The organism is Pseudomonas sp. FBCC-B1667, assembly GCF_059133255.1.
In genome coordinates this window covers 5274447-5389789 of the sequence record NZ_CP101437.1, presented here as the reverse complement: position 1 = coordinate 5389789, position 115343 = coordinate 5274447, and the positions used below count along the sequence as shown (strand labels likewise).

Sequence of the window (115343 nt, the reverse complement as noted above, 5' to 3'; positions counted from 1 at the left end):
TTGAATCAGACTCATGTTTTGATCAGTCCGCTAAATCCGAGAAATGCCACTGCGATCAGTCCGGCGCCGATCAACTGAAGCGGCAGGCCACGAAAGGGCAGGGGAATATCGTTATCGAGTGTGCGCTGGCGCAAATCACTGAACAGGCTCAGCACCAGCCAAAATCCCAGCCCGGCGCCGAGGCTCAGGAAGGTGGCATGAAAGAATCCCTTGTCGTCCTGAACATTGAGCAACGTCAACCCGAGCACGCCAGCGTTGCCCAAGAGAAGCGCCCAGAGCCTGTCGAACGACAGTTTTGGCAGTGCCCGCGACAGCGCTTTCAACAACGGTGCAATCAACAAAATGCTTAAGGGCAAGAACACGAACAGGCGCAGCGACGTCAGCTCCAGCGGCACCAGCAGCCAACGGTCAGCGATATAGCCCAGCGTGCCAACCAGCAACATCAAACAGGTGGTTGCAATGCCCAGCGCATGGACTTGCCGATGCTCGTTACCCAGCAGCGGATCGGCGCCCAGCGGCCAGTGCAACACGACATTGTTGATCAGGGCAGCGCTGATAAGCGTAAGCAGTATCTCGGTCATGATCGTGCCGGCAAGAACGGGGGCTTTTAACGAGTGGTCTGAAAAGCTTAGGCATTATCCGGCAAGGACGGAGGGTGGGCCAGATATGAAAATCCCACAGTCGCGTCAGGCACGACTGTGGGATCGGTCTACCGCACAACCTTACTTGATGCGCTGACCCGGCTTGGCGCCGCTATCAGGGCTGAGCAGGTAGATTTCTTCACCGCCAGGACCGGCCGCCATGACCATGCCTTCGGAGATGCCGAATTTCATTTTCCGTGGCTTGAGGTTGGCGATCATCATGGTCAGGCGACCATTGAGCTTAGACGGGTCCGGATAAGCGCTCTTGATCCCGGAAAACACATTGCGTTGCTCGTCACCGATGTCCAGGGTCAGGCGCAGCAGCTTGTCGGCGCCTTCCACGTGTTCGGCCTTGACGATCAGCGCGACGCGCAGGTCGATCGCAGCAAAGGCGTCAAATTCGATTTCCGGCGACAGCGGATCCTTGGCCAGTTCGCCATTACCGGCCGATGCAGCTTCACCGGTGTCGGTTGCGCTGGCAGTCAGGTCTTCTTTGGACGCGTCGCTCATGGCTTGCACTTTTACCGGGTCGATGCGGGTCATCAACGGCTTGAATTCGTTCAGCTGATGGTTGCTGAGCAGGGTCGCGTGGTCGTTCCAGGTCAGCGGCGCGACATTCAGGAACGCTTCGGCGTCGGCGGCCAGCAACGGCAGCACGGGCTTGAGGAAGATCACCAACTGGCGGAACAGGTTCACGCCCAGCGCGCAGATGGCCTGGACTTCGTCCTGCTTGCCTTCCTGTTTGTTCAACGACCACGGTGCCTTGTCGGCGATCCAGGCGTTGGCGCGGTCGGCCAGGCCCATGATTTCACGCATGGCCCGGGCGAAGTCGCGAGCCTCGTAAGCCTCGGCGATGCTTGGCGCAGCAGCCAGGAACGCGTCGGTCAGCTCAGGCGCGGCATTACCGGCCACCAGCACACCGGCGTTGCCTTTATGGATGAACCCGGCGCAACGGCTGGCGATGTTGACGACTTTGCCGACCAGGTCCGAGTTGACCTTCTGCACGAAGTCTTCGAGGTTCAGGTCCAGGTCGTCGACGCCTCGGCTCAGCTTGGCCGCGTAGTAGTAGCGCAGGTATTCCGGCGACAGGTGATCCAGGTACGTCCGGGCCTTGATGAAGGTGCCACGGGACTTGGACATTTTCTGACCGTTGACGGTCAGGTAGCCGTGCACGTTGATGCCGGTCGGTTTACGGAAACCCGCGCCTTCGAGCATGGCTGGCCAGAACAGGGCGTGGAAGTTGACGATGTCCTTGCCGATGAAATGGTACAGCTCGGCCGTGGAGTCCTTGCCCCAGAACGCGTCGAAGTCCAGTTCCGGCGTGCGGTCGCAGAGGTTCTTGAAGCTCGCCATGTAACCGATTGGCGCATCCAGCCAGACGTAGAAGTACTTGCCCGGCTCATCAGGGATCTCGAAGCCGAAGTACGGTGCATCGCGGGAGATGTCCCACTGTTGCAGGCCGGCGTCCAGCCATTCGGCGATCTTGTTGGCCACGGCGTCTTGCAGGGTGCCGCTGCGGGTCCAGGTTTGGAGCATCTGCTGGAAGTCCGGCAGCTTGAAGAAGAAGTGCTGGGAATCCTTGAGTACCGGGGTGGCGCCAGAGATCGCCGACTTCGGATCCTTCAGGTCGGTGGGCGCGTAGGTCGCACCGCATTTTTCGCAGTTGTCGCCGTACTGGTCTTCAGTGCCGCATTTCGGGCAGGTGCCCTTGATGAAGCGGTCGGCCAGGAACATTTTCTTTTCCGGGTCGAAATATTGCGTGATCGAGCGCTGGGCGATGTGCCCGGCGTCGCGCAGTTTCAGGTAAATCTGGCTCGACAGCTCACGGTTTTCTTCGGCGTGAGTGGAGTGGAAGTTGTCGAAGTCCACCAGGAACTCGGCAAAGTCGGCGCTGTGTTCAGCCTGGACGTTGGCGATCAGTTGTTCCGGGGTGATGCCTTCCTTTTCCGCGCGCAGCATGATGGCCGAACCGTGGGCGTCGTCGGCGCAAACATAAATGCATTGGTTGCCGCGGTGCTTCTGGAAGCGCACCCACATATCGGTCTGGATGTATTCCAGCATGTGGCCAAGATGGATCGAACCATTGGCATAGGGCAGGGCGCTGGTGACGAGGATCTTGCGTGGCTCGGACATGGGGCTCGGCTACTTGATGAAACGGAGGTCGGCCACTATAAAGCGCCGGCGCATATTTTTCATCCCTATGGCCACAGGAAAGCGTTCGCAACAATTGATCTTCAGGCATGCCGATAGCAGAGCAGAACGGTTAGGATACCCGCCTGATTTTCCAGTCTTGCTATCGGAGTTGCCCATGAGCGCCGTCAATCGCGCAGCGGTGGAAGCCGTCCTTCGCCAATACACCGACCCTTACCTGAACCAGGACCCGGTCAGCGCCGGATGCGTGCGCACTATCGACATCCAGGGCGATCGCGTCAGCGTCCAGCTGGAGTTGGGTTACGCCGCCGGCCTGTTCAAAAGTGGCTGGTCGCAGATGCTGCAAATGGCTATCGAAGGCCTGGACGGCGTGACGACGGCCCGTGTCGACATCACCAGCGTGATTGCCGCCCACAAGGCCCAGGCACAGATTCCGGGGCTGGCGAACGTGAAAAACGTGGTGGCCGTGGCGTCCGGCAAGGGCGGCGTGGGCAAGTCCACCACCGCCGCGAACCTGGCGCTGGCGCTGGCCCGTGAAGGCGCCAAGGTCGGGATTCTCGACGCGGACATCTACGGTCCGAGCCAGGGCATCATGTTTGGTATCCCCGAAGGCACCCGACCCAAGGTCAAGGATCAGAAGTGGTTCGTGCCGATCGAGTCCCATGGCGTTGAAGTGATGTCGATGGCGTTCCTGACCGATGACAACACGCCGATGGTCTGGCGTGGGCCGATGGTGTCCGGTGCGCTGCTGCAACTGGTGACACAAACGGCGTGGGGCGACCTTGATTACCTGGTCATCGACATGCCGCCAGGCACCGGTGACATTCAGCTGACCCTGGCGCAGAAAGTCCCGGTCGCCGGTGCCGTGATCGTTACGACCCCGCAAGACCTCGCGTTGCTAGACGCGCGCAAAGGCGTGGAGATGTTCCGCAAGGTCAACATCCCGGTGCTGGGCGTGGTGGAAAACATGGCCGTGCACATCTGCTCCAACTGCGGGCATGCCGAGCATCTGTTCGGTGAGGGCGGAGGTGTGAAGCTGGCCAACCAGTATGGCGTCGAACTGTTGGCCTCGTTGCCGCTGGCGATGGCCATTCGCGAACAGGCCGATGGCGGCAAGCCAACGGTGATCGCCGAGCCGGACAGCCCGATTGCGCTGGTGTACCAGGAACTCGCCCGCCACGTCGGCGCGCGGATCGTGTTGCAGGAAGCGGCGTCGCCGGCAATGCCGAACATCACCATCAGCGACGATTGATCCACTGAAAAAATGCGATCCCCTGTGGGAGCGAGCAGGCTCGCTCCCACAGTTGTTCAGGGGGGTTAGATCCGCAACCCGCCATCCATTTCCAGAATCCGGCCGGTGTAGTAGTCGTTCTCGAAAATGTACGCCGCCGAATGGGCGATCTCTTCCGGTTTGCCCATGCGCTTGAGCGGAATACCGGCCGTCATCTTCTCCAGCGCTTCAGGCTTCATGCCCAGCGTCATCTCGGTTTCGATAAAGCCCGGGGCAATGCCCGCCACGCGAATGCCGTAGCGCGCGAGTTCCTTGGCCCAGGTCACGGTTGCTGCCGCCACGCCAGCCTTGGCCGCCGAGTAGTTGGTCTGGCCAACGTTGCCGGCACGGGAGATCGAGGAGATATTGATGATTGCGCCGCTGTTGTTCAGCTCGACCATTTTTGCCGCGACTTCACGGGTGCACAGGAACACGCCGGTCAGGTTGACGTCGATGACTGCCTGCCATTGGGCCAGGCTCATCCTGGTCATTTCGCCGTCCTTGACCTTCAACAACAGGCCGTCGCGCAGTATGCCGGCGTTGTTGATCAGGCCGTGGATCGCACCGAAATCGTCGGCAACCTGGGCGACCATGTGGGTCACTTGCTCTTCATTGGCGACGTTGCACAGGTAGCTGCGCGCCTCGACGCCCTTGGCCTTGCACGCGGCGACGGCGTCGTCGAGCTTTTCCTGGTTCAGGTCAACCAGCGCCAGCTTCGCGCCTTTACCCGCGAAATACTCGGCCATCGAACGGCCTAAACCCTGGCAACCGCCAGTGATAATGATTACTTTGTCAGTGAGTTGCATTTGCATGCCCCAATAGCAGGTCAGAGTGGTTTCCTAGTAGAGGGCCTCTCGATCTGCACCTGATGTGGCTTGGCTGCACATGAGAACTGCCCGATGGCGTTCTGGATACTTATCCCCAGGCGCCTGTCCGTTTTTTCGACGGATTCTATTTAAGGAGTCATAAATTGAGCGTAGAAGCGGCCAAGAATGCCCGAGAATTGCTTCTCAAGGAATACCGGGGAGTGCTTTCGACCCACTCCAAATCGATGCCGGGTTATCCGTTTGGCTCGGTGGTTCCTTACTGCCTGGACGAGCAGGGCCGGCCGCTGATCCTTATCAGCCGCATCGCCCAGCACACCCATAACCTGCAGAAAGATCCAAAATGCTCGCTGTTCGTGGGCGAGCGTGAGGCCGATGACGTGCAAGCCGTTGGTCGGCTGACGTACCTCGCCGAAGCAGAAAAGCTTGAGGACGAGGCGGCCATCGAAGCGGCCGCCGAGCGCTACTACCGCTATTTCCCGGAATCGCAGAGCTATCACAAGGCTCACGATTTTGATTTCTGGGTGCTCAAACCTGTTCGTCACCGCTACATCGGCGGCTTTGGCGCGATTCACTGGGTCGATCACCTGACCCTGGCCAACCCGTTTGCCGGCAAGGCCGAAGTGAGCATGGTCGAGCACATGAATGCCGATCACGCCAACGCCATCGCGCACTACGTCGAACTGGCCGGCCTGCCGAAAACCGAACCGGCGCAACTGGCCGGCATCGACACCGAAGGCATGCATTTGCGCATCGGTCAGGCGCTGTACTGGTTGCCGTTTCAAGCACCTTGTAATACGCCGACACAAGTCCGGGAAGCCTTGGTTTTCCTGGCTCACGCCGAGCATTGGCCCAAAAAAGAAGTCGCCGACGCTTGAATTCACGAAAGGGCGACGTCATCTAAGGCTTACTGGCAAGGCATTCTTGCGTTGAGGAACCATTTGATGCGCCCTTTTTTATTGCTCTTTGTACTGTTTCCGGTGTTGGAGCTATTCGTATTCGTCAAAGTCAGTGGGGCCATCGGGTTTTTCCCGGCCCTGCTGCTGATCATTCTCGGCTCGATGCTCGGCGTGTTCGTATTGCGTATCGCCGGTCTGGCCACTGCACTGCGTGCCCGTGAAAGCCTGAATCGCGGCGAGCTGCCGGCCCAGACCATGCTGGAAGGCTTGATGCTGGCCCTGGCGGGCGGTCTGTTGATTCTGCCGGGCTTCGTCTCTGACGTGCTGGGCCTGATCATGCTGCTGCCGATTTCCCGTCGACTGCTGGCCAACAAAATGCGCCAGCGCGCCGAAGAGGCCGCGATCCGTCAGCGTGCATTCGCCGACGACCTTCAGCCACGAGGCGGTCCTGCTCCACGCGAGCCGCTGGGCCGCGAGCCCAATGTGATCGAAGGCGAGTTCGAACACCGCGACACCCAATAAAACGTTTCACCTGCACGGCACCTTCGGGTGCCGTGTCCGTTTTGGGGCATCGATGCAAAAAATTTCGATCCCTGCCCTTGTAATAAGCTTATGCGCCCTTATGTAACGGTCACCGCAAGGTTTCTGGCGATCACGCCGGACAGACTTCCGCGTCTCGCTTGTCGAGCCGCACCCGGCACCGCCGGATTTGTTAAACCCGCCGGGAATACACCGGCCGATGAAAACCACAATTAGGAGAGATCGACAATGAAGCTTCGTCCTCTGCATGACCGCGTCGTCATCCGTCGCAGCGAAGAAGAAAAGAAAACCGCTGGCGGTATCGTCCTGCCAGGTTCGGCTGCCGAGAAAGCCAACAGCGGCGAGATCCTCGCTGTCGGTACCGGTAAAGTGCTGGAAAGCGGTGAAGTGCGTGCACTGGCCGTCAAGGTTGGCGACAAGGTTGTGTTCGGTCCTTACTCCGGCAGCAACACTGTGAAAGTCGACGGCGAAGACCTGTTGGTAATGAGCGAGAACGAAATCCTCGCCGTTATCGAAGGCTGATACCCCGCTCATTTTCCCGCTACTACAAAGTATTTAAGGAATATCGATCATGGCTGCTAAAGAAGTTAAATTCGGCGATTCCGCCCGCAAGAAAATGCTCGCCGGTGTGAACGTCCTGGCTGACGCAGTAAAAGCGACCCTGGGCCCTAAAGGCCGTAACGTGATCATCGAGAAGAGCTTCGGCGCTCCGACCATCACCAAGGACGGCGTTTCCGTTGCCAAAGAAATCGAGCTGAAAGATCGCTTCGAAAACATGGGCGCGCAGCTGGTCAAAGACGTTGCCTCCCGTGCCAACGATGACGCAGGCGACGGCACCACCACCGCTACCGTTCTGGCTCAATCGATCGTCAACGAAGGCCTGAAAGCCGTCGCTGCCGGCATGAACCCGATGGACCTGAAACGCGGCATCGACAAAGCGACCATCGCTATCGTCAAAGAGCTTAAAGCCCTGTCCAAGCCTTGCGCTGACACCAAGGCCATCGCTCAGGTCGGCACCATTTCGGCCAACTCCGACAGCTCCATCGGCGACATCATTGCCGAAGCCATGGAAAAAGTCGGTAAAGAAGGCGTGATCACCGTTGAAGAAGGCTCGGGCCTGGAAAACGAACTGTCGGTTGTTGAAGGCATGCAGTTCGACCGTGGCTACCTGTCCCCGTACTTCGTCAACAAGCCAGAGACCATGACTGCCGAGCTCGACGGTCCGCTGATCCTGCTGGTCGACAAAAAGATCTCGAACATCCGCGAAATGTTGCCAGTACTGGAAGCCGTTGCCAAAGCTGGCCGTCCTCTGCTGATCGTGGCCGAAGACGTTGAAGGCGAAGCCCTGGCGACTCTGGTTGTGAACAACATGCGTGGCATCGTCAAAGTCGCCGCCGTCAAGGCGCCAGGCTTCGGCGACCGTCGCAAGGCCATGCTGCAGGACATCGCTGTCCTGACTGGCGGTACCGTTATCTCCGAAGAGATCGGTCTGAGCCTGGAAAGCACTACCCTGGAACACCTGGGTAATGCCAAGCGCGTGATCCTGTCCAAAGAAAACACCACCGTGATCGACGGCGCCGGCGTTGAGACTGACATTCAGGCTCGCGTTCTGCAGATCCGTCAGCAAGTGGCTGACACTTCGTCCGACTACGACCGTGAAAAACTGCAAGAGCGTCTGGCCAAGCTGTCCGGCGGCGTTGCAGTGATCAAGGTTGGCGCGGGTTCCGAAGTTGAAATGAAAGAGAAGAAAGCCCGCGTTGAAGACGCCCTGCACGCTACCCGTGCAGCCGTTGAAGAAGGCGTGGTACCTGGCGGCGGCGTGGCACTGGTGCGCGCTCTGCAGGCTATCTCCGAGCTCAAAGGCGACAACGATGACCAGAACGTTGGCATCCAGTTGCTGCGTCGCGCTGTTGAAGCACCACTGCGCCAGATCGTTGCCAACTCCGGTGACGAGCCAAGCGTAGTCGTCGACAAGGTCAAGCAGGGTTCGGGTAACTACGGTTACAACGCTGCTACCGGCGAATACGGCGACATGATCGAAATGGGTATCCTGGACCCGGCTAAAGTGACTCGTTCGGCTCTGCAAGCGGCTTCGTCGATTGCCAGTCTGATGATCACCACCGAAGCCATGATCGCCGAGATCAAGGAAGACGCTCCAGCTGGCGGCATGCCAGACATGGGCGGTATGGGCGGCATGGGCGGCATGATGTAAGCCAGCCTTACCCCTGTATGAAAAAACCCCGCCTGCGAAAGCAGGCGGGGTTTTTTATTGCCCTCCTATCGGGCCAGTCGGGAGACCGCGTCGCCGCTGCCGCGACGAGGCTCACTCCTACAGTTTTTGATCAGTGTTTCAGGCGTTGACTGTTTTCGCCTTGGCCATCGATTCAACCTTGGAAGCCGGTCGGTAAAGTACGTAGTAATACGACGCCAGGCAAATCAGCCAGCAGAAAATCGCAGTCCACACGTTGTGCGAAAAGAAGTGCGCACCCTGCATCATCCGGCTAATCGAGAACACTGAACCCAAGGCGAAGGCGAAGATAAACGCCGCGCGTGCCATACGTGGACGACGGTCTCGCAGCACAAAGAACAGCGCAAACAGGGTGAAACCGGTGGCGGCATGGCCACCCGGCCAGCAGCGACCAGGTTTATTCGTGTGCGGGCGAGGGCTCAGCAATTCGCTGTAAGTTTCGTGACCGCCGAATTGCTCAAGGCTCCATGGGCATTGCACCGCCGTCACTGCTTTCATGGGGGTGACAAAGGAAGTGGCCAGGCCTAGCGACAGCACCAGACAACCCAACTCCCGCTTGAACGGCTTGAGCCTGTCCACGAAGAAAGAGGCGATAAAGCCGATGATCGCAAACACGGAAAAGGCGATGACCACCTGCTTGGCGCGGTCATGCAGGATGTCTTCCAGGAAATAGCTGTGGCGTCCAATGAAATCCCCTGCCACTGGATCGTAGAACAGCTTGGCGAGGTCCATGTCCAGGGACGTCAGTTCGAGCAGCACCAAAATGATCGCCGCGACGGCGGGAACACCCAGGCACACCCAGAGATTGAGCGGGCGCGAGGCAGGACGGACAACGGTTGATGACATGGGGGATCCTGAACAAAGGAAAAAACCCCGGGGCATCAGCCCGGGGCGATTCGGTTAACGTTCGCCGACTTGGCCGGCACCCTCCTTGGGCGCCTTCCAGCCAAGCAGCTGTTGCTTGAAGCCATAACTGGCCGTTTGGTAATAAGTAATCGCCCGGGTGATCAATGGATCACTGGCGGTGGCACGGGACTCGCGACTTTCTGTCAGCGCGTCATCATGCCGACGCAATCCTTGGCGCGGGCTAAGGATCGCCAGATCCTTACCGTCAAACAACCCCAGGTGTTGATAATTGCCAACCACCACGCGCGGCGGCAGTGGATTGTCCTGCAACAGGTTGCGACCGAAGAACGTCGATTCATAATCCAGATTCAGCAAACCCAACAAAGTAGGCGCGAGGTCGATCTGGCTGGCCAGTTGGGCGGTCTCTCGGGCTTCGATCAACTTCGGTGCATAAATAAACAGCGGAATCTGGTAGTTGGTGATCGGCAAATCTTCTTTACCGGCGCTGCCTGCGGTGTGGTCGGCGACGAAGACGAAGATTGTATTGTCAAACCACGGCTTTTTGCGCGCCTGATCGAGGAACTGACCAATGGCATAGTCGGTGTACTTCACTGCGCCGTCACGGCCATTGCCGGATTTGATGTCGATCCTGTTGTCCGGGTAGGTATAAGGGCGATGGTTGGACGTGGTCATCAGTTGCAGCAGGAACGGCTGTTGCTTCGCATAATCGGCGTCTGCCAGTTTCAGCGTCTGCGTATACAGGTCTTCATCAGCCATGCCCCAGGCGTTCTTGAAGTGAATCTCGGATTCTTCGACGCTGCTCTGGTCGACCACGCGGTAACCGTTGCCACCGAAGAACGCGTTCATGTTATCGAAGTAACCGCGACCACCGTAAACGAACACGCTGTCGTAACCCACGGCCTTGAGCTGTTGGCCGAGGCTGGCAAAACCGCTCTCACGGCCTATGCGCTTGACGATCGAGCGCCCCGGCGTTGGCGGGATGGCCAGCGTGATGGCTTCCAGGCCGCGATCCGTACGGGTGCCGGTGGCGTAGAAGTTGTTGAAATACAGGCTCTGCTGGCGCAGGGCATCGAGGTTAGGTGTCAGGTTGCGCTGGTCGCCATTGCTGCCCATGTACTTGGCACTGAAGCTTTCGATGGTCACCAGCACGATGTTGGGTGTGCGCAGGGTGCCGGGGTTATCGATGTCCCGACGGATGTCTTGCGGGTCCTTGCTGACAAAACGTGCATTGGGTTCGCTGAGCTCGGCCCGAATCTGCTGTGCGACAACATCGGCCGGCAGCGTGCTGTAGAACTGCGGGTAATCCAGATCGTTGTTACGGAACGCTGCGAAGAACTGGTACGGGCCATTGCTCGCCAGTTCATTCTGGTAGGCGTTACCACCCTGTGCGCGAGGTGAATCCTGGCTGAGCAGTTGCAAGCTCAAACCGGCGACGATCAATAATCCCAAGGCGTTGAGCAGACGCCCGCGTAATGACGGCAACGGGGCGTTCATCGCGGCATTGAAGGCCTTACGCAATACGAAGCTCAAGCCGACCGCCAGCACCGCGAGCAGGCTCAACAGTTTGCCGATTGGATAGGATTCGAGCAGGTTGTTCAGCACTTCATCGGAATACACCAGGTAATCGACGGCGATGAAATTGAAGCGCACGCCAAATTCATCCCAGAACAGCCATTCGGCCACGGCGGTGAACAACATGGCGAACAGGCTGACCGTCAGCAGGCCCTGAAGCAACCAGCGATGACCACGGCGGCGCCACAGCGCTGGCGGACACAGCAGCAAGTACAGGCCCATGGGCAATGCTGCATAGGCTATAAAGCCCAGGTCATACAGCAAGCCGATGCCGAACACGGACAGAAAACCGCTGCCGGCCTCATCCAGGTGAGTGAGGAGCAGAACCGTTCGGGTCAGGAAGAAAATCGCCAGCCAGGCGCCGGTCACCAGCAGAAGAAAGCGCACTGGCGCCGTCTTGATAAAGTCCATTGTATTTACCTTCCTTATTATCATTTGCGCGGGATTCTCTCCCGAATGCTGTCGAGAGGGTGTGAATCGACAGTGAAAAAGGTGTTAACCCTACCATTTGGTTGAAGCAATTGATTCTACGAAGTGAAACCCTATTCCTGAGCCACACTTGGCCTTAAGCTGCGCGGGCCAAGACGGCCGTTACTGTGTACGGAGGAGTGCCCATGCGAATTCTATTGGTTGAAGATAACCGCGATATCCTGGCCAATCTGGCTGATTACCTGGGCCTCAAAGGCTACACCGTGGATTGCGCACAAGACGGTCTGTCCGGCCTGCATTTGGCGGCGACCGAGCATTACGACTTGATCGTGCTCGATATCATGCTGCCCGGCATCGACGGCTACACCCTGTGCAAACGCCTGCGCGAAGACGCCCGCCGCGACACGCCAGTGATCATGCTCACGGCTCGCGACCAACTCGACGACCGGCTGCAGGGCTTCAAGTCCGGCGCCGACGATTACCTGATCAAACCGTTTGCCCTGTCTGAACTGGCCGCGCGGATCGAGGCGGTGATGCGTCGCGCCCAAGGTGGCGGTCGTCGCACGTTGCAGGTCGGTGATCTGGCCTACGACCTTGACACCCTGGAAGTGACCCGCGAAGGGCGACTGTTGAAACTCAACCCGGTCGGCCTGAAGTTGCTGGCCGTACTGATGCAGAAAAGCCCGCACGTGCTGCGCCGGGAAATTCTCGAAGAAGCACTGTGGGGCGATGACTGCCCGGACAGTGACAGTCTGCGCAGCCACGTCCATCAACTGCGTCAGGTGATCGACAAGCCGTTCGCCAAGCCATTGCTGCAAACCGTTCACGGTGTAGGTTATCGCTTGGCCGAGGGCCGTGATGGAGTTTAAGCAGAGCCTTGCTCAACGGATCATCATTGCCTTTGCGCTGATGAGCGCATTAGTGGCCGGTGCCTTTGCCATGGGCATTATCGCGACCGTGCACGTGGTGGAAGAAAAGCTGATTTCGTCTGGACTGGGTGGTGATCTGCAGCGATTGTTGCTGATGGACAGCATGTCGGACTGGAACCACCGCCCCGAGCCGGACCAACTGTTCTACTTCAGCGGCGGGGCAGGGGATTTCGAACTGCCCAAGGATCTGCGCAACCTCGATTCGGGTTTTCACGAGGTTTTCCGCGATCAGCTGTCGTATCACGCCATGGTCGAAATCGTCGACGGCCGTCGCTACGTGTTGCTTCAGGACCAAAGCGATTTCGAAGAGCGTGAGCGGGTGCTGTTTGCCGTGGTGCTGGTTGGCTTCGTCCTGAGCCTGGCGCTGGCGGTTTTTCTCGGCTGGGTTCTGGCGCGCAAAGTCATGGCGCCCGTGGTACGGCTGGCCCGTCAGGTGCGCCATCGCGATCAATTGCTGGGTCTGGCGCCGCCCCTGGCACCGGATTATGCCGCTGACGAAGTGGGTGAACTGGCTGTTGCCTTCGACGCCACCCTGGGGCGTTTGCGCCAGGCGCTGACCCGCGAGCGCTTGTTTACCAGTGACGTCAGTCACGAACTGCGTACGCCCCTGATGGTGTTGGCCAGTTCCTGTGAGTTGCTGCTGGAAAACCCCGGTATCGATCAGCGCGGCCGCGCTCAGGTCGAACGCATTGCCCGTGCCTGTGAAGAGATGCGTGAGCTGGTACAAACCTTCCTGATGCTGGCCCGCGCACAACGTGAAGACGCCAGCATGTCGCCACAGCAGAACCTGAAACAGGTGGCCGACGGGTTGCTCATGCTGTGGCGAGAACCCATAGAAACCAAGGGGCTGAGACTGATGTTCGAGCCCGGTCCATCGCCAACTACCTGTTACAACGCAACCCTCTTGCACGCGGTGATGGGCAACCTTCTGCGTAATGCACTGCATTACACCGAACACGGTTTCATCCGCCTGACACTCACGACCACAGGGTTCACGGTCGAGGACAGCGGGGTCGGGATTCCCGAAGAGAAGCGGGAAGCGATGTTCGAGCCTTTCGTGCGGGGCTCGGAAAAACGCGGCGAGGGCTTGGGGCTGGGTCTATCGCTGGTGCAGCGAATTTGTGAGAACCAGGGCTGGACCGTTAGCCTGACGACCATGGAGCCCAATGGCTGTCGTTTTCAGGTCGAGTTAAATGCAACGAATGCCGGTTGAATGAACGGTTGCAGTTGGATGGCCCTGAGCTATCGTTGATATCCTGTAAAACCTTGAAATAGTTCGGGGTTTCTATCAACGAAATTTTCACAAATGAATGACCTGACGCCGACACTAAGCTACCTAAGGTTGGTGACATCAGCATTTCAGGAGACCTGATGATGGACGGCCCGATCAAACTCGATTTTTCCGAAAAATACGACGATCAACACGCTAAGCGCTACCTGCAAAAACATCAGGACGGCCTTGGTCGCAAGCTGTCCCACTGGCGTGACGTACAGCTGGCGCGCAAGGCGCTGACGCTGGCCGGCGATCCCGGACTGGTGCTTGACTTGCCATGCGGTGCAGGGCGTTTCTGGCCAATGCTGGCGGAAAAAGCCAACCGTGCAATTATCGGTGCCGACAACTCCGAATCGATGGTGAAGATCGCTTGCCAGGCGCAACCCGCTGAGGTGGTAAAACGGGTACAACCCTTGCACACTTCTGCCTTCGACATCGCTTTGCCTGATAACGCCGTCGACAGCATTTTCTGCATGCGTTTGCTCCACCACATCGGTGAAGCCGAGCATCGACTGGCGATTCTGCGCGAATTCGAACGTGTCAGCCGTGACAGCGTGATCCTTTCGTTGTGGGTGGACGGTAACTTCAAGGCTTGGAAGCGCAAGCGTTCAGAAGCACGACGTGGGCAAGAAGGTTACCAAAACCGCTTTGTGTTACCCGCCGCAACGGTGGAAAAAGAATTCGAGCAAGCGGGCTTCCGCATTCAGGAAAAACTGGACTTCATACCGCTCTACGCCATGTGGCGCGTTTACGTATTACGCAAGAGGTAACAGGATGGCAGTGCAAAGTGCAGCAGAAACGGACGTCGCTCCAACGGATCGCTTCGACTATTTCTGGAATCAGCGCGGTGAATGGGTAGAAGAACCCAACGTTCGCCGAGGCGGGGAAAGTGGCGTGCAGCGCGTCATGGGCAGCGATGGACAACTGCTGTATGCCAAGCGCCAGACCGGCCATATTTATCGCAGCTGGCTGCACCCTTTTGGCCGTCCGACCGTGTTGCGCGAGCAAGATGCGCTGATCGGCCTGCGCAAGCTTGGCGTGCGGGTGCCTGAAATTGTTTTCTGCGGCGCACAGCGCGACCCTGTGCACAAATGGCGCGCTTTGCTGGTGACCAAGTCGCTGGATGGCTTCGAGGAAATCGAACACTGGTATGCCGGTGGCGGGCGGGAGCGCCATGGCGAGGCGGTGAACGATCGCGTGTTGAAGGATCTGGCCGAGAACCTCGCCCGTATGCACAAGGGGCGTTGGCAGCACAGCTGCATTTACATCAAGCACGTGTTCTTGCGCGTGACCGGCGAGGGTGAAGCGGCCAAGGTCGAAATCGCCTTGATCGATCTGGAGAAATGTCGACAGCGTATGACCGCTTCCCAAGCGGCCGCTCATGACATGAAGCAACTGCGTCGCCATTCGTCATTCACCGATGCGGACTGGAAAAAACTCGTCTATTTTTATGAGACGGCGTTTGGCAGCGCTATCAAAGGTTTATAGCGATGAAACTAGAAATTGCACGAGGTTTGTTTTTAGTAGGAGCCTTGGCAGTTGCTTCATTGGCGGTGGCTGCCTGGGAGCAGCCACGCACGCAAGTTCTCAGTTCAGCGAGCAGCGATGCTCACTGTCCATTACCACGCGCAGTCAAAGCCTCCGTTGCTGCGCAGCCTGACCATGATTTGTTGTTGCTCATGTTCGGGCTTGCCCAGGGAATGAGGCCGCAAAGTTGACCAGATTGAAGCCAAAATAAAGGCCTCGCATGTGCGAGGCCTTTATTTTGCCCAACACAAATCCTCTTGTAGGAGTGAGCCTGAACTGGCGATAGCGGTGTGCCAGTCACCAGTGAAATCGACTGATGCACCGCTCTCGCGAGGTTATACGGGTTCTTTAGGGTCGGGTTTGGCCAGCAGGGTGTAGATGCACGGCAACACAAACAACGTAAACAACGTCCCGATCGACATCCCTGTAGCGATCACCGTCCCGATATCAAACCGGCTCACCGCCCCCGCGCCCGTGGCAATGATCAACGGCACCATGCCAAACACCATCGCGGCCGTGGTCATCAGCACCGGACGCAGCCGAATCGCCGCCGCTTCTTCCACCGCTTCGCGAGCCGTCAGGCCTTTTTCCTTGCGCAGCAGGTTGGCGAATTCGACGATCAGGATCCCGTGCTTGCTGATCAGCCCGATCAGCGTCACCAGCCCGACCTGCGTGTAGATGTTCATGCTCGACCAGCCGAGGAACAGCGGGATCAACGCCCCGCAGATCGACAGCGGCACAGTCACCAGAATCACCAGCGGGTCGCGGAAGCTTTCAAACTGCGCCGCCAGTACCAGGAAAATGATCGCCAGTGCCAAGGCAAAGGTCACCCACAGCGCACTGCCTTCCTGAACGTATTGCCGCGATGCCCCGGCGTAGTCGACGGCGAAGCCCGCCGGGGCTTCTTCCCGGGCGATCTGCCGCACGGTGTCGAGGGCTTCGCCCATGCTGACCAACGGCACCCCTGAGAGGATGGCCGAGTTGAGTTGCTGGAACTGGTTCAGCTGTCGCGGTCGCGCTCGGTCCGTGACAGTGATCAGGGTGGAAAGGGCCAACAACTCGCCCTTGTTGTTCTTCACGTAATAGTTGTTCAGCCAGTCCGGGTTATCCCGGAAGGGGCGTTCAACCTGCGCGATAACCTTGTAGCTGCGGCCCTCGATGGTGAAACGGTTGATTTCCGCCTCACCCAGCAACGTCGCCAGGGTTCCACCGAGGTCTTGCATCGAGACGCCCATCTGAGCGGCTTTGGCGCGGTCGATATCGACCACCACTTCCGGTTTGTCGAAGGCCAGGTCGACGTCGACGAAGGCAAACTTGCCGGACTCCATTGCACGCTTTTTCACCCGGTCCATCACTTGCAGCAGCAACTCGTAATCATTGGCTGTGTTGATCACGAACTGAAACGGCAGGCCTTCGCCAGTGCCGGGCAGGGAGGGCAGGTTGAAGCCGAAGATCTGCAACCCGGCGATGCTCTCCAGTTTGCGCTGGACCTCGGGCAGGATTGCCATTTGAGTGCGGTGGCGTTCATTCCACGGCTTGAGCAGGAAACCGCCAATCCCCGACTGCACGCCGTTGAACCCATTGATCTGGAACGAGGAGTAATACTCGGGAAACTCCTTGAAAATGGTGATGAATTCGTCGGTGTAGGCGTTCAGGTAGTCAAGGTTGGCTGGTTGCGGGGCATTGGCCAACATGAAAATGATGCCCTGATCCTCGTCGGGTGCCAGCTCCGACTTGGTGAATTTGAGCAGCACCGGAATCAGGCAGAGCACGATTACCGCAAACACCAGCACCACCGGCCGGGTGTTCAGGGTGCCATGCAGTACGCTTTGGTAACGACGCTTGAGGCCCTCGAAAATCCGGTCGAGCCGGTGGGCCAGGCCTGTGGGGTTTTCGTCATGGCGCAGCAGGAGCGCACACATCATCGGCGACAGTGTCAGCGCAACCACGCCGGAGATCACCACGGCCCCGGCCAGTGTCAGGGCGAACTCCTTGAACAGCGCACCGGTCAGCCCGGTCAGGAAACCGATCGGCGCGTAGACCGCCGCCAGGGTGATGGTCATCGAGACCACCGGCATCGCAATTTCCCGGGCGCCCTCTATGGCCGCATCAAAAGGGGTCTTGCCTTCCTCGATGTGCCGGTGAATGTTCTCCACCACGACGATGGCATCGTCCACCACCAGCCCGATGGCCAGCACCATCGCCAGCAGCGTCAGCAGGTTGATCGAGTAACCCATCATCTGCATGAAGAACATTACGCCGATCATCGACAGCGGAATGGTTACCACCGGAATCACCACCGACCGCAGTGCCCCGAGAAACAGGAACACCACGACGATGACGATCAGCACCGCTTCGAACAGGGTTTTCACCACTTCGTCGATCGAGGCCTGGATAAACAACGTGGCGTCGTAGGCGATTTCACCCTTGAGGTTTGGCGGTAGCTGGGCTTCCAGGTCCGGCATGATCTTGCGCACTTCCTTGATCACGTCCAGCGGGTTGGCGCCCGGCGTGGCCTTGATGCCGATGTACACCGAGGGCGTGCCACCAAAGGAGCTGATGGTGTCGTAATTTTCCGCACCCATTTCAACCCGCGCGACATCGCTGAGCAGCACGCGGCTGTCACCGTCGACCTTGAGCGGAATCGCGCCAAAGGCTTCGGCGGACTTGAGCTCGGTATTGGCATTGATGCTGGTAACGACGTACTCGCCTTTCACTTCGCCAGCGGCGGAGAGGAAGTTGTACTGGCGAACTGCGTTGGTCACGTCGCTGGCGCTGAGGCCAAAACCGGCCAGCTTCACCGGGTCCAGCCACAGGCGCATGGCAAATACCTGGTTGCCGAGAATCTCCGCTTCGGCCATGCCCGGCAGGGTGGCCAGTTTCGGCTGGATGACCCGCGACAGGTAGTCGGTGATCTGCGGGTTGCTCAGCTCCTTGCTGAAGAAGCTGATGTACATGAGTGCCGAGGCGTCGGCCGCTTCCTTGCTCAGCACCGGGTCTTCGGCGTCCTGCGGCAACTGGTTTTTGACCTCGTTGGCCTTGGCCAGCAACTCGGTGAACAAGCGGTCGCTGTTGGAACCGATCCGGGCGTAGATCGAGATGACCGAGAAGTTCTGGCGACTGACCGACGTCATGTAGTCGATACCCTCGGCACTCGCCAGACTCTGCTGCATCGGTTGAGTGATGTAGCCCTGAATGGTTTCGGCGTTGGCCCCGGGGTACGCCGTGGTCACGGTGATCAAGGCGTTTTCCATTTGCGGGTATTGTCGCAATGGCAGCTTGCTCCAGGCCTGGAAGCCCAGCAGCACAATCAATAGGCTGACCACAGTCGCGAGGACCGGGCGGCGGATGAACGGATCGGTAAAAGCCATGGGGATTCCTTGATCAGTCCGCGCGCGGCTGACTGTTCTTCTCGGCTAGGGTCTTGTCGTCGCTGATCGCGATGTGCGCACCGTTGTCCAGTTTGATCTGGCCGGCCGTGACCACTTTTTCGCCGTTCTGCACACCTTTGGTAATCATCACCAGCCCGTCGCGGCGCTCACCGGTTTCGATGAAACGCCGTTCGGCGATCAGGATCGGTTGGCCCTTGTCGTCTTTTTCCAGGCTGCCGTCTTCGGCTTTTTTCTGCGCGACGACGTAGATCGAGTTGCCGTACAGCGTGTAAGTGATCGCGCTTTCCGGCACGACGATGCGCGGCTGCGGGTCGGGCAACAACACCTGCAGACTGGCGAACATCCCCGGCAGCAAGATGCCGTCGGGATTGGCCAGGGTCGCTCGGACCTGGACGTTGCGCGTGCTGTTTTCGACTTTCGGGTTGATCGCACTGATCGTGCCGGGGAAGGTGCGTGTCGGGTAAGCCGCGACAATGACCTGCACCGGTTGGCCGAGGGCGATTTTCGGGATCGACTGCTCAGGGACGAAGAAGTCTACATAGAGGCTGCTGAGGTCTTGCAGGGTGGCAATCATGGTGCCGGTGGCGACGTAATCACCGACGTCCACCTGACGAATGCCGATGGTCCCGCTGAAGGGCGCGGCGATGCTCTTTTTGCTGAGCGCAGCCCTGAGCTGATTGACCGTGGCCTTGCTCTTTTTCTGCACCGCTGACAGTCGGTCGAATTCACCTTTGGAAATCGCCTGGCTGCCGACCAATTGGCTGCCACGACCGTAATCGAGCTGGGCCAGCCCGAGGTCGGCCAGTGCGGTTTCGAGCAAGGCACTTTCCACGGAGCTGTCGAGCCGCAGCAGCGGTTGGCCGGCCTTGACCTTCTGCCCTGACTCGAATTGCAAATCGATGACCGTGCCGTCGGTCTCCAGGCTCAGATCCACGCCCTGCAATGCCTTGAGCGTGCCAACGGTGGGCAGGCGCGCTTGCCACGGCCGTTCGGTGGCGGTGGCCACGGCGACACTGATCGGCGGTTTTGGCGCGGAGAAGCCTTGAATCATCGTGTAGATGGAGAAGGCTTTATAACCGGCCAGGACCAGCACGATCAGCAGAACAACACCCAACATGATCAGCATGCGGCGACGCAGCATATTTCCAGTTCCTTGGAGAAAATCAGGTGAGACAGGGAGGCACATTACTCCGAGTGCGCGGGTGATTCCAACTGACACATTTCACAGGACGCACAAAACCTGTGGTAGCCGAGCGTGCTCGCGATGGCGGTGTATCAGTCGGCTGATACACCGCCATCGCGAGCACGCTCTGCTCCTACAAGGTAGCGGGCGTTTAGATGAGATGCAGGTGGTTATCCCAGAGGCCGGCGGGCAGCTCGAGGGGTTTTGCAACAAGGTTTGTCTGACGGCAATCGTAATAGCGGCAGCGGCCCTGACCCGAGGTCACGACAAAACCGTCGGCCACGGCGCCGACCCCGGCGCAATCGGGTAAAGGCGCATCCAGGCGCACTTCGCCGCTGTCCAGGTCCCAGATGAAAAAGCGGTTGCCCCGTGGCGCAGTCAACGCCACCAGGCGCAGGTCGCTGTGCACCGCGACGCTGGCGGTGTAATGCCCCATCGCCTGCAACTGATGCTCGGGCACCGGGAACGCCACGAACGGCTGGCCAGGCCGCTTGATTGCCAACAGCTCCGATGACTCGTGGGAGGCCCCCATGAATTGCTGACCGGCCACGATGGTGCCGTCGCTGGCGATCCCCAGATGCCGCACGCTGTTCATCTGTTGGGCGAGGGTTTCCTTGCTCAACAACGTACCGTCGCGTTGCATCAACACCAGGCTTGGCTCCATGGCGTTGAGGTTCATCTCGACCCGGCTTTCGGCCTCGGTGCGAATGCCGCCGTTGGCCACCACCAGGGTTTCGCCATCGGGCATCCACGACACTTGATGCGGGCCGATGCCATGGGTGGAAACCTCGCCGCTGTGGATAAGTCGCTCACCGTCGAACTTATACACACCGAGCAAGCCACGGCCTGGATCGGAGGTATCGTTCTCGGTCGCGTACAGCCAGTCGCCGCTCTTGTGAATCACCGCATGCCCGTAGAAATGCCGGTTTGGCAGCGAGGTCACGGTTTGCAGCAGCGTGCCGTCACGCAAGTCGATCAGGTAACTCTCGGTGCCCGGACGACGGGCCACGAATAACGCGATCGTCAACGTCGGGTGGTTAATGATGTCGTGGCAGCGCTGGCCGACCTGGGTGGCGAACACCCGGGTGCCGTCCAGCCGATAACCGACGGCGTAGTGCTTGCCGTCGGTGTCGTCCCGCGCCGACAGCAGCAGCGGGCTTTTGTCCTTTGGCTTGAACAGCGTCCAGCCGCCCAGTGTCACTGCTCCCAGCAGCAAGCTACCTAAAGTCAGAGCCTGTCGTCGCAGCATGGCACTCGTCCTCATCAGTCACCGTCGTTGGCGTTGAAGCCCAGTTGAATGCCCAGCGCCTTGGCCAGTTCGCCTTCGTGCAGGCGGTGGACCACGTTGAGGCTGTCGTAGAGATCATTGAGTTGCTGGCGACCGGCATCATCGTTGAGCATTTCGGTCAGCGAACGCTGGTTGCTGGCGAACAGTTTCAGCGAGGCGGCATAGGCCGCATCGATCTTGTCGGCCAACGGTTTCTGCTCGCTCGGCAACAAACCGCGCAGGCCTTTGTTGTCGACGCCTTCCCACACGGTTTTGGCGGCGGCGAGGCTGGTTTCGAGACCGGTCAGGGACGACTGGCTACGCCATGCATCGGCCTGGAACGGCTGCGGCACGCCTTTGCTTTGGCGGCCCATTGGCGTGCCGAGTTTTTTCTTCAGAGTGTCGATGGCGGTGACTTGCACGCGCAGCAAGTCGGCGATGGCTTCGTGGGAATCGGCGTAGCGCTGGTTCGGGAATTTGCTCATTTGCGCGAGCATGCCGTCGGTGTTGTTCCAGCTTTGCAGAATCTCTTCGGCCAGTTGTTTCTGACGTTCGCCGATGGCTTTCAGCAATGGGCAGTATTTGGCTTTCTGCGCGTCATTGGCCACGTCCGGCTTGCTGTCGAACAAGATGTACTCATAGGCCGAGAGGCCCTGAACCACCACGCTGGATTTGGCCAGGGCGGCGGCATCGATCTGCGGCTGCGCGGTGACCAATTGCTCGACCTGACGGCCGACCAGGTTCTTCTTGTCCGGCCAGAATTGCACCTGCCACGAACGGTTGCCCTCGGCCAGCGGCCCGATCAGCAACGGTTGCAACTCGGCCCAGGCTTTCTGCGCGTGCAGGAAGTCGGCGCGGGCGGTGTCGAGGTTTTCCTTGCCTTCGCAGTAGGCGAGGGCGCTGATGGCCAATTGGCGGTCGGCTTCCACCCAGCGGGTGTAGGTCGGCAGGATCACCGATTTGGCGATGGCGGCCGATGTCACGGCTTGCGGGTCCTGCGGTGAGCAGGCGCCCAGTGCGAGTGCGGCAAGGCTGGTGAACAACAATTTGGGGCGGAACATGTCGGGCTCCCGATTCTTTATAAGTGTTTAAAGAGAATTCAAAAACGCCAGCAACGCAGTGCGCTGCTCGGCGTTGAAAGACAAAACCTGTTGCTGCGCGGCCTGCGCTTCGCCGCCATGCCAGAGCACGGCTTCGAGCAGATTGCGCGCGCGGCCATCATGCAAAAACTGGGTGTGGCCGCTGACCGCTTGCGTCAGGCCGATGCCCCATAACGGCGGGGTGCGCCAGTCGCGGCCACTGGCCTGGAATTCGGTGCGGTTGTCGGCGAGGCCGTCACCCATGTCGTGCAGCAGCAGATCGCTGTAAGGGCGAATGACTTGATTGGCCAGTTCAGGTTCGGCGGCGTTGGCGGCGGTGGTGTATGTCGGTGTGTGACAGGACTGGCATCCGGCCTGGAAAAACAGGTTCTTGCCGGCCAGCACTTCGGGCGCGCTGACATCGCGGCGGGCCGGTACGGCAAGGTTTCGGCTGTAGAACAGCACCAGGCGCAGGATGTTGTCGCTGACTTCCGGCTCGCCATCGGGGCCGGTGCCATTCGGGGCGTGTTTGCAGGCGGTTTGCGCCTCGGTGCAGTCGTCAAACGGTCTCAGGCGGGTGGTCAGGCCCATGTCACCGGAAAACGCATGCACATTCTGTTGATTGAGGTTCGGTTGCCCGGCTTTCCAGCCAAATCGGCCGAGGACGGTTTTCTGTTGCACGTCATCCCAGACCCGGTTCGGGCGTCCGGCGATGCCGTTTTTGTCCTTCGCCTGCGCTTCGGCGTTGGCCAGGATCGCTTCGTCGGGAATGGCTTCAAGCAGGCCCAGACCGATCATTGGCGGGGCGACACGGGCCGAGAACCGCGTGTCGGGGTGCATCGGACCGTAGCCCAGTTGCGTGATGTTCAGCCTTGGCTTGCGCAGTTCGACTTCAGTGCCGTCCTTGAAGCGCACTGGCACGGGCGTGTAATCGACCCGCACTTTGCCTTCCGGGGCCACGCCCGGCACGGCCATGTCCTGGAACTGCCCACCGTAGACCGGCTCCGGCACCACGCCGAGTTGCTCGATGACCTTGGCATAGGCGGGCGCGTCGGGAATCGACAGGCGCACCAGCATCGACACGGCATTCGGTGCGTCGGGCGATGGCGGATGGCCGCGACCGTCCTTGATGTGGCAACCCTGGCAGGCGTTGGTGTTGAACAACGGGCCGAGGCCATCGCGGGCGGTGGTGGTCGACGGTGCGATCACCCAGGGGCTGCGGAAGAAACTGTTGCCGACGCTGAAATCCACACGCCGTGACGGCGGCAGGTTGGCAGACGGCAGGGAAAACGCGTTCTGATCGGTCTTGCGCACCGTCGCGCTGCCACCGGACCGGGCTTCGCCGGGTTCGGCCTTGGTAAAACGCGGGGCGTCATCGCAGGCACTCAGGCCCAGGGCCAGTAACAGTGCGGACAAGCGAAGAGGCAGCGGGGGCATCAGACATCCTGCGAAACGAGCAAAACAAGGGCGCAAAGTCTAACAGGGGATACGAATTTGAATAAGAGGAATTATCGTTTGCTTGATGTGGCTCAGTTTTTTTCTGGAGAACCGCGATCCCCTGTGGGAGCGGGCTTGCTCGCGAAAGCGGAGTTTGCCGCACTGGAGATGTTGTCTGTGATGACCCTTTCGCGAGCAAGCCCGCTCCCACATTTGACCGGTGTGAAATCCGATTTTTGGGTGGGTATGAAAAAGGCGACCCGGAGGTCGCCTTCTTGTGCAGCCAGCGTTGATCAGAACTCGTGATCAGCGTTGTCCGGGTTCAGGTCGCTGATGCCCAGTTTGCCGGCGGCGGCTTCGATCGAACCGGTTTGCTTGACCAGGGAAGCGATCGCGTCACGGACGATCTGGTTACCAGCGGTATTACCGGCGGCGATCAGCTGGTCGTAGTGCTCACCCTTGTTGGCGTGATCGACCATGACCTGGATCTTGGCTTCGGTCGCGGCCAGATCGGCTTTCAGCGCGGTGTCGGCAGCCGGGTCGGCCTTGGCCACCAGGGAAGACAGGCTGGCGCCGGTCATTTTGGTGCCGTCAACGCGGGTGTATTCACCCAGGTACACGTTACGAATGCCTTTGGCATCGTAGAAGTGCGAGTTGTGGGTGTTGTCGCTGAAGCAATCCTGTTCGTCTTCCGGGGAGTTGGCTTCCAGGGACACCTTCATGCGCTCGCCCGCCAGTTCGCCCAGGGACAGGCTGCCCATGCCGAACAGCATTTTGCGCAGGCCGGTATCCACCGGTTCGGCTTCCAGGGTGGCGCGGTAGTTGTCGGCCACGTTCGGCTTCCAGTTACCGACCATTTCTTCCAGGTCGCTGACCAGCAGTTGGGTCACCGATTTCAGGTAAGCGCGGCGACGATCGTTGTGACCGCCAGTGGCGCCTTTGCCTTCCAGGTAGTCGGAAGCAGGACGGTTGCCGGCGCCTGGACCGGTGCCGTTCAGGTCCTGGCCCCACAGCAGGAATTCGATGGCATGGTAGCCGGTCGCAACGTTGGCCTCGGAACCACCCAGCTCGTTCAGGCTGGCGAGTTTTTCCGGGGTGATGTCTTTCACGTCGACCTTGTCTTCGCCGACCTGGACCTCAGTGTTGGCGATGATGTTGGCGCTGGCACCCGGGTTACCCAGTGCGTGTTCGTAGGATTTGTCGACGTAGTCGATCAGGCCTTCGTCCAGTGGCCAGGCGTTAACCTGACCTTCCCAGTCGTCGATGATGGTGTTGCCGAAGCGGAACACTTCGCTCTGCAGGTAAGGCACGCGAGCAGCGACCCAGGCAGCCTTGGCGGCTTTCAGGGTGTCGTCATTCGGCTTGGCGAGGAAGGCGTCGACGGCGGTTTGCAGGGTTTTCGCAGTGGATTCGGCATCGCTGTAGACGGCGAAGACCATGTCGGCGTAATGCGCGACAACGGCTTTGGCGGCGGCTTCATCGACTTTGCTGGTGGCGGCAGGCGCGACGGCAGCGGCGGTGCTGGTGGCCGGAGTCGGCGCGGCGGCGGTCTTGTCTTTGCCTTCGCCACAACCGGCGAGGGAAATAGCGATGGCCAACAGACTGGCGGTAGCCAGAGGCATACGAATCATGGCGAACATCCTGCTTAAAGAGGGGTGGTATGGCGCTTCACACGCGCAAAACTGCGACATAATGCAAATCTTTCGCATTCTGTGTAAAGGGTGCAGGTGCAAATATTTCTTATTCACGCAGGGGTTGTGTCGTGGATCAAAAGAAAGCAGCCTCGTTTCACTCGACAGCTGCTACAGGACCGGGCCTCTGTGGGAGCTGTCGAGTGAAACGAGGCTGCGATTTTCGGATACCTACAAAATAGCCGCGTTACTGCGCTGGGCCTGTTTCAGATAGGCGCTCAGTTCACGGGCCGGCAATGGCTTGCTGTAGTGATAGCCCTGACCTTCGTGGCAGCCTTCGGAAATGATGTAAGCCTCTTGCTCGGCGGTCTCCACGCCCTCGGCAATGACTTGCATGCCAAGGCTCTTACCCAACTGGATGATCGCGCGAACGATCGTTGCGTCGTCGTCGTCATCGAGCAGGTCCTGTACGAAGCTCTTGTCGATCTTGATCTTGTCCAGCGGCAGGCTTTTCAGATAACTCAGTGACGAGTAGCCGGTGCCGAAGTCATCAATGGCGATCAATGCGCCGGAGCGACGCAAACTCAGCAGATGCTGGGCGGCGGTGCTGATGTCTTCCATCAGGCCGGTCTCTGTCACTTCCAGTTCAAGGCTGCGTGGCGGCAAGCGGTACATTTGCATCAGGTTGTTCACCACGCGCGGCAACTCGGCGTGGTGCAGTTGCACGGTCGACAGGTTGACCGCCATGCGAAGGTCGGGGAAGCCCTGATCGTGCCAGTCGCGCAATTGTTTGCAGGCTTGATCCAGCACCCATTCGCCGATGGCAATGATGGTGCCGTTCTGCTCGGCCAAGGGGATGAACAGGTCCGGCGGCACCAGGCCATGCTCCGGATGCTGCCAGCGAATCAACGCCTCGACGCCCACCACCCGGTGATCGCGGTAGCTGATTTGTGGCTGGTAGACGAGGTAGAACTGATCGCGGGCCAGCGCATCGCGCAGGTCTTTTTCCAGTTCACGACGGCGGCGCATTTCGGTGTCGACGCTGGCGATGTAGAACTGATAGCGGTTGCGCGAGCGGGTCTTGGCCAGAGTCATGGTCTGCTCGGCTTTTTGCAGCAGCTTCTCGGTGCTGTCACCGTCTTCGGGGAACAGGGTGATGCCGATGGTCGCGCGCAGGCGGATTTCCTGATGGTCGAGGGCAAACGCCGCTTCCAGATCATCGAGGATGCTTTGCGCCAGTTCGGCGGCTTCGTAAGGTTGTTCGATATCGGCCTGGACCAGGGCGAACTGGTCGCCGCCGAGACGGGCGAGGGCGCCGAGGCGACCACTGTGGGCCCGCAGCCTGTCAGCCAACGCCAGCAGCAATTGGTCGCCGGTCTGGTAGCTGAATTGTTCGTTGATGCCTTTGAAATCGTCCAGGCCCACCACCAATACCGCGACCCGACGCTGCAACTTGCCGGCATCGACCAGGATCTTGTCCAGTTGTTGCTGCAGTTGCTGGCGGTTGGGCAGGCCGGTGAGGAAGTCGTACTGGGCCATGCGCAACAGGCTGTTTTCTGCTTCGTGGCGCAGGTGGGTGTTGCGTTCGATGGATTCGAGCAGCTGGTTGGCGGTGTTGATCCAGATCCCCAGTTCGTTCTTTTCATGGCCCTTGAGTTGCGGAATCTTGTGTTCGCTGGGGCGATCCGGGTTGATTTCGGTGAGGTGCTCGATAATTCGCGACAGCGGTTTGGTCAGCAGCCAGTGATAGACCAGGTACAGCACCAGGCCCATGGCCATGGCGCGCAACACGCCGGAAATGAAGATGATCACCGAGCTGATGATGAACCCTTGGCCATAGGTGGCGGTGTCGAGGGTGATGCTCAGGTCGCCGTAATACTCGCTATATGGGCCGCGACCGACCAGTTGGGTGGTGAAGGTGCGTTCCTTGCCGAGGATCAGGTCGGTCAGCCAGCGGCTGTGGGAATGCTGCAATTCGCGGGTTTTTTGCGCAAGCATGGCTTCATTGGGATGGCCGATGGAGGCCTGGCGCACGGCGTCGTCCTGGAACAGGCCTTCGATCACTTGCATGCCCATTTCCCGGTCCAGGCTGTAGACGGCTTGGGTGGAGGGGTCGCGGAACATGTCGAGGATGCGTTCGGCATCGTTGGCCACGGCCTGGCGTGTCTTATAGGCGTCGAAAACGATTTGCGCGCAGCTCAAGACCACGCCGACGATCAATGCCGACAGGAGCACGACCCGGAGCAACTTCACCGACAAGCTGTTCTTGAGTTCCAGCTTCAAAGGGTTATTCCTTGTTCCGTGCGGGTAGCATCAAGTTGCCATGAGTATTGGCAATCCCGTGTTGGCAGTCAAAGGGACATTCAATCACAGGAGGATTTGCCTGTGGGCTTGGCCGATTTGCTGTTGTCCGGGGTTTTTGTTCTATTCGTACTGTGTCGGTAGTGGGGTCCTTCAACTTGAGGGGATTGGGATAATTTTTCCTTCTTGCTTGATGGTAGCCGGCTATGGCGTTGGGGCAAGGGGGTTCAGGCTGGTTTCATTGTCAGCCATTGACCTGTTTTGGATCTGGCTCGTTCCCCCTGCAGGAGTTCAGCCTGCTCGCGATGGCGGCCTTAGGGCCGACCCGTTTCTTCCTTGGTGTACATATCCATTTCTGCGGTAACGGCCGCTAATGGTTTCGCTCTTACAGCGACTCCCTTTGGCAAACGCCCCAAAGGAAGCAAAGGTCTCGCCCCGAGCGTCCGGCCCCTCGCCTAGGCTCGGCGTTCCTTCGTTCCGGTATCCATCCGGGGACACTGCCCTCCGGTCTGCTTCGCGACGACCTACATGCAGCGTGTTCGACTGCGTCGAACGGCGCTGCGCGCCACTCCCCGGATGCACACCTCCACTCAGCCTCCCGAAGGGGCGGGTGAATCAAGATCAAAAGCTGCAGGCGAGCTAACGCTCGGCCTGTTGAGTGGTGAGAAGCGGCGGGTGTACGCCGATTGATCGTTCCTTCGCTCCCGCTTGGGAATGCCGTCGGGGACGCTTCGCGTTCCATTTTTGTGTGTTGAAAGATGTGTAAAACACACGGAGCTTTCCCACGCATTTTTCAGGTTGTCGGGTAGGAAGCCTTGTCTCTAACCTCTGGCTGTCGCTGAAAACTCAGCGACCGGGTGTGAGAGCCCGGCAACTTATGGTCATCCAGTGTCTGTACACGCATAATCGCCGCCAGCTTACTCGCTGCCAGCAAATGCGTTATGGCGGCTGTGTGCGGGCGGACTTCGGTCCGGCCGGGTGTCCATAACCGGTCTTCTCACCTCGCACATAGCTGCCACCTCTTCGCCGTGTGAGAAGCGGCAAGTGGGGGCTCCAGCGCTGGAGAAATACAATGGACAAATTGATACCCGATCCACCCTTGAATATTACCGACCCAGACGCCGAAGAAACCCAATCCGAAGCACTTCTGCAAGACCGCGAAGCCATAAAACGCGCCCTCGACTATTACCTCGACCCCCCGTCCCAATACACCGAAACACCCCGCCGACCCAGCACGATGTACATGATTGGCCCGAACATAGACACTGAAAGCCTGCTGGCCCAAGCCTGCGAATCACTGGCCTCCGCCAGCGTCATGACCAGCGATTTCGCCGCGAATCTGATTGGCCCGCAGCGCAACACCGTGTTGGCGATCCAGCAGATCATCATGTTGGCGGAGTTGGCGGTGAATCGAGCCTTGGATAACGTCGATCCGGCGTAGGCCGCGTTTTCGTTCTTCGTCGGAACGCCGTCCAAAGCCAGTTCGCTCCCACACGATTTATGCCGTGCACACATACTGTGCTCCTGTAGATTCACTGTGGGAGCGAGCTTGCTCGCGATGGCGGCCTGACAGTCGACTCGATTTAAACAGTTGCACAGCGCCCTGAAGCATTCCCAAACGCCATAAAAAAACCCGGCTTAAATAAGCCGGGTTTTTTGTCTGGCATCGATCTTAAGCGGTGAAGGTTTTGCCTTCGAACTGCTCAGCCACGAATTTCCAGTTGACCAGGTTCCAGAACGCTTCCACGTATTTCGGACGAACGTTGCGGTAGTCGATGTAGTAGGCGTGTTCCCAGACGTCGCAGGTCAGCAGCGGGGTGTCGCCGTTGGTCAGCGGGTTGCCGGCGCCGATGGTGCTGGCCAGGGCCAGGGAACCGTCAGCCTTTTTCACCAGCCAGCCCCAACCGGAACCGAAGGTGCCGATGGACGTCTTGCTGAATTCTTCCTTGAACTTGTCGAACGAACCGAACGAAGCGTTGATGGCTTCAGCCAGCGCGCCGGTTGGTTGACCGCCGGCGTTTGGCGCCAGGCAGTTCCAGTAGAAGGTGTGGTTCCAGACCTGAGCGGCGTTGTTGAAAATGCCGCCCGAGGAAGATTTAACGATTTCTTCCAGGGTCTTGCCTTCGAACTCGGTGCCTGGCACCAGGTTGTTCAGGTTCACGACGTAGGTGTTGTGGTGCTTGTCGTGGTGGTATTCCAGTGTTTCCTTGGAAATGTGCGGCTGCAGGGCATCGTGTGCGTAAGGCAGCGGCGGCAATTCGAAAGCCATGATAATTCTCCTAATCAGGTCAGTTGCGGTGAGCGCAAGGCCGATCACGGGCGGCCAGACAAGCGCCGGGGAGTTTGTACTCTTTGCGGCGCATCGGATCGGATCATAGCACCGGGGGTGCGGCATAACCACGCAACAACTGTGTGGAATAGAGGTTCCAGAGCCTTTTGGAATAATCAGGGGGTGACGATTAATTGAAACGCCACTGCAAACATCATCACTGCCACCAGCAGGTCAAGAATCCGCCAGGTGCTTGGTCGTGCGAGCCACGGCGCCAACCACGCCGCGCCCAACGCCAGGGTGAAGAACCACAGCAATGAAGCACTGGCCGCGCCCACCACATAAGCGCCGGGTTCGGTTTGTTGCGCACCGAGAGAGCCGATCAGCAACACCGTGTCCAGGTAAACGTGCGGATTGAGCAACGTCACCGCCAATGCACTGAGCATCACCGCTCGCAATGAACGCACGGTCTGGTTTTCACCCTGTTGCAGGCTCTGTTTCGAAAAAGCCCTGCGCAGCGCCTGGCTGCCATACCAGATCAAAAACACCGCGCCGCCCCAGCGGGCAACTGCCAGCAAGGTCGGGTTATGCGCCAGTACCGTCGCGAGGCCAAACACCCCGGCGGTCACGAGCAAGGCATCGCAAACGACGCACAACGCCGCCACCGGCAGGTGATGTTCGCGACGAAGACTTTGCGCCAGCACAAACGCGTTCTGCGTGCCGATCGCCATGATCAGCCCGGCGGCCACCAACAGGCCGTTTACATAGCTTTGCCACATGTTTTTTACTCCGCGTTGGCCGCCAGGTCCCGCAGCACGTTCAGTGCGCGTTCGGCATCGGCCTGACCGACAAACAGGTGATCGTGGTAGTAACCGGCGATGACGTTGCAGCTGATGCCGGCCTTGCCCAACGCGGTGGCGAAGGCGGCGGTCAGACCGACCGCTTCCAGTGCCGAATGCACATTCAAGGTGATCCAGGCCGCAACGTAGTCGAAGCTGAAACCGGCCTGTTCGGCGTGGGAACGTTCCAGGATCACGGTCAGGCCTTCCTGCTCGCGAAAGCTGCCGACGATCTCGAGGCCCCCCGGCAACTTGCCGTCGCGCAGGGTACAGAACACGTATTCGCCGGCGTTGAGTTGCGGGCTCATGCTGCGCAGCAGGGTTGCCAATGAAGTTTCGCCAGCCATGTTGGATTCCTTGATGAAGAGATTCTTGTTGAAGAGATCATGGTGGGCATTCTCCGCTGCAAACCTGTATAAGAAAAACCAATCATGCTGATCGCTCATTAGGAAAACTGATGTTCGACTACAAGTTACTTTCTGCCCTGGCCGCCGTGGTCGAGCAGGCCGGTTTCGAACGGGCTGCGCAGGTGCTTGGCCTGTCGCAATCGGCGATTTCCCAGCGGATCAAACTGCTGGAAGCGCGGGTCGGCCAACCGGTGCTGGTGCGGGTGACACCGCCGTCGCCGACGGAAATTGGCCGGCGCCTGCTCAACCATGTGCAGCAAGTGCGTTTGCTGGAGCGCGACTTGCAATCCCTGGTGCCGGCGCTGGATGAAGAGGGCCTGCCCGAGCGTCTGCGCATCGCGTTGAATGCCGACAGCCTTGCCACGTGGTGGGCGCAAGCGGTAGGTGACTTTTGCGCCGAGCAACATCTGTTACTGGATCTGGTGGTCGAAGACCAGACCGTTGGCCTCAAGCGCATGCGTGCCGGCGAAGTGGCGGCGTGTGTCTGTGCCAGTGAACGCCCGGTGGCCGGGGCTCGCAGCGTTTTGCTCGGGGCCATGCGTTATCGGGCGCTGGCCAGCCCGGCATTTATCGCGCGCCATTTCCCGGACGGTGTTCGCGCCGATCAACTGGCGAAAACCCCGGCGCTGGTCTTTGGCCCGGACGATTTTCTGCAGCATCGCTACCTCGCCTCCCTCGGGGTCGACGGCGGTTTCGAACACCACTTATGCCCCTCGTCCGAAGGCTTCATCCGCTTGACCGAGGCCGGTCTCGGCTGGGGGCTGGTGCCGGAATTACAGGTGCGCGAACAACTAAAACGCGGTGTTTTGCTGGAGCTTTTGCCAGATAAGCCCATCGATGTGCCGCTGTACTGGCATCATTGGCGCAATGGCGGTCAGCTTCTGGGGTTGTTGACCGATCAATTGGTGCGTTCGTCGAAGCAATGGCTGGTGCCGTTGGACTGACGGGTAGCGTCAAGACTCACGCATTAGGCAAAACGAAATATTCGGAGCACTACATGAAAATTCTGGTCACCGGCGCAAGCGGCTTCATCGGCGGACGCTTTGCGCGTTTTGCCCTGGAGCAGGGCCTGGACGTGCGGGTCAACGGTCGCCGGGCCGAAAGCGTCGAACACCTGGTGCGTCGTGGCGCCGAGTTCATTCAGGGCGACTTGAGCGACCCGGAACTGGCGCGCGACCTGTGTTCAAACGTTGAAGCCGTGGTCCATTGCGCGGGGGCGGTGGGGCTGTGGGGGCGCTATCAGGACTTTCATCAGGGCAACGTCCAGGTCACCGAAAACGTGGTTGAAGCCTGTCTGAAACAGCGGGTCCGGCGCTTGGTGCACCTGTCGTCGCCGTCGATCTATTTTGATGGCCGCGATCATTTGGGTTTGACCGAAGAGCAAGTGCCCAAGCGCTTCAAGCATCCCTACGCTGCGACCAAGTTCCTCGCCGAGCAAAAAGTCTTTGGCGCCCAGGAATTCGGCCTCGAAACGTTGGCCCTGCGCCCGCGTTTCGTCACGGGTGCCGGCGACATGAGCATCTTCCCGCGGCTGCTGAATATGCAGCACAAAGGACGCTTGGCGATCATCGGCAACGGCCTGAACAAGGTCGACTTCACCAGCGTGCAAAACCTCAACGAAGCGTTGCTCAGCAGTTTGCTTGCCAGTGGCTCGGCCTTGGGCAAGGCCTACAACATCAGTAACGGCACGCCGATTCCGTTGTGGGACGTGGTCAATTACGTCATGCGCAACATGCAAGTCCCACAAGTGACGCGCTACCGTTCCTACGGTTTGGGCTACACCGTCGCCGCACTCAACGAAGGGGTGTGCAAGCTGTGGCCGGGGCGACCGGAGCCGACCTTGTCGCGACTGGGCATGCAGGTGATGAACAAAAATTTCACCCTGGACATCAGCCGCGCCCGGCACTATCTGGACTACGATCCGAAAGTCAGTGTCTGGGCTGCCCTCGATGAATTTTGCAGCTGGTGGAAGGCCCAGGACATCCGCTGACGCGCCAGGAGCTGCCTGCCCGCACTGAACCGAGTGGGGTGTAGAGAGTCAATCGGTGCGGCCGTGGGGTTTATACTCGCCGCATAAAGCCATCACCGCGTTCCACAAAGGTTGACTCAATGTCCATGCGTAACGATGCCAACGACGATTTCGATGATGTACCGAGCCTGCGCGCCGACAGCCTCGACGATGATTTTCCACCCACCGTGCGTACCAGCGTGCACTCGCGTCCGGCGCCGGTGGTGAAGGTCAAAAGCGCCAGCACCGGCCCGTTATGGGCATTGGTTGGCGCGTTGTTTTTTGCGTTTGCCGGTTTGGCCTGGTGGAGTTTTCAGCAGATCTCGCTGATGGAGCAGCAGCTGGTCGCCACCCAGGAAAGCTTCGCGCGCATCAGTGAGGAAGCGGCGGGGCGCTTGCAGGACATATCCGGCAAGGTCGTCGCCAGCCAGACCAACGTCACCAGTGACAGCGAAGCGCTGAAACTGCAAATCAAGGACCTCGAAACCAAACTGCTGGACCAGAGCAAACAGCAGCAGGGTGTCGTCGGCCAGACTACCGATCTGGACAAGCGTCTGGCGCAGATGACCGCACAAACCAGCGAGCTGGATAAACGTCTTGCGCAACTCACGGCCCAGAGCACCGAGCATCAGGCGGCCAATACTCAATTGCAGGCGCAGCTCAAAGCCTTGAGCACAGAGTTGACCGCCCTGAAAAGCGCGCCGGACGACAGCAGCAAATTCGACGCACAGCTCAAAAGCCTCGGCGCCGATATCGTCGCGCTGAAAAAACAAGGCAACCCGAGCGCCGCGATCGAGCGTCTGGAACAAGACATGATTGTGCTCAAAAGCGAGCAGGAAAACCGCCCGGCCGCCGCGCCCAGCGCCGGTAACACTGCTGAATTCGACGCGTTTCGCGGCCAGGTCACCCGCAACATCAACACCTTGCAGGCGCAGATCCAGAACCTGCAACAGCAACTTCGCGCCCGGCAGTAATTCCAGCCACGTGTAGCTGAATGCTCGTACATCCCCCATAGCCGTCTACGCTCTTGAAACACCGACAAGAACGAGGAATGCACGATGGGGGTTCTGCACAAACTGGCCTTACTGGGCGGGATGCTGTTGCTGTGTCTGGGGCAGGTTCACGCCGCCACGGCGGAAAAGGATGAAGGCCAGGCCGCCAAAGCCTTGCTGGAAAAAGCCCTGGCTTACTACCACGACAATGGCGACAAGGCTTTCGCGGCGTTCAGCCGTCAGGGCGAGTTTGTCGACAAGGATCGCTACGTGTTCGTGGTCGATACCAAGGGCGTGATGCTCGCCAGCGGTGGGCCGTCGGCCGCTTTGATCGGGCGCGATGTCACCGAAACCCTCGGGCCGGACTTGCAGAAAGCCTTCAAGGACGCCTTGAAAGTGCCGGAAGGCAATGGCATCCAGCAGGCGGAATACCGCTGGCAGAACTGGTCTGACGGCAAGGTCGAGCGCAAACATGTGTTCTATCAGCGCGTCGGTCAGCGGATTCTTGCGGTGGGTTATTACCTGCCCCGGGCGTCGGCGGAGCAGGCCATGGCGCTGCTGAACAAAGCCGCGACCGATCTGGCCAAGGACGAGAAGGGCACACTGACCGCGATCAATTCCCTCAAGGGCGGTTACTTGCAGGATGACCTGTACGTGTTCGTCGTCGACCTGGATACCCAGCGCTACGTGGCCCACGGCACCAACCTGCGGTTGATCAACACCGATTTCGGCAAAATCAAGGACCCGGAGGGCAAACCGGTGGGCGAGCCGATCCTGGCGTTGATGGCCAAGCAGGATTATGGCGAATATGAGTACCGCTGGAAAAACCCGGTGACCGGCAAGGTTGAGGACAAGCATGCCTACCTGAAGAAGGTCGGGCATTTTCTGGTGGCAGTCGGGTATTACAGCCCTTGAATCTTCGGTGCCGGTAATGGCCCCTTCGCGAGCAAGCTCGCTCCCACAGTGGATCTTTGGCGTTCACATATTTTGTGTATGACATAGATCAAATGTGGGAGCGGGCTTGCTCGCGAATGCAGGCAACTCGGTGTATCTACCGAACCTTATCTTCCCGCCCCCGCAACAACATATTCGGCATCGCCACCGCCGCCGCCAGCCCCAGCAGCGACACCGCCGCACTCACCATCAGCAATTGCCTGAACGTCAGCAACAACTCGGCGCGCAAGGCGTTTTGCGCATCCCCCGGCGCAGCGTTCAAACCGTCGAGCAAGACATTGCCCGAACTGCCCTCGGCCATCAGCGACGAACCGGCCATGTGCGCGAAGCTCGAATCCTGCAACAACGCCAGCAGCAACGCCGACATCAACGCCACCCCCACCGCGCCGCCCAGCGAGCGGAACAGGTTGGTGGTGCTGGTAGCGACGCCGATATCGCGCTGTTCCACCGAATTCTGCGTGCCGACCAGTGACGTCGGGAATTGCATGCCGCTGGCGATCCCGCACAGCAACATGAACAGGCTGCTGAGCACGAAAGCCTGGGGGGGGCTGAACGCCATGCCCAGAATCGCCATCGGCATCAGCGCCGCGCCGGTCAGGATCATCGGTTTGTAGCGCCCGGTCACCGAGGTACGGCGGCCGGCAAAGTACGCACCCATCGGCAATCCCATCGCCAGCGGCAACAGGTGCAACGCGGCGCTGTCGGCCCCGGCGCCGGTGACGCTCTGGAAACGCAGCGGCATCAGCACGATCAGCGAAATCGCCTGGAAACTGGTGAAGAAAATCGTGCACCAGCAAAAAATCGCATTGCGGTTGGCGAACAGATGCATCGGCAGCAACGGCTCCCGAGCCCGACGCTCATGCCAGACGAACACCCCAAGAATCACCACCGCGCCGGCAAACAGCCCCAGCACTTCAGCGCTGCGCCACGAATGCCCCTGACCGACCTGGGTAATACCCAACAACAACGCGGTCAAGCCGATGATCATCAGTAACGTGCCAAGGTAGTCGATGACCGGTTTTCGCTGCGGCACCGGCAGCCCGACCAACGTACGATTGGCCACCAGCCAGGCGCCGAGGCCCAGCGGCAGGTTGATCAAGAACACCCAGCGCCAGGACAGGTACTCGGTCATGTAACCGCCCAGTACCGGGCCGGCCACGCTGGCCACCGCTTACATGCTGCTGAAATAACCCTGATAACGACCGCGCTCCCGGGGCGGGACGATGTCACCGATGATCGCCTGACTGACCGAAATCATCCCGCCCGCACCGATGCCCTGGATGATCCGCGCCAGCACCAATTGCTCCATGCTCTGGGCCAAACCGCAGAACAACGAGGCGAGGGTGAACAGCCCCATGCCGAACAGCATCAGCTTGCGCCGACCATACAAATCGCCGAGCTTGCCGTAGATCGGCACTGCCACCGTCATCGCCACCATGTACCCGGAAATCACCCAGGCCAGCAGGCTGACATCCTTGAACCGGGCAGAGATCGCCGGCATCGAGACGGCAACAATGGTCTGGTCCAGCGCACCGAGAAAAATCGCCAGCATCAGGGCGATCAGCACGCTGCGAATGGCCGGTTTGGGCGTGTCAGGCTGGTTGAGATTGGTCACGGTAAAACCTGCGGGCAGAGATGGACCCGCAAGGCGCACGGCGAGCGGGGATGCTCGCCAGTGTAAGTCGATAGCAAGCTATTCGATAGCCTCGTACGCAAGCCCGACGTAATTTTCCGCAATGGTTTTTCTGCCCGCTTCGGAACTGACAAAGTAGTCCAGCTCCGACTCGCTGATGCGCTGACTGAACGCGTCGTGGTCGTCGAAGCGGTGCAGCATCGAGGTCATCCACCAGGAAAACCGCTCGGCTTTCCACACCCGGCGCAGGCAGATGCCGGAGTATTTCTCCAGCCAATCCACGCGTCCTTCCCGATAGACCTTCAACAGAATATTGAACAGCGTGCTGACGTCACTGGCGGCCAGGTTCAAGCCCTTGGCCCCCGTGGGTGGGACGATGTGCGCGGCGTCGCCGACCAGAAACATCCGCCCGTATTGCATCGGTTCGACCACAAAGCTGCGCAGTGGCGCGATGCTTTTTTCGATGGACGGGCCGGTCACGAGGTTATTGGCCAACGCTGGCGGCAGGCGCAATTTCAACTCGTCCCAGAAACGCTGATCCGACCAGTCTTGCACCTGATCCTCGGCCGGCACCTGAAGGTAATACCGGGTGCGGGTCGCCGAGCGCATGCTGCACAGGGCAAAACCGCGCTCGTGGCGGGCGTAGACCAGTTCTTCGTGCACCGGCGGCGTGTCGGCGAGGATGCCGAGCCAGCCAAACGGATAGACCCGCTCGAACACCTTGAGGCAGTCGTCGGGGATCGACTGGCGCGCCACTCCGTGAAAACCGTCGCACCCGGCGATGTAGTCGCAATCGAGGCGATACGCCTCGCCGTCCTTCTCAAAGGTGATGAAAGGTTCTGCGCTTTTCATCCCGTGCGGCATGACATTGACGGCGTCGTAAATTGTCCGTGCGCCGGCCTCCCGACGAGCGGCCATCAGGTCGCGGGTGACCTCGGTCTGGCCATACACCATCACGGTTTTGCCACCGGTCAACGCCTGCAGATCGATGTGTACCTGACGGCCATCGAGTGCCAGTTCGAAGCCGGTGTGCACCAGCCCTTCGGCGTCCATCCGTCGACCTGCACCGGCCTGACGCAACAGCTCTACCATGCCGTGTTCAAGGACCCCGGCACGGATTCGCCCAAGCACATAATCCGGGCTTTGCCGTTCAAGAATGAGGGTGTCGATGCCGGCGTTGTGCAGCAATTGGCCGAGCAGTAAACCGGCAGGGCCGGCGCCAATGATGGCGATTTGGGTTTTCAGCGTTTTCATTGTTGTTATGACTCGCAAGCTCCACGCGACCACGGCCGGTGAATTATTTTTATGGATCGAGTGCTTGCATTTTTCCCTTGCGAGTCGGTCAATTGAAGGTGAAAACTGAGCCGATACCTGTTCTTTCTGCCAATCGGTGCGATTATCGCCCGTCACCCCCCGAGGCCTGGATTGAAGTGATGAACAAGCCTGACCTGCCTTCGATTCCAGTGTTCAAGCTCTACGGTGAAAGCCTGGACTGGCCGACCCCCGACTTGCTGCACTGCGAAACCATTTCCAAACGCAGCCGCGAACACCAATGGGAAATCAAACCCCACCGCCACGCCGATTTGTGCCAGTTACTCTTCGTCTTCAAAGGTCAGGCAGAGCTTGAGATCGAAGGTAAACGCACACAACTGTCCGAGCCGACCGTGCTGATCCTTCCGCCGTTGTCGGTGCACGGTTATCGATTTTCCGAGGACGTCGAAGGGTTCGTCCTGACGCTCGCCGCGCCGCTGATCGCCCACCTGCAATCGCAACTGGGCAACTCGGTGAACGCGCTGGCTCAGGCTGAAAGCTACCCGGCAGGCAAGGACGGCGACTACCTCAACAGCCTGTTTTCAGCGCTGCAAGATGAATACACCGGCCACCAGTCGGCACGTGAAATGCTGATGCATTCACTGGTCAGCGTGATCATGGTCTGGGTCAGCCGGCAGGTAATTTCTCGCCGCAACGCCAGCCAGCGTCCGCAGCGTGCCAGGGAATACCTCAACGGGTTTATCCAACTGGTGGAAGAGACTTACCGCCAGCACGTCAAGGTCGAAGACCTGGCGCATCGGCTGGGGATTTCCGTGTCCCACCTCAACGGTACGTGCCGTGAATTGGCGGGGCAACCGGCGTTGCAGATCATGCACGAACGGCAGTTGCTGGAGGCCAAGCGCTTGCTGACCTACACCAGCATGACCATTTACGAAATGTCCGACGTGTTGGGATTTTCCGATCCGACCAACTTCACGCGCCTGTTTCGGCGTCGCGTGGGGATTTCGCCCAAGGCGTTCCGCGACCGCTTGAAGGCCGATCAGGACAACGAGGCCTGATCCCCTGGGTCAACGCAGGGCATTAAGGGTCGCGTTGTGGGGGATGCAGCGTTCGAAGTTGCAACTCGCAAATTCGCGGGGCAGTTGCCGTGCCTGCTCGACCCGCCAGGCCGCGGTGCCGTACAGCGCCAGCGTCACCGCGCAGGTGATGAAAATGGTGAGGTATCTTCTTGTTTTGATGTTCATGGCGTGGACCTCTGAACGAAATACCCTTGGGTATTACTTTGAGCATAGGTCAGCGCCGGTGAGTTGCCACCCATGCGGCATCGCATTTACCCCGGTATTCAGAACACTGATGCGCCCCTTGTAGGAGTGAGCCTGCTCGCGATGGCGGAGTGTCAGGCAACAATGATGTCGACGAGTCCACCGCTATCGCGAGCAGGCTCACTCCTGCAGGGGGACGGTGTTACAGGTCGACATCCCACTCCGGTTCTTCCGGGAATCTTGTAACAAGGAAATCCAGCAGGCTGCGCAGCGCCGCCGGCATGTGTTTGCGTGATGCATACACCGCGTAGATATTCATCTGCCGGGGTTCGGCCCGGGGGAGCAGGCGGATCAGTTCGCCGCTGTGAATATGCACGCCTGCCTGATAACTCGGCAGCATCGCCACCCCGGCGCCGGCGATGGTTGCGCGCAGCAAGGTACTGGCTTCGTTGGCGCTGATGTTGCCCTGCACCGGCACCGAGACTGGTTCGCCGTCCTCCTCGAAATGCCAAAGGCTTTTGCCGAAGTACGAATGGGTCAGGCAATTGTGCTGGCTCAGGTCCTCCACCCGCTGCGGCACCGGATGTTCGCGCAAGTAGGCAGGGGAGGCGCAGATCACCGACCGGCAGACCGTCAGCCGCCGGGCGATCAGGTTCGGGTCCAGGTCGTTGCTGGTGCGGATCGCCAGATCGATGCGCTCATCCACCAGATTCACGGTGCGGTCGAGCATCTGCAGGTCGATGCTGACGCCGGGGTATCGTTTGACGTAGGCCGCCATGGCGTCCGCCAGTTGCGCCTGGCCAAACGAAGTACTGACACTGATGCGCAGTAACCCGCGCGGTGCATCGTCTGGCTCGCTGACGGCGGCTTGCATGTCGGTGGATAAGTCGAGCATCTGCCGACAGCGGGGCAGCATTTCGGTGCCGGCGGCGGTCAAGCTCAATTTGCGAGTTGTACGGTGCATCAGCCGGGCGCCGACCCAATTCTCCAGTTCTGCCAGATAGCGTGAAACCACTGGCCGTGACAGGTCCAGATGATCGGCGGCGGCCGACTGGCTACCGAGGTCGACCACCGTGACGAATACGCGCATTGCTTGAAGACGATCCATGATTTGCCCGCTTTCAGAAACAAACTATGTTCAAGCATCGCATTTTTTGTACTGAGTCATGCAACTAAGCTCCCTCCCATCGCCAAGCAAGGCATTCGGATTACGGAGCAACAGATGATCGGTTTCACCACCCTCAAACGTATTTTGCTGGCCACCGCCGCCCTCGGTTTCGCGGCCCACGCAACGGCGGCCTCGACCCTGACCCTGGATGTCTATAACCCCGGTGAAAAAGCTATTTTTCCGGTGACGTCGGTACTGGTCAGCGGTGAGAAAGAAGCGATTCTGGTGGATGCGCAGTTCGGCAAATCCCAAGCCGAACAGGTGGTCGAGAAAATCCGCGCCAGCGGCAAGCAACTGACCACCATCTACATCAGCCATGGCGACCCGGACTACTACTTCGGCCTCGACACCCTGACCGCCGCGTTCCCCAACGCCAACGTGCTGGCTTCGCAGCCGACCGTGGATCACATCAAGCACACCGTCGACGGCAAACTGGCGTTCTGGGGCCCGAAAATGGGTGCTGACGTACCGGCGAAAACCATCGTGCCCGGCGTGCTCAAGGGCGACAGCCTGATACTGGAAGGGCAGAAGTTGCAGGTGGTAGGGCTGGACGGCAAGCAGCCGGACCGCACCTTCGTCTGGATTCCGTCGATCAAAGCGGTTGTCGGCGGGGTGGTCGTGGCAGAAAACATCCATGTCTGGATGGCCGACACGCAAACCCCGAAGTCCCACGCGGATTGGTTGACTACGCTGTACGCCATCGAAGCCTTGAAACCGAACACGATCGTGCCGGGTCATTACCTCGGTGACAGCGCCCGCTCGTTGGCGGCTGTGAAGTTCACCGCGGATTACATCAAGGCGTTCGACGAAGAAACCGCCAAAGCCAAAGATTCCATCGCACTGATGGCCGCGATGAAAAAAAGCTTCCCGACGCTGGGTGAAGAAAGCTCGCTGGAGCTGAGCGCCAAAGTCGCCAAGGGCGAGATGAAGTGGGGTGAATGAGGTTACGGGGCAACGGGACTCCTGTGGCGAGGGGGCTTGCCCTTGTTGGAGTGCGAAGCGCTCCCCTTCGTTGTGTCAGGCACACCGCATTCTCAGGTTTTGCAACTGCTTCGTCGCCGAACGGGGCGATGCGGCGTTCCGACAAGCCCCCCTCGCCACAAATGAGTATTGCTAACAGCTACATCCAAGCCAACTGGAGAACGTCATGAGCAAAATCGCAATCATCGGGGCCACAGGCCGGGCCGGCAGCCAATTGCTGGAAGAAGCTCTGCGTCGTGGTCACAGCGTCACCGCCATTGCCCGCGACACGTCGAAAATCGACCAGCGTCCCGGTGTGGTCAGCAAGAATGTCGATGCCCTTGATGGCGAAGCGTTGCAAGCCGCTGTGGCGGGTCATGACGTGGTGATCAGCGCCGCGCATTTCTCGACGCTGCCCGCCGCTGCGGTGATCGGGCCGGTGAAAAAGGCCGGGGTGAAACGTCTGCTAGTGGTCGGCGGTGCCGGTTCTTTGTTGTTGCCGGACGGAACTCGAGTGATCGACAGCAAGGATTTTCCCGAAGCGTACAAGGCGGAGGCGGGTGCCGGGGCGTTGTTCCTTGAGAACCTGCGTCAGGAAAAGGACCTGGACTGGACCTTCCTGTCACCGTCGGCGGAGTTTGTCGAAGGCGAGCGCACGGGGGTGTTCCGTATTGGCCAGGATGATTTGCTGGTGAGCCGGGAAGGGCGCAGCTGGATCACGTTTGCCGATTATGCGATTGCGCTGATCGATGAAGTGGAAGCGCCGAAGCACTCTCGCCAGCGGTTTACGGTCGGTTACTGAGTTCACTGAACCCTGTGGGAGCGAGCTTGCTCGCGATAGCGGAGTGTCAGGCAACGATGATGTCGACTGATCCACCGCCATCGCGAGCAAGCTCGCTCCCACAGGGGATTGCATCAAGGCTCCAGAGGGCTAACGCGCCTGAGCCTGCTCCACCAACCACCCCAATAATTCCTGCAACTTCGGCGAAGGTGCCGGCTTGTTCGGCAATACCAGGTAATACGCCAGTCCCGTTTTTACCTTCAACTCAAACGGCATGACCAGCCGTCCGGCGCTCAAGTCATCGCCAATCAACGACCAGTCGCCAATCGCCACGCCCGTTCCCTGTGACGCCATCGACATCGCCAAATCCAGGGTTTCAAAGTGCTGACCCTTGCAGACATTGTTCAGCCGAACATTGGCCGTGGCCAGCCAGGCTTTCCAGTCCCGTTCATCACGGGTGGGGTGCAGCAGCATGTGTCGCTGAAGGTCTTCAGGTGTCTGCAACGGCACCGGACCTTCGAGCAGCGGTTTGGAACAGACCGGCGTCAAGATTTCCTCAAACAGGCGTTGCGACGTCAACGTACTGTCCGGTGGCACACCATACATCACCGCCGCATCGAACTGCTCACGATGAAAATCAACACCGTGCTTGACCGTGGTGGTCAGCTCCACCGGCACGTCCGGACGCTCCCGTTGCCACTGCAAAAGACGCGGCAACAGCCAACGCATGACGCACGTCGGTGCTTTGAGTTGCAAGGTCTCGCGCTTCTCGCCGATCTGCTCGACCGCCTCATCGATCAGGCCAAAAATCTGCTGCACCCGTGGCAGCCATTCCCGTCCTTCGGCCGTCAGATCGAGGCCGCGAGCCTGGCGGATGAACAGCTCATAACCGAGGTGATCTTCCAGCCCGGCGATCTGCCGGCTCACCGCGCCTTGGGTGATGTGCAGCTGTTCGGCGGCCCGGGTGAAGTTGCAGCACTGCGCGGTAATCAGAAAAGTGTACAGCGCCGGCAGAGGAGGCAGTCGTTTCATTGAGATCCAAGGTATGACGTAAGGACATGGCTAGTATGACTTTTTATCCATTGTTGCGGCTACGTGTCGCCCGTTCCAATGAGGCCATCCCTGGACCTGCCCACTCATCATAAACACTGCGCAGGCCCGGCGTCTCAAATGAACAAGAAGGGCAAAACACAATGGCGACGTGCGGCGAAGTATTGGTCAAGTTACTCGAAGATTATGGGGTTGAGCAGGTGTTCGGCATTCCCGGGGTTCACACCGTGGAGCTGTATCGCGGGCTGGCCCGTTCGAGCATCAACCACGTCACTCCGCGTCACGAACAGGGCGCCGGTTTCATGGCCGACGGTTATGCCCGCACCAGCGGCAAACCGGGTGTGTGCTTTATCATCACCGGCCCAGGCATGACCAACATCACCACCGCGATGGGCCAGGCCTACGCCGACTCGATCCCGATGCTGGTGATCTCCAGCGTGCAATCGCGCAGCCAGTTGGGCGGCGGTCGCGGCAAGCTGCATGAACTGCCGAACCAGGGCGCGTTGGTCGCCGGTGTCGCGGCGTTCTCCCACACCCTGATGTCGGCCGCCGAATTGCCGGGCGTGCTGGCCCGTGCCTTCGCACTGTTCCAGGCCGGCCGTCCACGTCCGGTGCACATCGAAATTCCCTTGGACGTGCTGGTTGAAGAAGCCGATGACCTGCTGACCAGCGTACCGGTGAACATCGACCGCGCCGGTGCATCGCCGACCGCCGTTTCGCGCATGACCGAGTTGCTGGCCGGCGCCAAGCGTCCGCTGATTCTCGCCGGTGGCGGGGCCATTGATGCCGCCGCCGAACTGACTGAACTGGCCGAACTGCTGGACGCGCCGGTGGCCCTGACCATCAACGCCAAAGGCATGCTCGAGTCCAATCACCCGCTGCTGATCGGTTCGACCCAGAGCCTGGTCGCGACCCGCGCACTGGTGGCCGAAGCCGACGTGGTACTGGCAATCGGCACCGAGCTGGCCGAGACCGACTACGACGTCACCTTCGCCGGTGGTTTCGACATCCCGGGCCAGCTGCTGCGCGTGGACATCGACCCGGACCAGACCGTGCGCAACTACCCGCCGCACGTGGCGCTGGTGTCCGACTCGCGCAACGCCGCCCAGGCCTTGCTCAGTGCGCTGTCCCACAAGACCGTGGCCGAGCGTCGCAACGATTGGGGCCACGTCCGCGCCACCCGTTTGCGTGAAGAACTGGCCCAGACCTGGGATGTCCCGACCCTGGCGCAAACGCTTTTCCTCAAAACCGTCCTGCACGAGTTGCCGAACGCTGTGTTCGTCGGCGATTCGACCCAGCCTGTCTACACCGGCAACCTGACGTTCAACCCCGAGCGCCCGCGTCGCTGGTTCAACTCGTCCACCGGTTACGGCACCTTGGGCTACGCCCTGCCGGCGGCGATTGGCGCCTGGCTCGGCGGCAGCGTCGAAGGCGGTTCGCGTCCTCCGGTGGTGTGCCTGATCGGTGACGGTGGCCTGCAATTCACCTTGCCGGAACTGGCCAGTGCCGTTGAAGCGCACACCCCGGTGATCGTGCTGCTGTGGAATAACCAAGGTTACGAAGAGATCAAAAAATACATGGTCAATCGCGCCATCGAACCGGTCGGCGTCGACATCTACACCCCGGACTTCATCGGCGTGGCCAAGGCACTGGGCTGTGCAGCCGAAGCCATCAGCGGCGTCGAGCAACTGCGCACCGCGTTGCGTACCGCGGCCGATCGTCAAGGCCCGACCCTGATTGAAATCGATCAGACCCAGTGGATGAAGGCGGTGTCGAAATGACGTTCCCAACCACGCTCGACGGTCTGTTCATCAACGGCCAATGGTCGGCCGGCAACGAACACTTGCGCGTGATCAACCCGGCGACTGAAGCCTTGTTGACCACCGTCAATGGCGGCGATGCACAGTCTGTCGGTCACGCCGTGAGCGCGGCCACCCACGCTTTCGGCGCCTGGTCGAAAACCACCGGTGCCGAGCGCGGCGCGATCCTGCGCAACATAGCGGTGGGCGTGCAGGCGGGTCGTGAAAAACTGATGCATTTGCAGTCGAGCAACAACGGAAAACCGTTGTTCGAAGCCGCCATTGACGTCGATGACGTGATCGCCACCTTCGAGTACTACGCCGGTCTGGCCGAAGGCCTCGACGCCAAGCAAGACAGCCCCGTTGAATTGCCGAGCGACGATTTCAGCGCACGCCTGCGCCGTGAACCGGTCGGTGTGGTCGGCCTGATCGTGCCGTGGAATTTCCCGATGGTCACCACCGCGTGGAAACTCGCTCCGGCCCTGGCCGCCGGTTGCTGCGTGGTGCTCAAACCTTCGGAAGTGACACCGCTGCCGGAACTGGAATTGGCGTCGATTATCGCTCAAGCCGGTTTGCCGGCTGGCGTTTTCAACCTGGTGTGCGGCACCGGTCTGGCCGTGGGTGCGCCGCTGTCGGCGGATCCACGCATCGCCAAGATTTCGTTCACCGGCAGTAACGCGGTGGGCGTGCAGGTCATGCAACGCGCGGCGGAAACCGTCAAAGGCGTGAGCCTGGAACTGGGCGGTAAATCGTCGCTGCTGGTGTTGGCCGATGCTGACGTCAACCTCGCGGTAGAAGTGGCCTGCGGCGGCGGTTTCTTCAACGCCGGGCAAATGTGTTCCGCCACCAGTCGCGTGCTGGTCGCCGATGAACTGGCCGATGAGTTCCTGCTGCGCCTGAAGGCGCGCGCCGAAGCCATTCGCGTGGCCGACCCGTTTGATCCGGCCGTGGAAATGGGCGCACTGGTCAATCAGGCGCAATACCAGCGTGTGCTGGGCCACATCGATCGAGGTTTGAGTGCTGGCGCCAAGCTGATCTGTGGGGGCAATCGCCCGGCCGATCTGCCTCGCGGATATTTTTTGCAACCGACAATCTTCACCGAAGTGCCCCTCGACAGTGCGCTGTGGTGTGAAGAGATTTTCGGCCCGGTGATCTGTGTGCGCAGTTTTGCCTCTGAAGCCGAGGCGATTGCCCTGGCCAACGACAGCCAGTTCGGCCTGGTGGCCAGCGTGGTGACGAGCAATGCCGAAGCCGCTGATCGGGTCGCCAACGCTTTGCAGGCGGGCCTTGTATGGATCAACGCACCGCAGGTGATCTTCCCGCAGACCGCCTGGGGTGGCTACAAACAGAGCAGCATCGGCCGCGAATTGGGGCCATGGGGCTTGCAGGCTTTCCAGGAAATCAAACACGTGATTCGGGCTGTCTGACGGCACGAAAAGGGTGAGCGCATGCCTCGTGGTGAGGCATGCGCTGGCGTCATGGCTTCAATGAGTTTTTATCGATAGTCAGGTGTTTTACACGACCTCAGGATGAACTCGCTGGCTGAGCCAAACCCCCGAGAATACGGGGGCTAATGCTGATTCGGTCGCGTGGTGCAACAGTTTCGACCTGCCTTATACCTACAAAAACAAAGGGAGTCCGTAATGGGCGAACATGATCTGAACAGACGTCAATTCATCAAGACTGTAGGCGTAGCTTCGGTGGCTGCGGCCGCCATGAGCATGCCGTTCATCAAGGCCAATGCCAGCGACACGCGCTTTGCGGGCAAGACCCTGCGTTTGCTGACCTGGTCCGATGACACCGGTCTGGCAGCCCTGCGTAACATCGCAGCGACCTTCGAAGACAAGTACGGCTGCAAGGTTATTGCTGACCGCACCGGCAGCACCTCGGAAATGGTCGCCAAACTCAAGGCTGGCGGTGATCGTCCGCAGTACGACGTCATCACCCTGGCCGGCGTCGGTGCCGAAGGTCTGGCCGCCGCCAACCTGCTGGAAAAACCCGACCTCAACCGCATTCCAAACCTGGTCGACGTACCGGAAAAATACCGTACCGGCGCCAATGGCCACGGTATCGGTTACTTGCTCTGGTGCAACAGCCTGGTCTACAGCACCCGTACCCAGAAAGAGGCACCGAACACTTACGCCGATCTGTGGGACCCGGAACTGGCACCGAACATCTTCCTGCCGCCGCCAAACTGGACCGAGGCCATGGACCTGATCATCATCGCCGCCAAACTGGCCGGTGGTGACGAGCACAACATTGAGCCGGGCTTCAAGAAACTCGCTGAGCTGAAAGATCGCGTGGTCACCCTGGGTGAAAACCCGAACCAGATCGCCGAGCTGTTCCGCACCGGTTCCCTGGACATGGGCGGCCTGTACGCACCGGCGTTCTTCCCGAAACAGATTCGCGACCCGGCCTACGGCCTGAGTGCAACCTTTGGCATGAAGGAAGGTTTCTACACCGACTTGATGCAATCGGTCATGCCGAAGAACCGTCCGGGCGACACCGACATGGCGTACGCCTTCATCAACCACTCTCTGGACCCGCTGGTGCAGGGCAAGATGGCTGAAGACATCTACAACGGCCCGGTCAACTCCAAGGCGATCATCTCCGCCGAAGCGCGCAAGAGCCCGTTCATCCTCACGCCAGAGCAGATTGCCGAGAAGGCGATCATGCACGACAACGCCTTCCTGGCCACCGTGCATGACCAATGGATTCGTCGCTACACGGAAATTTTTTCTTCCTGATTGAGTGACGAGCACACGTTTTTAGGACGCTGCAAAACACTGTAGGAGCGGGCTTGCTCGCGAATGCGTCGGCACATCCAACATGGATGTGACTGACACTCCGCTTTCGCGAGCAAGCCCGCTCCCACAGGGTTCGCGGTGGTTTTGAGGCCTGTGTTTTGTCAGCTGCTTTCCATTGACGAGACCCTTTGCTATGGAACACCAACCTTTGACTCATCCGGTAAGCATCGCCCCCGTGCGTGCCCGTCGGGGTGTTTCGCCAACGACCCGCGCCTGGTTTTTCCTGTCGCCGTCGATGTTGTTTCTCGGTGTGCTGATCGCCGCCAGCCTGCTGGTCCTGCGCATGAGCGTGGGCACCAAAGGCGCGGAATGGACCGGGTTCAGCCTGGCCAGTTACGCCCAATTGCTCGAACCGTATTACCTCAAATCCTTGCTGTTGACCTTGCGTTTGGCACTGATCAGCGCAGCGATCGCCGTGGTCCTGGCGATCCCGGTGGCCTACACCATGTCGCGCCTGACCTCACCGTTCGTGCGCCGGGTGTTCCTCGCCGCGGTGCTGTTGCCATTGCTGGTCAACCTGCTGCTGCAAAGCTACGGCTGGCTGGTGATCCTCGGCCCGGGCGGCATGCTCAACCAGGCGTTGATGGGCCTCGGTCTGATCAAACGCCCGATCATGCTGCTGTACAACCAGAACGGCGTCTTGATGGGCCTGGTGCAGACCGCGTTCCCGCTCGCTGTGCTGCCAATCGCCAGCGCCATGCGCGGAGTCGCCCGTACCTACGAAGAAGCCGCTGCGACCCTGGGCGCCAGTCGCTTTCAGGTGTTTCGCCAGGTGGTGTTGCCGATGAGCATGCCGGGGATCATCACCGGCGCGACGTTGGTGTTCGCCTACAACGCCAGCAGCTTCGTGGTGCCTTTGCTGCTCGGTGGTCGACGCGTGCCGATGCTGGCGGTGATGGTCCATGACCAGATCGCGCCGCTGATGAACTGGCCCGCCGCGTCCGCTGCCGGTGTGGTGCTGATTGTCACCACGCTCGCGATCATGACTTTGTCCGAATACATCACTGGCCGCCGTCGGCGCATGCTGGAGGCTTCGCAATGAGTACCCTGATCAAGAAACGTTATGGGCTGCTGCCGGGTGAAACCGGCAAGTTCGCCGGCATTCTTTCGGGCTTCATCCTGCTGCTGGCGGTGTTGCCGATCCTGACCATGATCGTGATGTCGTTCAGCGGCTCGTCGAACCTCGACTTCCCGCCGAGCAGCTACAGCCTGCAATGGTACAAGGCCGCCTGGCACACCTTCGCCTCGCCGGACGCCAGCGACGTGCTGAGCCTGGGCAAAGCCATGACCACCAGCCTGATGGTGTCCTGCCTGACCATGGTCTTCGCCACAATCATCGCGGTGCCCGCGGCCTATGCGCTGACCCGTTGCGAGTTCCGTGGCAAAGCCGTGGCGCTGCAACTGATGTCGCTGCCGCTGGTGTTTCCGATGGTGGTGTTGGGGCTGGCGTTGCTGCTGGTGTTCGACAGCCTGCCGTTCCAGATGACCACCTCGCGACTGGTGATTGCCCACGTCATTCTGGCCCTGCCGTTCGTGGTGAAAAACTGCACCGCGGCGATGCTGTCCATCGGCAGCGAAGTCGAAGAGGCCGCACAAATGCTCGGTGCCTCACCGACCCGGGCGATTGTCGATGTGGTGGTGCCATTGATGAAGTCGGGAATCCTGGCGGGTGCACTGCTGGCGTTCATTGTCTCGTTCAACGAATTCACCGTGACCTATTTCCTCTACACCATTGACGTCATGACCGTGCCGATCTGGATGTACAGCCGCACCGTGTCTTCGCTCGACCCTACCGTTTTCTCGTTTGCCGTGCTGATCGTGCTGATCGACTTCGTCCTGATCTGGGCGCTGGAGAAGCTGGTCGGTGAAGGTGGCGTTTCGTTCTGATTTCTTGAGGTACTTCACATGTCTGGTCTGATTCTGGAAAACGTCGAGAAACACTACGGCTCGGCCTGCGCGGTAAAAGATGTAAACCTGCATTTGCCCGAGGGCAAACTGGTGTGTTTCCTCGGCCCGTCGGGCTGCGGTAAAACCACGTTGCTGCGCATGATCGCGGGCCTCGAAACCCTCACCGGCGGCGAGATTCGCCTGGACGGTGAAGACATCGGCCACACCCCGGCGCACCTGCGTAATTTCGGCATGGTGTTTCAATCGCTGGCCTTGTTCCCGCACATGACGGTGGGGGAGAACATCGCCTATCCGCTGAAACTGCGTGGCGTCAGCAAGGCTGATCAGCAGACGCGGGTGGTGGAGTTGCTGGAGCTGATTCAGCTGCAGGAAATGATTGATCGCCCGGTGGCCAAACTCTCCGGCGGTCAGCGTCAGCGCGTGGCGATTGCCCGGGCGATTGCTTCGCGACCAAAAATCCTGCTGTTGGATGAGCCGCTGTCGGCGCTGGACGCCAAGCTGCGCGAATCGATGCAGGTGGAAATCCGTCAGCTGCAACAGCGCCTGAACATCACGACGATCATGGTGACCCACGATCAGCGTGAGGCCATGACCATGGCCGATATCGTCGTGGTATTGGGCGAGCACCGCGTGCAGCAAGTCGGCACGCCGATCGAAATCTACCGCCACCCGGCCAATGAATTTGTCGCGGACTTTATCGGTTCCGGCAACATCTTCCCGGCCACGGCGCTGGGCAACGGCAAAATCAGTTTGCCAGGCGGTGATGCACTGGACGTACCGATCTGCAGCAGCATTGTGGTCGGCGAGAAAGTGAAAATGCTGATTCGCCCGGAAGACCTGCAACTGTCGCACCCGCAAGCGTCGGCAGGCAATCGTCTGCTGGGCACAGTGAAGTTCGTGCGTGATATCGGTGCAACGATTGAAACGACCGTAGAGTGTTCCGGGGTGTCGTTTACCGCGCTGAGCACACCGTGTCAGGGCGTTGGCTTGAGCATTGGCAACCCGGTGTCGGTGACTTTGCCGGCCGAGGCTTGCCGCGTACTCGGTGCCTGATTCAGGATTGATGTTGGCCTTGCTGGCCCCATCGCGAGCAGGCTCACTCCTACAGGTTCCGGTGTATACCGATCAAATGTAGGAGTGAGCCTGCTCGCGATGAGTGCGGTTCAACCAACACAAACACTGGATCAAACCGACAAGCGCAACCGCGCCAAATCCCGCAACGGCGGCGCCCCAAACAACCGACTGTATTCGCGGCTGAACTGCGAAGGGCTTTCATAGCCCACCCGATACCCCGCCGCCGAAGCTTCCAACCCCTCGGCCAGCATCAACCGCCGTGCTTCCTGCAACCGCAGCTGCTTCTGATACTGCAACGGACTCATCGCCGTCATCGCCTTGAACCGGTGATGCAGCGTCGACACGCTCAGGTTCACCTCTTTCGCCAAATCATCGATACGCAACGGCTGCTCATAGTTGCCGTTCAGCCACTGGATCGCCTGGCTGATGCGATGACTCTGGCTGTTGGCGATCGCAATCTCATACAGCCGATGCCCCTGCGGGCTGCGCAACAACCGATAAAGAATCTCCCGGCGAATCAGCGGCGCGAGCATGGCGATGTCTTTCGGCGTGTCCAGCAAACGCGCCAGACGCAGCACGGCGTCGAGCATGGCGCTGTCGACCCGCTCGACATACAAGCCGCGTCCCGTCGGCCGGCTGGGCACACCGAGGGGGCCGGCATCGGCAATCAACGCGGTGATTTCCGTCGGGTCGATGTCCAGCCGCACCGAGAGGATCGGTTCTTCAGAGGTGACATTCACGATCCGACCGCTCAGGGGCATCGAGACCGAGACCACCAGGTAATTCAGCGGATCGTAATTGAAGTATTCGTCTGCCAGCCGCACCTCTTTGCGCCCCTGCGCCATGATGCACAACGCCGGTTGCGCCAGCACCGGGGCAAAGTCATGGGACTTGCTGTGTTTGGCCATAAACAGTGAACCGATGGCGGTCTCATAATTGCCATCATCCGTTGTATAGCGACGGATGATAGCGGCCAGTTCCGCGCGCTGTTTCTCCATCTCGGCATCCAGCGGGGCTTGAAAATGATCGAGCGACGACATGCAAGGCATCCTCGGTGGGGCGTCGGTAATGGGCTCAGCTTATGTTTGTGCAAGACGATGCGGTAGCCACATCCTGCCTCAACCTTGCCTGATTCTGCACGGGGTAATTTAACGCTGCCTCTAGCATGGGGCAGTCCCCTCCAAACTTGCTTGAAAGCTCGGTTTCATTGGCCCGAAAGGTTTTTGCCGGGTGGTAGAGGTTTTTGGCGACGCGCGCAGGATTGTGCAACAAGCCGGCAGGATTCGACTAACCGCGCTGGCGGGCGCGCGATTAACCTTTGATCCTGTCGCAGCCCGTTCCACGGCTGCCACTCGAGTACCTGGGAGGGTTGAACATGTCTACGCAAATCCCCGTCAGTCATATGGCTTTTGTCCGTGCCCACGCCGGGCGTTCGGTGGAACTCGGTGCGCGCCTGAGCGCCCTGATCGAGCCGACGCGCAATGCGCCCGGTTGCCTGAGCTTTGCCTTGCAACAGTCGCAATGCGATGCCGAGTTGTGGCTGGTGTCCGGCTTCTGGATGAATCAGCAGGCCATGACCGCGTACTTCAGCACCCCGGCGATGGAAGTGTTTGCCGCGCTGGTGCAGGACCTGGTGGTCAACAGCCTGGATTTCCACACCTTCAAGGAGGTGTCGGCGGCCCAGGCGCTGGGTCAGACCCAGTCGTGGGTACACAAAATGGCGGGTTGAGGGTTTAATGAACGCATTCTTAACCAGCCAGGATCCGCGACATGGCACGTAAAGCCTTTGAACACTTCGAAGCCGTTTCCGCAGTAATACCGAGTGAGGGTGGATACCACGCCGCCATTGCCGTCAAAGCCCTGGGTGGTGCGGGCGCACCGCGTTTCCACAAAGTCCTCGAAGACCAGACCTTCAAGACCGCTCATGACGCTGATGAAGCCGCCGCCAAAGCGCTGACCCGCCTCAAGGACGTCAAGGAAAACACCGACCTGCTCTGGTAATTACTTGACCGCCCCCGGGCGATACATCTTGAACAACGCCTCTGGCCCCAGCTGAAAATAGTCCGCTGGCCCGCCGCCGCGCAAAATCGGTTCTGCCGCGGCGGTGTCGTAGACCCCATCCTTCAGCAGCCATTTGGCGATATGCACGGCGACCACTTCGCCGAGAATCAGCCAGCTCGGCACCACATTCCCGTCCGCGCGCTGCAACTGGATGATCTGCGTGACCTTGCACTCAAAGGACACCGGGCTTTCAGCGACCCGTGGCACCTGGATTATTGTCGAGGCGGCAGGTGTCAGTCCTGACAACTCGAACTCGTTAACCTCAGGCCCGACCATCGCACAGCTCTGGTTCACCTGTTCGGCCAAGGGGCGCGTAGCGAGGTTCCAGGCGAATTCGCCGGTCTGTTCAATGTTGTTCAGGCTGTCTTTACGGCCGACGCTGGAAAAACCAATGATCGGCGGAATGTAGTTGAACGCGTTGAAGAAACTGTACGGCGCCAGGTTCAAGCGGCCGTTGGCATCCTGTGAGGAAATCCAGCCGATGGGGCGTGGGCCGACGATCGCGTTGAACGGGTCATGGGGCAGGCCGTGGCCGTTGGCGGGTTCGTAGTAGTGGATGTCGTCGGGCATGGGGTTCATTCCAGAAACTCTCGTGAGACGACCATGGTGCAAGGCCGAGCCGATAATTTCCAGCAATGAGATTCCAATGTGGGGGCGGCGGGGTGCATTAGCGTTTTGGGTGATGAAAATTTGCGCAACGACGCTGGGCGAAACCGCCGGCGACTTGCTGTCGATGACCCTCAACGTCGGCTACGCCCTCAGCTCGCTGATTCTGATCAGCGTGTTCATGCTGACCCTGGTCACGCAACTGTTGTCGAAAACCTACAAGCCGGTGCTGTACTGGATCGTGATTCTGTCGACCAGCACGGCAGGTACCACCCTATCGGACTTCATGGACCGCACCCTCGGCCTGGGCTACGCCACCGGTTCGATGATCCTGATTGCGATCCTGATCGGGATTTTTGCGGCGTGGCGCCTGAGCGGCGATTCGCTGAACGTCACCAAGGTCCAGACCTTTCGCGGCGAGATGTTCTACTGGATGGCGATTCTGTTTTCCAACACCCTGGGTACGGCGCTGGGCGACTACCTGGCCGACGATTCGGGCTTGGGTTTTGCCGGTGGCGCGCTGCTGATTGGCTCCACCATTGCGGTGGTGGTGTTGCTGAAATACCTCACCAGGATTTCGACGGTGCTGCTGTTCTGGGTGGCGTTTGTGCTGACGCGGCCATTCGGCGCAACGCTGGGGGACTTCCTGACCAAACCGCACGAGAAGGGTGGGCTGGATTTCGGCACGATGGGTTCGTCGCTGGTGTTGGCGGGGATTCTGGTGGTGATGATTGCGGGGGCTTCGTTTGCTCAGAATAAGTACGGGAAGCAAACGACTGCTGAGTTGACTTGATACCGAGGTGCGGCCTTCGCGAGCAAGCCCGCTCCCACATTTCTACCGCGTCTCCTTGAGAGAACTCGGTCAAATGTGGGAGCGGGCTTGCTCGCGAAGGGGCCAGTAAAGCCACCCTCAATCCAAAGGGTCAGTCCGTCTCGATCCGCGAATGCTTGCGGGTGTCTTTCATGGTCACGTACACCAGCAACGACACCGCAATACACGCAGTGACATACCAGTAGTACCCGGTTTCCATGCCAATGCTCTTGAACCACAGCGCGATGTATTCAGCCGTGCCGCCAAAGATCGACACCGTCAGGGCGTAAGGCAAACCCACCCCCAGTGCACGAATTTCAGTCGGGAACAGTTCAGCTTTGACCACCGCGTTGATCGAGGTGTAGCCGCTGACGATGATCAATGCCGCCATGATCAGGAAGAACGCCCCCCACCAGGTGGTGATGGTGTGCAGAGTGGTCAGGATCGGCACGGTGAACAGTGTCCCCAGAATGCCAAAGGCAATCAGGATCGGCCGACGACCGACTTTATCCGACAGCCCGCCGATGATCGGTTGCAGGCACATGAACAGAAACAACGTGGCAGCGGAAATGGTGGTGGAGTCGGAAATGCTCATGCCGACCGTGTTGACCAGGTACTTCTGCATGTAAGTGGTGTAAGTGTAGAACGCCAGGGTGCCCCCCATGGTCAGGCCGACCACGGTCATCAGTTCCTTCGGATGGCGCAGCAAGGTGCGCATGGCGCTTTCTTTGGCCTTCTCTTTCTTGGTGAAGGATTCGGTTTCTTCCATGCCGCGACGCAGGTACAGCGCGACCACGGCACACAGTGCGCCGATGGCGAACGGGATGCGCCAGCCCCAGGCGTACAGTTCTTCAGTGGTCAGCAGGTTTTGCAAGACGATCAGCACGCCCAGGGCGATGAGCTGGCCGGAGATCAGGGTCACGTACTGGAAGCTGGAGAAAAAGCCGCGACGCTCCTTGGTCGCCATCTCGCTGAGGTACGTTGCCGACGTGCCGTACTCGCCACCAACCGACAGGCCTTGCAGCAAGCGGGCGAAGATCAACAGGATCGGTGCGCCGATGCCGATGGTTTCGTAACCGGGGCTCAGGGCGATCAACAGCGAACCGAAGCACATCAGGTAGACCGAGGCCATCAGGGCCTTTTTGCGACCGACCTTGTCGGCATACAGGCCCATCACCCAGCCACCGATTGGGCGCATGAGGAAGCCCACCGCAAAGATCGCGGCGGTGTTGAGCAGTTGTGCGGTGGTGTCGCCTTTAGGGAAAAAGGCCTTGGCGAAGTACAGGGAGAAGGCGGCGTAGACGTACCAGTCGTACCACTCGACCATGTTGCCGACCGAGCCGCTGAAGATCGATTTGATGCGGCTGGAAGTGGTTCTTGGTTTGGCCGGCACGGCAGCCGACCCAAGGGGCAGGGCGTTGGAGTTATCCATTGAAGGATCCTTCGTTTAATTGTTTTTGTGGAGCGCGTTGAAACGCAGCCTGCTGGGGGTATAGCAGGAGGTGTGCCAAGGGCCGGAGGCGCGGTTTAGAGGGGGTTTGCAGGCTGGATGAGCGGAAATCCGCTTATTTATAGTCGGCAGTGAGCGGGAAATTGCTCATCTGCTTCTGGAATTGTGGTGTCGGTGATGGGCCTCTTCGCGGGCAAGCCCGCTCCCACAGTGGTCTGTGTCGTACACAAAATCTATGTTCAACTCTGTTCCTGTGGGAGCGGGCTTGCCCGCGAAGGGGCCAGAACAGGCGCTGAAGATTTCAGCTGTCTTGCAGGAACATCTCCCGGCTCAACCCATGCCGCTGCATCTTTTCATTAAAGGTCCGGCGTGGCAGTTGAAGTTCTTCGAGCACCGCTTTCACATCGCCTTTATGCCGGGTCAATGCCGCGCGCAGGCAATGCGCTTCGAACGCTTCCTGCTGCGCCGCCAGTGACTGTCCGGGATCAATCCCCACCGGTTCCGGCTCACCCAGCCCCAGCACTTGCCGTTCGGCGACGTTCGCCAGTTCACGCACATTGCCTGGCCAGTCATGGCTCAGCAGATGACTCAACTGCGGGCCGGTCAACGGTGGAAAAGTCCGGCCCAATCGCTCGGCGGCATTTTGCGCGAACGACTCGAACAACAACGGAATGTCTTCGCGCCGATCACGCAACGGCGGCAGCCGCAACTCGGCGACGTTCAAGCGATACGCCAGATCCTCACGAAAACGTCCAGCCCGCGCCTCATCCAACAAATCAGGTTTGGTCGCGGCAATGATCCGCAAATCCACGCGAATACTCTGGTTCGACCCCAGGCGTTCAAGCTTCTGCTCCTGCAACACCCGCAGCAGTTTTACTTGCTGGGCCAGCGGCATGCTTTCGATCTCATCGAGAAACAGCGTGCCGCCATCGGCGTATTCCAGCTTGCCGATCCGTTTACCCGTCGCGCCGGTGAACGCGCCGCTTTCATGACCGAACAACTCAGTCTCGAACAACTGCTCGGGAATCGCCGCGCAGTTGAGCGCCACGAACGGCTTGTCGGCGCGCGGACCGAAGTCGTGCAGGCAGCGGGCGACCAACTCTTTGCCGCTGCCTGTTTCACCGCGGATCAACACATTGACCGGCAACGCCGCCAGGTCCAGCACCTGCCGACGCAGCGTCTGCAAGCCACGGGACACGCCGAGCAGAGTGGCGTCGAGTTTGGCGCGGTTGTCGGCCTGTTCGTGCAGGGCGCGGTTTTCCAACACCAGTCGACGCTTGTCCAACGCCCTGCGCAAACTGCTCAACAGGGTTTCCGGGCTGAAGGGTTTTTCGAGAAAGTCATACGCGCCATCGCGCATCGCTTCGACCGCCATCGGCACATCGCCGTGGCCGGTCAGCAGGATCACCGGCAGGTCCGCATCGCGACGCTGAACTTCGGCGAGCAACTCCAGCCCCGTCATGCCGGGCATGCGCACGTCGCTGAGGATCACCCCGGGAAAGTGCGCGGGCAATTGCGCAAGGCACTCATCGGCGCGGCTGAACAACTGCACCTCGAAACCCGACAGGCTCAGCCATTGTTCGACGGCGCTGCGAATGCTGCTTTCATCGTCGACCACCATCACGGAATTCAGCATGCGGCAGGGGCCTCCAGGTCGATGGGCAATGTCAGGGTGAACACCGCGCCGTTGCCGTGATTGTCGGCACTCAGGCGTCCGCCCGCTTCGTGAGCGATGGCAAACGATACCGCCAGACCCAGGCCCAGGCCATCGCCCACCGGTTTGGTGGTGAAGAACGGATCGAACACGTTCGGCAGGTGTTCTTCGGCAATGCCACCACCGTTGTCGCTGACCGTCAGGCGCCACAGTTGCTCGTCAGCTTCGAGGCGGATTTCCAGGCGTTTGCAGGGCTTGTCGTGCAGGGCGTCGAGGGCGTTGCGCAGCAGGTTGATCAGCACCTGTTCCAGGCGAATCGCATCACCGCGCACCCACGCCGGACGCGTCAGGTGCAACACCGTGCTGACCTGTTCATCACGCAGGCGTGCGTCGAGCAACTGCAGCGATTGGTCGACCACCGCCGCCAGGTCCAGTCGTTCGCGCAGGCCGCTGGGGCTTTTGCGGGCAAAGGTTTTCAGGTGGCCGGTGAGGGCGGCCATGCGGGTGAGCATGTCATCCACAGGCTTCAGCGCCTTGTAGGCGTCGTCGACCCGACCGTGATCGAGCAGCAGGCGCAAGGTGGCCAACTGCATGCGCTGGGCGGTCAGTGGCTGGTTGATTTCATGGGCGAGGGCCGCCGACATCTGGCCGAGCGCCGCCAGCTTGGCCGATTGCACCAGCCCGTCCTGAGCGGTGCGCAGGTCGCGGGTGCGTTCTTCCACGAGTTGTTCGAGTTCTTCGCGGCTGCGCTGGCGCATTTTCGCCAGGCGCCAGCGTTGATTGAGGAACAGCAGCAGAAACACCAGCGCCAGCCACAACCCGGCAGCGGCCAGCGCGGCATTGCGACTGTCTTCGAACGCGACCTGCGGACGACGCAGCAGGTGCAGCGTCCAGCCTTCGGAGGCCAGCGGCAGCGATTCCCACAGGTAATCCGCCGTCCCGTCAGGGCCGACCACCCGCGCCAGATCGCTGTTGTCGTCGAAGCGGCGCAGGGATTGAAACTCCAGGGGTGTCAGCGGTTGTTTGTCGTATTGGCGGGTCGCCTTGAGCGCGGCGTGATCGTTGTCGCTCAAGGGTTTCAACGAGCGATAGCGCCAGCCTGGCTGATTGGCGATAAAGATGATCCCGCGTGCGTCGCTGACCAGCAGCGTGTCGCTGCCCTGGCGCCATTCGCGTTCCAGTTCCGGAAACTCGAGCTTCACCACCATCGCACCGAGAAACTCGCCGTTGTCGCCGGTGACTGCGCTGGACAGGAAATACCCCGGAATGCCGCTGGTCACGCCCACCGCGTAAAAGCGCCCGGTGCCTTGGGTGCGGGTCTCACTGAAGTAGGGGCGAAAGCCGTAGTTGTGACCGACGTAACTGCTGGGCAAACGCCAATTGCTGGCGGCCACGGCGAGGCCGGTGCGGTCGAGCAGTTCGAGGGTCGAGGACTGGGCGGCGCCGTTGATTTTTTCCAGCTTGCGATTCAGTGCGTCCTGTTGCTCGGGCGATACCGTGCCATTGAGGGCTGCGCGCAATTCCGGGTCCAGCGCGAGCACGGCAGGCAAGGCGCGATAGCGGTCGATCAGGGTGTGCAGGGAATTGGCGTATAGCGCCAATTGCTGATTGGCGCGCGCGGCGTCTTCAACCAGCGCCTGGCGTTCGGTGTGGCGCATGGCGAAACCGGCGGCCAGTGCGGCGCCGGCAACGATCAACAACAGATACAACGTCAAACGCAAGGTACGGGAATTCGGCAGCATGCAGGCGCAAACAGTTAGAAAGTCGGGCGGGCACCATAGCATGGCGAGCCCGCCAGGCGTGCTGGAGTTCCGAAAGACCTATTTGTTAAACATTTACAGCTTGGTTGATCCCTTTACTGGCCGCACAGGTATCCGGCTTTTAACGCCTCGTTGGATGACGCCTGCGGAACCTAGCGATGCGATGGAGCCTCGGCGCGAGGATTCGCTCTCGCTGAGGTTATGCGGCCTTAATTTTGTAATTTTCTCGAGCATTTCCATTGTGTTCCAAGTGATACCGATCAGGCTTTCGACTTCCAGCACCTGATCACGGAGCGAGGTTTGCGCCTTCGGAGTCACCTCGTCCAGCAAACTTTGCTCGGCGATCAGTCTGTTTATGGTGGTGCTCATCTCACCGGCCTTGGCTTTTTTTTCAGCTTTTTCCTTGGTGCCTCTTAACTCGTCAACATAGCCGCCGACTACCGGCCCCAGCACACCGCCCACCAAAGCAGAGGCTGCGGTCAGGCCGGTACTGATCATATTGAATTGGCTGTGGGCACGCTGGGTGACGTCTTTGGGAGGTACCGTGCCATCCCCTTCTGGATCCCACGTGCCTGGAAGAGACCAACTCGGGTTAAACAGCGTCGCTTGAAGGGTGAACTGGACGGCAGCGGTAAAAACGGTCGAAACAATCGCTGCGTTAGCAGGACTCGAAGTCCCGACCGGAAGCAAGGCTAACCCGACTCTGGAGTTAACGGTCGCCAACGCAATGCGTTTGCCCGTTTCGCCCCACGACTCGACAGGTTCAAGCGGGCTCTGGCCAGGGGGATTATTGGCGGGATCGTCTACTAATGGAGCGGGTCCGGAGAGCGTTGTCGTACTGCCTGCTATCGACTGGGTGGGTGACGAGGACAGGGAGCCCATCGGTATTGAAACTTGAGGTTCTGATTTAACGCCCCCTTGGTTATCAATAAAGTTCACCGGATTGTTACCAACCATCTGGTACAGGTTCAACCCGTCCACGGTTCCCAGCGGATCCGGGTTGATCCACCTCTGCAGCCAAGGCGCGTAATACCGCAACCCGTAGTAGCACAGCCCACAGACATCCATCTCCTTACCCGAATAGCGGAGCGTCTTGTAGCTGACCTCAAGTGCCGAATCCGCCAACAGCCACGCCGTACCGCCGAAGGGGTAGTAACCTTCGTAGCTCACCAGCCGGGCAGTTTGATCGAGCTCCATCAGGCTGGAGCCCAAGTGGTCGTCGAGGCTGTAGCGCAACTGATCCTGATCGATACCGTCGGGTTTTTTGCTGACCCAATGCAGGCAACGAACACTGCCTCGCCCACCGGGTACAGCAATGACGTGCAGTTCTTCGCCGTTGTCGCGGGTGCGGATTTCCAGCCCCGGCAAGTAAATTACCTGGTGGAAGTGCGTGGTCGAGGACGTATGGGTTTCATGGCGTTTGAAAATGCGCATGCCCTGGCTGTAGCGATATGTTTCCTCATCGTTGGTGCCGTCGTCACGGTCAACCAGCGTCGCCGATCCCAATTGATCGCGGCTGTTCCAGTGCAGGGGCCGTCCCGGGCCAGACATCTGGAGGTTGCCATGGCGGTCAAACAAACTGTCGAAATCAGGGGTGGGATCCCCCTCTTTATGACGCACGCCACGGTTGCTGTTCGGGTCGATTAACATCTGGTGGGTGTAGCCGTCCACCGCGCGTTCATGGGTCAACTTGATCTGGTTGCCGCCGGAATCGTAGGTGTAGTGCTGTTTATAGTTGAGGAAATTGTTGGGGTCGTTCGGCAACGGCCGGCCCGGCAGGTCAGAGCCAGGGGTAGCGTCATGACCGGTGGCGCTGGTCAGTTGGTACAGTGAATTGTAGGTGAACTCGCGGCGGCCATTGATGCGCTGATTGTTGAAGTACACCGGTTTGAAGGTGAGGTCGTCGATGCGCAGGGCGTTACCGACCCGGTCGTAAATGTACTCAAAGTGCTGGAGCGGATCTTGCCCCGGTACACCGGCGGTGGAGGTCGTGAGACGGCCGTCGGCCTCGTCATAAGCCCAGGTGCTGACCACTCCGTTGCCGGTCTGCTGCTCGATGATCTGGCCAGCGGCGTTGTAGCGGGAGCCTTCCAGAATGGGCTTTGCGTCGTCTCCTGGCTTGAGCCGAAGCTGCGATTTTTTCAGCTGTCCGGCGATGTCGTAGAACATCTGTTGCCGATGATCTCCGGCATCGGTTTGGGTCAGCACTGCGCCGTGCGGACTGTAGGTCCGGCTGCTGGCGAAGGTGCCGGCATCGGTGATGGTCCTGCTGTCGAGCAGCGGTTCGCCGCGCAGGCTGCAACTGTGGCAATCAAGTGCGCCCGAGGGATCGGTTCGTCGAATCATCTGCCCGCGAAGATTGTGGCTCGGGTCAGTCAGTGAAGTGGCGTAGGTATAAGTGTCAACGACGCCTTGGCCGCTCTCTTCCAGTGAGAGCACGCGCAACTGGTTATCGTAAGTAGTGCGCCAATGAGTGCCGCGTCCGTCCCAGCTCTGGAGGGTTTCACCGGCCAGCCCCTTCAGGTGTGTGCGCCTGCCCGCGTCGACGCTGTCAACGTTTACCGGTTGCCCGGCAAGGTCGTAAATCGTCGACAGATTGGGCCTGGGGGCGTTGGCCAGCCGCGCGTCCCGTTGTTCCACCAACCGCCCGAGCGTGTCAAAGCATTGCCGGGTGATATGGGTTTCCACGGGGCCGCCCGGCACGGAGCGCAGGTAGACCAACTGGCACACGGCCAGACCTCGCCCATCATTGGCCGTCACCGACGGTGTGTTCCAGTCGACCTTGTTCGTCATCGCTTGCCTGCCTTGGCCCCTTGCGAGGCAGGCGCGACGTAGGTGTCATTGAAATCCAGCTTGGTGGTGAACCAGGGGTGGATGATGTCCAGCGCGGTATCCGCTTTGGCGTTGATGATCTTGATCAGGCGACCCATGACGTCGTAGTAACTTTTGTCGTGATAGCCGAAATTCCTGAAAGAGTGGTCATGAATGTAGCCATAAGCATTGGCGAAATAGGGGCGATAGGTGCGTACCGCCAACCCCTTGTTGTTGTATTCCACGCGTTCGCTGATACGCCAGCGTTGCTCGGCGTGTGCTACTTTCGGTTGGCCGTTTTCGATCACCAGTTCGCCGTTTTCCACCACATAGGCCTCACCCGGCTCGACGCGTTGTTGGGTTTGCAAGGCCCGTCCGAACCCGTCGACGATCGTCAGGATGGTGTGGATTTGTTGCTCTTCTACATCGTAGTAATAGCGGTCGGCGGTCAGGACGACGCTGTGGACCGGAACGCGATCGATGTTCAGCAGCAGGTCCCACAATGCGTGCTCTGCCGGCGTCCGGGTCTTGAGTCGAGACAGGCGTAGTCGGGCACTGGCGCGGATGTGCAGGTCGGGCAGCACGTAACCTTGCGTGACCCAGTCAGTGAGCCACTCGGGTGTCTGCCTCACGGCGTCAGGAAGTCTGCCCATCCAGCTGAACAGATCCTTGCGAAAGGTGCTGGCGGCATTTTGCAGCGCGTCCTTGGGGCGTTCGATGGCCACACCGGGGCTGGAATCTACAGGACGGCTGTAGTCGCCAATGGGCAGGAAGCCGGCGGGCGCAGCGTCTTCCGTTCCGTAATACGTGAGGGTGTGCGGGCCGGACGGATCGTACAGGGCTTCTTCAACGTTATCGTTGGCATCAGTGATGCGCAGCGGTTGCAGTGAGTGGTAGTCGTACTCGACGCGCGTGGTGCAGCCATCCGGCAGCTTGACGCTGAGGGTGGCGAACGCGTAATCGTCGTATGTCGCTTCGGTCACCCCATGGCTCGCAGTTTCGTTGTATTGCGTCACCCTGTAGAAGCGATCAAGGTCTGCATACCGGACGAAACTGTATTGGCTGGACCAAAGATTTCTAAGCGTGTCCTCTTCCTCATCGGCTGCTTTGTCCGTCCCAAGAAACAGCGGCATAGACAAATAACCAATCTTCGTCAGTTCGGCCCGGATGTCGATTGGAGGGCTCACGTCGCTGTAGACATCCAGCGCCGTCTTGTTCAATTGCGCCATTTCCAGCGGGCCTGCCAGCGCTTCGAAGCTGGCCGTGCCGTCCGGCATTACCGTGCGGTCTTGCGTTTCGAGATAGCGTTGCACCGTTTGTGAGGTCAACTCCCGCTGAGCTTCCCATTCGACTGATTTGAACGTGTCCATAAACAGTTCATAGTCAATGGCTTCGGGGGCCAGCCCCGTCGGTGCCTGGCCCTTGGGCAAGACCATTGCATTGCCGCGTTGCTGATAGGGCAGGCCGAGCCTCCAGCCTTGCAGATCGACCAAATGAATAAACGCAGCGCGGGTTTCGGCCAGATAGTAGGACTGTTGGGCCGGGTCATGGGCGTCGCTCCACCATTTCCGTTCATCCACATCGGAAAAGGGTGGCTCATCTAGCTCAGTCAGGCGCCGGGCATAACTGACCGTGATGCTGTGGGTCGTCAGCCCGAACGCATCCCGACCCAGGTTCACGACATGCTGGCACAGCGGGTCATTGATGAATTGCTCATAGCGGTAGCTGATGCTTTCGAGCTGCGACACCATTAACACAGGGGCAGGAGCGTGCCGACCGCGCCCACGCACTTCGCGGACGATGTAGCGGGGCTGTTCGACCAGGAACGGGATGACCGGGTCATTCGCCGCGTACGTTTCCACACGCAGCACATTGCCGGCGAGCGCACGGGCGATGTCGTGGGCGGTGGCTTCATCGTCAGGCGTGATGAGCTCTTCACACTCGTCGCCCGGGTGATAACGACAAAACAGCGTTTCGCCCAGCGGATGTGCCTCAGCATCACCGTTGAAGTAACCCTCGCCAGGCATGTCGATCTGTTGCCCTGTATGAAACCAGGTGCAGACCAACGCCGGCGCGGTAAAGCTTTCGTCTTCGCCCGAGCCGGTTTCGCTGTCGGTCTGGTGCAGCAACCCGAAACCACGCAACTCCCGATCCCGGTCGTCGTAGTAACCCTGGAAGTAACGGAAAAACTGGTTCAGGCGATAGCCGGTGATTTCATCCAGCTGGCTTTGATGGCTCACCACCTGGATGGGAAAGGGCAGGTGGCAAGTGAAGCGATTCTCGGTTTTTTCGTCGAGCCATTCTTGAGCCGAACTGCGATACACCACCTGGGTGCTGCACCCCATGTTGTTATTGCTGGCGATCATCAGGTAGGGCTTGGCGTCAACAAAGTCATAGCGCCAGTGCCGGGTTTGCATAGGGGGAACGGTCAGAATCAGGCTGGCACAGCCCAGTCCTTGCAGGTCGGCGAGCGTCACCTGGCACAGGTCGTCGTAATGCACGCCTTCGGGCCAGGAAACACCCATGGGGGTCCGTTCAAAACCATTGCCGCCCAGGTTGCGATAAATATCGAACCCGTCGCCATTCAGATAGATCAGCGCCGGGGCACCCGAGCCGTTCAGATCAGCGACGCGCACACGCGCTGTGTCGAACGTCGCGTAATCGAACGTCGGGCCTTCGACGACAAATCCCGTGCCGAATGTGCCGTTCCCAAGGTTCGGCCAGCATTTTATTTCGTCGTGGCGGATGCGGCACAATCCGGTGGTGTCGCTGCCCGGCAGGTTGCCCAGAAACACCAGTTCACTACGTGAATTGCTGATCAATGGCAGGCGGTCATCATCCGGCGTGTGAGTGACGTCTTCGGCTTTGGCAAAACCTTCCTCGCGCCGGTTAGCGTACAGGCGCACGGTGTTGGGGCCGATCAGTGCCAAAGAGCTGAGGCCGTCGCCCGTCAAGTCGCCCAATTGCGACAGGATGTTGAAAAATTCCACCGGGAACGCCTTGAACGGAATGAACCCTGACCAGCTCCGATCCGGGTTCAGGGCATGGAAACCCGCCATGCCCGGTCGGGCGATGACCCAGTCCAGACGACCGTCTCCGGTCAGGTCCATCAGGGCTTGATGCGTTTGCTTGCTGCGGTCGGCGACCGGGATATCGTCGAGCGCAGTCCACGGCCCATAGGTGATGCGATCGCCACCGGCGCGATCACGCAAGGGTTCGCGGTAGTACCAGCATTGATCGTAGCGACACAGGAAACCTGGCAGCCCCTCACCGAACAGGTCGACGCATTGATAGTGTTGGCCGTCCTCGATCCCCGGCATGTTGTCGAACGGAAAAAACGCGGCGGGTCGAGTATTGAGTTCAGCACTCGAATGCTCGAACTCTATCGGCGGCAGGCTTTCCACGGCACCGCTGGCGTCGTACGCCTGTTGATGCGCCGCGGTGATTTGGCTGTAGGTCCAGGGTTCGCCGCCACCCGAGTACTCCAGCAACACACGACGGACCAGTGCGGGTTCATCACCCAGTTCAACAAAATTGTGGAATACCAGCACTTGCCGACAGAGGCGGCGAGTACCGACTTCAAAGCCTTGGCCATAGGACGAAAAGGGGTCATTGCGGATCAGCCACGGCTTGAGCGTCGGACCGTCATAAACAGGTTTTTCCGTCAGCTCCAGCGTGCGTTCGCCGTAGTCGAACACCACGTGAAAGAGCCATGAAGGTGTCGGTGTCTGCGGCAGTGCCCAGCCGTACAGATCTGCGCATGCCGCCACGTTGCCATAGAGCACTTGATGCACATATCGCTGCGCCCGGTAGTCGCGCGGGTCAGGGCGCTCGTTCTGATCTTCTGCCCGGTACACGTAGCGAATATGCTCGCCGTGGGCGTTCATGCTTTCCTGCAACAGCCAAGCCGACACACGCAGTGGGGCTTGCGGGTCCGCAACGCGAGAACCTGGTTCTTTGCCGAAAAGGTGCAGGCTGCCGTCTGGCGCGTGCACCAGCCAGAAGCCTTCAGGTGAGACGTCGGAACACCAGAGCTCGATGAGCTCGAATGTCTGCTCTACCCGCGGTCGATACCGCACTACCGTATGGTCGCCAATCAATTGGCCACGGTATTCGCGTTCGATTCTGGACTGGATGTTGCCCTCGTCATCGCGCTCGGGCATCAGTTCTTCGCCGGCGGTGCTGAGGAACACGTCATCGTCGAGATAACGGGGCACACCCTTGCTCGTCTGGCGGGTGATCGCCGAGAGGCCCAAGTACCAGCCAATACCGAATACGCCGTTCCCGGACTGGCTGCTGTAGTTCAGTGATAGCTGAGGATCCCAACCACGACCGGGCGAAAATGGCAGGGGCAATGCAAATGAAGCGGCCCCGGTCGGCCCCACCTTGCCCCAGCTTTTACCGATGGTGGCGATCGACGCACTCTTTGCAATCGAGGGTTCAGTGATACTCAGGGACGCTTGCTCTTGCATGGGGCTGATCCTGTTTTGGCCTGGCGCTTGCCCGTGGCAACGGTGTCGCTGGATAGGTGAGACGCTAACAAGATAGGGGCCTTGCGTAACCTGTCAGATCTGACAGGTGGAGAAGGTTTTTCCAGATCGAATTGTTGTAAGAAATACCGTTTTAATGCCTTGGGTATTATCAGCAGGCAAAAAAATGGCCGGGTCGCCTTTTCAGACAACCCGGCCGCTGTTTGGCCCGATGAAGCGCTTACTGCACTTCTACTGCCAGACTTTCACTGATCTTCTTCTGCCAGATCGCAGGACCGGTGATGTGAACCGACTCGCCCTTGCTATCAACCGCAACCGTCACTGGCATGTCTTTCACGTCAAACTCGTAGATGGCTTCCATCCCCAGTTCGGCGAAAGCAACGACGCGGGATTTCTTGATGGCTTGCGCCACCAGGTAGGCCGCGCCGCCGACTGCCATCAGGTAAACGGCTTTGTGGTCCTTGATCGCTTCGATGGCGGTAGGGCCGCGCTCGGATTTGCCGATCATGCCCAGCAGGCCGGTTTGCTCGAGGATCTGACGGGTGAACTTGTCCATCCGCGTGGCGGTGGTCGGACCGGCAGGGCCCACCACTTCTTCGCGAACCGGATCAACCGGGCCGACGTAGTAGATGAAGCGACCTTTCAGATCGACCGGCAGCGTTTCACCCTTGTTCAGCATCTCGACCATGCGCTTGTGCGCGGCGTCGCGACCGGTGAGCATCTTGCCGTTGAGCAGGACGGTCTCGCCCGGCTTCCAGCTCTGTACGTCTTCCGGGGTCAGGGTGTCGAGGTTGACGCGACGGGCCGACGGGCCGGCTTCCCAGACGATTTCCGGGTAGGCGTCCAGCGGTGGCGCTTCCAGCGAGGCCGGGCCGGAACCGTCGAGCACGAAGTGTGCGTGACGGGTGGCGGCGCAGTTCGGGATCATGCACACCGGCAGGGAAGCGGCGTGAGTCGGGTAGTCCATGATCTTCACGTCGAGCACGGTGGTCAGGCCACCCAGGCCCTGGGCGCCGATGCCCAGTTGGTTGACCTTCTCGAACAGCTCCAGACGCATCTCTTCGAGGCGGTTCTGAGGGCCACGCGCTTTGAGTTCGTGAATGTCGATGGACTCCATCAACACTTCTTTTGCCATGACCGCGGCTTTCTCGGCGGTGCCGCCGATGCCGATGCCGAGCATGCCCGGTGGGCACCAGCCGGCGCCCATGGTCGGAACGGTCTTCAATACCCAGTCGACGATCGAGTCGGACGGGTTGAGCATGGCCATTTTCGATTTGTTCTCGGAACCGCCGCCCTTGGCTGCCACGTCCACTTCCACGGTGTTACCTGGAACGATGGAGTAGTGGATAACGGCCGGGGTGTTGTCCTTGGTGTTTTTACGAGCGCCCGCCGGGTCGGCGAGGATCGAGGCACGCAGAACGTTTTCCGGCAGGTTGTAAGCCCGGCGCACGCCTTCGTTGATCATGTCGTCCAGGCCCATGGTGGCGCCATCCCAACGTACGTCCATGCCCACACGGACGAACACGGTAACGATGCCGGTGTCCTGGCAGATCGGGCGGTGGCCGGTGGCACACATGCGCGAGTTGATCAGGATCTGCGCGATGGAGTCGCGGGCGGCCGGCGATTCTTCACGCAGGTAGGCTTCGTGCATCGCCTGGATGAAGTCAACGGGGTGGTAATAGGAAATGAACTGCAGGGCGTCGGCAACGCTCTGAATCAGGTCGTCTTGCTTGATCACGGTCATGAGTCGCGCTCCTCTAAAAGACGGGAACATTCAATAAGGTGCTTGCAGCTTGGGTGCATCGGTCGGTTGCAAGCACCTTTCAAGGCACGCCGGGGCTGCTGGCGCGACGCTAAAAAGGCGCGGCAGTATACCGCGCCTCGCGGGCGGGTACACGCGCCGGCAGTCAATCGTTGGTCTCATAAAGGCTGGCGCAAGGCTGTTGCTTTTGTGACCCTCGCCACAGGCAAGCCCTCTTGCCACAGGCGATCTCCTCATCTCAGGTTTTCTGCCATTCAGGGCCATGCTTTTGACGCCAGTTTTTTGCCCCTAAAATTGAATGGTCATTTGTCCGGCTCGCCACTAAAGTGGCAGTCGGCCTGTAGAGTAGGACACTCAAACAGCCTCCTTTCGCATGGTGAGTCAACGATTGACCCATAACGCCATCCAACGGCTTTTACTCAAACGCTTTGCCCTTGCAGCCGGCACCTATGCCTTGGCCTTGATGTTGCTGTGGCTGGCGTTTTTCACCGGACATTACGACGAACCTGCGGCCAGCGTGGCCGTCGGCACCGCACTGGTGGTCATCAGCCAGGCGGCGTTGTTCGTGGTGTTTTACAGCGGCTGCAACCTGCGTTTTTCCGACCCCAGCCTGACCGAAGTGCAAGTGTTGATGGGGATCGGCTGGCAAACGTGGCTGATCGCCAATCTGGACGAAGCGCGCGGCGCGTTCCTGGTGTTTTACGTGCTGATCCTGCTGTTCGGGTTGTTCCATCTGTCGCGTCGAGCGTTAGTGCGATGTGCGCTGCTGGTGTTTTTCAGTTTCAGTGCGATCACGCTGTGGGAGGGCTACCACTTTCAGCTGCCCGACCCGGCGCTGGCCGGGTTGCAAGTGTCTGTGCTGTTTATCGTGTTGATCTGGCTGGTGCTCTACGCCCGCTATGTCCAGGCGTCGCGTCAACGCATGCGGCAACGACGCTTCGCCTTGCAAGCGCACCAGGACACCCTGCGCGGGATGATGCGCCAGCTCGAAGACCTGGTCGCCACCGACGAACTCACCGGGCTGTTCAACCGCCGCCATTTCCTGCGCCTGGCCTCACGGGAACTCAACGCCATGGACGCCGGTGTGATGCATGGCCTGGCGCTGATCGACCTCGACCACTTCAAACGCATCAACGATGTGCACGGCCATGCGGCGGGCGATCAGGTCTTGCAAGCCTTTGCCGGCGTCGCAACGGCATGCCTGCGAGACGGCGATGTGCTGGCGCGTTATGGCGGTGAAGAATTCGTGGTGCTGGTGCCTGACTGTGATGCCGAACGCCTGACCGCATGCTGTGAACGGTTGCGTATCGCCTTCACCGATGTCGAGTTGATTGGCCTCAATGTCGCCCACCTCAGCTTGTCGGCGGGCATGACGCTGCTGGAACTGGGCGACGATCTCGACGACGCCTTGCAGCGCGCGGACCAGGCGCTTTACCGGGCCAAGCGTGACGGGCGCAACCGCTGCGCGGCGGCCTGGGAGAACGTCGATGCCTGAGTTACGCGTCGGCGAGCGCCACTTTACGGTGGCGCCGGGCAGCAACCTGCTCGATGCCTTGAATCAAAACGGTGTGCCGGTGCCCTACAGTTGCCGCGCCGGTAGTTGCCATGCCTGCCTGGTGCAATGTGTGCAAGGCCTGCCCAGCGACAATCGCCCGGATGCCTTGAGCGCCGAGCAGCGCCAACAAGGCTGGCGCCTGGCGTGCCAGTGCCAAGTGGTCGAAGACCTGCACGTGCACACCTTCGACCCGCAGCAGGACGGTCGCCCGGCCGAGGTGGCCGCCGTGGATTGGTTGAGCGCCAGTGTGTTGCGTGTGCGCCTGACCCCCGAGCGTCCGCTGCGCTACAGCGCCGGGCAACATCTGGTGTTGTGGGCGGGCAACGTGGCGCGACCTTACTCGTTGGCCAGCCTGCCGGAAGAAGACCGCTTTCTGGAGTTTCACCTTGATTGCCGCCAGCCCGGGGCATTCAGCGACGCGGCCCGTCAGCTGAAAATCGGTGACCCGATACGCCTCGGCGAGCTGCGCGGCGGGGCCTTGCATTACGATCCGGACTGGCACACCCGACCGCTCTGGCTGTTGGCCGCCGGCACCGGTTTGGGGCCGCTGTTTGGCGTGTTGCGCGAAGCGCTGCGTCAGGATCATCAAGGGGCTATCCGCGTCATTCACCTGGCCCATGATGCCCATGAGCATTACCTCGCCAAACCCCTGCAAGCCATGGCCGATGGCCGGGAAAACCTCAGTGTCGAACGCTGGACCCCGGCCGAGTTGCCGCAGGCATTGGCGCAACTGCGGCTTGTCTCCCGGCAAACCCTGGCCTTAGTCTGCGGAGCCCCCGACAGTGTCGACGCCTTTTCCCGGCGCCTGTACCTCGCGGGTTTGCCGCGCAATCAACTGCTGGCCGATGTGTTCCTGCCTCGTGGTTGAGCGCTGATTTTTTCAGACGCGAGACCCACCATGACCGATGCCATCCAGATTGAACGCGAACGCGGTGTGCTGACGCTGCGCCTGAATCGCCCCGAAAAGAAAAACGCCCTGACCCGCGCCATGTACTCCGACTTGGCCGACGCATTGAAGCAGGCCGACACCGACGCCGAAATCAACGCCGTACTGATCACTGGCAGTGCCGAGTGCTTCACCGCTGGCAACGACATCGCCGACTTCATCCAGCAACCGCCGGGCAACCTCGACAGTCCGGTGTTTCAGTTCATGCTCAATTTGCTGGAATGCCGTAAACCGGTGGTCGCTGCGGTGGCGGGTGCGGCGGTGGGGATTGGCACGACGATGTTGCTGCATTGTGATCTGGTGTATGTCAGTCGGGATGCTCGCCTGAGGATGCCATTCGTTAACCTCGGGTTGTGTCCGGAATTTGGTTCCAGCCTGATCTTGCCGCGTTTGATTGGGCATGCCAAAGCGGCGGAATTGTTGCTGCTGGGTGAAGGGTTCAGCGGTGAACAAGCGGCAGCGTGGGGGATAGCGACCGAGGCATTGGGTAGTGGCGAAACGGCGTTGGCCAAGGCACGGGAGATGGCGTTGCGCTTTGAATCGTTGCCGCCGGAAGCCGTGCGCATCAGCAAGCAATTGATGAAAGCACCGGACCGGGAATTGCTGCGCAAGGTGATCGAAGAAGAGGGGGCGTTGTTCACTCAGCGGCTGCGCTCGCCGGAAGCGTTGGCGGCGTTGACCGGGTTTATCAAGCGGCATTGAATCTTCGATGACTGGGCTTGCTCGCGAAGGCGTCAGTCCTGACACCACATTTTCAGGACCAGAAAGCAAAAAGCCCCGCCATTCACGTGGCGGGGCTTTTGTATTTCAGCGGCCGGTCACTCAGACCATCGGGTCGCCAACGTGCAGGATTTTCATCCCGTTGGTGCCGCCAATGGTGTGGTAGCTGTCGCCCTTGGTCAGGATGACCCAGTCGCCTTTCTCCACAACGCCGCGCTTGAGCAACTCGTCGATCGCGGCCTGGCTGACTTGCTCAGGCGGCAACGATGCCGGGTCGAACGGTACGGTGTAGACGCCGCGGAACATGGCCGCGCGGGCCTGGGTTTCGCGGTGCGGGGAGAACGCGTAGATCGGCACCGAAGAGCGAATGCGCGACATGATCAACGGCGTGTAGCCACTTTCGGTCAGGGCGATGATCGCCTTCACGCCCGGGAAGTGGTTGGCGGTGTACATGGCCGCCAGGGCGATGCTCTGGTCGCAGCTTTCGAACACTTTGCCGATACGGTGGCTGGAGGTCTTGCTGGTCGGGTGCTTTTCAGCGCCGACGCAGATTCGCGCCATCGCCTGCACAGCTTCCAGTGGGTACAGACCGGCAGCACTTTCGGCCGAGAGCATCACGGCGTCGGTGTAGTCGAGCACGGCGTTGGCCACGTCGGACACTTCAGCGCGAGTCGGCATCGGGTTCTGGATCATCGACTCCATCATCTGGGTCGCGACGATCACGGCCTTGTTGTGGCGGCGTGCGTGCAGAATGATTTTCTTCTGAATGCCCACCAGCTCGGCGTCGCCGATTTCCACACCCAAATCACCACGGGCAACCATGACCGCGTCGGACGCCTGGATCAGCGCGTCGAGGGTTTCATCGTCGGCCACGGCTTCGGCGCGTTCGATCTTCGCCACCAGCCAGGCAGTGCCGCCGGCTTCGTCGCGCAGTTGACGGGCGTATTCCATGTCGGCGGCATCACGCGGGAAGGACACGGCCAGGTAGTCGACTTCCATCTCGGCAGCGAGTTTGATGTCGGCCTTGTCTTTCTCGGTCAGCGCCGGAGCCGTCAGGCCACCACCGCGACGGTTGATGCCTTTATGGTCGGACAGCGGACCGCCGATCAGCACGGTGCAGTTCAGCTCGGTGGCGGTGGCGGTATCAACGCGCATCACCACGCGGCCGTCGTCGAGCAGCAGCTCGTCGCCCACGCCACAGTCTTTCACCAGGTCCGGGTAGTCGATGCCGACCACTTGCTGATTGCCTTCGGTCAGAGGATGGCTGGTGGAGAAGGTGAACTGGTCACCGATCTTCAGCTCGATCTTCTTGTTGGCGAATTTGGCGATACGGATTTTCGGGCCTTGCAAGTCACCCAGCAGGGCAACGAAACGACCGTGCTTGGCCGCGAGGTCACGCACCAGCTTCGCGCGAGCCTTGTGCTCGTCGGGGGTGCCGTGGGAGAAGTTCAGGCGGGCGACGTCCAGGCCAGCCAGAATCAGCTGTTCGAGAACTTCCGGCGAGTTACTGGCCGGGCCAAGGGTAGCGACGATTTTGGTACGACGGACGGACATGCAAAGACTCCTGAGTTCAAGCGCTGAGTGAGGCTACTATGCTCTAGGGGTGTAGTCATTGTTCAAGTGCACTACTTTTTGTGAAGAGCTTTGTTATTCGCTTGTTTATTCAAATGAATACTTTCGGTTACCGGCAGCCTGAAGAATTTCGCCAGCAGGCCGATACAGCGCTCAAGACAGGAGATCCCCCATGCGATTTGCGCTCATTGCCGTCCTTGCCCTCAGTGTGACGGGTTGTGCCCGTTGGTCGATGAACCATCATTTAAACCTCGCGTACAGCGCCTACGACCGTGGCAATTGCGAGCAGGTCATGCTCGAACTGTCGAAAGTCGAGCGCTCCAGCCGTGCGCGGCCTTATGTGTGGCCCGAAGTGTCGATGATGCGCGGCCAGTGCCTGGAACGGCAGATGCTGTTCGTCGATGCGGCCCAGACTTACCAGTACATCATCGCGACCTACCCGCAAAGCGAATACGCCTACCGCGCCCGCGCCCGTCTGGAGACCCTGCAGAGCACGGGCCATTACCCGGTTCGCAGCGCCGCAGCCGTACGCCCTGCGCAGTTCTGATTGCGGCTGTCATACAAAGGCTGGCTCACCGACGATGGTGAGCTATAGTCCAAGAGATCGGTTTAGAGCCTTGCCTCTGCGCCGAGGTCATACCTGAGATCGGCAGGAGTAAGCGTCAGCGTTGTAGGGACTGACGCACCGGCATCGGGGAGAGCGTGCCGCGGCCTCTATCTATACAGATAGTAGGAAGGCCCGTTCCGAAGCATTAGTGCGGCCCTGCTTAAGGGCCTTGCTGGGCCATTTGCGCATGTTTACCGACCGCCGGATCGAGCGGCATCAACTGCCGTATTTCCTCAGAGTGTTCAACAGCATCACCGACAAACCCATCGGCTTTCTCGGCAACGTGTCTGCGGACGGGCTGATGCTCATCAGCCAGTTGCCGATGATGGTGGGCGTCGACTTTGCCCTGCGTCTGAAAATCCCCGCCCTCGAGGGTTGCCAGCAGGTCATCGACCTGACGGCGAGTTGTCTGTGGTGCCATGAAGACGCAACGCCCCAGCACTATGACGCCGGGTTCCGCCTGCAACGGGCGCCGCCGGAGTTTGGGCAATTGGTGGAGGCGTTGACGCAGTATTTCAGTTTTCAGCCGATGCCTGCCTCGGCCTGAAGTTTTTTGGTGGCTTGACTACCGTCATCGCGGGCAAGCCACGCTCCCACAGTGTTTCATGGTGATCACAAAAGTTGTGTTCACCACAGAACCCTGTGGGAGCGGGCTTGCCCGCGAAGGCGTCAGCACAGGCGCCTGATATCTAAAGCTCAGGCCGTCTTGATCGCCTTCTCGTTATCCAGCGACCGCTCCACCAGTATCAACCCCAACTCACTCATCCGGTAAATCGCCATCGCCAGATGCCGCGGCGTGTTGTCCAGGCTTTCCGCCAGGTCGAGCGGCAGAATGCTGACCGTCGAAAACGTTTCGTAGGTCTCGATGGTCAAGGCTTCGGGATTGGCGTCCGGGACAACGGTGAACATTTTCATGGCGCGGTCCTGGGAAGAGCGAAGGGTATCGACGTCGGGTTTGAGGTAGTGGTCGAGCGCCTTCGGCGGCGGCGTGGAGCTTTCTTGAATCGAGGGTGGCGTAGGGGGAAACCGGGTCGGTTTCGGGGGGTGGATTGGGTGTTGGTTTAAACATGATCGATCTCCGTTATAGGGCTGCCACCATCTCGCGACTAAACGAGGGAGGGTGGCGGCTGTAAGCAGGTTAGTCGACCGGCGGAGATACGAATTCCGGCGCGCCCAAGGGCGCCCTGCGAACAGCCACCATCAAGTGCGGGGATAGGGAATACCCGACTGGATGACGCTTATACACATGTATCAAACCGCCGGGCGACTAAACCCGATCGCTGATTGGCAGCGACGAGGATCAAGTTACAGGGCAAGACCAAGGTGCACAAGCCGGCGGATTCTGGCGGATGTGTAGTCCGTTGCGCAAGGCGTTGTAGTCACTTGGCGAGGGCCTGAAAAATCGGGATGAAGCTCAATTTGATGATCATGCCGTTCATCGGAACTGTCAGATTTTACAGGTAGGCATTGCTTTGGTTCGCGGCGTAGAAAGGAGCCTTGAGATTTCCACGGCAGGCGGCGACGGAGCGGGATCATGTCAGAAGACGAAAGCAAGTTCAGCGAGACTGAGTTCAACCACGTTGAAAATCGCAGTGCCGGGGAACTCATCCAGTCCGCTGACATTGAGCATCCGGAGTCTGGCGGGACCATCACTCCGCTGAGCATCGGCGGTATCGTTAACGGAACCATCTACAATCTCGATCAGACGTTTCAGTTCCACTTGAATGCCGTTGGCAAACACCAGGTCTGGTTCTCGCTCTGGATCAGCGGAACCTTGTTTTGGGAAGTTAAAGGGGAATGGTTCGAGGGGTTTGTATGGCACAGTCGTCGACTCACCAACTCGGGTATATCAGGTAAATGCGAACTCAAGCATTATTGGCAGTACCAAAATCAGCATTCAGGCTGGCATACAGTTAATGTGTGTTTGAGTGACTTACCCGTTATCGATAACTCATCAGTGTTTACCAACGCCATTACGGGGTCGGGTGGCGATTCAACGGAGTTGAGTGTCTGGATACCTGCTGGTAGTCAGCTGTCGGCTGCTGTAAGGGGTACTAATAGCAGATGGTCGATACCTCTATTGTCCGCAGTGCACCCAGGAACTTTTGATATTACCGTTGAGCAATATGTCAGCGGGTATCATCGTCGGTACTCTTCCATAAAAAAAATCACGTACCTCACCTATCCGAAAGTATTTACGCCCGCAAACAACGGAGTGGTAAAGCTTGGTACGCAAGTACCAGTTAATGGCACTTGGGGCGCGGCGGGTGAACTCATTCAAGTCATGAATCAAAACGGTACAATTAACTTCGGGGAAATAAAAGCGGGAGCCGATGGTCGATGGGGGATAACTGTGAATTTCGGGTATCACTACCCTCACGGTGGTTCGCAAATTATTAATGTGCGGCATGAGAAATCAGGCAATGCTGCCTGGACACAAGTAAACGTATTTTTTCTCGCCCCTCCGACTATCGATGCTGGCCCGCTAGAAGTGGAAACGGACTTTACTATTGTGGGGGCAGGGCACACAGGTACTGCAGGGCTTAGTGTCCGTGTTTATCTCGACTTGTCGAGCACAAGTCTGGGCAACGGGGCGGTTACAAATGGCAGATGGTCTGTGAATGTGAAGTTAATTCCCGGTGTCCGCACCCTGACAGCGATACAGTTCTACGGCGGAGTTGAATCCGAACGTGCCGCCACGCGTAAAGTTCACGTCAGGCCACCGGTAGTAGAGTTGCTTGACGCGATCCCGACTGCCGATGGAACTGTAACAATAAAAGGAAAAGGGCATGTTGGTGCGGAGATCAATCTTCACTACAAAGGCAATGCCAGCGTTCTGAAATCCTTTACTGTGACGTCGGCTTCGTGGACCCAGACTTACACCAACTGGCTACCCGGCACTTTCATTATTGGTGCACGTCAATGGGTCATGGGTAATAGCAATCAGAAAATCTATTCCGGGTGGGCTCAAGAAATCTCGTTCACGATCAACGTTCCGCCTCCCACCCTGACCCATAGCGTCGGTCTCGATCAGAAACCAGTATTTTCTGGTAACGGTAATGCCTGGGCTGACCAGCCTGCCGCCAAAGTCGAACTGCAGATCACAGGGTCTTCTAACCCCCTTCCTTCTTTGCCGATCGTCAACGTTGTGAACAATCGTTGGATGAATACAGCGATCACCCAGTGGGAGCCGGGTACTTATGTTGTAAAGGCGCGGCAACTGTTCAACAACCTCCAGTCGCAATGGACGCCGGATGTGCCAGTGGTCATCAAGGCGCCACTGCCCTCAATCGACACCATTACTGAAAACGGCTTGTCCCCGGACATTGCGGGCACCTGCTGGAAGGGTGCGGTGGTTACGCTCACTTTCAGCGACGGCGCCACGACCTATCCGGTCTCTGACACCGATAAGGACGGTCGCTGGACCTACCGTCGTCCTGCGTCTTTCGCCCCAGGTACGTACACCCTCAAGGTGACACAGACTTTCGGCGGGCAGACCTCGAACGAAGTGATCAAATCTTTCACAGTGGCCGTTCCCAAGCCCGTCATCAAAGCCATGACGCCGCCGGTGGGCCATGAGCCAGTTATTGAAGGCAGCGGCGGCTATGACGGTGCCGTGATGACGATTTACGATTATTTGACCGACCAGCCACTGGGCAGCGTGCCAGTGACTGAAGACGGGTGGTCGGTGCTTCTGTCGCTCGAATTTCGTGACTATCAGATATATGCCAGGCAGTTGTTCAACGGATTGTCATCCGAACAGAGCGAACCCATCAGCTTTAAAGCGGAGTTGTTGGCGCCCGTCGTCAACACGCCACAGCCTGTGGACACGGTTGCACGCTCCTTCAGAATCGAAGGCATTGCCAGCAAAAAAATAGGAATTGAAGTAGCGACGGTAGAGGTGTCGCTGGATGAGGGGGCCGAGCCATGGGCGAGAATCAGGGCCAACTATCGAGGCGAATTCTGGCTCGACGCGACCCTGCCGCCGGGCACTCACACGTTGAGGTTCAAGCAGCTTATCAAGGATCAGGAATCTGCATTCGGCAAGGATCTTGTGCTCGGGGTCGTGCCGGCCAAACCGGTCATCGAAACGCCCGCCGATGGCGAGGCGGTCGAGTCGCACCTGGCAGTTTCCGGCTTTGGTTACCCGGGCGATACGGTTAGCGTCGCCTTGACGGAGGCCCTTGAGGAAATCCTCGCCACCACGCAGGTGTCGGAACACGGCACGTGGTCGCTCTGGCTCTTGCTTGACCGGCCGGCCGGCCATCCCTCACTCGTGGTTCAACAGAGCTTCGAGCACCATCTTTCCGGATGGACAGCACCGCGACCGCTTGAGCTGCGGACTCAGCCACCGCAGTTTACGGTGCCGCTACCTGGCCGATGGGTCAAGCCCGAGTCGACGTTCGCGGGCACGTCGTGGACGGGTGCCGAGATTGAGCTACGTGCCTGGTTCAATCCGGAAATCCGTATGGCCACTTCCCGTGCTGTCGATGACGACTGGGAAGCGACGCCGGCGGACGATTTATCCCCAAACGAGCATTGGGTGTGTGCGACGCAAAGCGCGCAACAATCCGGCGGTGTCACACGCGTATCTGCCAGCGCTGACAGCCCTCGATTCGAAGTCGTGGTCGATAACGACGCCGCCGACTTGACCCCTTGAGTCCCCGATGAACGGCCCCGTTTACTGTCATTTATGACAGTAGACGGAGCGCGCGCGATACCGCCAAATGGCTGCAAAGGGAATGACGGAATGGTCATTCGGTTCCACATCAATGATGTGCAGCTCGCAGGAGTAACAGCATGGCCAAGTCCCCGATCCGAATCGCTCGACAGATGTACGAGCAACTCTTCGACGAGCCCTTGCGCCAGCAATTTTCCGCACTCAATGACTATCTCGACGAAGACGGCTCGGTATGTGTGCTGGCGCAAAAAGGCGTGGGTGGCCTGGTGTCCGAGTTTGGTCTCAGCGAGCAGCAGGCGCGTGCTTTTCAACAGCGAATCAACGGTCTGGCAACGCAGGTCATGCGCCGTTTTATCGAATACCGGCTGACCAATGAAGCGGCAACCGTGCCGTCGGCGGAAGGGATGAGCAACGGTCCGACTTATGCGCTTTTGTTCAATCCCAGGTTCGATGAACTCTGCCCGGCGAATGCGATTGAAGCCATTCATTCGCCCGCGGCTTATCTGGTCGTTCTGATGCATTGGGCACAACAGCGGCTCGGTGTCGCAGACGAGACGGCGTTGCCTCTGACGGGGCGGCGTCCAGACCTTGAGAAGTTGTTGATTGACAACACGACGATCAATGGCACGGTGACGTCGGTGGAGGTCGTTACCCGCGTGATGGAAACCTTTATCGAGAACACGAGCGGCGCGACGCAGAACATCGACAAGGACCTGAGCGAGCAGTTTTTCCCCAATAACTTGCCGTTTCACACCCCTTGGGAAACGCTCAATTACGTGCTGCGCAATGGTGCAGAGTCGGTCGGCAGTGTCGTGCGTCTTTGTGACCCGTTGTTTCCGTATTTCATTCGCCCGCTACCCTGGAGTGTCGAGTACGACAAGGCTTTCACCCAAGCCGCGAGGCTTAGCCCTGCGCAGCGAACAATTCTGACCGAGCAACGAAGTGAGCCGGGGGAGATAAATACGCGTTACTTCGGGTTGGCGCCGGAACTGGGAGGCAATCTCAGGCATGTAAGCGTGTTCAATGAGCGTACGAAGCTCGATTTTCAGGGCGTTGAAGCATTGTTATCGCTTGAGAAGTCGTCGACCACCTTGTCAGAGAATGTGCGAGGTCCAGAGGTCCCTGTTTCCGGGGTGGATGCCGGGTCGGTCTACATCCATGAAGGGAATAATCCTCCTATTTCCATCGAGTATGCAAACGCGGGATATCCCGAACTTTTCAATTTGTTCAAGGACGCCCGTCACGAACACTATGACCGCATGAATCGAAAACTGCGCCTGGACGGATGGTTGGAATTACCCTCCCATGACGTCGATGCAGTGATCGTCGCGGCCATGCATGCTGAAAGTTCGCCAGAACTCCCTTCGTATGAAATAACCGAAAACACCGTTCGTGCGCTGGGCCTGTTCCAGGAGTTGCGCGAGCAATATGCCTGCACCGCCGAGGAGTTTGCAGCGTTCTTTTGGCGGATTTCGATTTTTGGTCGAGGCACGGAAAAAGCTCAGTTTGACCGTATATTCAACGAACACATACGCTTCTCAGTCCCTTTCAAGATCGACGGCGGCGCGTTTGCAATCCTACCGGTTACCCCGGCAGACCTGCTCACGGTCAATCAGTTGCGCAGTGGTCTGGGTATCGATCTGGAGACCTATTTCTACCTCGCGCATTTTGTCGCCGATGCCCATGGCGTCACCGAGCTTGCACGCAGTTTGCCGATTGTTTCCAGTTTCTATCGCATGGCCAGGTTGCCGCGTTTGCTGGGAATTACGCCCATTCAGGCCATCCTTTTACTGGGCGTGATAGGTGGCGAAGCGTGGGTGACCCCGCTGGCCGGTACGTCCCGTATCGCTGCTCAGCGCAATGACGCAACACCGGACACATTGGGTGTCATTCACGCCCTTATGGAGTGTGTTCGCTGGTGTCGCGATGCCGATCTGCCCGTGCACTGGGTGATCGAGCAGGTGACGCCGATCACGCAATCGTCACTGCCGAGCGACGCACAACGTGAGCTGTTTTCCCAATTGCAGGTACAGCTCCCTCCCGTGTTGTTGACCGAACAAGCGTTGACTATCGCGGGTGTTCCAGCCTTGTCGAATAATCGCCAATGGATGAACGAGTTGCGGGCTCTGGTGGATGAACAAGGGCTGGTCGTTCACTTTACGCAAACGCCACAACAGTCATTCGAGTCCTATGCCCAGGAGGTGATCGATCGCGTGGTGAGGGCCACCATAGGCGGTATCGACGACGCTGCCCGACGCGTCATCGTCGAGAAGATCCTCGCGGTAGTACTGCGCTCCGAAGCCGGCCAGCGCAATGTGGTGCAAGGCAGCCTGGGCGCCTATGCCAGGCTTGCTTCGGAACAGGTGCTGCCGGTGCTGACATGGTCCGGGTCAACGGTGTATGGCGTATTGGCCGAGGTGCTGTCACGTTGGCCGGCTGAATCCGATAGTGCTTCGCGCCGACACGCCAACGAAGAGCCGGGCGACCCATTCCTGAGCGTGCTGGCGGAGTTTTCGCGACGCAGTAACGTGGCCGCGACGCTGCAACTGAGCGCGGGTTTCCTGGGGCACTTTATCCAGAACGGTTACGAGCGGTGGTTCGCGCTTGAGACCGTGCAAGCGTTCTCGATCTCGACCCTTTATGACCTCACGGTTTACAAACGAGCGGTCACGATGACCGGCCAACCCGAGGAAAAACTGCTCGATTATCTGCAGCGGGTCAATGCCTTGACCGACCTTGTCGGTGACGGAAAGCTGTTGGTTCAAGAGCGGGCGGCAAAATTGTTGGCGGAGCTGTTTGCATGGAGCGTCCGGGAAGTGCGCGCCTGCGCTGATCACGTCAATCCCGGGGAGGGTTTTATCCGTACTTTGACGCAGCTAGACCTACTGACCCGTATTCGTCAGCTCGCACAGCAAACGGAACTGAACGCGGAAACCCTGCTGGACGTGGCCAGGCTGTCGGCAGAGGGCATCTATGAGGATTACGCATCAGTAGCCGAGCAGGTCAGCGCCAGTTTGTCCGCCCGCACCGCCCCGACGCTGGCCGACGACGTCCTGGCGATTGGCCTGGATGTGCTGGTCACTTCTACTGTAAGCGCCACACAGTTGATTGCGAACGACCCCACCGATTATGTCGAGTACACCGTGCAGGTCTTGGACCTTTCGACCAGGCCGCTGAGATCGACCAATGTGCATTGGCGCTCCGGGCTGGGCCGATTTGATGCTTCGATGAGCGTCACTGACAACGACGGAAAAGCCACGGTGAAATTTTACCCGGGCTCGCAGATGGGCACGGCTGTTCCCTCATTCAATCTGGACCTGGGCAAGGAACGGGTCGCGCCAGCGGTCGAGATCGGCCCGGATCGGACGTCGCTGAGCATCACCACGGATAACATTTTTCCGGAGCCTCCAGGCCCGGTGCTGCTCGGAACACCGGTCACCTACAGGGCAACGGTGGTCGATGACTATGAAAACCGTTTTGTGGGCGAGCAGGTGACATGGACGTTGGGTCCCGTTCCTCAACCGGTAGTCCATACCCGGACCAACAGCAGGGGAGTCACTGAGCTGACGTTTACCAGCGGTGATGCCGGGCAAGTAAATGTCGAGGCCACGATAGGAAGCGTTTCCCTCTCGTTCCGGCCAATCCAGTTCGTTGAAGCGCTACCTCAACCCGAATAAGCCCACTGGCTTTTGAGTGCCATGGCATGCGCCAGGACGAGCCGTGGAAAATTGATACTGACAGGAGACGGTGATGGCCAAGCAATCGTTCGATGACCTGGCGGCTCTACGGCGCAATGCCTTGATAGACCTCAGCCTGAATGCCAAACACGCCAAGGAACAATGGCCGTTTCCGATGAAGCTTAAAACGGCCGATGATCTGTTCGAATGGCTGCGCTCAGACCCTCTGGACAGCCAGCAGATCAAGACCTCCTGGGGGGCGGAGGGGGGGAGTTGCCTGCAGCAATACATCCATGCGGTGTATCAAAAGCTCGAACCGGGTTATAGCGGCCGCCAATTTGACCCGGACGACCTGGAAGAATGGAACATCGCCAGCAGCTACGGCCCCTGGTCGGCGAGCCAGTTGCTCAAGTGCACACCCGAGGATTACATCACGCCTTATGTGCGCATTCGCAAAAGCAGTTTGTTCAAGACGCTCGAGAGTCATCTGAATCAGACGCGCCTGACCACGGATTCGGTGCAACAAGGGGTGCAGGAGTATCTGCGCGCCTTCGAGGAAACCTGCAACCTGAATGTGCTGACCTGCTACATGGATGGCGCGAACCCGAAAAACAGTCATTACTACTTTGTCGGTCGGGAGCGTGTTGCACCCTATCGCTATTTTTGGCGCAAGGCCGACATAGAGGTTGCCGACAATTCTGAAGCCGTAAACCCTACCGCGTGGGGAGAGTGGCAACAGGCTGACATCCCGACCGACGAAAGCGTGCTGGACAGCCGCCTGGTGTTTTGGGAAGGCCGTTTGTGCATGGTCTGGGTTGAATGGCGCCACGCGCTGTTTGACAAGCTTGTCGATGGAACGCTGCTAAAACCTTATGAGCTGGAAGTCAAAGTGGCTTTCATTGCGTTGAACGGGCGTTGGTCACCGCCTATTCGCTTGCATCTGGCCCAATTTGACCAAGACGTATCGCAGGACTGCCGGCTGGTGGCGGTGGTTTTGCGCAATGAGCTGGACACCCGATACCCCGAAGGCCGGCTGGCCGTGCATGTCACTAGTGGCAATGCAGACACGGGTAAATCGGACGAGTCCGTGGCGATCTACGAAACTCGCGATCCTTTGCTGCGCAAAATGTCGGACGAAGGTCCGGTCATGGATTATCTGGCGAATGTGCTGTTTGCTGACCCTCGCACGGTTCAGCGGAGGATCGCGCCAAGCCAGTTTCCCGCCGTCACCAGTGCCATCGGCACAGGAATATTGGCCGACTACCTTGGCATCAAGGCTTACATCGTTGCTGACGGTGCTGAGTATAAGCTGCGTGTTCAGGGATTCTGTGAGCTTAAGGAACCAGGCAAGTCAGGGACACCGGAACCATTCACGCTGAAGGTGGAATACGCGACAGTAACCGAACCTCCCATTGAAGGCAGCTATTCCAACAACGGAGGCTGGACGACGGATTGGCTGGAAGTGAAGAGACCTTCTTTTGCCAACTACACGATTACGTGCACCTTGACCGGCGTCAGTTCAGGCGGAAGAACCGTTGTTTTACAGGTCCCGGCAACACTGCCTGCCCAGGGCCCTCTGCCGTTCATTCACAAACCCGCGGTGGGCGAGCCGGATAAAGGCGCGCAGTTTCTGGGGTTCAACCAGCCTGAACTGACCAAGCTCAAGTACGTTCGGCTGAACACGTTGATCGGTGCGGATCTGGTGTTTCGCTCCAATCTATCGATGGGGGCCGTGCTCGACTGGTCCACCCAATTCCCGGACGTGCCGCCGCTTCCTCAAGGGACAGAACCCAATGGTCCGTTTGACAGCAGCAACGGTTTGTTTTTCTGGGAACTGTTCTTCCATTTGCCGCATCTGGTGGCATGTCGCTTGAGCGATGAGCACCGTTTTCTCGAAGCCCAGCAATGGTTCCATTACCTGTTTGACCCTCAGGCGCCGGCGGAGGCGGCCGACGGTACCGTCGGTGCGAAGATCGCGTATTGGCGATGCCGGCCATTGGCGGTGAAACAAGGCACGGTTGAGTACGAGGCCTTTGCCCCCTCCGACCCGGACGCGATTGCGTACACATCGCCGCAGCATTACCAAATCGTGATTTTTCTCGATTATGTCCACAACATCATTGCGTGGGGTGATTGGCTGTACCGTCAGTTGACCCGCGACAGCCTTGTGGCTGCGAAGCTGCACTATGTGCGGGCCCTGTCTCTGATGGGACGGGCGCCGGACGGTAGAACACGCAACGATTGGACACCCCGGACATTGAAGGATCTGGTGGCTGAGGTCGACGTTAGAGCAGCACTGGCAGAGTTTGAAAAAACACTGATGCTGGAGGCGAACCCGCTGCCCGTCTCGACTGCCCGTTTTCTGCACCCGGGTGTGATCGGCACGACGTCTTTCAAATTGCCATTGAGCCCACGCTTGCGCGAGTCCTACGATTTGCCGGCCAAACGCATCTACAACCTGCGCAACAACCTGACTATCGACGGCAAGGAGTTATCGATTCCACTGTTCAGTGCCATGGACCCTAACGCCTTGTTGAACCATTTGGCGGCGGGCGGTATGGGAACAGCACGACCGATGGGGGGCCAATTGCGCGTGGCGGCGTTTCGTTGGCGAGTGTTGTTCGACGTGGCAATGCAGTCCGTGCAGTTGCTGCAAGAGTTCGGGAATGAGGTGCTGCGCCTGCTCGAACAACAGGATCGTATTGAGCTGGAAGAAATGCAGCAGCGGCATTTAACCGAACTGGGCGACTTTGCCCGTCGGTCGCAAGAAGAATTCCTGGAGCAACAGCGCGAGAGCCTGAAAGCATTGCAAAGCAGCCGGACCATGGCGCAGGAACGGCACCTGCATTTCAGCCAGTTGCACACTGGCAATATTTCTGACGATGAATACAAAGTCATGGAGGGAATCGACGTGGCTAATGCGCTGGCACAGGTTTCGACCGGGTTCAGGATCGCCGGGTCTGTCATTGCCGCGTTTCCCAAGATTTTCGGGTTGGCCAATGGCGGTCACAGACCTGAGGCGTTGCCCGAGGCAGTGGGTTATAGCTTCCAGATAGGCGCGGAGTTGGCGCGCTATGGAGCCGATAAAACAGAGCGGTCCGAAAACTATCGTCGGCGCCAGCAGGAGTGGGGGCTGGCAAGGGATCAGGCCAGCGCTGAAATGAACGCCCTCGATGCTCAAATCGACGCTCAGAGGCGCGCTATCGCTGCCGCCCACACCAGTCTGGATCAAACTCTCAAGGCTAACGCCCAGGCACTCAGCCAGTTCGATTTCCTCAAAACACGGGCGACTAACCTGGAGTTGTATCGCTGGTCGATCGGGCAGCTCAAGACCTTGCATTTCCAGGCCTACGACGCCGCCGTGGCGTTGTGCCTGGCTGCGCAGACGGCACTTCAGGCCGAAACCTGTGAGTTCACTTCAAGCACCATCCGGCCGGATGTCTGGCTCGACCAACGTCACGGTTTGATGGCAGGCGCTTCTTTACGCGCGGATTTGTTGCGCATGGAGTCGGATTATTTGCAGCGTTATGAGCGGCGTCTGGAGCTGGTCAAGACCATCTCCTTGCGCCAGTTGTTCGACGACGTCACCACTGGGCAAACGGGTTTCGACAGCTGGGGTGAAGCCTTCGACGAATTGAAAGAGACCGGCATCCTGAACTTCGAGCTTCGCCAGTTACTGTTCGATCGTGACTACCCCGACCATTACTGTCGGCAGATCAGTGCCGTCGAAGTGACGCTGCCGGTGCTCAAGCCTGCTTACGAAGATGTCAAAGCCACGCTGCTGCAAGTGGGCAGCTCCACGGCCACTCAACCGTCGTACCCGTCGTTGGACTATTTATACGGTTCTCCGAGCGAAGTGGCGCCAGCGGATGTGTTGATCAATTTGAGCAGCGGCCAACGCGTCGCCTTGTCTGTCGGGCTGGACGACAACGGCATGGCCGTCTTCAAACCCGATGAAGGCTTGCTCACCCCGTTCGAGAACACCGGCGCCGTGTCGCGATGGAAGCTGGCGTTTCCCTGGCCGAAGCGCACCCGCCAGGCCGCCATGCTGGCCTCGATGACCGACATCCTGGTCAAGATTACTTACACCGCCAAGGTCGGCGACGCGGCGTTTGCCAAAAAAGTTGAAGAGTGGGTGATCAAGGCTGATGCGAAGCACGAGCGCGAACCAGAGGTGACGCCATCATGAAAAAACTGCCTGATAACACGAACCAAAACCTGGCGCTCAATGGGGATTTCCAGAAGGCCTATGAACACTGGAAGGTGGGGGCTGGCAGCGAGTCAGACTTCCAGGTGAAGGGGGACGAATGGCAAGGAGAGCCCATCAGGTATGCGCAGCTCAAGAACGCTGTAGCGATTTTTCAAACGTTGATCGTTGAGGTCGAGCCAGCAGCGGGGGCGCGTTATCACCTGCGTTTTCTTTACCAAAACACCTTCAAGAGTGCGCCAGGTAAAGTACTGATCGGCAAAAAAGGCGTCGAGGATGTCGATAAACTGAGCATCGATTTGCCCTCCACGGGAGGGAGCACCAATGCGCAGCCCATGGCGGTCGACTTTCACGAGTTGGCGCATCACCTGCCGCTCGACCTTGTGCTTCATAAGGGTGACGATCTCGATATCACCCTGATCAGTCCGCGAAGAACGTCAGAGGACAGCGCGTCTGCGGATATACGGCTGACCCGCATCGAGCTTCATGTGGAATTAGCGCCATTGCGGTTGCTGGGATGGGTCCATGACAACCAGCGCTTTGATGCGGGCCAGGAACTTCACCTATGCCTGGGGGCCACGCAGGAACAACGTCATCAGTTGAAATTTGATGTTCACCCGCAAAGTGAATGGGTGGGCACCGATGCCTCGCTTTGGGCTGAGGAGAACCCGCAAGAGTCAATAATCACAACACCCGATCTTGGGCTTAACCAGTCGATCGAGCAGCCATGGTTTCTCGATTGCCCCCTGCTGGAAGGCGATGCGCCTTACCTGTTCGATTTGAATGTCTACAGCAAATACACCGCAGAACCTTACCCTGTTGCAGTTTCGCTGGGACATCATCGGCTGACGTTGAACGTACTTAAAAGTGCCACCTTCTGGCCGGTTCTGGAACATCACCAGACGGTGCCGCTGCAGGTTCAGGTTTTGTCACACTACACCGGTCAACCGGTTCCGGGCGTGGAGGTGACCTGGTGTCTGGGTGATGTCGTGCTGCATAGCGCCATCTGCGATGGCGAAGGAAATGCGGATTTCGACTACACCCCCGACATTGATGGGCTGCAGACCATTGAAGTCTCGGTACCGAGTCCTTACTACAACGACGCTGTCGTGCGAACGTCACTCGAAGTCCTGGTGCTCAGGGACGATCCGTTGAAAGCGGTGCAGGTCCGGTTCGAGCGTATGGAGGCCGCTGCCTGGGGCGAAAAAACCGGGTATCCCGACCGCGGCAGTACATACACATTCAGCTTGATTTTCCCTGCGGCGAGCCCGTTGTTGGGGGCGCAAATCGCCGTGGAGTGGAGCAAGGGAGGTTACCTGCCTGAAGATCTGGGCATCACTTCGACGCCTGATTTTGGCGATCCGAGGCATGTCACTGGCGATGAACTTGAATGGACACTTGTCTGCGGCGATGTGATGGATGCGCCATTTGGCTTGTTTCTGTCCTGCCCGATGCTGCTGCGCGAGTCGCGTGACAACACCCTGTCGCTGGCGCGTAACAACCTCACGATCGGCGAGGTGCGTGAGGCCAACAAATCACCGGCAGTGGATGAGCGCGATAGCGTGTACTGCATGGTGCAGGTGCTGACGCTCAACAATGAACCGGCGCTCAATGTTCAAGTGGATTGGGTCTTGTCTCAAGGCACCTTTACGTCCTACACCGGTGTCGGAGGCTGGGCCAGTGCATTCGATACACCGACGGTCGCGGGTGAATACGAGATGGTGGCGCAGGTCAAAGTCAGGGAAGGCGCGCCCCCGCTGACGCATTCCTTTCCGATCACTGCGCTGGCTTCCAGTGAATGGAAGGACGACATCGATTTCGTCTTTGATCAAAAAATCATCGACAGCCCAGGGGTGGGTATTTTGTGCTGGCGAGGTGGGCTCCATACCTTCAGGGTTGTCCCGAAACACCCGGGCAGCCCATTCATTGGGCAGATGATTACCCTGAATTGGCGCAAGGGTGTCGATCCGAACGTGGGGCTGGCTTTTGATCCGCCAATAGGAACGCCTGTTTTACTGACGCAAGAGGGGCATCAATGGGCAATCACTTCCGGCGTTGACCGTAGCGGTATTTTTGAACTGGAGGTCGAAAGCGGATACCTGTCGCGCAAACGGGAGCTGACCGGCCGTTTGATGGCCGAGAAATTCGATGATGAGGTCGAGCTGGTGTTCGACCAGATGACTTCGCCGGTAGCTTGCAGCACTTTTTATCCGTGTATTGGCGCGATTCATCAGTTGACCCTGTTACCGCATGCGTTCAGTCCGTTGCAGGGGCTTGAAACGTATTGGGGCCCCGTACCCTCAGTGCCATTACCGGAAAATATAGAACTCACGCCTGTCGGTACATCGCGCATGCTCATCACCGCAGGGGGGGCGCGATACACGTACAAGAGTTTGGCCAGTTCGGACAAGACACTGCTTAAAATTTTCTTCAACTTGAGTAAGTTCAACTTCAGCACTACCCCCCAGCATTTTCAACTGGACCACAACAAGGTGAAGGTGGGTGCTGTGCGTCAGGCGGCGATTGACCCTGTGATGAGTAACGGTGAACACGCCAGGTTGCAGGTTCAGTACTGGTCATGGTTCACCGATTTGCCCGTCCCGGGAATGCCTGTGCAGTGGAACGATACGCGGTCACTGCAGGCCCGGTCAGAGACTGATATAGAGGGGTGGGCAGGTCATGACTATGAACCGCTGGTGCCTGGGCCGAATACGGTCAGCGCGCGGGTGGTGAATCTTTATGACGGAAGTTCTGTCAGTGATGACTTCGAGGTCTTGGCCCTTTCTACCGATCCTTGGCAGGACCTCGGCGTCAAGACGGTTGACGACCCTGACGTTCAATCCTGGGCTGAGAGAACGTTCTTTCCCCGGCGTAACGGTCAGTTCGATTTTGTGCTGTCGGCGAACGAAGACAGCTATCTGCGGGGCCAGAAGCTGGCGCTGGGTATCTCGGGCGCGAGGCCCGGTGAGCTGGGGGTGACGATGGGCCCCGTCACGTTCGGACAGTGGCGAACGCTGGTCGATGAATTGCCCTGTACGCTGATCGCGGGTGATGAAAAGGATGGCGGCTTTTCCTTCCGGCTGGCGGCTTCGCGACTGCTGGCGCTGTCGCCTCCTAACGCTGTGTCACTGGGGGCGGGGTCTAGAGCCATCAAAATGTCAGCCGTTAACAGCAGCCTGCAAGCTGTTGACTGGGGCTCAATGGTTGAGTGTCAAGTAACCCTTCGGTCTGCCTTGTCCGGCAAGGCTGTTGTCGGGATGAAGGTTGAATGGGAGGGGCCGGATCTGGAACGGGTGTCGACAATCACCAATTTCTATGGTGTGGCAAGCGTCCGTTTCATGCCTGCATTTTCCGGTTTGGGGCAAGTGACTGCCACGGCCGGTGATAGCACCTTGTCGCTGAGCTACAAGGTCAACGAACCTCGAGAGATTCTTGAAATAACCAGCTCGAATTTGGTCGGCTATCCTGGCGAGGAGGTTAGCGCAGAGGTCACTGTAGTCGGCTTTGGTGGCAGGGTGCTCAAAGATGTTGAAGTCATATGGCGGTTTCACGCTGTGAAGCTAGTGCCGACAATAACGGGACCAGACGGTAAGGCAAGCATTCGCTTTAAATTGCCCTTCATTCAAGGCGACCGAGCGTTGACCGCTTCTGTCAGGGGCGGTGAACTGGGATGGGTAGCGGAGCGTCTGGTGTTTACGGTGCTGGAAGATGAGTGGGTTGTTGAAGACATTAGCTCTGACTCCTCTGATGTTTACCTGGGCGAATCAATGACCGCTGAAGCGAAGGTGCTGACTCGCCGATACGGAATCGCCGTGGAAGATGCCGAGGTGTCCTGGCAGTTTCCTTTTCTGAAATTGTTGGCCACACATACAGATTCTCAAGGGGTTGCCAGTATCGAACTCAAGCCAGTTCAGTTGGGCCAGCATGATTTAGTCGCGAGCGTCGATAACGGAACTCCGAATTTTAAAGGACTCACTATAGAAGTACTTGATCCGGCGACGTCACCAAAGCACGCCACGATCAAAAGTGTTGTGGCATCGAGAGACTCGATTACTCCACGGGAAATCGTAGTGTTTACAGCCGTGATCGTTTCCACCGTCACTCAAGAACCAATGTCAGACAGAGAAGTGTTTTTGTCTCTGAACGAGGGTGAATATAGGCAAGTTGCTACTGACTTCAGAGGTGAAGTGTCTCGGATCATGGGGGGCGCGGACGGGCAAGTGACGGGCTATGTCAGTTTTGAAATCGAAGTCAAAAATCCGGATGGTGCAACGCAGAATCGCAGGAAGACAGTCATCGTTGATCTGAACAAAACCATAGACGCTCTTGGAAGTAACGGTTGAAAAGGTTAGGGCACGCTGGGTATTTAATCGCAAAGTACCTCTAAAAAATCCCGGCTTTCTTCCAACTCAAATACCGCGTCACCAACTCGGCCCCCAACTCTGAGGGCCGGGCATCCACTACCGGTACTCCATGAGCACTCAACTGCTCATGGAGTTGCGCCCGGTCATTCAGGTAATCCACCGTCCCGCAGTACGCCAGCGCCTCCGGCAAGGTTTGCACCGGCGCGTGCCGCAAATGGTCGAGCACGTCTTCGCGCAAACTCGCCACCAGCACCCGATGTTGTTTGCTCAGGCGTTTGACCGCGGTCAGCAGTTCGTCATCGTCTTCGTCGCGCAGGTTGGTGACCAATACCACCAGCGCCCGGCGCTTCTGTCGTGCCAGCAGTTGCGTGGCGGCCGCCTGGTAATCGGCAGGGCGTTGGGTGCTGTCGAGGTCGTAGACGGTGTTGAGCAACACATTGAGCTGCCCCGTGCCTTTGACCGGGGCGAGGTAGTGCGGGCGATCACTGGCGAACGTGCTCAGGCCCACGGCATCACCCTGGCGCAGGGCGATGTAGCTGAGTAGCAGACAAGCATTCAGTGCGTGATCGAAATGGGCGAGTTCACCGTCCTGGCTGCGCATGTGTCGGCCGCAGTCGAGCATGAAGATGATCTGCTGGTCGCGCTCGTCCTGATACTCGCGGGCGATGGGCGTGCGTTGGCGGGCGGTGGCTTTCCAGTCGATCTGGCGCAGGCTGTCGCCTTCCCGGAACTCCCTTAGTTGATGGAACTCAAGGCCCAACCCGCGACGTTGTCGCTGGCGCACGCCGAGTTGGCTGATCCAGTTGTCGACCGCCAACAGTTCGCCGCCATAGAGGCGAGCGAAGTCGGGGTAGACGCGGGTGCTGTCGACCGTGTTCAGCAGGCGTTTGTCGGACCATAAACCCAAGGGGCTCGGAAGGCTCATTTCGCAGTGTTCGAAGCTAAAGTAGCCGCGTTTGAGCGGGCGCAGTCGATAGCCGATCAGGCTCCGTTGACCAGGTTGCAACTCGACGCTCAGGGGCAGGTTTTCAAAACTCAGTCCCGACGGCACATGGTCGAAAAGCTGCACGTTCAGCGGTTGGGTGAACGCATGTTCTACGTCCAGTCGAACTTCACTCCAGCGACCCAGTGCCAGACTTCCGGGCATGTGTCGGCGCAGGTGTGGCGAGGGCAGGCGTTTGAGGCGAATGGCGTCGAGCACGGCCAGCGCCAACAGGGCCAGGAGCAATCCCCAGTGGATCGAAAGAAGGGTCGACGGGACGGCGATTTCCAGCGCCCGCAACGTGCCCAGCACGATGCCGATGACCAGCAGGATGGCGAGCCAGATCAGTAGCAGGCGTGATGGTTTCACAGCCGCGGCGCCGGTACTTGATCGAGCAACTGCTTGAGCACCTGATCGACGTCCAGGCCTTCGATGTCGAGTTCTGGTGCGATCCGTACGCGATGGCGCAGTACCGCTAAAGCGCAACCTTTGATGTCATCCGGGATCACAAAGTCGCCGCCACGCAACAACGCACGGGCGCGGGCGCAACGCACCAGGGCAATGGAGGCGCGTGGTCCGGCGCCGAGGATCAATCCGGGCCAGGTGCGGGTCGCGCGGGCCAGACGTACGGCATAGTCGAGCACCTGATCGTCCAGTGGCAAGTCGCTGGCGATGCGTTGCAGGGCCGACACGTCTTTGGCTTGCAACAGGGTGCGCAGGGGTTGCACGTCGAGCATGTCGGCGCGGGTCGAGCGGCTGACCTGGCGGACCATGTCCAGTTCTTGTTCTGCATCGGGGTAATCCATGCGCACCTTGAGCATGAAACGGTCGAGTTCGGCCTCGGGCAGTGGATAGGTGCCTTCCTGTTCGATCGGATTCTGCGTGGCGAGCACCATGAACGGTTGCACGATGGGCAGCGCGCGACCTTCAAGGGTGACTTGCCGTTCCTGCATGGCTTCGAGCAGCGCGGCCTGGGTTTTTGCCGGGGCGCGGTTGATCTCGTCGGCCAGCAGCAGATTGGTGAACAGCGGGCCTTTTCGCAGTTTGAATTGCTCGGTGTTCAAGTCGTAGACCGCGTGCCCGGTAACGTCGCTGGGCATCAGGTCGGGGGTGAACTGGATGCGTGCAAACTCGCCGCCGAAACACTTGGCGAGGGCACGCACAAGTAAGGTCTTGCCAAGCCCCGGCACACCTTCCAGCAACACATGGCCGCCGGCGATCAGCGCAGTGAGAACATCATCGATCACGCTGTTCTGGCCGATCACGGCTTTCTGCAATTCGCCGCGCACCGCCTGGGCCAGTTGACTGGCACGCTGGCGTTGCTGGGCGACGTGTGTCGGCGAGCCAGGCTCGATCTGTTCACTCATAGCGTGTTCCTCAAGGTTTGCAGGTGGGCGACCTGACGGCTGAAATCAGCGCTGGACAGCCGCTGCTTCGGTCGCGGGCTCATGGCCTGGCTGATAGCGCGTGTGGGTTGGCCGGTCAGGCGTGCGAGCACCAGCCACTGCTCGGCGACGCCGAGTTGTTCAAAACCGGGATGACGGCGCCGCACACGGCGCAGGATGTCTTGTTGCAAAGCTTGCAGCAGGTGCTGCTGACCCTGGCGGCGCAATATGAAGTCAGCGCTGGCGCGCAGGTGTTCCTGGAGTTGGCGATGGCCTTTTGAGGCAGGCTCCCGCAGCGGCCCCTGGCGTACGCCAACGTGCCAGAACCCCAGTCCGATCAGCGCAATCAAGGCCACCAGCGCCTGTGGGAAATAACGCCAGAGCAAGGTCAGCAAGCTGTCGTGGTCGGTGTTGAACAGCAACGTCACGCTTGTGTCCGCCGTCAGATACCAGAGCAGCCACGCGTTGTCGTACTGGTCGATGGCCGGGGTTTTCCACAGGTCGGCGTCGGTGACGACGATAATCGAACCGAGCCCGTGGTTGAGCTGCATCATGTGCGTGGCCTTGCCGCTGTTGGCCCAGGATTGCGCGAGGTTCTTCGGGTCTTCGAGGTGGAATGACGTGTCGAAGCTGGCGTAGGCCGGTGCTTCTTCATCTTCCAGATAGAGCTTGGTCAGTGTGGGATAGTGATCGTCGAGGATGTCGGGCGGTGGCTCCTTGAGGTCTTTGCTCAGCGTCTGGTGCAACTGTACCCGGTCGAGCAGCAGGTCGTTGCTCTGGCCGGTCTTTTCATCCCACAACGACTGGGCGACAAACAACAAGCGGCCACCTGCCCGCGTCCAGTTCATCACCTGATCAATCTGGCGTGGGGTCATGTTGTAGCGGTCGCCCAGCAATAGCAGGCTGTGCTGGCGGGGATCGAGGGTGGGTAGCACGTCAAGACCACTGGCATGGCTGACGGTCAGGCCCTGCGTGCGTAAAAAGTGTTCAGCCGCGAGGTAGGGATTGGCCTGCGCTTCAGGCGATGGGCCATGATCGATTTCCGCCAGATAGGGCGTGGCTTTCAGGTACAGGTAAATACACAGTGCACCGACCAGCAGGGCGATGCATACGCCGACCGACAGCCCGGTGCGCCGGCTCAATGGGCTGCTCCCGGACCGAACAATGTTCGCCAGCCGTCACACAGTTCCTGTTGCGAGTGCGCGGGTGGAAGACGATGACCGTAAGCCATGGTTTGCCAATGACCGGTCAGGGTTTTACTGAACGCCAGCAACGCCGGTTTCTGCAGTTGTTCGACCCGTTGGAGTACTTCGCCTTCGGTGTCGGCGGTTTTCAGCGCCATGTGGTGGTCGTGCAGCAAGTGGCTGAGCAGGGCACGATAGAGCAGACCGAGGGCTGCGCGCGGGTCCGTTTGCCAGAGGCCTTCAGCGCTGGCGGCAATGTCGTCGGGCAGTGTTTCGCGGTTGAGGTCCAGGCCAAAAGCCTGCTGCGGAATCGGACGGGCGACCATGGTTTTTAATGTAGGTCGACGACTGACAAACGCCTGCAACCAGTCACGGTATCGCCAGGTCAACAAAGCGACGCCGCCGATCACAGCACCCCACAGCAGCACTTCAATCAGGGTGGCGAGGAAGCCGAAGCGTTGCTCGTCGAGCAGTGCCAACAGCGCCTTCAGCCATTCGGGTGTCTTGCCGTCTTCGCGGGTTTTGATGTCGGTTTTTTCTTCGCCAAACCGATAGCGGGTCACCATTTCCTTGTGCTTGAACGGTGGCTGTTCGAGGACGGCCTTGATGCTGTCTTTCGACGCTTGGCTGGTCAGCGGTTGATCGAGCAGGCGCGGGCTGTCCGGCGTGATGACCGGTTCGGCTGACCAAGCGTGTTGCGCGCCAGGCACCCACAGGATTGTCGCCAGCAGCAGGGTGAGCACGGTGGTCGTGAGGCGTTGACGCAATCGACGGAACACCAGCTCTATGTCCCAGGCTTCCAGTACCGTGCGCCGGTTCAAATACAAGCTGAAACCGCAGGCGACATAGATGGGTTCCCAGATAATCAGCACCATCGCATAAAAGGCATTGATGAGGTGTTCCAGCCATCGCCAGTCTTGCACGGCGGCGGTGATCAAGGTCTGCCAGCTCCAGTCCAGTTCGATCTGTTGTGGCAGGAGCAGGTAAAACAACACCATCAAGCCAATCCACAGCGCGCTCTCCAGGTGCACGCCGATAATCGTCAGCCATTGCGCCGCACCGGCATTGCGTTGAAGCAGTACTTGCAAGCGCTGTTCGCGCGCGTGACCGTGAAGGCCTTCGAGTTGCATCACTGGCATCACAAAACTGCGGCTCGGGCTCAGGCGACGCCAGGTCAGGCTGGCCAGCAGTTGCGGCTTGAGCAGGCGCGGCCATTCGCGCAGCGCCTGTTTTAACGTCGGTGTTTCGCCGAACAGGCTTTTGGACAGGATGTACAACGGCAATCGATCGAACGCCGGTTTGAGCCACCAGAAGATAAACACGGCGAGGGACGGCGAATCCCAGAAGATTGCACTGAGCAGGGCGAAGATCGGCAAGGTGATGATGGCCCAACTGGTCATCAGCAGGCGTCGATGGCGCTGGCTCATCAACACGCCCAGATCCATGGCTTCCCAGGTGGTGCGCGGACGGATCACGACCGTGGCGTCACTCAGGCGCATGGCGAGTCCGTCCGGCAAACAGAAGATACGTCGCGACCAACGTCCAGAGCGCGGCGCCGACCAGATACTTGGTCATGGGCTTCGGTGCTGTCATCGACGACCAGTACGCTTCGATAAACGCCGCAATCAACAAAAACATCATCACGCCGCAGATCAGCAGCACGCTCTTGCGCGCGGCCAGTCGCAACGCTTCGGCGCGGGGCAGGCGTCCCGGTGCGATCAAGGCCCAGCCCAGTTTCAGGCCGGCGGCACCGGCCAGGGCGATGGCCGTCAGTTCAAAAGCGCCGTGACCGACCACGAACGACCAGAAGGTTTGCCCGTAGCCGACATGCGTCAGGTGCCCGGCGACCGCTCCGATCATCAAGCCGTTGAACAGCAGGAAAAACGCGCTGCCCAGACCGAAGAAAAAACCGCTGGCAAAGGTCTGAAAGGCGATACCGACGTTGTGCATGATGTAGTAACCGAACATCACCCAGTCTTCACTGGCGGCGCGTTCCGCGGTGCGTCCCAAATGACCGGCGACGGGGTCGTACATGCTTTGCATCTCGCTGACCTGCTCGGCCGGGATCAGGTTGTAGACCAGGTCCGGGAACAGATACACCAGCAGCGCGAAGCTGATCAGGCTGCCAAAAAACATCAGGCCGGCGGCCAGCACAAAACGCCATTGTTCACGCACCAGACGCGGAAAGTCGGCCAGGATAAAGCCCAGCAGGTTGGCGCCCAGGCGGCTGCGGTGCCGATACAGTTGTTGATGCCCACGCAGCACGAGTTGCTGGAGGGAATCGACCAGGAAACTGCTGTAGCCGCGTTCCCGAGCCAGCGCCAGGTGATGGCATAGCTGTCGATAGTCCTTGGGGAAACCGGCGATCCGGGACGCGTCCTTGCCACGTTCCAGTCGGTCCAGTGTCAGGGAAAACTGTTCCCACTCGGCTTTGTGGCTGGTTTCGAAAAGGCTTTGCTTCATGCGGGCCCCAACAAGCCGCGGGCGACGCCGTTGAGTGCGAGCACCGCGTGCGGCGCAGGGACTTGCAACGGTTGAGCAAGGATCGATGCCAGCTCATGGGCCCGCGCCTCGGAGAGTTCACCCTGGCGTTCGGCGAAAGCGAGGATGGCGCGTTGTTCGGGCAGGGTCAGGGCGAACGCCGGGCGCAGGGGTGTGGCTTCGGGCAGTAGCGGGCGGGTGAGCGGTTGTTCGCGGTAGATCACCAGCGTGCCGGCAGCGAGGTCGCCGAGGCGTTTGAAGGTCGGGTGTTGCAGGCAACTGATGGCCCCGAGGAAATAGCCGAATGGCAGCAGGTCGACGAATCGCAACAGGTTGCGCAGCAGCGAAGCGGACCAGCCTATCGGTGTGCCGTCGTCCTGCACCACGCGCAAGCCCATCCACTGTTTACCCGGCGAGCGGCCCTGATTGAGCACTTCGAACAGCACCATGTACCACCAGCTGACCCCGAACAGCAGGATCGAGCCCAGCCCGGCGCCCAGCTTTCCAAGAAACGCCAGGACCATAAACAACAGGCCGAGAATCAGCCCGCGTATCCCTAAATCAATGGCAAACGCCAGCGCACGGACCATCAACCCGGCCGGGCGCAGTGGCAAGTCGATGCCTTCGGGCGTTTCGACTTGATGCCGCGTATCCAGTGGCGGGGACAGCGTCGCTTTCCTTGGCAGTGCTGTGGTCTCGAGCATGGGCAACCTTGTGTGGCCTGTTCGGGATTCGATGTCTACCCGATGCTAGCAGCCTCTCGGGGGAAAACGACATAACTATGTATTGCACGGTGAGTGGCCAGAGGTGATTGAATGACGGATTACTGGCCGGGGCGGGATATGAACGCCTAGACTTTGCCGATCTTCAGTTCAGGAACAGCCCGTGACCTCGATCTTCTGGTACGACTATGAAACCACTGGCATCAACCCCCGTTGCGACCGTCCGCTACAAGTGGCCGGGATTCGCACCGACTTCGATCTCAATGAAATAGACAACCCGGTCAACCTTTATTGCCAGCCCAGCGAGGACATTCTGCCGCATCCGGCGGCGTGCGCGATTACCGGAATCACGCCGGGTAAACTGGCTGAACAGGGCTTGAGCGAAGCGGATTTCATGACACGGGTGCATGCCCAGCTGGCGGCGCCGGGCACCTGCGGTGCGGGTTACAACACGTTGCGTTTCGATGACGAGATGACCCGTTACAGCCTGTATCGAAACTTCTTCGACCCGTATGCCCGTGAGTGGCAGGGCGGCAACAGCCGCTGGGACCTGATCGATGTGGTACGTGCGGCGTATGCCTTGCGCCCCGACGGGCTCGTGTGGCCGACGGACGAAGAGGGGCGAGTGACCCTCAAGCTCGAACGTCTGACCGCCGCCAACCATATTGATCATGGCAATGCCCACGAGGCGCTGTCGGACGTTCGCGCCACCATTGCACTGGCGCGCCTGATTCGTGAAAAACAGCCGAAGTTATACGACTGGCTATTCAAGTTGCGCAGTAAACAAAAGGTGATGGATCAGATTCGCCTGTTACAGCCGATGGTGCATATTTCCGGGCGGTTCTCGGCGGCGCGCAGTTATGTCGGCGTGGTGCTGCCCCTGGCCTGGCACCCGCGCAACAAGAACGCCGTGATTGTCTGTGACTTGCACCTGGATCCCCGGGGGTTGCTGGATCTGGACGCTGACACTTTGCGTCAGCGGTTATACACCCGTCGCGATGAGCTGGCCGAAGGCGAACTGCCGGTGCCGCTTAAACTTATTCACATCAACAAATGCCCGGTGGTCGCGCCGTTGTCGGTACTTCGACCTGACGATCAGCAGCGCCTGGGGCTGGACATGGCGCTTTATCAGGAACGGTCGCTGCGGCTAATCGACGCACAATTAGTTTGGCGAGATAAAGTACAGGCGATTTATGCCGGCGAAGATTTCACGCCGAGCCAGGACCCTGAGCAGCAGTTGTACGATGGTTTTATCGGTGATCGGGACAGGCGTCTATGTGAGCAAGTCCGAATCGCGGACCCTGTCCAATTATCACAAGAACACTGGCCTTTCGATGACGAACGTTTGCCTGAATTATTGTTTCGATATCGCGCGCGCAACTTCCCCGGTACGTTGAGTTTTGAGGAGCAAGAGCGTTGGCGAATATTCTGTCAGCAACGTTTGACGGCGCCGGAATGCGGGGCGCCCAATACGCTGAATTCTTTTGCAGAAGCCGCGACCCAACTGAATGAAACTGCTACATCGTTTCAGCGAGAGGTGCTCAATGAATGGCAAAATCATGTCAAAGCATTACGCAAACGTTTGAATATTTGAAAACGAAAATAGACATGCCTGAATGGCAGGCATAAAAAAACGCCAGCAAACGCTGGCGTTATTTTTTGTCACCTTGCTATCTGTGACAAGCGCTGCGGCTTAGCCCAGCAGGGTAGCCCAGCCTTCAACCACGTCGCCGCCCCACTTGGCTTTCCACTCTTTCAGAGTTTTGTGGTTGCCACCTTTGGTTTCGATAACTTCGCCATTGTGCGGGTTTTTGTATTGTTTAACTTTGCGAGCACGCTTGGTGCCGGTAGTTTTTACTGCGCCGCCGCGTGGAGCTTTGGATTTGGACTCCGGGTCCAACAGCGCGATGATGTCACGCAGGGACTTGGAGTATTCGCCCATCAGGGTGCGCAGTTTGCCTTCGAATTCCAGCTCGGTTTGCAGTTTGTCGTCTTGGGACAGGTTCTTCAAACGGGCTTGCAGCTCTTTGATAGCTTCTTCGGTGGCGCGATATTCGTTGATCAAGGACATGAGGACTACCTTATGTTGGAGACTGGATGGCAGGGATACAGTGCCGCAATAATAGTCAGGGTGTTTCATCAAGTAAACATTTAACCGGCGTTTTAATTAAATTAGTTGTCAGCAACAGGGCACACATTTAACAAGGGATTAAATAGTGTGATGCAGTCATCACAGATCTGCACAAAAGGACTCTTGATATCGACCTGAAAATCCCCTGCGCGCGGGGAATGAGGGCTTTCCTGAGCGGGGCCGCAGACCGTATGCCAGGCAGGACGTCATCACTACTGCAGTTTTGTTGCGTAATCGCTAGAATGGCGGCCTTTGCGAAGTTCTGGAGTTTCCCCCTCATGCGCACTTTTCGGCTGGTGATTGCTTGCCCGGACCGCGTCGGCATCGTTGCTAAAGTCAGTAACTTTCTGGCGTCACATAACGGCTGGATCACCGAAGCGAGCCATCACTCGGACAACCTCAGTGGCTGGTTCTTCATGCGTCACGAAATTCGTGCCGATTCGCTGCCTTTCGGTATTGAAGCTTTTCGCGAAGCCTTTGCGCCGATAGCTGAAGAGTTCTCGATGAATTGGCGCATCACCGATACCGCGCAGAAAAAGCGCGTGGTGTTGATGGCGAGCCGCGAATCCCACTGCCTGGCTGACTTGCTGCACCGCTGGCACAGCGACGAACTGGACTGCGAAATATCCTGTGTGATTTCCAACCATGACGACTTGCGTAGCATGGTCGAGTGGCACGGCATTCCTTATTACCATGTGCCGGTCAATCCACAGGACAAAGAGCCGGCCTTCGCCGAAGTCTCACGTCTGGTCAAACAGCATGATGCTGAAGTGGTGGTACTTGCCCGTTACATGCAAATCCTGCCGCCGGCGTTGTGCAGTGAGTACGCACACAAGGTCATCAACATTCACCACAGCTTCCTGCCGTCGTTCGTTGGCGCCAAGCCGTATCACCAGGCTTCCCTGCGTGGCGTGAAGTTGATCGGCGCGACCTGCCACTACGTGACCGAAGAGCTGGACGCGGGCCCGATCATTGAACAGGACGTGGTGCGTGTCAGCCACAGTGACAGTATTGAAGACATGGTGCGTTTCGGCCGTGACGTCGAGAAGATGGTGTTGGCACGCGGTCTGCGTTATCACCTGGAAGACCGGGTGTTGGTACATGGCAACAAGACGGTCGTGTTCTGATTACAGCGCACTGCAGTTGAAATTCGAAGGGCCTGGGCGTTCAATCGCTTCAGGCCCTTCGCCGTTTCTGCACTGAGGAGATTGACCATGGCCGATCCACTGGATAAAGCCACTTCCAAAGCGCCCGCTACGTTGGGCGAGGGTTGTCTGAGTCGTTATGACCCGGATGACATGAGCCCGGAAGACGGTACGGAGTTTCCCGGAGCTGCCGAGTTGTGGGAACAGTTACAGCAAGACCCCGAAGACAAGATCAAGCCTGCTTGAACTTCATTAACTTCCTTAATAGCGGCCGCCCCAGCATCAACAAAAACACCGGTCCGCCCGCGATCAAATAGAAGTAATAAGTCACCGCCCGCCAGATCAGAATCGCCGCGGCCGCGGTGGATTTGCCCACCATTGGCGCCAGCAAGGCTGCCGACGTCAACTCCGCCGCCCCGGCGCCGCCCGGCAGTAGGCTGAATTGCCCTGCAGTGAGCGACAGCATCTGAATCAAGAAGCACCAGGCCCACTGCAAATCCGCTCCCAGCCCGCGCAATGCCAGGTACAACACGCTATAGCGCAATACCCAATGCACGCAGGTCAGCGCAAATACCGTGATCAAGGTCTGCAGGGGCAACTTCAATGTGTCAGTGAATGCGGCGAGGAAGTGCAGGAGTTTTCGGGCCCAGTGCAGGCGTGTCGTGCTTTTTACCTTCAGGCGCGCCAGTAGCCGCCCGCTCAGACGAATCAGCAGACGATGGTAGCGGGCGACCATCACGCAGCAGATCAACCCACCGAACATCGAAATCACGCTGACGGTCAGTAGCCATTCCATGCGTTGGCTGAGGTGCTGGAACAGCGCATAAATCAAAATCCCGCTCAGCGCACAGAGAAAAAACAGCAGGTCGCTGAGTTGATCCATGGCGAACACCGCGCTGCCTCTGGCCGGGCGCACGCCATTGCGCGCGAGCAACGCCATGATCGCCAGCGGTCCGCCGCTTCCGCCGGGTGTGGCGCAATACGCAAACTCGGCGGCCATGACCACGCCGAGGCTTTTGAGCCGGCTGACCTTGTCGCGCTGGTCACCCAGTAACAGGCGCAGGCGCAGTGTATTAACCCCCCAGCACAGCAGAATCATGCCGGACATGATCAGCAGCCAGCTCACTGGAAAGCTTTGCAGCCGCGACCATGTCTGGTTACCGCCCAGTAGCAGCGGGATCAGCACCGCCGCCAGCAGGGCGATGAACAGCATAATGCCCCGGCTCATGCGGCGCGGCCGAGCGGGGCACGTTGCAATGCCAGCCATTGCGATTTGGTCATCGGTACGCGCCCGCCATCGAGTAAACGCTTGAGGGTTTGCAACCAGTAATGGCGGGAGAACTCATGGCGCATGTCCACCGGGTGCAGGCCCAGCCGAATGACCGGCGCGGTTCGCCATTGTTGTTCGCGCTGATCACTGAGCAGTTTCGACAACCCCCGGCGCCAGGCACTGCGCGCACTCCAGACCAGACCCGGCGCATCAATCGGTGTGAAATCCGGCAGTAGATATAAATGCTGTGAGTCGCTGGTGTAGCGCAGCGGCAGTTGGCGCAAGGCCTCGCGCGTCCCTTCGCTCATCAACCAGGCCGGGGCGACAAAACCTTCCAGCGGCCAGTTGTAACGATCAAACATCTCAATTCCAGCGCGCAGCCGGTCGAGCGCGGCGTGTTGCGACAGCGTGTAAAACTCGCCTTCATGGGTGTAGATCCGCCGCATGAACCAGTCTCGCGGGGTGCCGGGCGGGGGGCCCTCATCGCAATGAAAGTAGCCGTGCAACACCAGTTCGTCACTTCGCGCAACACGATGGGTGAGCACGCGTCGAAATTCCGGATGAGCCTCCAGGCTGCTGTGTTTGTGAAAATCCGGTACCACCAGCCAGGTCATTGGCACCTCACCCAACGCGTCGACGGCTTCGATGAACGGTTGATAGTCGGCCAGGGTCGACGGCGCTACATCGTGCAATACCAGTAACACGCTCGGCGGATTCATTGGGTTACCCATTGGCCACTTGCGGCCATAGGCTGCCGAGTACGGCGTGATAGTGCCCGAGCAGGCTGTCGACCACCGTGTCCCAACTGTATTGTCGCTCGACGTGACGGCGCGCGGTTTCGCCCAGCGCCACGCTGTTCTGACTGAACAATTCGCGAACGGCATTGGCCATGGCCGTCGAGTTGTTCGGCGCGCAGAGCAAACCGCATTGATCGGTCACAATTTCCGGAAAGGCGCCGGCGGCCACGGCCACCACCGGAATGCCGCTGGCCATGGCTTCGAGTATCACCAGCCCGAATGTTTCCTGATCGCCGGCATGCAATAAGGCATCGGCGCTGGCCATCAATCGCGCCACTTGTAGCGCCGGGCAGAACCCGTCGACCACCGTGACGTTGTCCGGCACGGCGGCCGGCATCGAGGAGCCCACCAGCAGCAGGTGAAAACGCGGCCCCAGACGTGCCATGCATTTGAGCAGCACCGGCAGGTTTTTTTCCCTGGAGCCGCGTCCGGCAAAAATCAGCAGTCGGGAGTTTTCATCAATGCCCAATTCGGCGCGCAAGCCGGGGTCTCGGGCATCGGGATGGAAGGTGTGCAGATCGACACCCAAGGGTTGGACGTACACATTCTTCACCCCCAGGCCACTCAATTTGTCGGCCATGACCCGGCTCGGCGCCAGTACCCGGTCGAAGTTGCCATAGAGTTTGCTGACATAGGCCTCGACATTGGTGGTGACCCAGTTGCCCATCCGGTTGCTGACCAGCAGCGGCAAGTCCGAGTGATAAAAACCGATCACCGGCACATCCAGTTGGCGCCGCGCATCCAGTGCCGCCCAGGCGGTGAGGTAAGGGTCGCCCACTTCGATCAGATCGGGCTGCAAATCCTGCAGGACATTTCGCCACGGGGCGAGACGGAGCGGAAAACGATAACCCTTGCCAAAGGGCAGGGCGGGGGCGGGAACTGTATAGACGCCATCCGTTTCACTCAGGTGAGCGCCCGGAATCAACAGACTGTGGCGAATACCCGGCTTGACCCCCAGGCGTCGGTGTTTGGCATCCAGATACGTGCGCACGCCACCGCTGGCCGGGGCGTAGAACATGGTGATGTCGGCGATATGCACGATGAGCGGCCCTCCGGTCTATGGCTCTCCCTTGGTTGACCTTTATGAAGGATAGATGTTCGGTTGGGGTTTTGAGGTGGGGTGTCAGCGGGGTTTTGGGGTGTGTGGTCGATCGTTATCGCGAGCAGGCTCACTCCGACAAGGTTCTGCGCTGAACCTGTGGGAGCCAGCCTGCTCGCGAACGGGCCCTATCTGTTACTAGATACGGAAACTGCCTACCAACTGCTTCAGTCGCGAAGCCTGCTGTTCAAGATCCGAGCACGCGCGCAGCGTCGATTGCAGGTTTTCCACACCTTCCTGGTTCAGCGTATTGATCTCGGTAATGTCGACGTTGATCGACTCCACCACCGCCGTCTGCTCTTCAGTCGCCGTCGCCACCGACTGGTTCATCCCGTCGATTTCGCCGATGCGCAACGTCACGCTGTTCAACCGTTCGCCCGCCAGATTGGCGATTTCCACGCTGTCCTGGCTGTGGCGTTGGCTGTCGCTCATCGTGCTGACGGATTCGCGGGCGCCGACTTGCAGTTCCTCGATCATGGTCTGCACTTGTTGCGCCGATTCCTGGGTGCGGTGCGCCAGGTTACGCACTTCATCCGCCACCACCGCGAAACCGCGGCCGGCTTCACCGGCGCGGGCCGCTTCGATGGCCGCGTTGAGTGCCAGCAGGTTGGTTTGCTGGGAAATGCTGGTGATCACTTCGAGGATCTGGCCGATGTTCACCGTTTTGCTGTTCAGCGATTCGATGTTGGTGCTCGAGGCGCTGAGCATGTTCGACAGCTGATTCATTGCGACAATGCTGCGGTCCACCACTTGCTGGCCATCCTCGGCCAGGCTGCGGGCATCGCTGGCCTGACTCGACGCTTGCGCGGCGTTACGGGCGATTTCCTGGGCGGCGGCCCCGAGCTGATTGATCGCGGCAGCGACGCTGCTGGTGCGCGAGGCCTGCTGGTCGGAGTTGAACATCGAGGAGTTCGAGGCGGCCACCACGCGCAGCGCCACTTCGTTGACTTGGCCGGTGGCCGACGACACTTCACGTATCGAGGTGTGAATCCGTTCGACAAAACGATTGAATGCGGTACCGAGGAGGCCGAATTCATCGTTGTTCTGGATGGTCAGGCGCTTGGTCAGGTCGCCTTCACCGTCGGCAATGTCTTCCATGGCGCGGGTCATGACATGCAGCGGCTGAATCAGGAGGCGGATCAGCATGCCCAGCAGCGCGATGATGATCGCCACGGCAATAATGGTCGCGACCACAGCGGACGCACGGAACGAACTGAGCATCGAGAATGCTTTGTCTTTGTCCACCGACAGGCCGATGTACCAGTTGACGGATGGCAGGCCTTTGATCGCGGTGAAGGTGACGATACGGGTCTTGCCGTCGACTTCGACCTCACTGAAGTCGCTGCTGATGCGCGGGGTATTTTTCGGGTACGCCTCGCTCAGGGACTTCATGACCAGGGCTTTGTCCGGGTGCACCAGGATCTTGCCGTCGGCGCTGACCAGAAAGGCATAACCCATGCCGGCGAAATCACGGGCGCTGAGGGTGTCGATCAGGGTTTGCAGGCTCAGGTCACCGCCTACTACACCGACGCTTTGCCCGGCCTTCTTCGAGGCGGTGGCGATGGAAATGATGGTTTGGCCGGTGGCCGCGTCGATGTACGGTTCAGTCAGGGTCGCGGTGCTGCTGCTTTCGGCGCCTTTGTACCAAGGGCGAACCCGGGGATCGAAGCCGGCCGGCATCTTGGCGTCGGGGCGAATGGTAAAGCTGCCGGTGGCATCGCCCAGGTAGGACGCCATGAAGGTCGACGTCAGGGCTTTCTGCTCAAGCAGGCTGGCGACGTTGGACTGTTCAGGGTTGATGGCGATGTTTTGAGCGAGGCTGTCGATCAGCAGGATTCGACCGGCCAACCAGGTCTGGATGTTATTGGCGGTGACGTCGCCCATCTCATTGAGGTAATTGTCCAGGTCTTCGCGGATGGCGTTGCGCTGTAAATAGTCGTTGTACAGGGTGAACGAGGCAAAGGCGGCAATAACGATGAGGGCGGCGGCAAGCAAAATCTTATGGCTGAAGCGTAGGTTTTTGTTCATGGCTTGGGGTTCCGCTAAGGTCTTATTGTTCTGGGCGTGCTTTTATAAAGGCACGCAAAACGTGCAGGCGAAAAGCAGCTGATAGTTCTGTCCTGTCCTTAGGGAATACCGACACTGATTTCTGTGTAGTCTCTTGTTTTGTATCGGCCACGCCGGATCAAAGATTAACCATTGGGTGACAAAATGCCTGACTCATTGCAACTCGTTCTCGGTGCCGATCCTGGTGGCCAGCCCATCGCCCAGGCCATGCGTCTGGCAAACCGTCACGGTCTGGTCGCCGGCGCCACCGGGACCGGTAAAACCGTCACGTTGCAGCGCATGGCCGAAGCGTTCAGCGATGCGGGTGTGGCGGTATTTGCCGCCGATATCAAGGGCGACCTGTGTGGCCTCGGTGCCGCTGGCAACCCTCAGGGCAAGATCGCCGAGCGCATTGCCGGGATGCCGTGGCTGAACCATAAGCCGCAGGCGTATCCGGTGACGCTGTGGGACATTCATGGCCAGTCCGGTCATCCATTGCGCACCACCCTGAGTGAAATGGGCCCGTTGTTGCTGGGCAGCCTGCTGGAACTGACCGACAGCCAGCAGTCGGCGCTGTACGCAGCGTTCAAAGTGGCGGACCGCGAAGGGCTGTTGCTGCTCGACCTCAAGGATCTGAAGGCGCTGCTCAATCACTTGCGTGATAACCCTGAATTGCTCGGCGATGACGCCGCGTTGATGACCACCGGTTCCAGCCAGGCGCTGTTGCGGCGGCTGGCGACGCTGGAGCAACAAGGCGCCGAAGCCCTGTTCGGCGAACCGGCGCTGCAACTCGAAGACATTCTGCAACCGACGGCGGACGGTCGCGGGCGCATTCATTTGCTGGACGCCAGTCGTCTGGTTCATGAGGCGCCGAAGGTTTACGCGACTTTCCTGCTGTGGCTGCTCGCCGAGTTGTTCGAGCAATTGCCGGAACGCGGTGATGCGGACAAACCGTTGCTGGCGTTGTTTTTCGACGAAGCTCATTTGCTGTTCGCCGGGACGCCGAAGGCGTTGCAGGATCGGTTGGAGCAAGTGGTGCGGTTGATTCGCTCGAAAGGCGTGGGCGTGTATTTCGTCACCCAATCGCCGGGCGACCTGCCGGATGACGTGTTGGCTCAGTTGGGTTTGCGTATTCAGCACGGTTTGCGTGCCTTCACTGCCAAGGAGCAGAAATCCCTGCGCGCCGTGGCCGAGGGCTTCCGGCCGAACCCGGCGTTCGACGCCTTGTCGGTGTTGACCGAACTGGGTATCGGCGAGGCGCTGGTCGGGACGCTGGCCGAGAAAGGCACGCCCGAGAGGGTCCAGCGCGTATTGATCGCGCCACCGCAATCGCGGATCGGGCCGTTGAGCGAGGCCGAACGTGCGGCACTGATCGCCGGTTCGCCGTTGCAAGGGCGTTATGACAAGCCGATTGATCGGGAGTCGGCTTATGAAGTGCTGATGGGACGCAAGGGCCTGGCACCTGATCCTGGTGCGGCGCCGGTTAAACCTGCACCCGCCGAGCCAAGCTTCACCGAGCAGGCCGGGGAGTTTCTCGGAACGGCGGCCGGACAGGCGTTGAAATCGGCGATGCGACAGGCGGCTAATCAATTGGGTCGACAATTGGTACGCGGGTTGATGGGGTCGCTGCTGGGTGGCAAAAAAAGCCGCTAGAAAGCAAACTCGGTCGATGCTGTAGGAGCGAGCAGGCTCGCTCCTACATGGGGCGGTGTCAGGTTTTCGGTTTTGCGTGCGCCGCAAGGCGTTCCAGCGCAGCCCGCAGATTCGGATCGCTGATCCCGTCGGCCGTGGCCTGAATGGTCGCGCCCGCATCCGACGACAAACTGATGGTGTGCCCCGCGGCGCCTTGTTGCACGGTCGGTGGCTGCACCTTGAACAAAATCCGCGTCAGACTGGCGAACTCGTCAAACATCTGTAACTGGCGTTGCAGGCGCTTTTGCTGATAACGCAGGCGCGTGGCCCAATGTCCGTCGGTGACGATCAGCAACAAACTGCCTTCGCGCCATGACGCCACATGGCAGTGTTCGCGAGCGGCGGGTTGCAATTGGCTTTCGAGCAGACGTTGTAAATGACCCAGGCGTTGAGCGTGGCCAAAGATAGCTTTCAGCGGCTTGGCTTCGCGAAGCAGAACGGCGGGTGCTCTGGCCGTAAGAGGGCGAAATGCCATGATCAGACACCTGAAGTAACAGAGCCGCTATGGTAGCAGAAAGCACCTCGTGCACCTGACCCATTGCTTTGCGCGCGCTTTACCCATTAAATCAACAAGTAACTTCTGTCGTGAACGGCTTGAAGTTCAGCAAAAAGCCCTTATTTTAAATGAGCCCCGTTACAGCGCAGTGCATGCATCGTGGAATAACGCCACTTTCCTCACCATCGTTTCCGGGTAGAATGCTCGTTCGCATGCGGCCATGAGGGCTGCACGGGCGACTCACGGGGCCGCCCTCCATCCCTTTAGTGTGGAAGATCCTGCCGATATGTTTGCGCCTTTGTTAAAGAAACTTTTTGGAAGCAAGAACGAGCGTGAAGTCAAACGCATGCTCAAGACGGTGCAATTCGTCAATGCCTTCGAAGAGCAAATGGTGGCCCTTTCGGACGATCAATTGCGTGCCAAGACAGACGAGTTCAAGGCCCGCATCGCCAAAGGGGAATCCCTCGACAAGCTGCTGCCCGAAGCCTTTGCGGTCGCCCGCGAAGCCGGCAAGCGCGTCATGGGTATGCGCCACTTCGATGTCCAGCTGATCGGCGGCATGACCTTGCATGAAGGCATGATCGCGGAAATGCGTACCGGTGAAGGCAAGACCCTGGTGGCAACACTGGGCGTTTACCTCAACGCGCTGTCCGGCAAGGGCGTGCACGTTGTGACAGTGAACGACTACCTGGCCCGTCGTGACGCCAACTGGATGCGTCCGCTCTACGAATTCCTCGGCCTGACAGTCGGCGTGGTTACGCCGTTCCAGCCACCGGAAGAGAAACGTCTGGCTTACGCTGCCGACATCACCTACGGCACCAACAACGAATTCGGTTTCGATTACCTGCGCGACAACATGGCGTTCAGCATGGAAGAAAAATTCCAGCGTGAACTCAATTTTGCCGTGATCGACGAAGTCGACTCCATCCTCATCGACGAAGCCCGTACTCCACTGATCATTTCCGGTCAGGCCGAGGACAGCTCCAAGCTGTACATCGAGATCAACAAACTGATCCCGCAGCTGGAACTGCATGTCGAAGAAGTTGAAGGCGAAGTCACCAAGGCCGGTCACTACACCGTCGACGAGAAGACCCGTCAGGTCGAACTCAACGAAGCCGGTCACCAGTACGTCGAAGAAACTCTGACCTCCCTCGGCCTGCTGGCTGAGGGCGAAAGCCTGTACTCGGCGCACAACCTGGGTCTGCTGACCCACGTTTATGCCGGCCTGCGTGCGCACAAACTGTTCCACCGCAACGTCGAGTACATCGTGCAGGACGGTCAGGTTGTACTGGTCGACGAACACACCGGTCGTACCATGCCGGGCCGTCGTTTGTCCGAAGGCCTGCACCAGGCCATCGAAGCCAAGGAAAACCTGAACATCCAGGCCGAAAGCCAGACCCTGGCCTCGACCACGTTCCAGAACTACTTCCGTCTGTATAACAAACTGTCCGGCATGACCGGTACAGCCGATACCGAGGCGTTCGAGTTCCATCAGATCTATGGCCTGCAGGTCATGGTCATTCCGCCGAACAAGCCGTTGGCCCGTAAGGACTACAACGACCTTGTGTTCCTGACAGCCGACGAGAAGTACACGGCTATCGTGGCGGACATCAAGGAAAGCATGGCGGCGGGCCGTCCGGTGCTGGTAGGTACGGCGACCATCGAAACCTCCGAGCACATGTCCCGCCTGCTCGTGGAGCAAGGCATCGAACACAAGGTTCTGAACGCCAAGTTCCACGAAAAGGAAGCCGAGATCATTGCCCAGGCCGGTCGCCCAGGCGCACTGACCATCGCCACCAACATGGCCGGTCGGGGTACCGACATCCTGTTGGGCGGTAACTGGGAAGTGGAAGTGGCGTCCCTGGAAAATCCGACGCCAGAGCAGATTGCCCAGATCAAGGCCGACTGGCAGAAGCGTCACCAGCAAGTGCTCGAATCGGGCGGCTTGCAGGTGATTGCTTCCGAACGTCACGAATCGCGCCGTATCGACAATCAGCTGCGTGGTCGTGCCGGTCGTCAGGGTGATGCCGGTTCCAGCCGCTTCTACCTGTCGCTGGAAGACAGCTTGATGCGTATCTTCGCCTCTGACCGGGTGAAGAACTTCATGAAGGCCCTGGGCATGCAGCCAGGCGAGGCGATCGAGCACCGCATGGTGACCAACGCCATCGAAAAGGCTCAGCGCAAGGTTGAAGGCCGTAACTTCGACATTCGTAAGCAACTGCTCGAGTTCGATGACGTCAACAACGAACAGCGTAAAGTGATTTATCACATGCGTAACACGTTGCTCGCCGCTGACAACATTGGCGAAACCATTGCCGATTTCCGTCAGGACGTGCTCAACGCTACCGTCAGTGCGCACATTCCACCGCAATCGCTGCCAGAGCAGTGGGACGTGGCCGGTCTGGAAGCTGCGTTGCAGAGCGACTTCGGTGTGGCGCTGCCGATCCAGCAATGGCTCGACGAAGACGATCACCTGTACGAAGAAACCCTGCGCGAGAAGCTGATGCAAGAGCTGATCGCGGCGTACAACGAGAAAGAAGACCAGGCAGGCGCCGAAGCGCTGCGCAGCTTCGAGAAACAAATCGTGCTGCGCGTGCTGGACGACCTGTGGAAAGACCACCTGTCGACCATGGACCACCTGCGTCACGGCATCCACTTGCGTGGCTATGCCCAGAAGAACCCGAAGCAAGAATACAAGCGCGAGTCGTTCACGCTGTTCTCCGAGCTGCTGGATTCGATCAAGCGCGATTCGATTCGCGTGCTGTCCCATGTTCAGGTTCGCCGCGAAGACCCGGAAGCCGAAGAGCAACGTCTGCGTCAGGAAGCCGAAGCACTGGCCGCACGCATGCAGTTCCATCACGAAGAAGCACCAGGTCTTGAGCAAGTGGAACCGTTGGGCGAAGAGATTGATGTCGCCCTCGCCGTGGCACCTGTGCGCAACGAGCAGAAACTGGGCCGTAACGAACTGTGCTATTGCGGTTCGGGCAAGAAATTCAAGCATTGCCACGGGCAGATCCAGTAAAACCCGTTTCAATCGCTGAAATACCCGCGCCGCGACCGGCATCAGCCGTCGCGGCGTTTTGCCATTTAATACCGCCGTTCATCGCATGACGGTGATGACTACATTTTTTGAGGAGCGCATTCATGGCTGTTGGTCTTGGTCCTTTGCCAACGTTGCACCCGGTTGCCGGTTTTGAACTCGGTATCGCCTCGGCCGGCATCAAGCGCCCGGGGCGCAAGGATGTCGTGGTCATGCGCTGTGCCGAAGGCTCCACCGTCGCAGGCGTCTTCACCCTGAACGCCTTTTGCGCCGCTCCCGTGATCCTCGCCAAGCAACGCGTGCAAGGCCCGGTGCGTTACCTGTTGACCAACACCGGCAACGCCAACGCCGGCACCGGCGAACCTGGCCTGGCCGCCGCCGAGCGTACCTGCGCCAAACTGGCTGAGCTGACGGGGGTCGATGCAAGCCTGGTGCTGCCGTACTCCACCGGCGTCATCGGCGAGCCACTGCCGGTCGAGAAAATCGAAGGCGCGCTGCAAGCAGCCCTCGACGACCTGTCGATCCACAACTGGGAAGCGGCTGCCACTGGCATCATGACCACCGACACCCTGCCCAAGGGTGCGAGCCGCCAGTTCCAGCATGACGGCGTGACCATCACCGTCACCGGCATCAGCAAAGGCGCGGGCATGATCCGTCCGAACATGGCGACCATGCTTGGCTACATCGCCACCGACGCCAAAGTCTCCCGCGATGTGCTGCAAAACCTGCTGCTGGACGGTGCCAACAAGTCGTTCAACCGCATCACCATCGACGGCGACACGTCGACCAACGACTGCTGCATGCTGATCGCTACCGGTCAGGCTGCACTGCCGGAAATCACCCGTGCCGAAGGCGAGTTGTTCGCCAAGCTGAAGCAAGCGGTGTTCGACGTGTGCATGGACGTGGCCCAGGCCATCGTTCGCGACGGCGAAGGCGCGACCAAGTTCGTCACCGTTGAAGTCAACGGCGGCGGCAATCACCAGGAATGCCTGGACGTCGGCTACACCGTGGCGCACTCGCCGCTGATCAAGACGGCGTTGTTCGCCTCCGATCCGAACTGGGGTCGAATCCTGGCAGCCGTTGGCCGTGCCGGCGTGCCGAACCTGGACGTGAGCAAGATCGACGTGTTCCTCGGCGACGTCTGCATTGCCAGCCGTGGTGCGCGTGCGGCGACATACACTGAAGCCCAGGGCGCTGCAGTCATGCAGCAGGAAGAGATCACCATCCGTATCGAGCTGGGTCGCGGCGATTGCAGCGAAACCATCTGGACTACCGACTTGTCCCACGAATACGTGAAGATCAACGCCGAGTACCGTACTTAAGGCCGCGTCGCCCCCTTCGCGAGCAGGCTCGCTCTCACAGTGGATTTGTGAACACCCCGATCCACTGTGGGAGCGAGCTTGTTCGCGATGACGGACTTCCAGTCACCAAAAGACTGACCTGCACCCCTCATCAAAAAGGTCCCGAACATGAGCCTCCACCTGATCATCGGCGACAAACTGCTTTCCTCCTGGTCCCTGCGCGGCGCACTGGCCCTCGACCTGACCGGTGCGGCCTACACCGAAGAATTGATCAAGCTGGGCCAACCCGACACCCGCGAACACCTGCTCAAGCATTCGCCGACCGGCAAAGTTCCGCTGCTGAAAACCGAACATGGCACCATTGCCGACTCCCTGGCGATTGCCGAGTACCTGGCTGAGCAGTTTCCCGAGGCCGGCCTTTGGCCAACAGACACCGCTGCCCGTGCACAGGCGCGTTCGGCCTGTGCGCAAATGCACGCCGGGTTCTTTGCCATGCGCGGCAACATGCCGTTCGACCTGAGCCGCGATGCGCCTCTGGCGTCGACACCTGATGATGTTCAGGCGGACATTCAGCGCATGCTGGCCTTGTGGGCAGAATGCCGTGCAGCGGCGAACGACACTGGCCCGTTCCTGTTCGGTGGTGCAACCCTGGCCGATGCGTTCTTTGCCCCGATTGCCGTACGCCTGCGCACCTATCAGGTGACATTGCCGGCAGCGGACGAAGCCTACGTCGAAGCGATCTACCAATGGCCGGCATTCAAAGCCTGGCAGAAGGCTGGTCTGGAGGAGGTCGGGCAGTGAAACGAGTCCATGTAGCCGCTGCCGTTATCCGTGATAACAGCGGTAAGATCCTTATCGCACGTCGTGCCGACACACAGCACCAAGGCGGTTTGTGGGAGTTTCCCGGCGGCAAAGTCGAGGGCGACGAGTCTGTCGAAACCGCGCTGAGCCGTGAACTTCAGGAAGAACTGGGCATTGTGGTCAGCGCCGCGCGGCCGCTGATCAAGATTCATCATGATTACCCGGACAAGCACGTGTTGCTGGATGTCTGGGAGGTTTCTGCGTTTACCGGCGAACCCCACGGCGCCGAAGGACAACCGCTGGAGTGGGTGTCGCCGCGCGACCTGCTGAACTACGAGTTCCCGGCGGCCAACCAGCCGATCGTCGCGGCCGCACGTTTGCCAGCGGAATACTTGATTACCCCCGAGGACCTGGAAACCCCAGCTCTGCTGCGCGGCATCCAGAAAGCCATCGCCGGTGGGATCAAACTGATCCAGCTGCGGGCGCCCAATGGCTACGATCCAAAGTACCGCGATCTGGCGGTGGACGCGGCGGGGTTGTGTGCCGGCAAGGCGCAGTTGATGATCAAAGGGCCGTTTGAATGGCTCGGTGATTTCCCGTCCGCCGGTTGGCACATCACCTCGGCCCAGTTGCGTAAATATGCAGCGGCAGGGCGACCACTGCCGGCGTCGCGCTGGTTGGCGGCGTCGTGTCATAACGCTGAAGAACTGGCGTTGGCCGAGCAGATGGGGGTGGACTTTGTGACCCTGTCGCCGGTGCAGAAGACCCAGACTCATCCGGATGCGCAGCCGTTGGGTTGGGAGCAGGCTTCGGCGTTGATTGCGGGCTTCAGCAAGCCGGTGTTCCTGTTGGGCGGTGTTGGCCCGGCAGAACGGCAGCAAGCCTGGGGAGCCGGGGCGCAGGGCGTGGCGGGGATTCGGGCGTTCTGGCCTGAGGTTTGATTTTGCGGTGATGCGACTGCCGCTATCGCGAGCAAGCTCGCTCCCACAATGGATCGCGTTTCTTCAGGAAGAACTCGGTCCACTGTGGGAGCGAGCTTGCTCGCGAAGGCGTCCTGACAGACGCCGGTTAATCCTGAGGTTTCACCGCCGCCTGCCACAAAATCTCCGCAACCCCCTGCCGCTTGGCAATCACCCGCGCCACCACAAACATCACATCCGACAACCGATTGATATACGCCAGCCCAACCCCGGCCAGCGGCTCTATCGCATTCAACTGTTGGCACCGCCGCTCCGCACTGCGTGCCAGGCACCTGCACACATGCGCCTGAGCAATCAGCGCTGAACCTCCAGGCAGAATGAAATTCTCCAGCGGCCCCAGCTCTTCATTCCAGCGATCAATCGCCGCTTCCAGGCGCTCGATTTCAGCTGCGTTTAACGCCTGATATACCGGCATCGCCAGTTCGCCACCCAAGTCGAACAAGCGGTGCTGACAAGGCGTCAACACCTCAATCACCTCGTTCAAGCCCGGATACGTGACGACTTCGGCGGCCAACCCGGCCAACAGCACGCCGATCTGACTGTTCAACGAATCGACTTCACCAATGGCCTCGATTCGCGGGTGATCCTTGGGCACCCGGCGACCATCGCCGAGCCCGGTTTCGCCTTTGTCGCCAGTGCGGGTGTAAATCTTCGACAAGCGAAAGCCCATGGGTTACCTCGATAGTTGATTGAGCTCTTGGGAGATGACAGGCGCGCCCGACAACGGCAGGCGCAAGGTGAAACAGGTGCCTTGGCCCGGCGTCGACTGCACTTCCATCTGCCCTTTGTGATTGTTGGTGATGATGAAATAGGAAACCGACAGGCCCAATCCCGTGCCCTGGCCGATTTCCTTGGTGGTGAAGAACGGCTCGAACGTGCGTTTACGCACGTTTTCGCTCATGCCGATGCCATTGTCCTCGACCTGGATTTCCGCCCAGGGCGGATTCAGTTTGGTGCGCAGAATGATCCGCCCCGGTTCGCGATCATCTTCACGCTGGTGAATGGCCTGAGCCGCGTTTTTCAACAGATTTAGCAACACTTGCTCCAATTCGTTGGCCGTGCCGGGCACCGGGCCGAGGGCCGGATCGAACTGGCGAATGATCGCCTGCCCCTTGAAGTCGAAACCGATCGCCAGGTCGAAGTCGTTACCGGCGATTTCCACAGCTTGATCGATCAGCGCCGGCAGGTCGCACGGGGCCATTTGCCGGGTACTGCGACGGCTGAAGCTGAGCATGTGCGTCACAATCTTCGCCGCACGGGCGCCGGCCTGCTGAATGCCATCGAGCAATTGCGGCACTTCGCGCACCTTCAGGTACTGATTGACGGTTTCCAGCTCGATACCGATGTGCTCGGCCTGTTCCAGGTTTTTCGGCAGATCAGGTGACAGGCGCCGGCGAATGTTCTGCACGTTGTG

At 59.3% G+C, this 115343-nt stretch carries 88 protein-coding genes and 2 pseudogenes (2 of these 90 cut by a window edge); 44 read left to right on the top strand and 46 right to left on the bottom strand.

Annotation, left to right across the window (positions count from 1 at the left end; all coding sequences use genetic code 11):
• The 3 genes from rsxB to metG all read right to left on the bottom strand — a co-directional run.
• Positions 1–15: the 5' portion of an electron transport complex subunit RsxB gene (gene rsxB, locus NL116_RS24900; RefSeq protein ID WP_494374473.1), read on the bottom strand. It extends 1200 nt beyond the left edge of the window; 15 of the gene's 1215 nt are visible here — the first part of the coding sequence; the start codon lies at positions 13–15; its stop codon lies beyond the left edge, outside the window.
• Positions 12–581: an electron transport complex protein RnfA gene (locus NL116_RS24895; protein ID WP_494374472.1), complete on the bottom strand. Its 570-nt coding sequence runs from the start codon at positions 579–581 to the stop codon at positions 12–14. The genes rsxB and NL116_RS24895 overlap by 4 nt, the downstream gene beginning before the upstream one ends.
• Positions 582–722: 141 nt before the next feature.
• Entirely contained in the window at positions 723–2774 is a 2052-nt protein-coding gene (gene metG / locus NL116_RS24890) for a methionine--tRNA ligase (protein WP_494374471.1), read from the bottom strand.
• 175 nt (positions 2775–2949) lie between these two features.
• On the opposite strand from metG, the gene apbC reads away from it, so the two are divergent.
• On the top strand, positions 2950–4044 hold the full coding sequence (gene apbC / locus NL116_RS24885; protein WP_493142358.1) for an iron-sulfur cluster carrier protein ApbC: 1095 nt from the start codon (positions 2950–2952) through the stop codon (positions 4042–4044).
• A 65-nt stretch (positions 4045–4109) separates the two neighbouring features.
• Here the strand turns inward: apbC and NL116_RS24880 are convergent, their stop codons facing one another.
• Positions 4110–4868 (bottom strand): SDR family oxidoreductase, encoded by a 759-nt coding sequence (locus tag NL116_RS24880; RefSeq protein ID WP_494374470.1) that lies wholly within the window; start codon positions 4866–4868, stop codon positions 4110–4112.
• 164 nt (positions 4869–5032) lie between these two features.
• Between NL116_RS24880 and NL116_RS24875 the strand changes: the two genes are divergently transcribed.
• The 4 genes from NL116_RS24875 to groL all read left to right on the top strand — a co-directional run bounded on the left by NL116_RS24875 (position 5033) and on the right by groL (position 8537).
• Entirely contained in the window at positions 5033–5764 is a 732-nt protein-coding gene (locus NL116_RS24875; protein WP_494374469.1) for a HugZ family pyridoxamine 5'-phosphate oxidase, read from the top strand.
• Between the two features lie 66 nt (positions 5765–5830).
• Positions 5831–6307: an FxsA family protein gene (locus NL116_RS24870; protein ID WP_494374468.1), complete on the top strand. Its 477-nt coding sequence runs from the start codon at positions 5831–5833 to the stop codon at positions 6305–6307.
• 246 nt (positions 6308–6553) lie between these two features.
• A complete protein-coding gene (locus NL116_RS24865; protein WP_494374467.1) occupies positions 6554–6847 on the top strand; it encodes a co-chaperone GroES in 294 nt (97 codons plus the stop codon).
• A 49-nt stretch (positions 6848–6896) separates the two neighbouring features.
• A complete protein-coding gene (groL, locus tag NL116_RS24860; RefSeq protein ID WP_494374466.1) occupies positions 6897–8537 on the top strand; it encodes a chaperonin GroEL in 1641 nt (546 codons plus the stop codon).
• Positions 8538–8675: 138 nt separating this feature from the next.
• Here the strand turns inward: groL and NL116_RS24855 are convergent, their stop codons facing one another.
• Both NL116_RS24855 and NL116_RS24850 read right to left on the bottom strand, forming a co-directional pair.
• Positions 8676–9419, bottom strand: a complete 744-nt coding sequence (locus tag NL116_RS24855) for a phosphatase PAP2 family protein (RefSeq protein ID WP_494374465.1) — start codon at positions 9417–9419, stop codon at positions 8676–8678.
• 54 nt (positions 9420–9473) lie between these two features.
• The gene (locus tag NL116_RS24850; protein WP_494374464.1) at positions 9474–11423 is read right to left on the bottom strand and encodes an LTA synthase family protein; all 1950 of its coding nucleotides are present in this window, start codon (positions 11421–11423) and stop codon (positions 9474–9476) included.
• 203 nt (positions 11424–11626) lie between these two features.
• Between NL116_RS24850 and colR the strand changes: the two genes are divergently transcribed.
• From colR to NL116_RS24825, 5 genes are all read left to right on the top strand, one after another.
• Complete coding sequence (colR, locus tag NL116_RS24845; RefSeq protein ID WP_162439431.1) at positions 11627–12310, top strand: two-component system response regulator ColR; 684 nt, start codon at positions 11627–11629, stop codon at positions 12308–12310.
• Positions 12300–13583 carry a sensor histidine kinase gene (locus tag NL116_RS24840; protein ID WP_494374463.1) on the top strand — a complete coding sequence of 428 codons (1284 nt, stop codon included), beginning with the start codon at positions 12300–12302 and terminating at the stop codon, positions 13581–13583. Before colR ends, NL116_RS24840 begins: the two co-directional genes overlap by 11 nt.
• Positions 13584–13744: 161 nt before the next feature.
• Positions 13745–14413, top strand: a complete 669-nt coding sequence (locus NL116_RS24835; RefSeq protein WP_494378128.1) for a class I SAM-dependent methyltransferase — start codon at positions 13745–13747, stop codon at positions 14411–14413.
• A gap of 4 nt (positions 14414–14417) precedes the next feature.
• Entirely contained in the window at positions 14418–15131 is a 714-nt protein-coding gene (locus tag NL116_RS24830; RefSeq protein WP_494374462.1) for a lipopolysaccharide kinase InaA family protein, read from the top strand.
• Between the two features lie 2 nt (positions 15132–15133).
• The gene (locus tag NL116_RS24825) at positions 15134–15361 is read left to right on the top strand and encodes a hypothetical protein (protein ID WP_494374461.1); all 228 of its coding nucleotides are present in this window, start codon (positions 15134–15136) and stop codon (positions 15359–15361) included.
• A 144-nt stretch (positions 15362–15505) separates the two neighbouring features.
• On the opposite strand, the gene NL116_RS24820 is transcribed toward NL116_RS24825, so the two are convergent.
• The 7 genes from NL116_RS24820 to NL116_RS24790 all read right to left on the bottom strand — a co-directional run bounded on the left by NL116_RS24820 (position 15506) and on the right by NL116_RS24790 (position 27442).
• Positions 15506–18541 carry a multidrug efflux RND transporter permease subunit gene (locus NL116_RS24820; RefSeq protein ID WP_494374460.1) on the bottom strand — a complete coding sequence of 1012 codons (3036 nt, stop codon included), beginning with the start codon at positions 18539–18541 and terminating at the stop codon, positions 15506–15508.
• Between the two features lie 13 nt (positions 18542–18554).
• The gene (locus tag NL116_RS24815) at positions 18555–19703 is read right to left on the bottom strand and encodes an efflux RND transporter periplasmic adaptor subunit (RefSeq protein WP_494374459.1); all 1149 of its coding nucleotides are present in this window, start codon (positions 19701–19703) and stop codon (positions 18555–18557) included.
• A gap of 193 nt (positions 19704–19896) precedes the next feature.
• Complete coding sequence (locus tag NL116_RS24810; protein WP_494374458.1) at positions 19897–20994, bottom strand: DUF1513 domain-containing protein; 1098 nt, start codon at positions 20992–20994, stop codon at positions 19897–19899.
• 14 nt (positions 20995–21008) lie between these two features.
• A complete protein-coding gene (locus tag NL116_RS24805; protein WP_494374457.1) occupies positions 21009–22073 on the bottom strand; it encodes an imelysin family protein in 1065 nt (354 codons plus the stop codon).
• 27 nt (positions 22074–22100) lie between these two features.
• Positions 22101–23528, bottom strand: coding sequence for a di-heme oxidoreductase family protein (locus tag NL116_RS24800; RefSeq protein ID WP_494374456.1), 1428 nt, complete (start codon positions 23526–23528; stop codon positions 22101–22103).
• A 293-nt stretch (positions 23529–23821) separates the two neighbouring features.
• On the bottom strand, positions 23822–25159 hold the full coding sequence (locus NL116_RS24795; protein ID WP_494374455.1) for an imelysin family protein: 1338 nt from the start codon (positions 25157–25159) through the stop codon (positions 23822–23824).
• 231 nt (positions 25160–25390) lie between these two features.
• Positions 25391–27442: a putative bifunctional diguanylate cyclase/phosphodiesterase gene (locus NL116_RS24790; protein ID WP_494374454.1), complete on the bottom strand. Its 2052-nt coding sequence runs from the start codon at positions 27440–27442 to the stop codon at positions 25391–25393.
• A gap of 1090 nt (positions 27443–28532) precedes the next feature.
• Here NL116_RS24790 and NL116_RS24785 point away from each other — a divergent pair.
• On the top strand, positions 28533–28901 hold the full coding sequence (locus tag NL116_RS24785; protein WP_494374453.1) for a DUF6124 family protein: 369 nt from the start codon (positions 28533–28535) through the stop codon (positions 28899–28901).
• A gap of 231 nt (positions 28902–29132) precedes the next feature.
• On the opposite strand, the gene NL116_RS24780 is transcribed toward NL116_RS24785, so the two are convergent.
• From NL116_RS24780 to NL116_RS24770, 3 genes are all read right to left on the bottom strand, one after another.
• Entirely contained in the window at positions 29133–29729 is a 597-nt protein-coding gene (locus NL116_RS24780) for a superoxide dismutase (protein ID WP_008034365.1), read from the bottom strand.
• 176 nt (positions 29730–29905) lie between these two features.
• Positions 29906–30508 carry a LysE/ArgO family amino acid transporter gene (locus tag NL116_RS24775; RefSeq protein ID WP_494374452.1) on the bottom strand — a complete coding sequence of 201 codons (603 nt, stop codon included), beginning with the start codon at positions 30506–30508 and terminating at the stop codon, positions 29906–29908.
• A gap of 5 nt (positions 30509–30513) precedes the next feature.
• Positions 30514–30915 carry an ACT domain-containing protein gene (locus NL116_RS24770; RefSeq protein ID WP_494374451.1) on the bottom strand — a complete coding sequence of 134 codons (402 nt, stop codon included), beginning with the start codon at positions 30913–30915 and terminating at the stop codon, positions 30514–30516.
• Positions 30916–31025: 110 nt separating this feature from the next.
• On the opposite strand from NL116_RS24770, the gene NL116_RS24765 reads away from it, so the two are divergent.
• The 4 genes from NL116_RS24765 (at position 31026) to NL116_RS24750 (ending at position 34890) form a co-directional block, all read left to right on the top strand.
• On the top strand, positions 31026–31919 hold the full coding sequence (locus NL116_RS24765; protein WP_494374450.1) for a LysR family transcriptional regulator ArgP: 894 nt from the start codon (positions 31026–31028) through the stop codon (positions 31917–31919).
• Positions 31920–31972: 53 nt separating this feature from the next.
• A complete protein-coding gene (locus NL116_RS24760; protein ID WP_494374449.1) occupies positions 31973–32965 on the top strand; it encodes an NAD-dependent epimerase/dehydratase family protein in 993 nt (330 codons plus the stop codon).
• Positions 32966–33084: 119 nt separating this feature from the next.
• Positions 33085–33957, top strand: coding sequence for an ATPase (locus NL116_RS24755; RefSeq protein ID WP_494374448.1), 873 nt, complete (start codon positions 33085–33087; stop codon positions 33955–33957).
• 84 nt (positions 33958–34041) lie between these two features.
• A complete protein-coding gene (locus NL116_RS24750; RefSeq protein ID WP_494374447.1) occupies positions 34042–34890 on the top strand; it encodes a cache domain-containing protein in 849 nt (282 codons plus the stop codon).
• 136 nt (positions 34891–35026) lie between these two features.
• Here NL116_RS24750 and NL116_RS24745 read toward each other — a convergent pair.
• Together NL116_RS24745 and pobA are read right to left on the bottom strand one after the other, a co-directional pair.
• Positions 35027–36544: pseudogene (locus NL116_RS24745) on the bottom strand (MDR family MFS transporter).
• 78 nt (positions 36545–36622) lie between these two features.
• On the bottom strand, positions 36623–37816 hold the full coding sequence (gene pobA, locus NL116_RS24740) for a 4-hydroxybenzoate 3-monooxygenase (RefSeq protein ID WP_494374446.1): 1194 nt from the start codon (positions 37814–37816) through the stop codon (positions 36623–36625).
• 179 nt (positions 37817–37995) lie between these two features.
• On the opposite strand from pobA, the gene NL116_RS24735 reads away from it, so the two are divergent.
• Positions 37996–38892: a helix-turn-helix domain-containing protein gene (locus tag NL116_RS24735; RefSeq protein WP_494374445.1), complete on the top strand. Its 897-nt coding sequence runs from the start codon at positions 37996–37998 to the stop codon at positions 38890–38892.
• A 9-nt stretch (positions 38893–38901) separates the two neighbouring features.
• Here the strand turns inward: NL116_RS24735 and NL116_RS24730 are convergent, their stop codons facing one another.
• Both NL116_RS24730 and NL116_RS24725 read right to left on the bottom strand, forming a co-directional pair.
• Positions 38902–39078 carry a hypothetical protein gene (locus NL116_RS24730; RefSeq protein ID WP_170219114.1) on the bottom strand — a complete coding sequence of 59 codons (177 nt, stop codon included), beginning with the start codon at positions 39076–39078 and terminating at the stop codon, positions 38902–38904.
• Between the two features lie 220 nt (positions 39079–39298).
• Positions 39299–40204 (bottom strand): LysR family transcriptional regulator, encoded by a 906-nt coding sequence (locus tag NL116_RS24725; protein ID WP_494374444.1) that lies wholly within the window; start codon positions 40202–40204, stop codon positions 39299–39301.
• Positions 40205–40318: 114 nt separating this feature from the next.
• On the opposite strand from NL116_RS24725, the gene NL116_RS24720 reads away from it, so the two are divergent.
• Entirely contained in the window at positions 40319–41206 is an 888-nt protein-coding gene (locus NL116_RS24720; RefSeq protein ID WP_494374443.1) for an MBL fold metallo-hydrolase, read from the top strand.
• A 205-nt stretch (positions 41207–41411) separates the two neighbouring features.
• Positions 41412–42026 (top strand): NAD(P)-dependent oxidoreductase, encoded by a 615-nt coding sequence (locus NL116_RS24715; protein WP_494374442.1) that lies wholly within the window; start codon positions 41412–41414, stop codon positions 42024–42026.
• A gap of 129 nt (positions 42027–42155) precedes the next feature.
• Here the strand turns inward: NL116_RS24715 and NL116_RS24710 are convergent, their stop codons facing one another.
• Entirely contained in the window at positions 42156–43037 is an 882-nt protein-coding gene (locus NL116_RS24710) for a LysR substrate-binding domain-containing protein (RefSeq protein ID WP_494374441.1), read from the bottom strand.
• A gap of 161 nt (positions 43038–43198) precedes the next feature.
• Here NL116_RS24710 and NL116_RS24705 point away from each other — a divergent pair, with 161 nt between their 5' ends.
• The 6 genes from NL116_RS24705 to NL116_RS24680 all read left to right on the top strand — a co-directional run bounded on the left by NL116_RS24705 (position 43199) and on the right by NL116_RS24680 (position 50622).
• Positions 43199–44836, top strand: a complete 1638-nt coding sequence (locus NL116_RS24705; RefSeq protein WP_494374440.1) for a 5-guanidino-2-oxopentanoate decarboxylase — start codon at positions 43199–43201, stop codon at positions 44834–44836.
• Positions 44833–46281, top strand: a complete 1449-nt coding sequence (locus tag NL116_RS24700) for an aldehyde dehydrogenase family protein (protein ID WP_494374439.1) — start codon at positions 44833–44835, stop codon at positions 46279–46281. The genes NL116_RS24705 and NL116_RS24700 overlap by 4 nt, the downstream gene beginning before the upstream one ends.
• A gap of 216 nt (positions 46282–46497) precedes the next feature.
• The gene (locus NL116_RS24695; RefSeq protein ID WP_140667594.1) at positions 46498–47601 is read left to right on the top strand and encodes an extracellular solute-binding protein; all 1104 of its coding nucleotides are present in this window, start codon (positions 46498–46500) and stop codon (positions 47599–47601) included.
• A 193-nt stretch (positions 47602–47794) separates the two neighbouring features.
• Positions 47795–48703, top strand: coding sequence for an ABC transporter permease (locus tag NL116_RS24690; protein WP_494374438.1), 909 nt, complete (start codon positions 47795–47797; stop codon positions 48701–48703).
• Positions 48700–49548: an ABC transporter permease gene (locus NL116_RS24685; RefSeq protein WP_494374437.1), complete on the top strand. Its 849-nt coding sequence runs from the start codon at positions 48700–48702 to the stop codon at positions 49546–49548. Before NL116_RS24690 ends, NL116_RS24685 begins: the two co-directional genes overlap by 4 nt.
• Positions 49549–49566: 18 nt before the next feature.
• A complete protein-coding gene (locus NL116_RS24680; protein ID WP_494374436.1) occupies positions 49567–50622 on the top strand; it encodes an ABC transporter ATP-binding protein in 1056 nt (351 codons plus the stop codon).
• Positions 50623–50753: 131 nt separating this feature from the next.
• Here NL116_RS24680 and NL116_RS24675 read toward each other — a convergent pair whose 3' ends face one another.
• Positions 50754–51683, bottom strand: a complete 930-nt coding sequence (locus NL116_RS24675) for an AraC family transcriptional regulator (RefSeq protein WP_494374435.1) — start codon at positions 51681–51683, stop codon at positions 50754–50756.
• A gap of 335 nt (positions 51684–52018) precedes the next feature.
• Here NL116_RS24675 and NL116_RS24670 point away from each other — a divergent pair, with 335 nt between their 5' ends.
• Both NL116_RS24670 and NL116_RS24665 read left to right on the top strand, forming a co-directional pair.
• Complete coding sequence (locus NL116_RS24670; protein WP_494374434.1) at positions 52019–52372, top strand: antibiotic biosynthesis monooxygenase family protein; 354 nt, start codon at positions 52019–52021, stop codon at positions 52370–52372.
• Positions 52373–52413: 41 nt separating this feature from the next.
• Complete coding sequence (locus tag NL116_RS24665; protein WP_494374433.1) at positions 52414–52644, top strand: hypothetical protein; 231 nt, start codon at positions 52414–52416, stop codon at positions 52642–52644.
• On the opposite strand, the gene NL116_RS24660 is transcribed toward NL116_RS24665, so the two are convergent.
• Positions 52645–53274 (bottom strand): flavin reductase family protein, encoded by a 630-nt coding sequence (locus tag NL116_RS24660; RefSeq protein WP_494374432.1) that lies wholly within the window; start codon positions 53272–53274, stop codon positions 52645–52647. It abuts the gene before it with no gap.
• 76 nt (positions 53275–53350) lie between these two features.
• Between NL116_RS24660 and NL116_RS24655 the strand changes: the two genes are divergently transcribed.
• Positions 53351–54103, top strand: coding sequence for a COG4705 family protein (locus NL116_RS24655; RefSeq protein WP_494374431.1), 753 nt, complete (start codon positions 53351–53353; stop codon positions 54101–54103).
• Between the two features lie 130 nt (positions 54104–54233).
• Here the strand turns inward: NL116_RS24655 and NL116_RS24650 are convergent, their stop codons facing one another.
• The 6 genes from NL116_RS24650 to NL116_RS24625 all read right to left on the bottom strand — a co-directional run bounded on the left by NL116_RS24650 (position 54234) and on the right by NL116_RS24625 (position 68030).
• Entirely contained in the window at positions 54234–55553 is a 1320-nt protein-coding gene (locus NL116_RS24650; protein ID WP_494374430.1) for an MFS transporter, read from the bottom strand.
• 319 nt (positions 55554–55872) lie between these two features.
• Positions 55873–57207, bottom strand: a complete 1335-nt coding sequence (locus NL116_RS24645; protein WP_494374429.1) for a sigma-54-dependent transcriptional regulator — start codon at positions 57205–57207, stop codon at positions 55873–55875.
• Complete coding sequence (locus tag NL116_RS24640) at positions 57201–58967, bottom strand: sensor histidine kinase (protein ID WP_494374428.1); 1767 nt, start codon at positions 58965–58967, stop codon at positions 57201–57203. The genes NL116_RS24645 and NL116_RS24640 overlap by 7 nt, the downstream gene beginning before the upstream one ends.
• Before the next feature lie 93 nt (positions 58968–59060).
• Positions 59061–61673 carry an RHS repeat-associated core domain-containing protein gene (locus NL116_RS24635; protein ID WP_494374427.1) on the bottom strand — a complete coding sequence of 871 codons (2613 nt, stop codon included), beginning with the start codon at positions 61671–61673 and terminating at the stop codon, positions 59061–59063.
• A gap of 101 nt (positions 61674–61774) precedes the next feature.
• On the bottom strand, positions 61775–66268 hold the full coding sequence (locus NL116_RS24630; protein ID WP_494374426.1) for a SpvB/TcaC N-terminal domain-containing protein: 4494 nt from the start codon (positions 66266–66268) through the stop codon (positions 61775–61777).
• Positions 66269–66506: 238 nt separating this feature from the next.
• Positions 66507–68030, bottom strand: coding sequence for a fumarate hydratase (locus NL116_RS24625; RefSeq protein ID WP_123432985.1), 1524 nt, complete (start codon positions 68028–68030; stop codon positions 66507–66509).
• A 406-nt stretch (positions 68031–68436) separates the two neighbouring features.
• Between NL116_RS24625 and NL116_RS24620 the strand changes: the two genes are divergently transcribed.
• Genes NL116_RS24620 through NL116_RS24610 form a run of 3 tightly spaced genes read left to right on the top strand, consistent with a single transcriptional unit; the run spans position 68437 to position 71251 of the window.
• Positions 68437–69543 (top strand): GGDEF domain-containing protein, encoded by a 1107-nt coding sequence (locus NL116_RS24620; RefSeq protein WP_494374425.1) that lies wholly within the window; start codon positions 68437–68439, stop codon positions 69541–69543.
• Positions 69536–70471, top strand: a complete 936-nt coding sequence (locus NL116_RS24615; protein ID WP_494374424.1) for an iron-sulfur-binding ferredoxin reductase — start codon at positions 69536–69538, stop codon at positions 70469–70471. Before NL116_RS24620 ends, NL116_RS24615 begins: the two co-directional genes overlap by 8 nt.
• A gap of 30 nt (positions 70472–70501) precedes the next feature.
• Complete coding sequence (locus NL116_RS24610) at positions 70502–71251, top strand: enoyl-CoA hydratase-related protein (protein ID WP_494374423.1); 750 nt, start codon at positions 70502–70504, stop codon at positions 71249–71251.
• Positions 71252–71371: 120 nt separating this feature from the next.
• Here the strand turns inward: NL116_RS24610 and pyk are convergent, their stop codons facing one another.
• Complete coding sequence (gene pyk, locus NL116_RS24605) at positions 71372–72823, bottom strand: pyruvate kinase (RefSeq protein WP_027922904.1); 1452 nt, start codon at positions 72821–72823, stop codon at positions 71372–71374.
• 190 nt (positions 72824–73013) lie between these two features.
• Between pyk and NL116_RS24600 the strand changes: the two genes are divergently transcribed.
• A complete protein-coding gene (locus NL116_RS24600; RefSeq protein ID WP_494374422.1) occupies positions 73014–73388 on the top strand; it encodes a tetratricopeptide repeat protein in 375 nt (124 codons plus the stop codon).
• Between the two features lie 247 nt (positions 73389–73635).
• Positions 73636–73995 carry a PilZ domain-containing protein gene (locus NL116_RS24595; RefSeq protein WP_494374421.1) on the top strand — a complete coding sequence of 120 codons (360 nt, stop codon included), beginning with the start codon at positions 73636–73638 and terminating at the stop codon, positions 73993–73995.
• Between the two features lie 149 nt (positions 73996–74144).
• On the opposite strand, the pseudogene NL116_RS24590 reads toward NL116_RS24595, so the two are convergent.
• A pseudogene (locus tag NL116_RS24590) lies at positions 74145–74517 on the bottom strand (DUF6124 family protein).
• A 465-nt stretch (positions 74518–74982) separates the two neighbouring features.
• Between NL116_RS24590 and NL116_RS24585 the strand changes: the two are divergent.
• The 4 genes from NL116_RS24585 to NL116_RS24570 all read left to right on the top strand — a co-directional run bounded on the left by NL116_RS24585 (position 74983) and on the right by NL116_RS24570 (position 90356).
• Positions 74983–78108, top strand: coding sequence for an Ig-like domain-containing protein (locus NL116_RS24585; protein WP_494374420.1), 3126 nt, complete (start codon positions 74983–74985; stop codon positions 78106–78108).
• Positions 78109–78248: 140 nt separating this feature from the next.
• Complete coding sequence (locus NL116_RS24580) at positions 78249–81806, top strand: Tc toxin subunit A (RefSeq protein WP_494374419.1); 3558 nt, start codon at positions 78249–78251, stop codon at positions 81804–81806.
• Between the two features lie 73 nt (positions 81807–81879).
• Positions 81880–85995: a Tc toxin subunit A-related protein gene (locus NL116_RS24575; RefSeq protein ID WP_494374418.1), complete on the top strand. Its 4116-nt coding sequence runs from the start codon at positions 81880–81882 to the stop codon at positions 85993–85995.
• On the top strand, positions 85992–90356 hold the full coding sequence (locus tag NL116_RS24570; RefSeq protein ID WP_494374417.1) for a hypothetical protein: 4365 nt from the start codon (positions 85992–85994) through the stop codon (positions 90354–90356). Before NL116_RS24575 ends, NL116_RS24570 begins: the two co-directional genes overlap by 4 nt.
• Positions 90357–90396: 40 nt before the next feature.
• Here NL116_RS24570 and NL116_RS24565 read toward each other — a convergent pair whose 3' ends face one another.
• From NL116_RS24565 to NL116_RS24540, 6 genes are read right to left on the bottom strand one after another with little or no spacing between them, the layout of a single operon-like run.
• On the bottom strand, positions 90397–91728 hold the full coding sequence (locus NL116_RS24565; protein ID WP_494374416.1) for a DUF58 domain-containing protein: 1332 nt from the start codon (positions 91726–91728) through the stop codon (positions 90397–90399).
• Positions 91725–92726, bottom strand: a complete 1002-nt coding sequence (locus NL116_RS24560) for an AAA family ATPase (protein WP_494374415.1) — start codon at positions 92724–92726, stop codon at positions 91725–91727. Before NL116_RS24560 ends, NL116_RS24565 begins: the two co-directional genes overlap by 4 nt.
• Positions 92723–93886 carry a DUF4350 domain-containing protein gene (locus tag NL116_RS24555; RefSeq protein WP_494374414.1) on the bottom strand — a complete coding sequence of 388 codons (1164 nt, stop codon included), beginning with the start codon at positions 93884–93886 and terminating at the stop codon, positions 92723–92725. The genes NL116_RS24560 and NL116_RS24555 overlap by 4 nt, the downstream gene beginning before the upstream one ends.
• Positions 93883–95427 (bottom strand): DUF4129 domain-containing protein, encoded by a 1545-nt coding sequence (locus tag NL116_RS24550; RefSeq protein ID WP_494374413.1) that lies wholly within the window; start codon positions 95425–95427, stop codon positions 93883–93885. Before NL116_RS24550 ends, NL116_RS24555 begins: the two co-directional genes overlap by 4 nt.
• Entirely contained in the window at positions 95414–96391 is a 978-nt protein-coding gene (locus NL116_RS24545) for a stage II sporulation protein M (protein ID WP_494374412.1), read from the bottom strand. The genes NL116_RS24550 and NL116_RS24545 overlap by 14 nt, the downstream gene beginning before the upstream one ends.
• Complete coding sequence (locus tag NL116_RS24540; RefSeq protein ID WP_494374411.1) at positions 96388–97113, bottom strand: RDD family protein; 726 nt, start codon at positions 97111–97113, stop codon at positions 96388–96390. The genes NL116_RS24545 and NL116_RS24540 overlap by 4 nt, the downstream gene beginning before the upstream one ends.
• 181 nt (positions 97114–97294) lie before the next feature.
• Between NL116_RS24540 and sbcB the strand changes: the two genes are divergently transcribed.
• Positions 97295–98725 carry an exodeoxyribonuclease I gene (gene sbcB / locus NL116_RS24535; RefSeq protein ID WP_494374410.1) on the top strand — a complete coding sequence of 477 codons (1431 nt, stop codon included), beginning with the start codon at positions 97295–97297 and terminating at the stop codon, positions 98723–98725.
• Positions 98726–98824: 99 nt separating this feature from the next.
• Here sbcB and mvaT read toward each other — a convergent pair whose 3' ends face one another.
• A complete protein-coding gene (gene mvaT / locus NL116_RS24530) occupies positions 98825–99202 on the bottom strand; it encodes a histone-like nucleoid-structuring protein MvaT (RefSeq protein WP_007945872.1) in 378 nt (125 codons plus the stop codon).
• Between the two features lie 338 nt (positions 99203–99540).
• Here mvaT and purU point away from each other — a divergent pair, with 338 nt between their 5' ends.
• Together purU and NL116_RS24520 are read left to right on the top strand one after the other, a co-directional pair.
• Positions 99541–100389, top strand: a complete 849-nt coding sequence (purU, locus tag NL116_RS24525) for a formyltetrahydrofolate deformylase (RefSeq protein WP_027922916.1) — start codon at positions 99541–99543, stop codon at positions 100387–100389.
• A gap of 87 nt (positions 100390–100476) precedes the next feature.
• A complete protein-coding gene (locus NL116_RS24520; protein WP_185045020.1) occupies positions 100477–100653 on the top strand; it encodes a hypothetical protein in 177 nt (58 codons plus the stop codon).
• Here the strand turns inward: NL116_RS24520 and gpgF are convergent.
• The 4 genes from gpgF to NL116_RS24500 form a co-directional block, all read right to left on the bottom strand.
• On the bottom strand, positions 100640–101635 hold the full coding sequence (gpgF, locus tag NL116_RS24515; RefSeq protein WP_494374409.1) for a glucosaminyl phosphatidylglycerol flippase: 996 nt from the start codon (positions 101633–101635) through the stop codon (positions 100640–100642). The genes NL116_RS24520 and gpgF overlap by 14 nt on opposite strands.
• Positions 101632–102408, bottom strand: a complete 777-nt coding sequence (gene gpgD, locus NL116_RS24510; protein WP_494374408.1) for an N-acetylglucosaminyl phosphatidylglycerol deacetylase — start codon at positions 102406–102408, stop codon at positions 101632–101634. The genes gpgF and gpgD overlap by 4 nt, the downstream gene beginning before the upstream one ends.
• Entirely contained in the window at positions 102401–103513 is a 1113-nt protein-coding gene (gene gpgS / locus NL116_RS24505) for an N-acetylglucosaminyl phosphatidylglycerol synthase (protein WP_494374407.1), read from the bottom strand. Before gpgS ends, gpgD begins: the two co-directional genes overlap by 8 nt.
• Positions 103514–103711: 198 nt before the next feature.
• Entirely contained in the window at positions 103712–105601 is a 1890-nt protein-coding gene (locus tag NL116_RS24500) for a methyl-accepting chemotaxis protein (RefSeq protein WP_494374406.1), read from the bottom strand.
• 183 nt (positions 105602–105784) lie between these two features.
• Between NL116_RS24500 and NL116_RS24495 the strand changes: the two genes are divergently transcribed.
• A complete protein-coding gene (locus tag NL116_RS24495) occupies positions 105785–107272 on the top strand; it encodes a helicase HerA-like domain-containing protein (RefSeq protein ID WP_494374405.1) in 1488 nt (495 codons plus the stop codon).
• Between the two features lie 58 nt (positions 107273–107330).
• Here the strand turns inward: NL116_RS24495 and NL116_RS24490 are convergent, their stop codons facing one another.
• A complete protein-coding gene (locus tag NL116_RS24490) occupies positions 107331–107786 on the bottom strand; it encodes a DUF721 domain-containing protein (RefSeq protein ID WP_027922922.1) in 456 nt (151 codons plus the stop codon).
• A 307-nt stretch (positions 107787–108093) separates the two neighbouring features.
• Between NL116_RS24490 and secA the strand changes: the two genes are divergently transcribed.
• Complete coding sequence (gene secA / locus NL116_RS24485; RefSeq protein WP_494374404.1) at positions 108094–110829, top strand: preprotein translocase subunit SecA; 2736 nt, start codon at positions 108094–108096, stop codon at positions 110827–110829.
• On the opposite strand, the gene NL116_RS24480 is transcribed toward secA, so the two are convergent.
• On the bottom strand, positions 110801–110953 hold the full coding sequence (locus NL116_RS24480; RefSeq protein WP_185045018.1) for a hypothetical protein: 153 nt from the start codon (positions 110951–110953) through the stop codon (positions 110801–110803). The genes secA and NL116_RS24480 overlap by 29 nt on opposite strands.
• Here NL116_RS24480 and argJ point away from each other — a divergent pair.
• The 3 genes from argJ (at position 110952) to NL116_RS24465 (ending at position 113890) form a co-directional block, all read left to right on the top strand.
• Positions 110952–112169 carry a bifunctional glutamate N-acetyltransferase/amino-acid acetyltransferase ArgJ gene (argJ, locus tag NL116_RS24475; RefSeq protein WP_494374403.1) on the top strand — a complete coding sequence of 406 codons (1218 nt, stop codon included), beginning with the start codon at positions 110952–110954 and terminating at the stop codon, positions 112167–112169. The genes NL116_RS24480 and argJ overlap by 2 nt on opposite strands.
• 147 nt (positions 112170–112316) lie before the next feature.
• Positions 112317–112949, top strand: coding sequence for a glutathione S-transferase family protein (locus tag NL116_RS24470; protein ID WP_494374402.1), 633 nt, complete (start codon positions 112317–112319; stop codon positions 112947–112949).
• Complete coding sequence (locus tag NL116_RS24465; RefSeq protein WP_494374401.1) at positions 112946–113890, top strand: Nudix family hydrolase; 945 nt, start codon at positions 112946–112948, stop codon at positions 113888–113890. Before NL116_RS24470 ends, NL116_RS24465 begins: the two co-directional genes overlap by 4 nt.
• 127 nt (positions 113891–114017) lie before the next feature.
• On the opposite strand, the gene NL116_RS24460 is transcribed toward NL116_RS24465, so the two are convergent.
• The gene (locus NL116_RS24460; protein ID WP_494374400.1) at positions 114018–114599 is read right to left on the bottom strand and encodes a cob(I)yrinic acid a,c-diamide adenosyltransferase; all 582 of its coding nucleotides are present in this window, start codon (positions 114597–114599) and stop codon (positions 114018–114020) included.
• A 3-nt stretch (positions 114600–114602) separates the two neighbouring features.
• Positions 114603–115343, bottom strand: the 3' end of a protein-coding gene (locus NL116_RS24455) for a sensor histidine kinase (RefSeq protein WP_494374399.1). The gene runs 1296 nt beyond the window's last position; only the last 741 of its 2037 coding nucleotides appear in the window; the start codon falls outside the window, past its right edge; it ends in the stop codon at positions 114603–114605.

Excerpts from the sequence above, each read along its gene's own strand:
- metG (WP_494374471.1), bottom strand. The coding sequence starts at position 2,774 with ATGTCCGAGCCACGCAAGATCCTCGTCACCAGCGCCCTGCCCTATGCC.
- argJ (WP_494374403.1), top strand. The coding sequence starts at position 110,952 with ATGGCTGTTGGTCTTGGTCCTTTGCCAACGTTGCACCCGGTTGCCGGT.
- NL116_RS24550 (WP_494374413.1), bottom strand. The coding sequence starts at position 95,427 with ATGCGCCTGAGTGACGCCACGGTCGTGATCCGTCCGCGCACCACCTGG.
- NL116_RS24650 (WP_494374430.1), bottom strand. The coding sequence starts at position 55,553 with ATGGATAACTCCAACGCCCTGCCCCTTGGGTCGGCTGCCGTGCCGGCC.
- gpgF (WP_494374409.1), bottom strand. The coding sequence starts at position 101,635 with ATGAGCCGGGGCATTATGCTGTTCATCGCCCTGCTGGCGGCGGTGCTG.
- NL116_RS24665 (WP_494374433.1), top strand. The coding sequence starts at position 52,414 with ATGGCACGTAAAGCCTTTGAACACTTCGAAGCCGTTTCCGCAGTAATA.
- NL116_RS24850 (WP_494374464.1), bottom strand. The coding sequence starts at position 11,423 with ATGGACTTTATCAAGACGGCGCCAGTGCGCTTTCTTCTGCTGGTGACC.
- apbC (WP_493142358.1), top strand. The coding sequence starts at position 2,950 with ATGAGCGCCGTCAATCGCGCAGCGGTGGAAGCCGTCCTTCGCCAATAC.
- NL116_RS24675 (WP_494374435.1), bottom strand. The coding sequence starts at position 51,683 with ATGTCGTCGCTCGATCATTTTCAAGCCCCGCTGGATGCCGAGATGGAG.
- NL116_RS24600 (WP_494374422.1), top strand. The coding sequence starts at position 73,014 with ATGCGATTTGCGCTCATTGCCGTCCTTGCCCTCAGTGTGACGGGTTGT.
- NL116_RS24795 (WP_494374455.1), bottom strand. The coding sequence starts at position 25,159 with ATGATTCGTATGCCTCTGGCTACCGCCAGTCTGTTGGCCATCGCTATT.
- pyk (WP_027922904.1), bottom strand. The coding sequence starts at position 72,823 with ATGTCCGTCCGTCGTACCAAAATCGTCGCTACCCTTGGCCCGGCCAGT.
- NL116_RS24725 (WP_494374444.1), bottom strand. The coding sequence starts at position 40,204 with ATGGATCGTCTTCAAGCAATGCGCGTATTCGTCACGGTGGTCGACCTC.
- pobA (WP_494374446.1), bottom strand. The coding sequence starts at position 37,816 with ATGAAAACGCTGAAAACCCAAATCGCCATCATTGGCGCCGGCCCTGCC.
- NL116_RS24495 (WP_494374405.1), top strand. The coding sequence starts at position 105,785 with ATGCCTGACTCATTGCAACTCGTTCTCGGTGCCGATCCTGGTGGCCAG.
- NL116_RS24780 (WP_008034365.1), bottom strand. The coding sequence starts at position 29,729 with ATGGCTTTCGAATTGCCGCCGCTGCCTTACGCACACGATGCCCTGCAG.
- NL116_RS24715 (WP_494374442.1), top strand. The coding sequence starts at position 41,412 with ATGAGCAAAATCGCAATCATCGGGGCCACAGGCCGGGCCGGCAGCCAA.
- NL116_RS24730 (WP_170219114.1), bottom strand. The coding sequence starts at position 39,078 with ATGAACATCAAAACAAGAAGATACCTCACCATTTTCATCACCTGCGCG.
- NL116_RS24520 (WP_185045020.1), top strand. The coding sequence starts at position 100,477 with ATGGCCGATCCACTGGATAAAGCCACTTCCAAAGCGCCCGCTACGTTG.
- NL116_RS24765 (WP_494374450.1), top strand. The coding sequence starts at position 31,026 with ATGTTCGACTACAAGTTACTTTCTGCCCTGGCCGCCGTGGTCGAGCAG.
- NL116_RS24720 (WP_494374443.1), top strand. The coding sequence starts at position 40,319 with ATGATCGGTTTCACCACCCTCAAACGTATTTTGCTGGCCACCGCCGCC.
- NL116_RS24655 (WP_494374431.1), top strand. The coding sequence starts at position 53,351 with ATGTGGGGGCGGCGGGGTGCATTAGCGTTTTGGGTGATGAAAATTTGC.
- NL116_RS24460 (WP_494374400.1), bottom strand. The coding sequence starts at position 114,599 with ATGGGCTTTCGCTTGTCGAAGATTTACACCCGCACTGGCGACAAAGGC.
- NL116_RS24630 (WP_494374426.1), bottom strand. The coding sequence starts at position 66,268 with ATGCAAGAGCAAGCGTCCCTGAGTATCACTGAACCCTCGATTGCAAAG.
- purU (WP_027922916.1), top strand. The coding sequence starts at position 99,541 with ATGCGCACTTTTCGGCTGGTGATTGCTTGCCCGGACCGCGTCGGCATC.
- NL116_RS24775 (WP_494374452.1), bottom strand. The coding sequence starts at position 30,508 with ATGTGGCAAAGCTATGTAAACGGCCTGTTGGTGGCCGCCGGGCTGATC.
- NL116_RS24480 (WP_185045018.1), bottom strand. The coding sequence starts at position 110,953 with ATGAATGCGCTCCTCAAAAAATGTAGTCATCACCGTCATGCGATGAAC.
- NL116_RS24545 (WP_494374412.1), bottom strand. The coding sequence starts at position 96,391 with ATGAAGCAAAGCCTTTTCGAAACCAGCCACAAAGCCGAGTGGGAACAG.
- NL116_RS24560 (WP_494374415.1), bottom strand. The coding sequence starts at position 92,726 with ATGAGTGAACAGATCGAGCCTGGCTCGCCGACACACGTCGCCCAGCAA.
- NL116_RS24855 (WP_494374465.1), bottom strand. The coding sequence starts at position 9,419 with ATGTCATCAACCGTTGTCCGTCCTGCCTCGCGCCCGCTCAATCTCTGG.
- secA (WP_494374404.1), top strand. The coding sequence starts at position 108,094 with ATGTTTGCGCCTTTGTTAAAGAAACTTTTTGGAAGCAAGAACGAGCGT.
- NL116_RS24735 (WP_494374445.1), top strand. The coding sequence starts at position 37,996 with ATGAACAAGCCTGACCTGCCTTCGATTCCAGTGTTCAAGCTCTACGGT.
- NL116_RS24645 (WP_494374429.1), bottom strand. The coding sequence starts at position 57,207 with ATGCTGAATTCCGTGATGGTGGTCGACGATGAAAGCAGCATTCGCAGC.
- NL116_RS24785 (WP_494374453.1), top strand. The coding sequence starts at position 28,533 with ATGGACAAATTGATACCCGATCCACCCTTGAATATTACCGACCCAGAC.
- NL116_RS24680 (WP_494374436.1), top strand. The coding sequence starts at position 49,567 with ATGTCTGGTCTGATTCTGGAAAACGTCGAGAAACACTACGGCTCGGCC.
- NL116_RS24810 (WP_494374458.1), bottom strand. The coding sequence starts at position 20,994 with ATGCTGCGACGACAGGCTCTGACTTTAGGTAGCTTGCTGCTGGGAGCA.
- NL116_RS24695 (WP_140667594.1), top strand. The coding sequence starts at position 46,498 with ATGGGCGAACATGATCTGAACAGACGTCAATTCATCAAGACTGTAGGC.
- NL116_RS24870 (WP_494374468.1), top strand. The coding sequence starts at position 5,831 with ATGCGCCCTTTTTTATTGCTCTTTGTACTGTTTCCGGTGTTGGAGCTA.
- mvaT (WP_007945872.1), bottom strand. The coding sequence starts at position 99,202 with ATGTCCTTGATCAACGAATATCGCGCCACCGAAGAAGCTATCAAAGAG.
- NL116_RS24700 (WP_494374439.1), top strand. The coding sequence starts at position 44,833 with ATGACGTTCCCAACCACGCTCGACGGTCTGTTCATCAACGGCCAATGG.
- NL116_RS24825 (WP_494374461.1), top strand. The coding sequence starts at position 15,134 with ATGAAACTAGAAATTGCACGAGGTTTGTTTTTAGTAGGAGCCTTGGCA.
- NL116_RS24670 (WP_494374434.1), top strand. The coding sequence starts at position 52,019 with ATGTCTACGCAAATCCCCGTCAGTCATATGGCTTTTGTCCGTGCCCAC.
- NL116_RS24830 (WP_494374462.1), top strand. The coding sequence starts at position 14,418 with ATGGCAGTGCAAAGTGCAGCAGAAACGGACGTCGCTCCAACGGATCGC.
- NL116_RS24895 (WP_494374472.1), bottom strand. The coding sequence starts at position 581 with ATGACCGAGATACTGCTTACGCTTATCAGCGCTGCCCTGATCAACAAT.
- NL116_RS24580 (WP_494374419.1), top strand. The coding sequence starts at position 78,249 with ATGGCCAAGTCCCCGATCCGAATCGCTCGACAGATGTACGAGCAACTC.
- NL116_RS24760 (WP_494374449.1), top strand. The coding sequence starts at position 31,973 with ATGAAAATTCTGGTCACCGGCGCAAGCGGCTTCATCGGCGGACGCTTT.
- NL116_RS24755 (WP_494374448.1), top strand. The coding sequence starts at position 33,085 with ATGTCCATGCGTAACGATGCCAACGACGATTTCGATGATGTACCGAGC.
- NL116_RS24750 (WP_494374447.1), top strand. The coding sequence starts at position 34,042 with ATGGGGGTTCTGCACAAACTGGCCTTACTGGGCGGGATGCTGTTGCTG.
- NL116_RS24540 (WP_494374411.1), bottom strand. The coding sequence starts at position 97,113 with ATGCTCGAGACCACAGCACTGCCAAGGAAAGCGACGCTGTCCCCGCCA.
- NL116_RS24865 (WP_494374467.1), top strand. The coding sequence starts at position 6,554 with ATGAAGCTTCGTCCTCTGCATGACCGCGTCGTCATCCGTCGCAGCGAA.
- NL116_RS24585 (WP_494374420.1), top strand. The coding sequence starts at position 74,983 with ATGTCAGAAGACGAAAGCAAGTTCAGCGAGACTGAGTTCAACCACGTT.
- NL116_RS24705 (WP_494374440.1), top strand. The coding sequence starts at position 43,199 with ATGGCGACGTGCGGCGAAGTATTGGTCAAGTTACTCGAAGATTATGGG.
- NL116_RS24815 (WP_494374459.1), bottom strand. The coding sequence starts at position 19,703 with ATGCTGCGTCGCCGCATGCTGATCATGTTGGGTGTTGTTCTGCTGATC.
- groL (WP_494374466.1), top strand. The coding sequence starts at position 6,897 with ATGGCTGCTAAAGAAGTTAAATTCGGCGATTCCGCCCGCAAGAAAATG.
- NL116_RS24690 (WP_494374438.1), top strand. The coding sequence starts at position 47,795 with ATGGAACACCAACCTTTGACTCATCCGGTAAGCATCGCCCCCGTGCGT.
- NL116_RS24615 (WP_494374424.1), top strand. The coding sequence starts at position 69,536 with ATGCCTGAGTTACGCGTCGGCGAGCGCCACTTTACGGTGGCGCCGGGC.
- NL116_RS24880 (WP_494374470.1), bottom strand. The coding sequence starts at position 4,868 with ATGCAACTCACTGACAAAGTAATCATTATCACTGGCGGTTGCCAGGGT.
- gpgD (WP_494374408.1), bottom strand. The coding sequence starts at position 102,408 with ATGGGTAACCCAATGAATCCGCCGAGCGTGTTACTGGTATTGCACGAT.
- NL116_RS24470 (WP_494374402.1), top strand. The coding sequence starts at position 112,317 with ATGAGCCTCCACCTGATCATCGGCGACAAACTGCTTTCCTCCTGGTCC.
- NL116_RS24595 (WP_494374421.1), top strand. The coding sequence starts at position 73,636 with ATGTTTACCGACCGCCGGATCGAGCGGCATCAACTGCCGTATTTCCTC.
- NL116_RS24640 (WP_494374428.1), bottom strand. The coding sequence starts at position 58,967 with ATGCTGCCGAATTCCCGTACCTTGCGTTTGACGTTGTATCTGTTGTTG.
- NL116_RS24625 (WP_123432985.1), bottom strand. The coding sequence starts at position 68,030 with ATGACCGTGATCAAGCAAGACGACCTGATTCAGAGCGTTGCCGACGCC.
- NL116_RS24610 (WP_494374423.1), top strand. The coding sequence starts at position 70,502 with ATGACCGATGCCATCCAGATTGAACGCGAACGCGGTGTGCTGACGCTG.
- colR (WP_162439431.1), top strand. The coding sequence starts at position 11,627 with ATGCGAATTCTATTGGTTGAAGATAACCGCGATATCCTGGCCAATCTG.
- NL116_RS24835 (WP_494378128.1), top strand. The coding sequence starts at position 13,745 with ATGGACGGCCCGATCAAACTCGATTTTTCCGAAAAATACGACGATCAA.
- NL116_RS24770 (WP_494374451.1), bottom strand. The coding sequence starts at position 30,915 with ATGGCTGGCGAAACTTCATTGGCAACCCTGCTGCGCAGCATGAGCCCG.
- NL116_RS24800 (WP_494374456.1), bottom strand. The coding sequence starts at position 23,528 with ATGCCCCCGCTGCCTCTTCGCTTGTCCGCACTGTTACTGGCCCTGGGC.
- NL116_RS24490 (WP_027922922.1), bottom strand. The coding sequence starts at position 107,786 with ATGGCATTTCGCCCTCTTACGGCCAGAGCACCCGCCGTTCTGCTTCGC.
- NL116_RS24805 (WP_494374457.1), bottom strand. The coding sequence starts at position 22,073 with ATGTTCCGCCCCAAATTGTTGTTCACCAGCCTTGCCGCACTCGCACTG.
- NL116_RS24575 (WP_494374418.1), top strand. The coding sequence starts at position 81,880 with ATGGCCAAGCAATCGTTCGATGACCTGGCGGCTCTACGGCGCAATGCC.
- NL116_RS24820 (WP_494374460.1), bottom strand. The coding sequence starts at position 18,541 with ATGGCTTTTACCGATCCGTTCATCCGCCGCCCGGTCCTCGCGACTGTG.
- NL116_RS24685 (WP_494374437.1), top strand. The coding sequence starts at position 48,700 with ATGAGTACCCTGATCAAGAAACGTTATGGGCTGCTGCCGGGTGAAACC.
- NL116_RS24660 (WP_494374432.1), bottom strand. The coding sequence starts at position 53,274 with ATGCCCGACGACATCCACTACTACGAACCCGCCAACGGCCACGGCCTG.
- NL116_RS24570 (WP_494374417.1), top strand. The coding sequence starts at position 85,992 with ATGAAAAAACTGCCTGATAACACGAACCAAAACCTGGCGCTCAATGGG.
- NL116_RS24840 (WP_494374463.1), top strand. The coding sequence starts at position 12,300 with ATGGAGTTTAAGCAGAGCCTTGCTCAACGGATCATCATTGCCTTTGCG.
- NL116_RS24710 (WP_494374441.1), bottom strand. The coding sequence starts at position 43,037 with ATGAAACGACTGCCTCCTCTGCCGGCGCTGTACACTTTTCTGATTACC.
- NL116_RS24500 (WP_494374406.1), bottom strand. The coding sequence starts at position 105,601 with ATGAACAAAAACCTACGCTTCAGCCATAAGATTTTGCTTGCCGCCGCC.